The organism is Robiginitalea biformata HTCC2501, from assembly GCF_000024125.1.
Classification (GTDB): Bacteria; Bacteroidota; Bacteroidia; order Flavobacteriales; family Flavobacteriaceae; genus Robiginitalea; species Robiginitalea biformata.
Genome location: NC_013222.1, coordinates 2,978,628 through 3,093,970 on the forward strand (window position 1 = coordinate 2,978,628; position 115,343 = coordinate 3,093,970).

Annotated in this window: 91 protein-coding genes and 2 tRNA genes (2 of these 93 cut by a window edge); 36 read left to right on the top strand and 57 right to left on the bottom strand. The window is 54.7% G+C overall.

The genetic code is table 11. The features are described 5' to 3' along the window. From RB2501_RS13250 to RB2501_RS13270, 5 genes are all read right to left on the bottom strand, one after another. Window positions 1-751 carry the start of an efflux RND transporter permease subunit gene (locus RB2501_RS13250; protein ID WP_015755361.1) on the bottom strand. 3,032 nt of this gene lie to the left of the window's left edge, so only the first 751 of its 3,783 coding nucleotides appear in the window; the start codon lies at window positions 749-751; its stop codon lies off the left edge, out of view. Window positions 752-877: 126 nt separating this feature from the next. Further along, the gene (locus tag RB2501_RS16295) at window positions 878-1,273 is read right to left on the bottom strand and encodes an HYC_CC_PP family protein (RefSeq protein WP_187289174.1); all 396 of its coding nucleotides are present in this window, start codon (window positions 1,271-1,273) and stop codon (window positions 878-880) included. A 128-nt stretch (window positions 1,274-1,401) separates the two neighbouring features. Further along, a complete protein-coding gene (locus RB2501_RS13260; RefSeq protein ID WP_015755363.1) occupies window positions 1,402-2,409 on the bottom strand; it encodes a 4-hydroxyproline epimerase in 1,008 nt (335 codons plus the stop codon). Between the two features lies 1 nt (window position 2,410). After that, window positions 2,411-4,009 (bottom strand): aldehyde dehydrogenase (NADP(+)), encoded by a 1,599-nt coding sequence (locus RB2501_RS13265; RefSeq protein WP_015755364.1) that lies wholly within the window; start codon window positions 4,007-4,009, stop codon window positions 2,411-2,413. A gap of 55 nt (window positions 4,010-4,064) precedes the next feature. After that, window positions 4,065-4,985 carry a dihydrodipicolinate synthase family protein gene (locus tag RB2501_RS13270; protein ID WP_015755365.1) on the bottom strand — a complete coding sequence of 307 codons (921 nt, stop codon included), beginning with the start codon at window positions 4,983-4,985 and terminating at the stop codon, window positions 4,065-4,067. 166 nt (window positions 4,986-5,151) lie between these two features. Here RB2501_RS13270 and RB2501_RS13275 point away from each other — a divergent pair, with 166 nt between their 5' ends. Further along, a complete protein-coding gene (locus RB2501_RS13275) occupies window positions 5,152-6,399 on the top strand; it encodes a cation:proton antiporter (RefSeq protein WP_015755366.1) in 1,248 nt (415 codons plus the stop codon). Between the two features lie 38 nt (window positions 6,400-6,437). On the opposite strand, the gene RB2501_RS13280 is transcribed toward RB2501_RS13275, so the two are convergent. Further along, complete coding sequence (locus RB2501_RS13280) at window positions 6,438-7,742, bottom strand: serine hydrolase domain-containing protein (RefSeq protein ID WP_148214379.1); 1,305 nt, start codon at window positions 7,740-7,742, stop codon at window positions 6,438-6,440. 146 nt (window positions 7,743-7,888) lie between these two features. On the opposite strand from RB2501_RS13280, the gene RB2501_RS13285 reads away from it, so the two are divergent. Beyond that, window positions 7,889-10,393 carry an alpha-L-rhamnosidase-related protein gene (locus tag RB2501_RS13285; protein ID WP_015755368.1) on the top strand — a complete coding sequence of 835 codons (2,505 nt, stop codon included), beginning with the start codon at window positions 7,889-7,891 and terminating at the stop codon, window positions 10,391-10,393. A 119-nt stretch (window positions 10,394-10,512) separates the two neighbouring features. On the opposite strand, the gene RB2501_RS13290 is transcribed toward RB2501_RS13285, so the two are convergent. The 5 genes from RB2501_RS13290 to RB2501_RS13310 form a co-directional block, all read right to left on the bottom strand. Next, window positions 10,513-11,841 carry a Gfo/Idh/MocA family protein gene (locus tag RB2501_RS13290; RefSeq protein WP_041327859.1) on the bottom strand — a complete coding sequence of 443 codons (1,329 nt, stop codon included), beginning with the start codon at window positions 11,839-11,841 and terminating at the stop codon, window positions 10,513-10,515. A 32-nt stretch (window positions 11,842-11,873) separates the two neighbouring features. Next, on the bottom strand, window positions 11,874-12,815 hold the full coding sequence (locus RB2501_RS13295) for a formylglycine-generating enzyme family protein (RefSeq protein ID WP_148214380.1): 942 nt from the start codon (window positions 12,813-12,815) through the stop codon (window positions 11,874-11,876). A 72-nt stretch (window positions 12,816-12,887) separates the two neighbouring features. Continuing rightward, entirely contained in the window at window positions 12,888-13,808 is a 921-nt protein-coding gene (locus RB2501_RS13300; RefSeq protein WP_238528073.1) for an alpha/beta hydrolase, read from the bottom strand. Between the two features lie 121 nt (window positions 13,809-13,929). Then, window positions 13,930-17,250 (bottom strand): glycosyl hydrolase, encoded by a 3,321-nt coding sequence (locus RB2501_RS13305; protein ID WP_015755372.1) that lies wholly within the window; start codon window positions 17,248-17,250, stop codon window positions 13,930-13,932. Between the two features lie 77 nt (window positions 17,251-17,327). Next, complete coding sequence (locus RB2501_RS13310) at window positions 17,328-20,327, bottom strand: alpha-L-rhamnosidase (RefSeq protein ID WP_049764902.1); 3,000 nt, start codon at window positions 20,325-20,327, stop codon at window positions 17,328-17,330. A gap of 239 nt (window positions 20,328-20,566) precedes the next feature. Between RB2501_RS13310 and RB2501_RS13315 the strand changes: the two genes are divergently transcribed. Then, window positions 20,567-21,487, top strand: coding sequence for an alpha/beta hydrolase (locus RB2501_RS13315; RefSeq protein WP_148214381.1), 921 nt, complete (start codon window positions 20,567-20,569; stop codon window positions 21,485-21,487). Window positions 21,488-21,503: 16 nt separating this feature from the next. On the opposite strand, the gene RB2501_RS13320 is transcribed toward RB2501_RS13315, so the two are convergent. From RB2501_RS13320 to RB2501_RS13340, 5 genes are all read right to left on the bottom strand, one after another. Further along, window positions 21,504-22,067 carry a sugar O-acetyltransferase gene (locus tag RB2501_RS13320; RefSeq protein ID WP_015755375.1) on the bottom strand — a complete coding sequence of 188 codons (564 nt, stop codon included), beginning with the start codon at window positions 22,065-22,067 and terminating at the stop codon, window positions 21,504-21,506. 157 nt (window positions 22,068-22,224) lie between these two features. Further along, entirely contained in the window at window positions 22,225-24,576 is a 2,352-nt protein-coding gene (locus tag RB2501_RS13325) for a family 78 glycoside hydrolase catalytic domain (RefSeq protein WP_041327265.1), read from the bottom strand. Window positions 24,577-24,714: 138 nt separating this feature from the next. Continuing rightward, window positions 24,715-26,187 (bottom strand): RagB/SusD family nutrient uptake outer membrane protein, encoded by a 1,473-nt coding sequence (locus RB2501_RS13330; protein WP_015755378.1) that lies wholly within the window; start codon window positions 26,185-26,187, stop codon window positions 24,715-24,717. 10 nt (window positions 26,188-26,197) lie between these two features. Then, entirely contained in the window at window positions 26,198-29,305 is a 3,108-nt protein-coding gene (locus tag RB2501_RS13335; protein ID WP_202944100.1) for a SusC/RagA family TonB-linked outer membrane protein, read from the bottom strand. A 349-nt stretch (window positions 29,306-29,654) separates the two neighbouring features. Continuing rightward, window positions 29,655-30,677 (bottom strand): GntR family transcriptional regulator, encoded by a 1,023-nt coding sequence (locus RB2501_RS13340; RefSeq protein WP_015755380.1) that lies wholly within the window; start codon window positions 30,675-30,677, stop codon window positions 29,655-29,657. Between the two features lie 277 nt (window positions 30,678-30,954). On the opposite strand from RB2501_RS13340, the gene RB2501_RS13345 reads away from it, so the two are divergent. From RB2501_RS13345 to RB2501_RS13365, 5 genes are all read left to right on the top strand, one after another. Then, window positions 30,955-33,054 (top strand): bifunctional rhamnulose-1-phosphate aldolase/short-chain dehydrogenase, encoded by a 2,100-nt coding sequence (locus tag RB2501_RS13345; protein WP_015755381.1) that lies wholly within the window; start codon window positions 30,955-30,957, stop codon window positions 33,052-33,054. A gap of 9 nt (window positions 33,055-33,063) precedes the next feature. Continuing rightward, window positions 33,064-34,344, top strand: a complete 1,281-nt coding sequence (locus tag RB2501_RS13350; RefSeq protein ID WP_015755382.1) for a TIM barrel protein — start codon at window positions 33,064-33,066, stop codon at window positions 34,342-34,344. A gap of 10 nt (window positions 34,345-34,354) precedes the next feature. After that, complete coding sequence (locus RB2501_RS13355) at window positions 34,355-35,725, top strand: FGGY-family carbohydrate kinase (protein ID WP_015755383.1); 1,371 nt, start codon at window positions 34,355-34,357, stop codon at window positions 35,723-35,725. A 1-nt stretch (window position 35,726) separates the two neighbouring features. Further along, window positions 35,727-36,869: an alpha-hydroxy acid oxidase gene (locus RB2501_RS13360; RefSeq protein WP_015755384.1), complete on the top strand. Its 1,143-nt coding sequence runs from the start codon at window positions 35,727-35,729 to the stop codon at window positions 36,867-36,869. A 99-nt stretch (window positions 36,870-36,968) separates the two neighbouring features. Continuing rightward, entirely contained in the window at window positions 36,969-38,396 is a 1,428-nt protein-coding gene (locus tag RB2501_RS13365) for a purine-cytosine permease family protein (RefSeq protein ID WP_015755385.1), read from the top strand. A gap of 127 nt (window positions 38,397-38,523) precedes the next feature. Here the strand turns inward: RB2501_RS13365 and RB2501_RS13370 are convergent, their stop codons facing one another. Next, a complete protein-coding gene (locus RB2501_RS13370; RefSeq protein WP_015755386.1) occupies window positions 38,524-42,138 on the bottom strand; it encodes an alpha-L-rhamnosidase in 3,615 nt (1,204 codons plus the stop codon). A gap of 161 nt (window positions 42,139-42,299) precedes the next feature. Between RB2501_RS13370 and RB2501_RS13375 the strand changes: the two genes are divergently transcribed. After that, on the top strand, window positions 42,300-44,027 hold the full coding sequence (locus RB2501_RS13375) for a sulfatase family protein (protein WP_015755387.1): 1,728 nt from the start codon (window positions 42,300-42,302) through the stop codon (window positions 44,025-44,027). 54 nt (window positions 44,028-44,081) lie between these two features. Here the strand turns inward: RB2501_RS13375 and RB2501_RS13380 are convergent, their stop codons facing one another. The 4 genes from RB2501_RS13380 to RB2501_RS13395 all read right to left on the bottom strand — a co-directional run bounded on the left by RB2501_RS13380 (window position 44,082) and on the right by RB2501_RS13395 (window position 48,253). Then, window positions 44,082-44,540 carry a YHS domain-containing (seleno)protein gene (locus RB2501_RS13380; RefSeq protein ID WP_041327266.1) on the bottom strand — a complete coding sequence of 153 codons (459 nt, stop codon included), beginning with the start codon at window positions 44,538-44,540 and terminating at the stop codon, window positions 44,082-44,084. After that, a complete protein-coding gene (locus tag RB2501_RS13385; RefSeq protein ID WP_015755389.1) occupies window positions 44,479-45,198 on the bottom strand; it encodes an NRDE family protein in 720 nt (239 codons plus the stop codon). Before RB2501_RS13385 ends, RB2501_RS13380 begins: the two co-directional genes overlap by 62 nt. A gap of 198 nt (window positions 45,199-45,396) precedes the next feature. After that, window positions 45,397-47,076 carry a carboxylesterase/lipase family protein gene (locus RB2501_RS13390; RefSeq protein WP_041327268.1) on the bottom strand — a complete coding sequence of 560 codons (1,680 nt, stop codon included), beginning with the start codon at window positions 47,074-47,076 and terminating at the stop codon, window positions 45,397-45,399. A 205-nt stretch (window positions 47,077-47,281) separates the two neighbouring features. After that, the gene (locus RB2501_RS13395; RefSeq protein WP_015755391.1) at window positions 47,282-48,253 is read right to left on the bottom strand and encodes a phytanoyl-CoA dioxygenase family protein; all 972 of its coding nucleotides are present in this window, start codon (window positions 48,251-48,253) and stop codon (window positions 47,282-47,284) included. A gap of 261 nt (window positions 48,254-48,514) precedes the next feature. On the opposite strand from RB2501_RS13395, the gene RB2501_RS13400 reads away from it, so the two are divergent. From RB2501_RS13400 to RB2501_RS13420, 5 genes are all read left to right on the top strand, one after another. After that, the gene (locus tag RB2501_RS13400; RefSeq protein WP_015755392.1) at window positions 48,515-49,414 is read left to right on the top strand and encodes an AraC family transcriptional regulator; all 900 of its coding nucleotides are present in this window, start codon (window positions 48,515-48,517) and stop codon (window positions 49,412-49,414) included. 231 nt (window positions 49,415-49,645) lie between these two features. Continuing rightward, window positions 49,646-50,401: an SDR family NAD(P)-dependent oxidoreductase gene (locus RB2501_RS13405; protein WP_041327270.1), complete on the top strand. Its 756-nt coding sequence runs from the start codon at window positions 49,646-49,648 to the stop codon at window positions 50,399-50,401. Then, window positions 50,391-51,179, top strand: a complete 789-nt coding sequence (locus tag RB2501_RS13410) for an SDR family NAD(P)-dependent oxidoreductase (RefSeq protein WP_015755394.1) — start codon at window positions 50,391-50,393, stop codon at window positions 51,177-51,179. The genes RB2501_RS13405 and RB2501_RS13410 overlap by 11 nt, the downstream gene beginning before the upstream one ends. Next, window positions 51,179-52,099, top strand: a complete 921-nt coding sequence (locus tag RB2501_RS13415) for an SMP-30/gluconolactonase/LRE family protein (RefSeq protein WP_015755395.1) — start codon at window positions 51,179-51,181, stop codon at window positions 52,097-52,099. The genes RB2501_RS13410 and RB2501_RS13415 overlap by 1 nt, the downstream gene beginning before the upstream one ends. Further along, window positions 52,096-52,944, top strand: a complete 849-nt coding sequence (locus RB2501_RS13420) for a fumarylacetoacetate hydrolase family protein (protein WP_015755396.1) — start codon at window positions 52,096-52,098, stop codon at window positions 52,942-52,944. Before RB2501_RS13415 ends, RB2501_RS13420 begins: the two co-directional genes overlap by 4 nt. 23 nt (window positions 52,945-52,967) lie before the next feature. On the opposite strand, the gene RB2501_RS13425 is transcribed toward RB2501_RS13420, so the two are convergent. From RB2501_RS13425 to RB2501_RS13485, 13 genes are all read right to left on the bottom strand, one after another. Beyond that, window positions 52,968-54,260 (bottom strand): HipA domain-containing protein, encoded by a 1,293-nt coding sequence (locus RB2501_RS13425; protein WP_041327271.1) that lies wholly within the window; start codon window positions 54,258-54,260, stop codon window positions 52,968-52,970. Between the two features lie 50 nt (window positions 54,261-54,310). After that, a complete protein-coding gene (locus RB2501_RS13430; RefSeq protein ID WP_015755398.1) occupies window positions 54,311-55,051 on the bottom strand; it encodes a phosphatase PAP2 family protein in 741 nt (246 codons plus the stop codon). Between the two features lie 68 nt (window positions 55,052-55,119). Further along, entirely contained in the window at window positions 55,120-55,827 is a 708-nt protein-coding gene (locus RB2501_RS13435; RefSeq protein ID WP_015755399.1) for a dioxygenase family protein, read from the bottom strand. After that, the gene (locus tag RB2501_RS13440) at window positions 55,820-58,081 is read right to left on the bottom strand and encodes a xanthine dehydrogenase family protein molybdopterin-binding subunit (protein ID WP_015755400.1); all 2,262 of its coding nucleotides are present in this window, start codon (window positions 58,079-58,081) and stop codon (window positions 55,820-55,822) included. The genes RB2501_RS13435 and RB2501_RS13440 overlap by 8 nt, the downstream gene beginning before the upstream one ends. Before the next feature lie 50 nt (window positions 58,082-58,131). Continuing rightward, on the bottom strand, window positions 58,132-58,590 hold the full coding sequence (locus RB2501_RS13445) for a (2Fe-2S)-binding protein (protein WP_015755401.1): 459 nt from the start codon (window positions 58,588-58,590) through the stop codon (window positions 58,132-58,134). Between the two features lie 53 nt (window positions 58,591-58,643). After that, window positions 58,644-60,893, bottom strand: coding sequence for a xanthine dehydrogenase family protein molybdopterin-binding subunit (locus RB2501_RS13450; protein WP_015755402.1), 2,250 nt, complete (start codon window positions 60,891-60,893; stop codon window positions 58,644-58,646). Window positions 60,894-61,011: 118 nt separating this feature from the next. Further along, window positions 61,012-63,273 (bottom strand): xanthine dehydrogenase family protein molybdopterin-binding subunit, encoded by a 2,262-nt coding sequence (locus tag RB2501_RS13455; protein WP_041327272.1) that lies wholly within the window; start codon window positions 63,271-63,273, stop codon window positions 61,012-61,014. 45 nt (window positions 63,274-63,318) lie between these two features. Continuing rightward, window positions 63,319-63,780 carry a (2Fe-2S)-binding protein gene (locus RB2501_RS13460; RefSeq protein ID WP_015755404.1) on the bottom strand — a complete coding sequence of 154 codons (462 nt, stop codon included), beginning with the start codon at window positions 63,778-63,780 and terminating at the stop codon, window positions 63,319-63,321. Between the two features lie 99 nt (window positions 63,781-63,879). Then, window positions 63,880-64,479, bottom strand: a complete 600-nt coding sequence (locus tag RB2501_RS13465; protein ID WP_015755405.1) for a flavodoxin family protein — start codon at window positions 64,477-64,479, stop codon at window positions 63,880-63,882. Next, window positions 64,476-64,850, bottom strand: a complete 375-nt coding sequence (locus RB2501_RS13470; protein WP_015755406.1) for a helix-turn-helix domain-containing protein — start codon at window positions 64,848-64,850, stop codon at window positions 64,476-64,478. The genes RB2501_RS13465 and RB2501_RS13470 overlap by 4 nt, the downstream gene beginning before the upstream one ends. Before the next feature lie 12 nt (window positions 64,851-64,862). Continuing rightward, window positions 64,863-65,312, bottom strand: coding sequence for a nuclear transport factor 2 family protein (locus RB2501_RS13475; protein WP_015755407.1), 450 nt, complete (start codon window positions 65,310-65,312; stop codon window positions 64,863-64,865). 50 nt (window positions 65,313-65,362) lie between these two features. After that, a complete protein-coding gene (locus RB2501_RS13480) occupies window positions 65,363-66,271 on the bottom strand; it encodes an alpha/beta hydrolase (RefSeq protein ID WP_202944101.1) in 909 nt (302 codons plus the stop codon). A gap of 172 nt (window positions 66,272-66,443) precedes the next feature. After that, window positions 66,444-68,192: a carboxylesterase/lipase family protein gene (locus tag RB2501_RS13485; protein ID WP_238528074.1), complete on the bottom strand. Its 1,749-nt coding sequence runs from the start codon at window positions 68,190-68,192 to the stop codon at window positions 66,444-66,446. A 50-nt stretch (window positions 68,193-68,242) separates the two neighbouring features. On the opposite strand from RB2501_RS13485, the gene RB2501_RS13490 reads away from it, so the two are divergent. The 4 genes from RB2501_RS13490 to arsB all read left to right on the top strand — a co-directional run bounded on the left by RB2501_RS13490 (window position 68,243) and on the right by arsB (window position 71,553). Next, entirely contained in the window at window positions 68,243-69,148 is a 906-nt protein-coding gene (locus RB2501_RS13490; RefSeq protein WP_015755411.1) for a helix-turn-helix domain-containing protein, read from the top strand. A gap of 58 nt (window positions 69,149-69,206) precedes the next feature. After that, window positions 69,207-69,992: a hypothetical protein gene (locus RB2501_RS13495; RefSeq protein ID WP_015755412.1), complete on the top strand. Its 786-nt coding sequence runs from the start codon at window positions 69,207-69,209 to the stop codon at window positions 69,990-69,992. A gap of 163 nt (window positions 69,993-70,155) precedes the next feature. Continuing rightward, on the top strand, window positions 70,156-70,488 hold the full coding sequence (locus RB2501_RS13500) for an ArsR/SmtB family transcription factor (protein WP_015755413.1): 333 nt from the start codon (window positions 70,156-70,158) through the stop codon (window positions 70,486-70,488). A gap of 6 nt (window positions 70,489-70,494) precedes the next feature. Next, window positions 70,495-71,553 (top strand): ACR3 family arsenite efflux transporter, encoded by a 1,059-nt coding sequence (gene arsB / locus RB2501_RS13505; RefSeq protein ID WP_015755414.1) that lies wholly within the window; start codon window positions 70,495-70,497, stop codon window positions 71,551-71,553. 19 nt (window positions 71,554-71,572) lie between these two features. On the opposite strand, the gene RB2501_RS13510 is transcribed toward arsB, so the two are convergent. The 9 genes from RB2501_RS13510 to RB2501_RS13555 form a co-directional block, all read right to left on the bottom strand. Continuing rightward, window positions 71,573-73,747 carry a TonB-dependent receptor gene (locus RB2501_RS13510; RefSeq protein ID WP_015755415.1) on the bottom strand — a complete coding sequence of 725 codons (2,175 nt, stop codon included), beginning with the start codon at window positions 73,745-73,747 and terminating at the stop codon, window positions 71,573-71,575. 90 nt (window positions 73,748-73,837) lie between these two features. Next, on the bottom strand, window positions 73,838-74,173 hold the full coding sequence (locus tag RB2501_RS13515; protein WP_041327274.1) for a hypothetical protein: 336 nt from the start codon (window positions 74,171-74,173) through the stop codon (window positions 73,838-73,840). A 79-nt stretch (window positions 74,174-74,252) separates the two neighbouring features. Next, on the bottom strand, window positions 74,253-74,627 hold the full coding sequence (locus tag RB2501_RS13520) for a DoxX family protein (RefSeq protein WP_148214385.1): 375 nt from the start codon (window positions 74,625-74,627) through the stop codon (window positions 74,253-74,255). Between the two features lie 4 nt (window positions 74,628-74,631). Further along, entirely contained in the window at window positions 74,632-77,706 is a 3,075-nt protein-coding gene (locus RB2501_RS13525; RefSeq protein WP_015755417.1) for an efflux RND transporter permease subunit, read from the bottom strand. Window positions 77,707-77,715: 9 nt separating this feature from the next. After that, window positions 77,716-79,224, bottom strand: coding sequence for an efflux RND transporter periplasmic adaptor subunit (locus RB2501_RS13530; RefSeq protein WP_041327275.1), 1,509 nt, complete (start codon window positions 79,222-79,224; stop codon window positions 77,716-77,718). A gap of 18 nt (window positions 79,225-79,242) precedes the next feature. Next, entirely contained in the window at window positions 79,243-79,530 is a 288-nt protein-coding gene (locus tag RB2501_RS13535) for a hypothetical protein (RefSeq protein ID WP_015755419.1), read from the bottom strand. 19 nt (window positions 79,531-79,549) lie between these two features. Continuing rightward, window positions 79,550-80,734 carry a TolC family protein gene (locus RB2501_RS13540; protein ID WP_041327872.1) on the bottom strand — a complete coding sequence of 395 codons (1,185 nt, stop codon included), beginning with the start codon at window positions 80,732-80,734 and terminating at the stop codon, window positions 79,550-79,552. An 86-nt stretch (window positions 80,735-80,820) separates the two neighbouring features. After that, on the bottom strand, window positions 80,821-81,240 hold the full coding sequence (locus RB2501_RS13545; protein WP_148214386.1) for a hypothetical protein: 420 nt from the start codon (window positions 81,238-81,240) through the stop codon (window positions 80,821-80,823). A 611-nt stretch (window positions 81,241-81,851) separates the two neighbouring features. Beyond that, a tRNA-Pro gene (locus tag RB2501_RS13555) sits at window positions 81,852-81,928 on the bottom strand. 233 nt (window positions 81,929-82,161) lie between these two features. Here RB2501_RS13555 and RB2501_RS13560 point away from each other — a divergent pair. From RB2501_RS13560 to RB2501_RS13625, 14 genes are all read left to right on the top strand, one after another. After that, window positions 82,162-82,593, top strand: a complete 432-nt coding sequence (locus RB2501_RS13560; RefSeq protein WP_015755423.1) for a hypothetical protein — start codon at window positions 82,162-82,164, stop codon at window positions 82,591-82,593. A 178-nt stretch (window positions 82,594-82,771) separates the two neighbouring features. Then, window positions 82,772-83,806 (top strand): sensor histidine kinase, encoded by a 1,035-nt coding sequence (locus tag RB2501_RS15890; protein WP_015755424.1) that lies wholly within the window; start codon window positions 82,772-82,774, stop codon window positions 83,804-83,806. Beyond that, on the top strand, window positions 83,803-84,660 hold the full coding sequence (locus RB2501_RS16300) for a LytR/AlgR family response regulator transcription factor (RefSeq protein ID WP_015755425.1): 858 nt from the start codon (window positions 83,803-83,805) through the stop codon (window positions 84,658-84,660). The genes RB2501_RS15890 and RB2501_RS16300 overlap by 4 nt, the downstream gene beginning before the upstream one ends. A 232-nt stretch (window positions 84,661-84,892) precedes the next feature. Next, window positions 84,893-86,326, top strand: coding sequence for an MraY family glycosyltransferase (locus RB2501_RS13575; protein ID WP_015755426.1), 1,434 nt, complete (start codon window positions 84,893-84,895; stop codon window positions 86,324-86,326). 74 nt (window positions 86,327-86,400) lie between these two features. Beyond that, window positions 86,401-87,537, top strand: coding sequence for a GDP-mannose 4,6-dehydratase (gene gmd / locus RB2501_RS13580; protein ID WP_015755427.1), 1,137 nt, complete (start codon window positions 86,401-86,403; stop codon window positions 87,535-87,537). A 3-nt stretch (window positions 87,538-87,540) separates the two neighbouring features. Further along, a complete protein-coding gene (locus tag RB2501_RS13585; protein ID WP_015755428.1) occupies window positions 87,541-88,485 on the top strand; it encodes a GDP-L-fucose synthase family protein in 945 nt (314 codons plus the stop codon). Window positions 88,486-88,505: 20 nt separating this feature from the next. Next, complete coding sequence (locus RB2501_RS13590) at window positions 88,506-89,774, top strand: lipopolysaccharide biosynthesis protein (RefSeq protein WP_015755429.1); 1,269 nt, start codon at window positions 88,506-88,508, stop codon at window positions 89,772-89,774. Between the two features lie 62 nt (window positions 89,775-89,836). Next, window positions 89,837-91,324: a hypothetical protein gene (locus RB2501_RS13595; protein WP_041327280.1), complete on the top strand. Its 1,488-nt coding sequence runs from the start codon at window positions 89,837-89,839 to the stop codon at window positions 91,322-91,324. Continuing rightward, a complete protein-coding gene (locus tag RB2501_RS13600) occupies window positions 91,299-92,285 on the top strand; it encodes a glycosyltransferase family 4 protein (protein WP_015755431.1) in 987 nt (328 codons plus the stop codon). Before RB2501_RS13595 ends, RB2501_RS13600 begins: the two co-directional genes overlap by 26 nt. A 4-nt stretch (window positions 92,286-92,289) precedes the next feature. Continuing rightward, entirely contained in the window at window positions 92,290-93,432 is a 1,143-nt protein-coding gene (locus RB2501_RS13605) for a glycosyltransferase (RefSeq protein WP_015755432.1), read from the top strand. Beyond that, complete coding sequence (locus RB2501_RS13610; protein WP_015755433.1) at window positions 93,429-94,346, top strand: glycosyltransferase family 2 protein; 918 nt, start codon at window positions 93,429-93,431, stop codon at window positions 94,344-94,346. Before RB2501_RS13605 ends, RB2501_RS13610 begins: the two co-directional genes overlap by 4 nt. 44 nt (window positions 94,347-94,390) lie before the next feature. Further along, window positions 94,391-95,395, top strand: coding sequence for a glycosyltransferase family 2 protein (locus RB2501_RS13615; protein WP_015755434.1), 1,005 nt, complete (start codon window positions 94,391-94,393; stop codon window positions 95,393-95,395). Continuing rightward, a complete protein-coding gene (locus tag RB2501_RS13620; protein ID WP_015755435.1) occupies window positions 95,392-96,147 on the top strand; it encodes a glycosyltransferase family 2 protein in 756 nt (251 codons plus the stop codon). Before RB2501_RS13615 ends, RB2501_RS13620 begins: the two co-directional genes overlap by 4 nt. Window positions 96,148-96,304: 157 nt before the next feature. Next, window positions 96,305-98,698, top strand: a complete 2,394-nt coding sequence (locus RB2501_RS13625) for a GumC family protein (protein WP_015755436.1) — start codon at window positions 96,305-96,307, stop codon at window positions 98,696-98,698. Window positions 98,699-98,781: 83 nt separating this feature from the next. On the opposite strand, the gene RB2501_RS13630 is transcribed toward RB2501_RS13625, so the two are convergent. Continuing rightward, window positions 98,782-99,150: a DUF7009 family protein gene (locus RB2501_RS13630; protein WP_015755437.1), complete on the bottom strand. Its 369-nt coding sequence runs from the start codon at window positions 99,148-99,150 to the stop codon at window positions 98,782-98,784. 107 nt (window positions 99,151-99,257) lie between these two features. Between RB2501_RS13630 and RB2501_RS13635 the strand changes: the two genes are divergently transcribed. Beyond that, window positions 99,258-100,229, top strand: a complete 972-nt coding sequence (locus tag RB2501_RS13635) for a helix-turn-helix domain-containing protein (protein ID WP_015755438.1) — start codon at window positions 99,258-99,260, stop codon at window positions 100,227-100,229. 30 nt (window positions 100,230-100,259) lie between these two features. On the opposite strand, the gene RB2501_RS13640 is transcribed toward RB2501_RS13635, so the two are convergent. The 3 genes from RB2501_RS13640 to RB2501_RS13650 all read right to left on the bottom strand — a co-directional run bounded on the left by RB2501_RS13640 (window position 100,260) and on the right by RB2501_RS13650 (window position 104,002). Then, a complete protein-coding gene (locus RB2501_RS13640) occupies window positions 100,260-101,789 on the bottom strand; it encodes a carboxylesterase/lipase family protein (RefSeq protein WP_041327282.1) in 1,530 nt (509 codons plus the stop codon). Between the two features lie 194 nt (window positions 101,790-101,983). Further along, entirely contained in the window at window positions 101,984-102,232 is a 249-nt protein-coding gene (locus RB2501_RS13645; RefSeq protein WP_041327284.1) for a hypothetical protein, read from the bottom strand. Window positions 102,233-102,436: 204 nt separating this feature from the next. Next, a complete protein-coding gene (locus RB2501_RS13650) occupies window positions 102,437-104,002 on the bottom strand; it encodes an arylsulfatase (RefSeq protein WP_238528075.1) in 1,566 nt (521 codons plus the stop codon). Window positions 104,003-104,113: 111 nt separating this feature from the next. Between RB2501_RS13650 and RB2501_RS13655 the strand changes: the two genes are divergently transcribed. Then, on the top strand, window positions 104,114-105,160 hold the full coding sequence (locus RB2501_RS13655; RefSeq protein ID WP_015755442.1) for a ThuA domain-containing protein: 1,047 nt from the start codon (window positions 104,114-104,116) through the stop codon (window positions 105,158-105,160). A 379-nt stretch (window positions 105,161-105,539) separates the two neighbouring features. Here the strand turns inward: RB2501_RS13655 and RB2501_RS13660 are convergent, their stop codons facing one another. Beyond that, the gene (locus tag RB2501_RS13660; protein ID WP_015755443.1) at window positions 105,540-106,403 is read right to left on the bottom strand and encodes a DUF808 domain-containing protein; all 864 of its coding nucleotides are present in this window, start codon (window positions 106,401-106,403) and stop codon (window positions 105,540-105,542) included. Between the two features lie 155 nt (window positions 106,404-106,558). Between RB2501_RS13660 and RB2501_RS13665 the strand changes: the two genes are divergently transcribed. Together RB2501_RS13665 and RB2501_RS13670 are read left to right on the top strand one after the other, a co-directional pair. Next, a complete protein-coding gene (locus RB2501_RS13665; protein ID WP_083760732.1) occupies window positions 106,559-108,316 on the top strand; it encodes a tetratricopeptide repeat protein in 1,758 nt (585 codons plus the stop codon). Between the two features lie 261 nt (window positions 108,317-108,577). Further along, window positions 108,578-110,854, top strand: coding sequence for a hypothetical protein (locus RB2501_RS13670; RefSeq protein WP_015755445.1), 2,277 nt, complete (start codon window positions 108,578-108,580; stop codon window positions 110,852-110,854). A 162-nt stretch (window positions 110,855-111,016) separates the two neighbouring features. On the opposite strand, the gene RB2501_RS13675 is transcribed toward RB2501_RS13670, so the two are convergent. The 9 genes from RB2501_RS13675 to RB2501_RS13715 all read right to left on the bottom strand — a co-directional run. Next, window positions 111,017-111,679, bottom strand: a complete 663-nt coding sequence (locus RB2501_RS13675; RefSeq protein ID WP_015755446.1) for an SDR family oxidoreductase — start codon at window positions 111,677-111,679, stop codon at window positions 111,017-111,019. A 350-nt stretch (window positions 111,680-112,029) separates the two neighbouring features. After that, window positions 112,030-112,103: transfer RNA gene (locus RB2501_RS13680), tRNA-Pro, on the bottom strand. Window positions 112,104-112,454: 351 nt separating this feature from the next. Then, complete coding sequence (locus tag RB2501_RS13685) at window positions 112,455-112,874, bottom strand: hypothetical protein (RefSeq protein WP_015755447.1); 420 nt, start codon at window positions 112,872-112,874, stop codon at window positions 112,455-112,457. Then, window positions 112,874-113,227, bottom strand: a complete 354-nt coding sequence (locus tag RB2501_RS13690; RefSeq protein WP_015755448.1) for a D-Ala-D-Ala carboxypeptidase family metallohydrolase — start codon at window positions 113,225-113,227, stop codon at window positions 112,874-112,876. Before RB2501_RS13690 ends, RB2501_RS13685 begins: the two co-directional genes overlap by 1 nt. Beyond that, entirely contained in the window at window positions 113,224-113,457 is a 234-nt protein-coding gene (locus RB2501_RS13695; protein ID WP_015755449.1) for a hypothetical protein, read from the bottom strand. The genes RB2501_RS13690 and RB2501_RS13695 overlap by 4 nt, the downstream gene beginning before the upstream one ends. Further along, entirely contained in the window at window positions 113,454-114,053 is a 600-nt protein-coding gene (locus RB2501_RS13700) for a hypothetical protein (RefSeq protein ID WP_015755450.1), read from the bottom strand. Before RB2501_RS13700 ends, RB2501_RS13695 begins: the two co-directional genes overlap by 4 nt. Before the next feature lie 77 nt (window positions 114,054-114,130). Beyond that, entirely contained in the window at window positions 114,131-114,364 is a 234-nt protein-coding gene (locus RB2501_RS13705) for a hypothetical protein (RefSeq protein WP_015755451.1), read from the bottom strand. Further along, entirely contained in the window at window positions 114,361-114,915 is a 555-nt protein-coding gene (locus tag RB2501_RS13710; protein ID WP_015755452.1) for a hypothetical protein, read from the bottom strand. Before RB2501_RS13710 ends, RB2501_RS13705 begins: the two co-directional genes overlap by 4 nt. Next, window positions 114,915-115,343 carry the final stretch of a hypothetical protein gene (locus RB2501_RS13715; protein WP_015755453.1) on the bottom strand. 1,719 nt of this gene lie beyond the right edge of the window, so the window shows 429 of its 2,148 coding nt (coding positions 1,720-2,148); its start codon lies beyond the right edge, outside the window — the gene reads right to left on this strand; it ends in the stop codon at window positions 114,915-114,917. The genes RB2501_RS13710 and RB2501_RS13715 overlap by 1 nt, the downstream gene beginning before the upstream one ends.

Here is a 115,343-nt window from a genome sequence, read left to right on the forward strand (position 1 = left end):
CTCGAACCAGGTACTCCGCCTGGTTGATCTCGATAGTCTGCGCCCCGATATCCCGGTTACTCATCCGCACGGCATCCACTACCTGTTGCAACCCGATATTGTATTGCCGCATTTTCTCAGGGTCCACATCAATCTGGTATTCCTGAACATATCCACCGATGGAAGCCACCTCCGACACCCCGTCGGCCGAAGAAAGGGCGTACTTCACATAAAAATCCTGGATACTGCGAAGTTCCTGCAAATCCCAGCCGCCGGTAGGGTTCCCCTCGGTATCCCGCCCCTCCAGGGTGTACCAGTATATCTGCCCCAGGGCCGTGGCATCGGGGCCCAGGGCAGGAGTTACCCCATCCGGCAACAGGCCCGCGGAAAGCGAATTGAGCTTTTCCAGGATCCGGCTGCGGCTCCAGTAAAATTCCACACCTTCTTCAAAGATGATGTAGATGCTTGAAAACCCGAACATGGAAGAGCTCCGGATGGTCCGCACCCCGGGTATGCCGAGCAGGGAAGTGGTCAGCGGATAGGTGATCTGGTCCTCGATGTCCTGGGGCGACCGCCCGGGCCACCGCGTAAACACAATTTGCTGGTTCTCGCCGATGTCCGGGATGGCATCCACAGGCACAGGGTCGGAAGGCAGCCAGTCCGACTTCCATCCAAACGGGGCGTTGGCCGTCCCCCAGCCCACGAAGAGGACCAGGAGCAGGACTGCCACCAATTTATTTTCTATGAGGAATTTTATGCCCTTGTTCAGCATGGGGTTGATTTAGCATTCTGGGAATCAATAGATCGTGACTTATGGAACCCGTGATCGGGAACCGGCACAAAACAGTCAGGCCCGTCGGCCAGTTGCGGCAGCGGGCGTTGTTCCGGGGATGCTAAATCAAATCAGGAAAACCTGGTGGCGTACAGGTAGATCTCGTATGAGTTTCGGGGGAGAATAATCGTCAAACGGGGGTTCGGCAACCCGGGTATCCATTTCCAGCAGGATGGGGAGTCCCTTTGCCAGCAGGGCGACCATCACCAGACGCGGGCCCGAAACGGATTCGGCTTTTGTTTTCTCCAGGTGGTCCTGGCCCAGCACGACGATCTCGACATCGTCGCAACAACCGGAGTCTGCCATTTGAGAATCATCCATGGCCATGCCGCAGTCGGAAGCCTCTGCAAAGAAGGCATAGTCTACCAGCATCTTCCCGCAGAAGTGCATATCCATGCTGAAGGACAGCGTGGAAAAGAGCAGCAGGAATGCCAGCAATACCGAACCGGTTTTATGTGCCACGGAATTCATATCAGAAACAAAACTACAAAATTCACCGGATTATTGTTTTGTTTAAGAGAAGTTTAGCGGTTTTGCCTGCAAACCGCTCCCTTCTCAGCCGGCGGCAGGCAGTTCCTCCGAGATCGGAGTTACAGGACCTGGAACCCCTGGGGAAAGGGATGTGCCTCATCGATGACCAGTGTGTTGTAACCGTAAACCCAGGCCGACCCGCGGATTTCGGGTACGATGGCGGGTAGCTCCCCGATCCGGGCCTCTGCCAGGACCCTCCCCTCAAATCGGGAGCCGATAAAACTTTCGTGCAGGAAGGCTTCCCCTACCCGTAGCCGGGCGCGGTGTACCCATTGCGCCATACGGGCAGATGTCCCCGTACCGCATGGGGATCGGTCAATGGCATTGTCGCCGTAAAAAACGGCATTCCGGGCCGTGGAATCCTTTGCCAGCGGCTTTCCGGCCCATAAAACGTGGGAGACCCCGGAAATGCTTCTGTCTTCCGGATGGATAAAGCGATCTGGGTACCGGGCATTTATAAGGGTTCGCAACTCCCGGCTAAAGCGGATAAGCTCTGAGGCCCGGAAGGTTTCGAGCCCGGGAAAATTGGGCTGGGGGTCTACGATGGCGTAGAAATTCCCCCCGTAAGCCACGTCAAACCGCAGTGTTCCCAGCTCGGAGGTTTCCAGCTCCAGGTCGGTGGCTGCGACATAAGCAGGGACGTTTGTAAAGGCCACCCAGAGGACTTTACCATCCCGGATCTCATAGCGCACCCGGACCAGGCCCGCAGGGGTCTCCAGCATAACAATGCCGGGGGTTTTGGGCCGGATCAGCCCCTCCTCCAGGCCGATGGTGATGCTGCCGATGGTGCCGTGACCGCACATGGGAAGGCAGCCGCTTGTTTCGATAAAGAGGATCCCCAGGTCATTGGCAGGATCGGAAGGGGGATAGAAAATGCTGCCGCTCATCATATCGTGGCCGCGGGGTTCAAACATCAGTCCCCGGCGAATCCAGTCGAACTCCCGGAGGAAGTGCCCCCGTTTCTCAGACATATTTTTCCCCTGCAGGTCCGGGCCGCCTTCGGCCACCACCCGAACCGGGTTGCCGGCCGTGTGCCCGTCGATGCATTTAAAAAGGTGCCGGGCCATTTTATAAATTGATGATCCCCTCATCCGACCACGCACCGTCCACCATGCGCCAAACCCCGGTGGGATTTGAATTGCGCAAGACATCTGGCAGGAGGGACTGGGGGCAATTCTGAAAGCTTACCGGGCGCGCCCAGCGAAGGATGGCATCCGTGCCCACCGAGGTGAACCGGGAGTCCGTTGTTGCCGGGAACGGGCCACCATGTTGCATGGAAGGGCAAACCTCCACCCCTGTCGGCACCCCGTTGAACAGGATGCGTCCTGCCCGGGACCGCAACAACTCCAGAACTTTATCGCTTTCCCTGAACTCCGCCTCACTGCCCAGCAGGGAAGCAGTTAACTGGCCTTCTAGCCCCGCCAGGGCCGCCTGGAGCTCTTCGGCGTCCCTACAGGTTACCAGCAGGGTAAAGGGTCCGAACACTTCCATCTGCAACTTGGGGTTGGCGAGGAAATCGGTCCCGGATACCCGGGCCACAGTTGCCGGCACCTCATTGGGCCCCTCCGGGGGATTTCCCGGTGTCAGGAATTCCACCCCGTGCTGCTGCTCCATGGTCCGGCGCATGTCAGTAAAGTGGCCGGCCATATTCGGGTGTAACATGCAGGAAGGCGGGAATGCCGCAATTTCATCGGCCAGGGACCTGGCAAATGTTTCCAGGTCCGGGCTGTCAATAGCAAAAAGCAATCCCGGATTCGTGCAGAACTGGCCCACCCCGAGGGTTACCGAAGCCGCATAGGCCTTTGCCCAACCTGCTTTAGCCTTCAGAGCCGACGGCAGGAATACTACGGGGTTGACACTCCCCATTTCCGCAAAAAACGGGATAGGGACTTCCCGTTCGGCTGCCAGGCGCGACAGGGCCAGCCCCCCGGCACGACTTCCCGTGAAGCCTACAGCGGCCACGGCTTCATGGCGGACGAGGCGCCCCCCCAGATTTTGCGAAGTGCCTTGCAGGTGTGAGAATACGCCATCCGGCATCTTCGTCTCCCTGGCCGCGTGCAGGACTGCCTGTGCCACCAGTTCCCCCGTGGCGGGGTGCATCGGATGTCCCTTTACGATCACCGGGCACCCGGCTGCCAGGGCCGATGCCGTATCGCCCCCGGCCGTGGAAAAGGCAAAGGGAAAATTACTGGCGCCGAAAACCACCACGGGCCCTATCGGCAGCAGGCATTTCCGGATATCCGCTTTGGGCAGCGGTTCCCGGTCCGGCTGGGCAGTATCGATGCGCGCCTGCACCCAGGAACCTTCCTCCGCCAGGTCGGCAAACAAGCGCAACTGGGAAGTAGTCCGTCCGAGTTCGCCTTTGGCCCTGCCTTCCGGCAATCCGGATTCCAAGGTATATGCGGCTATCAGTTGTTTCTTATTTTCCTCGAGCCCGTCGGCTATCTCGCGCAGGAATGCGGCCCTGCGATTGCGCGATAATCGCGCGTATTCCCCGGCAGCCTGTGCCGCCAGTTCTGCTGCCCGGTCGATTTCCCCATCGGTGGCTTCGGAGAACTCCCAGGGGTTAGGATCCCCGGTAGCGGGGTTGATGCTCCTGAAAGTCTCAGTACCTTCCGAAGAAGATGTTAATCCGATGAATTGTTTCCCGCTGATTGGTAGTTGCATGATGTAGGTGTATCTTGTTTTCTGGGGCGGGGCATGGAGGCCCCACCCCGTTTAATTACAGGTATTGCTTGTATTGTGGAAGTTCCGGCCGTTGCGCCATGGCTTTCCGGATAATCCCCATGACCCGTTCCCGTTCGGCCCCTTCCAGCGGCAGCCTGGGCGGGCGCACCTGCTCGGATCCCAAGCCGGTGGCCACTTCGGCCAGTTTGATATTCTGTACCAGCTGGGGGCTGATATCCAGTTCCAATAACGGCAGGAACCACTGGTATATGGACCGGGCTTCCGCTATCCTCCCCGCTTTTCCCAGGGCGTAGACCGCCACCGTTTCCGCCGGGTAGGCACAAACCAGTCCGGCCACCCAGCCGTCGGCACCCATCAGGATGCTTTCCAGGCCCAACGTATCCACCCCGGTAAGGATGCGAAGCCGGTCGCCAAATCGGTTCCTCAGGCGGGTTACATTGGAAATCTCCCGGGTAGATTCCTTAACTGCGCCTACGGTTGGGCAGGTGCTCAACAATTCCTCAAACATATCCGGGGTCACCTCAATCCCGTAATCCACCGGGTTATTGTAGATCAGGATGGGCAGGTCCGTACTATCCGCCACAGCCCGGAAATAGGCCACCGTTTCCCGGGAAGTTGCCTTATAACGCATGGGGGGAAGCAGCATCAGCCCCTGGGCCCCGTTGGAGGCTGCACGCCGGGCCGCCTGGACGGCATCCGAGGTGCGCTGTTCGGCGATATTTACAATCACCGGGATCCGCCCGTCGGCTTCCTTCAGGGCCACCAGCGTTAAGGTGTCCTTTTCTTTTTCGGTAAGCGTACTGGCCTCCCCGAGGGTGCCGCCGAGGATCAGTCCGCTGACCCCTGCAGCCATCTGGGCCCGGACATTTTTAACAAACAGTCCGGTGTCCAGTTCATCCGAGTCGGTAAACTTCGTGGTGAGAGCAGGCATAACTCCCTGCCAGGTCCATTCCATGGTCGATTGTTTGAGGATAAAGATACATATCCCCTGATTATTTCGCGGCATGGTTTCCCTTCAGGTTTTACCCTTCCCGAGCAGGGGGGCTTACACGTATTTTCGAGACAGGTAGTATATTTACAGGGCCTGGCAAATCCAGGTCACCAGATACCAAACATACTATATGGACATCTTCCTGATAACCACCATCCTCGTCCTTGTGTCGGCCCTATTTGGCTATGTGAATACGCGGTTTATCCGGCTCCCGAATACCATCGGTCTTACGGTCATCACCATTGTGTTTACCCTGGCGGTCTTTGCCATCAGCGCTGTGGACAGCACATTGCTGGACGCCGAACGATACATCCTCGAGCACATCGATTTCAAGTCGCTTTTGCTGGATACCATGCTGGGATTTCTACTGTTTGCGGGGGCCCTGCATACCGACCTGGAAAAACTCAGGGCCCAGCGGTGGCCGGTGCTGGCATTCGCCACTTTCGGCGTCCTGGTTTCCACCTTCCTGGTGGGCGGGGCCACGTATATGCTCCTGCCGCTTTTAGGCTTGCAGGTAGACTTTATTTACTGCCTGCTATTCGGCTCCCTGATCTCCCCCACGGACCCGATTGCCGTTTTGGGCATCCTGAAAAAGGCGGGAGCACCGAAAAAGCTGGAGATTAAAATCGTAGGGGAATCCTTGTTCAACGACGGCGTCGGGGTGGTCATCTTCCTGACTATCTTCGGTTTGGCCAGTGGCAGCGGGGAGCCCTTTTCCCTGGCCCACGTAGCCGAATTGTTTATCCACGAGGTGGCCGGCGGCCTCTTGCTGGGGCTCGCCCTGGGCTGGGTAACCTACCGGATGATGCGCAGCATCGACGATTACTCCATCGAGGTGATCATCACCCTGGCCACCGTGATGACGGGGATTGTTTTATCCCAGTACCTGCATGTCTCGGGCCCGCTGGCCATGGTAGCCGCCGGGCTGATGATCGGGGGTCCGCGTACGCGGAGCGCAGCCATGTCCGAGATTACCGAAACCTATGTAGACCGCTTCTGGGAATTGCTGGACGTTCTGCTCAATACGATACTCTTTGTCCTGGTGGGGATGGAAATCCTGGTCCTGGACCTGGAAAGCCCGTATGTCATCGCCGGGGTGGTTATGATCCCCATTACCTTGCTGTGCCGGCATATTTCCCTGTTCCTCCCGGTCAAGATCTTTGAGAAACGGCTGGATTTTGTACCCCACACGCATTTGATGATGACCTGGGGCGGCCTGCGAGGGGCTATTTCCATTGCGCTCGCCCTGGGCCTGACCCAGGATATGCACCGGGACCTCTTCCTGGTAGTGACCTATATCGTGGTGATCTTCTCCATCATCGTACAGGGCCTGAGTGTGGAAACCCTGGTGGGCCGCCTGCGCAAAGGGTGGAATTGACCGTCAGGACGCCGAACCCCTGCACTTTAAGCAAACTGCTAATCCACCAAAGCCTGGTAGACCAGGTTGCGCAGGAGCGCGTGATCGGGTACGCGGGCATTGGGCCGGACCTGGGTGAAGTAGACTACGATCAGTTCCTCGGCCGGGTCTACCCAGTACGTGGAATGGTACGCCCCGCCCCACCGGTAGGAACCTTCGGACCCATAGGTGCCGTGCCTCCCCATATCGGTGACCACTTCAAATCCCAGGCCGAAACCCCTGCCGGCGCTGTACGCCACATTTTCACCCAGATGATTAACCGTCATCAGGTCGACGGTTCGGGGGGAAAGCAGTTGTTTGCCGTTATATGAGCCGCGGTTTTCCATCATCTGGAGAAAGCGATAATAATCTGCTGCCGTCGACACCAGGCCGGCACCGCCTGAAAAACTCTTTCGTGGCCCCTTCACATAATTGCCCTGGGTATTCATGCCGGCGCCATCCGGGGCGCGTTTAAGACCTCCGCCTTCTTGCGGGTTGTAAACCGTCGCCAGGCGTCCGACCTTGTCGGGAGGCACATAGAAAAACGTATCCTCCATCCCCAGGGGTTCAAAAACCCGCTCCCTCAGGAATACATCCAACGACTGCCCGGAGACCACCTCGATGACGGCCCCGAGGATATCCGTGCTGTATCCATAGACAGTTTTTTCGCCCGGGTGAGCGCTCATCGGCAGGGAAGCTATCCGACGGACCGTTTCCAGGATGGGCTCCTCCCGATCCGCGAAATACCAACCCATTATACCCGCTTCCTCCCACTTTTCCTGGGCCGGACCCCAGCCGTACCCGATCCCCGAGGTATGCGTCAGCAGGTCGCGCAGGGTTATGGGTCGGCGGGCGGGCTCTTCCCGGTAACCGTCGTCGTCATTAATGGCAACAATTGTTTCGGCGAATTCCGGAATGTATTTGGACAAGGGGTCCTGGATCAGTAACCGGCCTTCTTCCTGCAGTAAGAGGATCCCCACACTGACAATTGCCTTTGTCTGAGATGCAATCCGGAACAGCGCATTTTCGGGCATGGGGGCGCCCGATTCCAAATCCCTGTGTCCAAAGGCCCGGTAGTAGGCTACCTGATCGCGGCGCGCCACCAGGATCAAGCCTCCCGGTAGTTCCCCCGCCGCTACATACTGGTCAAAAGCCCTGTCCAGGCGTTCCAGGCGCTCGGCGGAAAAACCGAGGGCCTGGGGATCCGCTGTTTTTAAATCCTGGCTATGCAGTCCTGACAGGCTGACGATGCAAATGGTCAGGAACAGCAATGGACAACTCCGGAGGTCGCTGAAGAGGTCGCTGAAAAAGTCAAGTGTTTTCATCGGTTGGGTGGTTTGTTGGTTTGTATCGATTCCGAACAGTCTGGGAAGCGGTGGATTCCCCAAAAGGATCGGCCCGATAAGTTACCATAAAAATCCTATATTGAAAGGGGGGGAATCCCCTACTTTCAACCGTTAATACCAACCCTATGCGAATCACGGAATTCAAGGTACCCCTGCTGATTGCAGCCCTTTTCGCCACGGTTTCAACAGCCCAAACCACAGGCGCATCTGCCTCGATGCCAGCATCCCAATTGACGGAATCCCATAAGGCGAATACCCCGCTTCCGGCGGCATCCAACAGGAACCCGGACCTCCTCCATCGGTGGACGGCGCGCTGGATCTCCCATCCGGAGGATCCCGGGGATACCTTCGGCGTATTCCATTTCAAAAAGGAGATTGAGTTGGACGCCAAACCAGACACTTTTATCATTCATATATCGGCAGATAACCGGTATAAACTCTATATCAACGGAACGTATGTGACATTCGGGCCCGCCCGGGGGGACCGGCTCAACTGGCGGTATACGAGCCTGGATCTCGCCCCCTATCTCGAGCCGGGCATCAATGTACTTGCAGCAACCGTCTGGAATTTTGCGGAACATCGCCCGGTGGCACAGCACAGTTTCCGTACCGGGTTGATCGTCCAGGGGGACGGGGAGGCAGAGCGCGTGGCGGATTCGGACAGCACGTGGATGGTAACTGCCTGCAGAGCATTCAGCCCGCTCCCCGTGCAACTCAATGCTTATTACGTAGTGGGGCCCGGAGAGTCCTTTGACGGATCGGCCCACCACTGGGATTGGCAGGATCCCGGATTCGGGCTGGGTTTTGTCCCCGCCCGGGAAGGGGAAGTCGGCCGACCCACCATGAGCCTGGAAAAATACGGGGGCATTGCCGGCCATGTCCTGATGCCGCGGACCATTCCCCTGATGGAAGAGTCCCCCCAGGAATTCCAGGGGGTACGACGCAGCAACCCGGCCGGCCTGGTGGAGGACAATTACAATGGGACCCAGGTGCTGACCCTCCCCCCAAACACGACAGCGACCTTCCTCCTGGACCAGGGCCACCTTACCACGGCCTACCCCGTGGTACAGTATTCCGGGGGCAAAGGGAGCCAAATTTCCCTGACCTTTGCGGAAAGCCTCTTCCACGCGGACGGCTCCAAGGGCAACCGCAACCAGGTTCAGGGGAAGTCCATCGTCGGGAATACCGACGTGATCCTTCCGGACGGGGGCAGCGGCAGGGTACATGAACCCCTTTGGTGGCGGACGTTTCGGTACGTCGAAGTACAAATAACCACCAGGGCGGAACCCCTGGCCATTCACCGGATCCACTCGCGGTTTACGGGGTACCCTTTTGAGGAACAGGCCGAATTCCGCGTTGATGCAAACTTTGAAGCCGATGCAGGATTTCAATCCCAAAACGGGTTCCGGGCGGATGCGAAACTGCTGGGTGAAATCTGGGAGGTGGGCTGGCGCACCCAACGGCTTTGTGCCGGGGAAAATTATTTTGACTGTCCCTACTACGAACAATTGCAATACGCCGGGGACACCCGGATACAGTGCCTGGTGTCTGCCTATGTGTCCGGGGATACGCGCCTTTTCAAGAATGCGCTGCTCTCCTACCGCGACTCGAAAATGCCCTTCGGGCTGACACAGAGCCGTTATCCGAGCTACGACCCCCAACTGATCCCCACCTTTTCCCTGGTCTGGATCGCCATGATCCACGATTACTGGATGCTCACCCCGGATACGGAAACAGTGCGCGACCTGGTTCCCGGGATGCTGAGCGTATTGGATTGGTATGAAGACCACCTGGAGCCGAACGGGATGCTCGGGAAACTCGAGTGGTGGAATTTTGTGGATTGGGTGGTTCGGGACGGCTGGGATGCCGGCGTCCCCCCCGGGGCACGGGACGGGCAGTCAGCTGTCATCAGCCTGTATTACGTCTATGCCCTGCGCAAGGGGGCCGAGTTACTGGAGGCTTTCGGGTACCCGCAGCAGGCACGCCGCTATCAAACCCTGGCCGACCGGGTCGGGGATGCCGTACGGGAACAGTGCTGGGATGCCGGGCGGGGATTATTCGCCGATACGCCGGACAAAAATTATTACAGCCAACATGCAAATGTCCTGGCTGTACTTGGAGGGCTTGTACCGAAAGGCGGAGAAGAGAAACTCATGGAACGGGTACTCGAGCTGGAGGATATGGCCCCGGCCTCCTATTACTTTACTTTTTACGTAATCGAAGCATTGCAGGCCGCCGGTATGGGCGACCGCTACCTGGAAACTCTGGCCCCGTGGAAAACCATGCTCGACAATGGCCTGACGACTTTTGCCGAGGAGCCCGAGCCCACGCGTTCGGACTGCCACGCCTGGAGCGCTTCCCCCCTATATTATTTCCTGTCGTTGGTGTGCGGGCTCCAGCCGGCCGGACCCGGATTTGAAACAGTGGAATTCCGGCCCCACCTCGGTCCGCTCCCGGGCGTTCAGGGAACCATCCCCCATCCGGCCGGGAAAATCTCGGTCCGTTTCCAAAAAACGGATTCCGGGGGTTTGGGCGGAATGATCGATCTACCGGCGGGGGTCTCGGGCCTCCTTCATTGGAAGGGAAAGGAAGTTTCCCTGCGTCCCGGGGCAAACGAGGTTCAGCTATAGACGCGACCCCGGGGAATGGCTGTAGCCTAATCCTTCGGGTGGGAGCCCAGCCTGAATCTCAGGGCCTCCTGCCCCAAATCTCAGGGCTTCCTGCCCAAATCTCAGGGCCGGGCGCCTGCCTAAACCGCCTGGTATTGCCCGGGCATGGGGACCGGGTACTTCCCGTCCGCATCGGGCAGGGAAGGCGGGGTTGTCTCCCAGCTAACCGTCTCCGGCATCAGCCTAACCTCCGAATTCATGGCTTCATCCCAACCGATGACCTGGCCGCTGTAGGTGGCCATGCGCCCCATAATTGCCGTAAGTGTGCTTTTAGCCCCGTTGTAGGCATCGTTGATCTGACCCCCTTCCCGGATAGAGGCAAAAAGCCGGTTGTGCTCTTCCTGGTAGGGATTGTGCCCCTCGGAATTGGCAATGGCAGCCTGCTCCCTACCTTCCAGGTCGAAGATTTTAGCAACACCTGCATCATTGGTCTCCACCGATCCGGCAGTGCCCTGGAAGCACTCCCCCACCCGGTACATGGTACCCGGCTGGTGGCGGCACTGGCTCGCTACCACTGCCCCGCTGGGATAGGTATATTCCACAAAATGGTGGTCGTAGATCTCGCCGTGATCGGCTCCGGTACGGACCAGCCGGCCGCCCATCCCCTGGGCCGATACCGGGTACTCCCCGATAAACCAGTTGGCCACATCGATATTGTGGATGTGCTGCTCCAGGATATGGTCGCCGCAAACCCAGTTAAAATAATACCAGTTGCGCATCTGGTACTCCAGTTCCGATTGCCCGGCTTCCCGCGGGCGGACCCAGACACCGGCGCTATTCCAGTAAACCTGTCCGGATCGGATTTTCCCGATGGCCCCGGCCCGAAGCTTCTCAAGAGTCTGAATATAGTTTTCCTGGTAATGGCGCTGGAGGCCGACCACGACATTGAGATTTTTTTCATCCGCCAGCCGGGCGGCCTCCAGTACCTTGCGGATCCCCGGGGCATCAGTAGCCACCGGTTTTTCCATAAAAACGTGCCTGCCGTTTTCCACCGCATAGGTAAAATGGTAGGGGCGGAATCCCGGCGGGGTGGCCAGGATAACTACATCGGCCAGGTCAATGGCTTTCTTAAAGCCGTCAAACCCAACGAATTTATTTTTCTCCTTCACCCGGACCTTCCCGGTACCCTGGTAGGCCTCCGCAAGGCTGTTGTAACTGGAAGCCAGACGGTCTTCAAACAGGTCGGCCATAGCCACCAACTCCACGTCCGGGTCGGCCTGCAGCGCCTGGTTGGCAGCGCCCGTTCCCCTGCCCCCGCACCCCACCAGGGCGAGCTTTAATTTCGAGTTTTTGAGGATGCCGGCCATCGCTTGCAGGTCAAAGGCCGGCAGCATCGTTGCAGAAGCCGCCAGGGTGGATGCTTTGATAAATTTTCTGCGGCTGGGGCCGGGAAGGTCTGGATTGTTCATTTTCATTTGTGTTTTAGGTAGCTGATCTGTGGTTATTTCGTATCCCAATATCGGGAAAAGTCCGAGGCTTCAGGTGGATTCTGGGGGCGCACAATGCGAAATCCGGCAAACGGGGCATCCGTAAACCAGAATTTACTCCGGGGAAACTGCGGGTCGCGCTGCTTCCACACCGGGTTGGAGGCCAGCCTTGCCGCATTTTTTAAAGCCTCCGGTCCGTCCCTGTAGGAGCCGCCCCTCAATACGCCGGGGTACTCAGCAACAGGGGGCTCAAACTCAGATGCTGCGTTTCCAAACGCCCCGGATTCAAAACGGTCCAGGGTCCACTCCGCCACATTCCCGTAGATATCGTAAAGCCCCCAGGGATTTGGTTGCTTCTTCCCAACCGGGTGGTAGGTCCCGTCGCTGTTCCCGCTGTACCAGGCGTACCGCCCCAGGCTGTCCGGCCGGCTGCCGAAAAAATACGGGGTATCCGTCCCGGCCCGGGCCGCGTACTCCCACTCCGCTTCCGTTGGCAACCGGTAAAAGTTCCCGGTTTTTGCGGAGAGCCATTTACAGAAAAGCGAGGCGGCCTTCCGGGTGACATTGCCGACAGGGAATTCTTCACCGGTCCCCATCCCCAGGCTCATATCCACATAGGGTATGGTGGCCCCGGAAACCGCATCGACTTCAAGGTTTACCTCGCTGCCCCGTGCGGGCTGGGGTTCCGAATCGGCAGATCGCTGCAGGAATGCCTGGTAAAGGCCCCAGGTGATTTCCCGGGAGGACATCCAGAAGGGATCTACCCGTACAATGCCGGGGGAAACGCCCGCCTGCCGGCTGGCCGGGGTATACGTCCCTCCGGGTATGGCGGCCATGTCGATTTCGAGGTTTGTACCCGCCAGGGTCTCCGTATAGCCAGCTTCCTGAGCGTTGCCGCTGGAAATTGCGAGCAGACACAACCACCCGATAGCAATCCCTTGAATCATTATCTTCATCAGCAGGTTAAAATAAGGAAAATGGCAGAATCTAAACGATTGTCCTACCTGCCCACCGGTTGCCGCCGCTACCTAACGTCCTCCCCCGAAATTTTCCAATATCCACCGGATACAGGGATTCATCCACTGCCTGTCGGCGGTCGGGTTGACCATGCCATACCCGTGACCGCCTTTTGCATAAAAAAACGAGGTCACCGGGATGCCCTGTTGCTGGAGGGCGGCGATAAAGAGTATGGAATTCTCCACCCGGACAACCGGGTCGTCCACCGCATGGGTTACGAAGGCCGGGGGCGTGTCTGCCGATACCTGTAATTCATTGGAATAATCCGCAATTCCGGTTTCCGGAATTCTCCAGGTGCCGTCCGTATCCTGTATTCCGATCAGATTCCGGCGCGAGCCTTCGTGGGTGAGGCTGTCGGCAAAGCTGATAACCGGGTAATTGAGTACCATAAAATCCGGCCGCAGGCTGGTTTTTCCCGGATTGGCAATGACCCCCTGCTCGTAATGGGTGCCGGCGGTGGAAGCCAGGTGCCCGCCTGCCGAACTTCCCGCTATCCCGATTTTATCCGGGTCCAGCCGCCACTCCACGGCCCGTTCCCGGACCAGTTGCAAGGCCCGTTGGGCATCCTGCAAAGGGGCTGTTTCCTTCCGTGACGAGGTGGCATCGAGGGGCATGCGATATTTCAGCACAAAGGCTGCAATCCCCGATTCGTTGAACTTTTGGGCCATTTGGTGCCCTTCATGGTCGATGGCGACCCCCGTGTATCCGCCCCCGGGGCAAATGACAATTGCGATTCCGGTGTTCCGCGATGCTTCCGGCAGGTAGACGGTAAGTTCCGGCTGGCTGGTTATTGAGATAAACCGCCGGCTTTCGCCTTCTGGCCCCTTGTAGGACTCGACAACTTCCTGGACGCTATGCGGCAATTCGCCCGGTATAGCGCCGGCCGGGTAGAGTTTAAGGGTTTGCTGCCCGTAACCGATGAAACCAATCAAAAAAATCAAAAGGAAATATACTTTCTTCAAGTCACCCCAGTCCATCTTCTTAAAAATTTAAGGCCTGCCAGCCAGGTGGCACAATCATCCCTAGGCAAATCGCCTGCTTTTCATACTCGGTTTACTTTATTTTCAGTAACCGAACCGGTCCCACTAAACCAGAAGGCAATAAGGGCTCCGTTCCGTTGTAAAATGGCATCGTGGTAAAGGTAATCTTTTCGGTCACACCCGGTTGGGCATCCCCGATTAACCGGTTGACCCATGTATTGGTGACGCGGATTTCCAATTGATTCGCCCCATCCTTAAGAGCCTCTGTAATTTCAATCCGGTACGGGGCTTTCCAGGCAACACCCATGGATTGACCGTTGAGGATCACTTCGGCCAGGTTGTGTACCGCGCCCAGGTCCAGCCATACCCCGGCGTCTGCCGACGCTTCCGGCCGATCGAACGACTGGGTATACGTAGCCGTACCGGAGAAGTACTTCACCCCGTCATCCGCGTGTTCCGAAAGGGAGGCAAGGGATTCAAGCGTTATGGAGCCAGATGCCCCGCGTCCTTCTTCAAACGTCACTTCCCACGGGCCCTGCAGGGTGTGGAGGGATTCCTCGGTGAATTCCGGCAATTCCACCAAATCCTCGGTGGCTTCTCCTGCAAACACCACAAATACGGACCCCCAGGGGGCCATATCGAGGTCGACTACGGTACGCCCGTCCGTTTTTTTATAAGAAACCGGATGGACGGCCCCCGTCTGCGGATCCCAGAGCTCTGGTTTTCTACCGCTCACGCGGAAACTGGCCAGGGCCCGGGTGCCTCCTTCCGACCGGTTATTGAGCCAGTAAATATCAATTTCCCCGGCACGGCGGTGGCGGAACAGGATCTCATGGTCCGTGCCGTTAATGACCACATCTTGGGGCACATCCAGGGAAACATCCGCTCCTACATGCTCCAGTGACCAGGTGGCATCCGCCACGGCAGAAAAGACTTCGGGATCGTCGGCCAGGCTGGGCGAGGCTACCGGTTTTGATCCTTTGATCTTGACGCCCGCATCTGCCAGTTCCCGGAGCTTTTGCAGCGTCGAGAGCGTCATGCGGGCCGTACCCGGATCCAGTTGGAGCATCTTATAAGTCGCCCCGCCGAGGGTCTTCAGTTGCCCGTTGGCTGCGGTGACTGCCTCCTTGAGGATCGCAGCACTCACAAAATCGAATTCATGGCCCTCGGGAATATCCGGCAGGCTTTCCTGGGTGATGTGGGTGATGTTGTCGTTTTCCCCGTATAGGTAGAGGACATCGGCTACGTTCCGCCCTTGCTGCAACAGGTAGGAACTTCGCGCCAGGTAATTGATCCAGGCTTTGGCGCCTGCTCCGGACCAGGTTTCCTGTCGCGTGAAGTATTGGCCGAACGGGCCCAGGCTAAAGCCCGGCATCAGCCCATCCAGCGGCTGGTGGACCGAGGTGTGGATCACATACCGGTTCAGGCCTGAAGCGAGCTCCAGGTCGGCCGTACGCTTGAGTTTTGCCGGGTGCCATGAGAATGCGTTTTGGATAGAAGTCATGGATTCGGCCGCCACATACGGCTTCCCGTAGATGTTCGCCACGGAGGCCGATTCCCGGATGTCCCCTTCGCTGCGGACCTCTTCGTCCGAGCCCCCGGCCAGGCTCCCGGGCGTCCACATCGCCGACATGGGCACATCTGCGTTTCGCTTCACGTCCATACCGTCCGCCAGGTAAATCCGGTTGCCTTCGTGGCTCTCCGTATAGCGTCCCATCCCGCGTTTTTTCAATTCTTCGCCAATGGCGTCGTAATGATTATCCGCAATCATCTCCCCGATGGTTTTGCGAAAATCCCACAGGAACTTTTCGGAGGCTTCGCGGCTTTGAACCACCCGTCCTGTCAGCACGGGAATCCAGGGTTTGATGCTGTAGCCGCGGCGCGCCTCGAATTCGGCAGGCATATCGTGGGTCCAGTTCATGTGACCCGCCTCATAACTATCCAGGATGATATACCCCAGGCCTGACTCGCCCAGTTGCCCGCCTGTGGCATCCGCATACAGGTCCAGGTAATGGTTGATATAGCGGCGGACAGCTTCTTCATCCAGTTTGTCGACCTCAAGCCCCGTTGCCTCCGGAGAGGCCGGGTGATTCTGGCGACCCGTGAGCGAATAACCCAGGCGGACCACCTTCCACTTGCCATCCGGCACCTCCCAGTTGAGAAACCCGTCTTCGGTGACCTGGTCGGTCAGGTCGATGACCTCATCGGCTGGGATTGCCGCATCCGCTTCCTGCCGGTAGGTTTCCGTTTCTTCACTCCAGGCGCTGAACCCTGCCTTGTCCTCAAAACGGTCGATCCGGTCGGCCTGGTACAGGACGAATTCTGCTACGGGGACCCCATCGGGTTTGGCGGGTGCCGGTGCCCCGAACAGCGCCCCCACCCCTGCCGGTGCAGGTGGTAGCGTTTCATAGGCGAAACGCCAGTGCCGGGCCGAGGTTTCGGGAAAACTCCCTGAAGTCTGTGGGTTCAAAGTCCCGGGGATATCTACAACCTTCCGGAAATTGACCCCATCGTTGCTCACGTACAGTTTACGGTTCTGCGGGCTCCCCCTGAACTGCTCCAGCTGGCTGTGGTTTGCCCCCACCACGGAATAACTCCGGAAGGTCTGCGGACTGTCAAAACTGTACTGAATCCAAACCTCTTCCCCCACCTGCCCGGGCGGCAATTCCGTCGCAGTGTGTACATCCCCGTCGGTCAGAGCTTCCAGGGTAAAGTGTCCGCCGCTGGAGGAAACCCGGGGTGCCAACCGGGCCATAGGAACTTCACCATCGGGAACCCGGTAGGCAACCACAGCCGCATCTTCGTAGAATTCCGGTAATTCAATATGCCCTTCGCTCATCTCAATACCGCCTTCACCAGCGGCATTCTGAAAGCTCCCCGTGGCCGTTATGGGTTCCGGTAGTTTTCCATCATAGGTGGTCCCGCCTTCCAATACCATCTCGCTCCAGACATATTTTTTCATCCCGTCCCGGGGTTCCACCCAGGGGCCGCCGGTAACGCTCCATCCCGGGGAACCCGCAATGGTCATTTCAAGGCCTTTTTCCACGGCCAGGTCTGTGGCGTGTTTGAAAGCTTCCTTCCACGGAGGCGTCATAAATACGAGCTTCTGGTCTACAACAACCGGCGTAAACAGGTTTGCATCAAAATTCTGGAACCCGCCAATCCCGGTACGCTCCATCCATTCCAGGTCTGCCGTGATACCTTCAAGGGTGACATTTCCGTTCATCCAGTGCCACCAGACCCGGGGCCGGGCCTCATTCGGCGGGTTTTCAAAGCCGGCACGCAGTTCGGCGAGATCCGGTGTTGGGTCTTGATACTCATGGGGGTCCTGCTGGCAGGCTGCCAGGAATGCCAAGACAGCTGTGGCGGCCAACATGTGTTTGATTGGTTTCATACTTCGGTTTGTTTTGTTTTTATGTTTGTTTACTCGGTACCGGCAGGTTGGACCGTCACCCGCTTGAGGCATATGGCCTATAATTTCTGGGCCTCAAACCGCTGGCTGCCGTAATTGAATTGCAACCCTTCTATCTCGCCTGCTTCATTCGCCACAAACCGCACCGTGTTGGAGGGCTCGTCCGTGTCGATATACAGTAGCGGATCGGTTGGGTCCGGCCGGTAGACAGCACTATTTTCCGAGGTGACCATGCGGAGGTTTCCGCCCTCCAGGGATTCCACCTCGATTTCATAGGAAAACCCGCTGGTAAAGCGGTATGTCCCCGCAAAACCACCGGCTTCCTGGGCGCTCCGTTCTACGGCGACGCTGAAGGAATATGTGCCCGGGGCGAGTACCAGGCGAACTTTTCCGTCCCGGTCATCCAGGCGCCTGAGTCCATCCGCGCGGTCAAGGTGCCGGCCGCCCTCCCGTATGGCGTCATAGGCCCCATAAGGCAGCACGATTTCTGCCGTGGTATTGACAGGCACCAGAACCTGATGCGAAAAAGTATCCCCTTCAAAAGCCCAGGCACTGCGGATGGTGCCGTAATAGGTGTCCAGGTTGGCCTCAGCCCGGGTAAGTCCCGCCCCGGGGGAGACAGCGATGCGGAATTTCTTATAGCCCGGGCCTTCTGCAAGGGCCTGTATCCCTCCGATTTGCTGGTACATCCAATCCCCGATGGCACCATATGCATAGTGGTTGTAGGAATTCATAGACGGGGTCTGGAAAGTCCCGTCGGGTTTGATCCCGTCCCATCGTTCCCAGATGGTTGTGGCCCCCTGGGTTACGGGGTAGAGCCAGGAGGGATACGATTTTTGCATCAGCAGCCGGTAGGCGATGTCCGTGTGCCCAAACCGGCTGAGTACGTGTGCCAGGTAAGGGGTCCCTAAAAACCCGGTCGTCAGGTGGTATCCATACGACTGGATATTCTCCACCAGGCGGTCGGCCGCCTGTTTGCGCAAATCTTCCGGGAGCAGATCGAACTGCAGTGCCAGGACATAGGCGGTCTGCGTCCCCGAAACCATCCGGCCCGAAGGCGTCAGGTATTCCCTCCGGAAGGCACGGATGACGTCATCCAACAGGGCTTCGTATTCCCGGATATCCTCCTGGTTGCCCAATACCCTGGCTGCCTTGAGCAGCAGTTGGGTGGAATAGGCGTAAAACGCCTGGGAAATCAGGTATTTGTCCGTGATGGCAGCCCGGCCGTCCCGGTCGTCATCCGGGCTGTAAAACAGCCAGTCGCCAAAGTGGAATCCCTTGTTCCAGAGGTTTTCCGTGCTTTGGGACCGGATGTATTCCACCCATTGCTTCATGCTGGGATACTGGGTAGCCAGTAATTCCCGGTCGCCGTAGAGCAGGTAACTCTCCCAGGGGATGATGGTAGCCACATCGCCCCACCCGGCGCTGCCTGCTGAATTTTCCCCCAGGACATTCGGAACCACAAAAGGCACGGAACCGTTGTCCAGCTGGTCCGCGGCCACATCCTTCAACCATTTGGAAAAGAAGGGGTTTACGTTGAAATTGTAGGCAGCGGTACGGAAGAAGGCCTGCGCGTCCCCGGTCCATCCCAGGCGTTCGTCCCGTTGGGGGCAGTCAGTGGGCACGTCCAGGAAATTGCCTCGCTGCCCCCACTGGATATTGTGCTGCAACTGGTTGAGGAGCTCATTGGAGGTGCTGAACTGCCCGGTTTGATCCATGTCCGAGTACAGGGCGATGGCTGTCAGGTTATCGGGTGTCGGGGTGAAGCCTTCAACCCGTACGTACCGGAAACCGTAAAATGTGAAATGAGGCTCCAGGACCTGCTCCGGGCTGCCGTCCAGGATATAGGTGGCTTTCTGGTCTGCATCCCGCAGGTTGTCCGTATAGAAATTCCCTTCTTTGGTCAGCACTTCCGCATGTTGCAGGATGACTTCCTGCCCGGCACTCCCCCCGAGACGGAGCTGCACCCAGCCCACCAGGTTCTGCCCGAAATCCACCACCACATCGCCCTCCGGCGTAGTCAGGATTTCAGCGGGCCGGAAAGTTTCATGTTTGCGGACCGGTTCATTCTCAGTGGCGATTAGGTTATCTTTCGCATAGTCCCCCACCCGTACGGGTTCCCAGGAGGCATCCGCATAGCCTGCCTGGTCCCAGCCGTCCAGCTCCTCGGTGGAATCGTAGGTTTCCCCGTCATAAATTTCAGAATTCCGTATGGGGCCTGTACTGCTCACCCAGGTGCCGTCGGTCAGGATGCTGCCTGTAGTGCCGTCCGCATAGGTGATATCCACCTGCATCAGAAGTGCCACATCGTCCCCGTAGTGGTCGCGCCGGTCGCCCCAGGCGAGGTAATCCCGGTACCAGCCATTGCCCAGTATGGCGCCTGCCGCATTTTTTCCCTTTTGCAGCAAGTCAGTGACGTCGTACTGCTGGTATTGCAAGCGGGTGTCGTAGCTGGTCCAGCCCGGGGTCAGGTAGGCATCCCCTACGCGCTTTCCGTTGATCCGGGCCTCGTACATACCATGTGCCGTAATGTAAGCCGTGGCTTTACGGACAGGTTTGTCCAGGGTAAACTCCTTGCGGAGGTACGGACTGGGCCGGTTGATGGTATCCTCGGCAAAGCCCGGCCCGATCCATTCTGCCCTGAATTCGGTTTCCGGCCGAAGCAGGCCCATCTGCCAGTAACCCGTTGGGCTCCAACGGCCGCGCCGGCCGTCCTGGTCCCAGACGCGGACCTGCCAGGCGTATTGTTGCCCGCTTTGCAGTTCGGGCCCTACATAGGCCACATGGACCGATTGTCCGGATTCCACCTTGCCGGAGTCATAGAAGCCCCAATCTGGGGAATCTCCCTTACGGGCTACCAAACCCACACGGACCTGGTAGGCCGCCTGGGATGCCCCTCGTTTGTCGGAGGCCATCGCCCAGGACAGGCGGGGGGATTCGTCTGTGATCCCGGAGGGATTTACCCGGTTTTCCACCCAGGTTTTTTCCACGGAAATTTGTGCGTTGCCCAGCAATCCGCAAATTGCGAGCAACAAGAAGAGGTAAGCTTTTAATTTCATTCTTGGCAGGTGTTTGTCCGGGCAGGAGGCATACTCCACTCCCGGGATTAGTATTCATTCAAGATTAGCTATTCCACCCGGATTATCCATTCCGTACTGTTCCGTACACGTTGGAGCGGTAGGTGTAATTTCAACCCGGGAAAGTAGTCTTTAACAGTACAGAATAGTTTTCTTGCCAGGTTCAACTACATTTGGGATATACCATGTAATCAACGAAAGAAACGGTAAATAAATCGCTGATGAAAAATTCAACCCTAGCCAGATACACCTCGTGCCTCACATTACTATTTGTCCTGCCATTTTTTTCCGGTATGGCCCAGCCCCCCTCACCAGGCCAGATACAGGAGCGCCTTCCTGAAGGCACCACCATCCACGGCAATATCCCGTACCACAATGACACCCTTCAGAAACATTTACTGGACCTTTATATTCCAAGTGAGGCCGAAAAACCGGTTCCCCTTGTGGTTTTTATACATGGTGGAGGGTGGATTTCCAATGACAAATACGCGGATATGGGCTATATGCCCAATACCATCAATGCGATGCTGGACAATGGGATGGCGATTGCCTCCATCGATTACCGTTTTGCGCAGGATGCCATTTTCCCTGGGATCCTGCAGGATTGCAACAAGGCGGTGAGCTTCTTATACGACCATGCAGGCGAATATGGGCTGGATACCAGCAACATCGGCCTGATGGGATTCTCGGCAGGCGGCCACCTGGCAGCGCTCATGGGGACCTCCCAGAACAATGAAGTGGAAGGCCTCCACGTGGCTGGCAGTTACCGGCCTTTCCGCTATCAGGCCGTGGTGGACTTCTACGGACCCACCGACCTGGTACTCCTGCCGGGGAACGAGGATGAAAAGTCGCCCGAGGGGATCCTTATCGGGGCTGCCCCCCTGCTTCGTCCGGACCTGGCAAAAGCGGCCAGCCCGATTACGTATATCGACCCGGAGGACCCGCCTTTTCTGATCTTTCACGGGGAGAAGGACAACATCGTCTCAAACAAGCAGTCCAAGCTATTCAGTGCCTGGCTGGATATCCATGGCGTGGAAAACGAATTGACCATCGTGGCGGACGCCCCGCATTTTGGAAACATGTACGATGTGGAGGAAATCCGGTCACGCGTTATCGCATTTTTAAACGAGCATTTGAAATAAGCGGACAAGGGCTCAATTACCCCATTTCGCGAATCACCCGGGCCGGTACCCCGGCCACCACGGTATTCGGGGGTACGTCCTTATTTACCAGTGCCCCTGCAGCGACAACGGAATTGCTGCCAACGGTAACGCCCGGCAGGATGGTAGCCCCTGCCCCGATCCAGGCATTGTTCCGGATAATCACCTCAGCGGGCACCATCGATTTCCTGGTAGGGATGTCCACCGGGTGATTCTCCGAGGTAATATTCACCCGGGGTCCAATCATCACATCGTCCTCGATGGTGATTCCCCCCAGGTCCAGGAAACTGCAGGCATGGTTGATAAAGACCCGCTTCCCTAGCACAATATTCCGGCCAATGTTGGTGTGGAAAGGCGCAAAGACGCTTGTGGAAGCATCTACCGGGCTACCGATGATCCGGCTGAGAAGTTCCCGGATTTCGTCCACGTCCGACGCCACATTGAGCCTGGCCGAAAGTTTCAGGGTCTGGTTGACGGCCTCCCGGATCTCCGAATAATCCGGATCATCCATCGGGATAATTTCCCCCTTGCGCAACCGATGAAAGATGCTGTGTTTTCCCATGGTCAAACTCGTATAAATATTCGTATTACCTATAAAACATAGAAGGTATTAAAGAAATAGATAGGATCAAAAAAAGGCCTGCTTCCCGCAGGCCTTTTTCCTTATCAATTTCCGGGGTGCATGCCCCGACCCTGCACAAGGCAGGCTAACCGGCTTTTTAAATACTGAAGTTGTTCCGTCCGCTTTGCAAGGCGCGCACCTTCCCGTTCCAGTGAAACTCCCCCGTGAGGCCGGCCGGCAGCGTAACGGTAGCTTCCAGGGCCTGGCCAGACCGTTTGTAATCTACCGAGATACTGCCTTCGGGGTGCGGCATTTCCCCACCGATTTCATCGATATCCCCAAGGTTGGGCGCAATGCGGACCTGTTTAAAGTTCGGCGCGGCACTCTCAATTCCCAACAGGATCCTGAAGAATTCAATATTCGGGCTGGACCCCCAGGCGTGGCAATCCGAACGGGTGGTTTCTACCTGGGAGGTCTCCCCCCAGGTTGTAAGCCCCAGTTCCATGTTTTTACGCCAGATATCCAGCATGTCCAGGTATTTGTCGCCATAACCGGCCTCCTTCAGTGCCAGGTGCAGGTAGTACTTAAAATAGATGGACGCAGGTGCCAGGGAATCGTCGTTAAGCAAGGCTTCCCCGATGGCCTGCATTTGCGGCGCGTCTACCAGCCCCGCCAGGATGGCCAGGGAATTAACATGCTGGGAAAAAGTGTCCTTAGCCGGCGTATCGGCAAATAGCCCACCGGAGGCGTCCCAGTATTTCTCCCGGATGGTGACTGCAAGCTGTTTTGCAAACTCGGAATACAGGGCAACAAACTCCTTATTCCCTGCTTCTTGCTCCAGGGAAATCCCGGCCTGGAGAGCGTGTAGCATTTGCAAGTCCAGGGCCGCTGAGGACCCATCCTCGGCCATCGGGGCCATCCCAAAGCGCCATTCGGGTACCCAATCCGTATAGTTCCAGCCTGGGACGTTTTTCAGAGAACCATCAGAATCCAGGTAGGTAATAAAATAATTCAGGATCTGGCGGGTCCCCATGAGTTTGTCCGCTACAAATTCTTTATCGGATCCGTACATCAGGTAGTCGTACAACATACTAACATACCAGAGGGAATAAGTCGGGATCACCTGGTTCTGCCGGTCCGGATACCGACTGAGCGTATACCCATCCGGCTGACGGGAGTAATCAATAAGATTGAGGGCATTTTTTGCCAATCGTTCGTCACCGCTGTTGTAATAGGAGACAAAATGCTGGATCCGGGTATCCCCAACATATTGGAGTCTTTCGTAATACGGGCAGTCCATATAGGTGTCCACCGCACAGAGGCGGGCGGTGCGCCAGCCGATCTCCATAATGTCCTTCAACTCCGACCGGTCTGTGCGAAGGGTGGCTTTCATTTCAAACGGATACCCGGTAAATGTGCCGTAAATGTCCTCGATGACCAGAGGCTCCGCCCGAGTCTTTATATCCAGCTCCACATAGCGGAAGGTCCGGTAGGTCAGGGTGGTAAATTCCTGGTTGGCCATGCCCCCGGAAATCAGGCTGTCCCTGCGGCCGGAAATCGTCTTGCCTTCAATTACATCCCGGTTGCCCTTGGCGCCTTCCGCATCATAGAGCCCTTCCGCATAGGTGATCAGAATTTGCGCCCCGTCTCCCCCACTGAAGCGCAGGGTGGGGTAGGCATTGGTCAGGTGGCCCTGGTCCAGGAGGATTTTGGCAGAGGAATTCGCCGGAATCCGAACAGGAGTCGCCGACGTGGGGAATCCCGGAGGTACCCGAACCCCTTCCGATTTCCGGACATTGGCAAAACGCTCCTCCCTGAGTTCCAGCGATGGAAGAATGGTTGGCACGAGTTTCCAACCAGGTCGTTGCCGGAAACCAAAGCCACTAACTTCCGTTGCGAACACCGGAGTGGCTGACTCCCAGGATGAATCGTCGAAATCAACGCGTTTCCAACCTTGGATTTTTTTATTGAAATCGATCGCATCTCCTGCCCCGGCAGCGTAATAGCCCCGAACCTGTTGGGGTTTTGCGGTATAACTCAAATCTTCCCGAACTTTCCAGCCCGAATTTGTATTGACCCCCTTATACAAAGAATCGGCATGCTGTAGGATCAAGGCTGTTTTATAAGAAAACTGAGCTACTGGCCGAAGCTCCGCTTCATTCCATACCTCCGCGGACAACACATTCTTTCCGGGTTTCAGGTACGGTGCCAACTCCACGGTTTCATAATTCCAATTTTCGATATCGCCCCAATAGGGACCTACAGAAACAAGCTGTCCATTTACGTACAGCTTGTAGCGGTTGTCCGCAGAAATATGAACTTTATAGGATTCGGGTATGCTCTCCATGTTGATAGATTTGCGAAAATGGTAGAGGGCCGATTTCTCATTATCCGAATTGGGAAGGGTGATCCACTGGGCGGTCCATTCTATCCCCCCACCAGAATTTCCAAATTGGGCATAGCAGGATGTAGCGAGAAATATTAGTAATAATGTGAATGTTCTATTCATGACTGGAAATTTTTTTCAACCGATGTATTCCGAATATCTGGGAGGTCATTGGTTTCGATGCCTCCCTTTAGATACGCAAGCCCGGTATTCGCTGGGCGATCCGGGCTTGCTCCACTACCTAAAATTTAAACAAGTGCATCAAAAATTAGGATTTAACAATGCTTCACTCGCAGGAAGGGGGAATGTTTCGGCTATGGTTGTGAAAGAAGCCGGTGGCGGTGCGATCCCGGGCGGATAATAGTAAGCCTCCGGATTCGCCTTTACCCGCGCCCCGAAATCGGACATCACCTGCTGGGCATTGCCGGTCCGGACCAGGTCCAGCCAGCGTTTGTTCTCAAAGGCAAGTTCCGAACGGCGCTCATCCAGGATGGCCTGCCGCATGGTAGCCTGGTCTACGCCGGTGATCGGCCCAAGCCCTGCCCGGTCGCGTACGGCGTTCAGGTATTGTTCGGCTTGTCCGGGCTGTCCCTGTTCGTTCAGGGCTTCTGCCAGGAACAACAGCGCCTCGGCATAGCGGTAAACGGGCCAGTTGACCCCCGTGAGTCCCGGGTTGGAATGGGGCTGCCAGAATTTCTTGATATACGGATAAAATGTTCCTTCGAGTTCAATGCTGTCCAGATTAACGCTGGTACGCGCGTCGGAGGCTTCCCGGCTCTGGATGTAATCCGGCGTCGGTATGTTGAACCCTTCAATTGTCGCTGCCTGGGAATTGGATACTCCGGAGATTTGGGCTACCTGGTCTGCTGTCAGCGGCATCGGGAGCCATTCGTACATAAAACTGCTGGCAAACCCTTCTGTGCCTTCCAGGTATTGCACCTCAAAGATAGACTCTGCATTATTCTTGTTGTTGATGTCAAACACACTGGCGTAATCGCCCAGCAGATTGTACTGCCCGGAATTTACCAGGTCCGTGAGCAAGCTGCTGGCCGCCGACCAGTTCTCTTCCACCATATACAGGTTAGCAAGCAACATCTGGGCAGACCCCCGTGTGGCACGGCCTGCTTCCTGGTTGGCCTTTACCGGGAGCAACCCGATGGCCTCGTCCAGGTCACTCACCACCTGGGCGAGGATCTCACTGCGGGAAGACAGCGGTAAGGCAGCTTCTTCACGGTTGGTTACCGGTGTCAGGTGGAGCGGCACGGATCCGTAATACCGGGCCAGATCAAAATAACTGTGTGCCCGTAAAAAGAGCGCCTGCCCGATGACGTTACTCTTCACGCCCGGGTCGTCGAACTCTACCGCGTCGATTTCCGCCAGGATTTGGTTGGCCCTGGCGATGATCAGGTAGTTGTTGTCGTACTTGGTTTCGACAAAAGCGTTCGGACTCTGCACCAGAAAGTTGGCAACATTTTCCTCTGACTGCACCGCCCGGTAATTGGGGTTGTGCCGATAATGTGTATTGTCCGACCGCATCTCGCCCATTATGTATGCATCGCTGTAAAGGTCGCGCAAGGGGGCATAGGTGGCATTGATGGCCTGTTCAAAATCCGATTGGGTTTCGAAGAATATGGCCTGGCTTAAGGAGTCCTCCGGGGGCAGTTCCAGGAAATCCTCCCCGCAACCGGTCAAAAGGCCGGCAAGTAACAGACTGCTATATATATACTTTTTCATGTTCTTTTATTTAAAATGACAGGTTAATACCCATAGTAAAGGTCCTCGGAAGCGGATAGGCCGCCCAGTCGAAGCCCAGGGCAAGTGCATTGAGCTCCCCGGCCCCGGTACTTGTCGTGCTGACATCGGGGTTGGCGCCACGGTACTTCGTGAACATAAAGGCATTCTGTACGGAACCGTACAGACGTGCCCGTTTCAGGAAGGAATCGTCGCGGAGTTGGAAGTTGTATCCAACCGTGATATTCCTGACAGCCAGGTAGCTACCATCCTCTATGAAGCGTGTGGAAAACCAATCGCGTTCCATGAATGTCGCCGCGGTGGTTTTTCCATAACGCCCGCTTCCCGGGTTTTCAGGAGACCTCCAGCGATCCTGCACATTGCGCAGAACATTGAAAACGCCATCCAGATTGGTGGTGCCCTGGTCGGAGGTAATTGCAATATCATTGCCGACAGATCCCTGCATAACGATGGTGGCATCCCAGTTTTTGTACCGGAAATCGTTGGTAAACCCGAAGATGTAATCCGGGAAGGGGTTTCCGATAACCGTACGGTCGTCGTTGTCCCCGCCATAGGTAATCACGCCATCACCATTTACATCGGCAAACTTGATAGTACCCACCTGCGACTCAGCCGCCTGGGGAGAATTGTCAAACTCTGCCTGGTTGTCGTAAACGCCATCCCAGATGAGCCCCCAGAATTGCCCCAGGGGTTCCCCCGGGCGCGTGAGGCTTTGGTAGGCGCCGAAACCTGAGTAGATCCGGTCTACGCCCTCGGCAAGGGCCACCACCTCATTTCGGTTGAATGCAATGTTGAAATTGGAGGTCCAGGTGAAATCGTCATTGACAAAGTTCCGGGTAACCAGGGCAAATTCATGTCCCCAGAATTCAATTTCACCTACGTTGTCGTTAAAGTTGGTGAACCCGGACTCCTGGGGCACTGCCACATTGAAGAGCAGGTCCGTCGTATTCTTTTTGTAGTAATCATAAATAAACTCCACGCGGTTATTAAACATGCGCAGGTCCAGGCCGATGTCGAATTGTTTGGTCCTTTCCCAGCCGAGATTGTTGTTCCCCAGCGTAGTTACCGCTGCACCACTGGCAATGGTGTTCCCGAATACGGCATTCAGGGAGTTGTCTACCAGGGCATATTGCGTATAGTTCCCGATATTATTGTTACCGATTATTCCGTAGCTGGCGCGTAATTTACCAAAGGAAAGCCAATCCGTTCCTTCCATAAAGGCCTCATCTGTGAACACCCAACCTGCGGAAATAGAGGGGAAGTTACCCCAGCGGTTTTCGGAACCGAAGCGGGAGGACCCGTCGCGGCGTACTGCCAGCGTAAGCAGGTACTTACCCATATAATCGTAACTGAGCCGGCTAAAATAGGAGGTCAGGCTCCAGTCGTTGATATTGTTGAAAGTGGCTCCACGGTCTATATTTAATGCAGACTGGATGGTTTGCACCCGGTCATCCGGGAAATTCGAAAGCCGGAGCTGCTGGTATTCACTTTCGTATTTCTGATAGGACGCCCCCAGGAGAATTTCCAGGTTGTGGTCCCCGAAACTGCGCGCGTAGGTCAGCGTGTTTTCATTTAGCCAGCTTAGGTAACTGGTTTGAGCCCGCGTACTGGTTGCGAGTATGGGGGGGAGCGACGCGAAGGTGTTTGACGCGGTTGAGGGGCTGAAACTAAAAAAGTTCGATTGCCCGAAGTCCCCGTTGATGGAGGTCTTGACTGTTAGCCCATCGATTGGTTCGTAGGTGAGGTAAAGGTTTCCAAGAATCCGTGTTTCCTTGGTTTCATTGGTGATTTCCCTGGCAGCCCGCACCCAGTTGGGTGTCGGGAACGCGCTGACCCCCGGTATCCAGGCTGTGAGCGGATAGGTTCCGTCATCGTTCTGGTACGGGAAAATGGGCCAGGTGAGCAGGGAGTTGTTGATGAGTCCGCCCCCACCGACCCCGTCGATGTTCGCACCGTAAAAGGCACCGTCGGAATTCGGAATATTATCCACTACGTAAGTAGGAGCCACGGAAAACCCCAGATCCAACTTGTCCCCCAGCTGGAAGCTGGAATTAGCCCGCATGGAATACCGCTTGAAATCCGAATTGATCATAACGCCTTCCTGGTCAAAATACCCGGCCACAATGGCGTGGGAGGCGCGTTCTGAGCGCGAAGACCAATTGAGGTTGAAACTCTGGATGGCCGCCGTCCGGAACATCCCGTCGTACCAATCATAACTCTGTCCGGCATACTGCTCCGGGTTCTGGAAAGGTTCCGGTACGGCAACCCCGAGGTCTTCGGCCGATTCCTTCTTAAACTGGGCGAATTCCTGGGCATTCATCATATCAGGGCGCCCCTTCTGGGGAACGGTCTGCACCCCGCCATAATAGTTGAAGGAGAGTTCGCCTCCTTCGACTTTCCCGGATTTAGTAGTGATAAGTACTACCCCATTGGCCGCACGCGATCCGTAGAGGGAAGTGGATGCAGCATCCTTCAGGACGGAAATACTCTCGATTTCGTCCGGGTTGATGGAACTGATGTCCCCAACTATCGGCTGCCCGTCCACAACGTACAGCGGGTCACTGCCCGCAAGGATGGAAGCCTGTCCACGAACCCGGACCTGGACGCCCTCCCCGGGCCGGCCGGTTGTCTGGTTTATCTGCACCCCAACAAGGCGGCCCTGTAATTTTTGGGTCACCTGCGGTACCGGAAGGTCAGCCAGTTCGTCCGTGTTGATCTGCTGGACTGCACCAGTCACTTTTCGGCTGGACTGCGTCCCATACCCTACAATGACTACTTCGTCGAGTTGTTCAGTGTCCGGCTGCATGACCACATTAATAGTGCTCCGTCCGTTTATGGCGACGGTCTGTCGCACAAACCCGAGATAGGAAAATACCAGGGTGGCATTGGCCGGAACATCGATCGTGTAGTTTCCGTCAAAATCTGAGGTGGTACCCGTGGTGGTGTTTTGCACCAAAACTGTTACGCCGGGCAGCGGTTGCCCCGTTTCAGCATCAGTCACCGTCCCGCTGACGGTCCCCTGCCCAATAGCCCAGAAGGGCAACATCAATAGAAAGCTCCATATAAAAGGCAGCCTCCCGTCGGATCTTTTTGTTTTCATTTAGAGGATTGTTTGAGTTTGGTTTTGTTCTCTTCCATCGCCCGATCTGGGCAACATAGGACAAGTTTACTGGAATGAATCCGCAATGCTATTCCGTTCTGTACTGTTCTGTATGATTTCATATCCTGAAATCCTGATCCGCTCAAAATGACTGATATAAGGGCAACACATTTAAGGTACGTGCGCGTAGTACCCCCATCCCCTGGCCCGCACTCCGGGTTGAAATCCGGCGATTCTGTATGGATGTTTTTTTATTGGTGAAAATTGCGGGCGGGAGGGGTGGATAACTTACAAACTGGGATGGCGTCCGGAAATAGGCGCAAACGCATTGATAAAATAAGAGAAGTTGTTAAAGCGAATTCCGGGAAATCACGTAGAAGGGGTTGGCCACGCTTCGGGTCCCTTTTTCAAGGACCATGTCGGCTGCCTGGCGACCCAGGTTTTCGAAGTCTGTGGAAATAACCGTAATCCCATCGCGCAGGATTTCCTTTACGGGGGTATCGTTGTAGGAGATGATGCCCACCTGCTTGCCCAATACCAGTCCGGAGGCATTGATCTTCTTGATAAGGATCACCAGATCGTCTTCCTTGAGATTGATATACACCGTATCGGGTTCGAGTTCCTCCTCTTCAATTTTCTCCACAATGCCAAAATCATAGGCGAATTCCCCGCAAAACCGGATAAAACCCTTCTTGATTTCTACCGGGTGGTACGTGCGCTGGCGCAGGAGCATCTTAATTTTTTTGTATTTGCGCAATTTAGGGTTGAGCTCCACCAACGCATCGTAGATATTCTTCTCAAATTCCTGGAAAACGGTAGCTACCTGGATGCAATCGTCCGGGAGTTTTTTATCCAGGACAATGAGTTTCTGTTTCGGGATGGAAGCCTGCAGGAAATCGCACAGGTCTTCCCCCCCTTCCTCAAAATGGCAAATCACGACGTAGTGCGTATAATCCCGGTTCTTTCCGTATTCGATCAGGTCCTTAAAGTGCCGGTAGTTATTCTCGTATATAAAAAAATCGACAGTGGCCCGGTCTCCCAACGTCCGGGCAAAAGCATCGTAGATGATTTTTTTATGCACACTGAGCTTATTGAAAAGCAGGAAAACCTTGGCCCGCAGTTTCAGCTGGTCATTTTTGATGTAATACCCCTTGCCCGGGACCGATTCAATTATCCCGGACTCCTTTAAATGATCGTAAGCCCGGACCACTGTATCCCGCGAAATATCAAATTCTATAAGCAGTTCGTTGACTGAAGGCAATTTGTCGCTGGCACGTACGTCGCCGTTCTCGATTGCCGTATAAATGGAATCGATGATTTGTTTGTACTTGGGGACCTTGGAGGTTTCCTTTATGTCGATAAAGTCGATCATTCTCGGGGGTAATTATAGTGAAAATTACGGAATGGACGCTTTTAATCTTCCATTCCTGCCGAGGTTCAGGGGCGCTTTGTATATTTAAGGAACCGTGGCGCATGGAACAGGCCCCAGAGCTACTTCCCCCCGCAGGTCCGGGTTTTTTCTGACTCCCGATGATCGAAAAACAAAAACAAAATTCGCCGGGTGACTTCGCCCGAACTGAACAGTACAGAACAGGTATCTCAAATGTGCAGAATACATTTATACGCAAATTACAGCTAACAACACGAAGATGAAAACGAAAACCTTCAAACACGTGGACTACCTCTGGGACGAACAGGAAGCAGCCAAACTCGGCGACGACCAGGTGGCACTATTCCTGTACCGTTCAAACATCCTGGGGTCCGATCTGCGGATCACCAACTACGGCGGGGGAAACACCAGCTGCAAGACCATCGAAAAAGACCCGCTTACCGGGACTGAAACGGAGGTGATGTGGATCAAGGGCTCCGGCGGGGATATCGGGACGCTTACGCGCGCCGGTATTGCCGGGCTTTATACGGACCGGTTGCGCAGCCTAAAGAATGTCTATGGCGGTTTGCAGGACGAAGACCGGATGGTGGGCCTGTTCAACCACTGCATATTTGACCTGGACAGCCGGGCGCCCTCAATCGACACCCCCTTGCACGGGCTCCTGCCTTTCAAACATATCGACCACCTGCACCCGGACGCCCTTATTGCAGTTGCCGCCGCCGAAGACAGCGAAAAAGTTACCCGGGAAATCTGGGGCGACACCATGGGCTGGGTCCCCTGGCAGCGCCCGGGTTTTGACCTGGGGTTGCAACTCGAAAAATGCCTTGAGGAAAACCCGGGGATTCGCGGGATCGTCCTGGGGAGTCACGGGCTCTTTACCTGGGGGGACACCTCCTACGATTGCTACGTAAACAGTCTGGAAGTCATCGAGATGGCCTCCGAATACATCGCCGGGAAAATAGAGGAGCAGGGACAGGTCTTCGGCGGCCAAAAAGTGGCCCCGCTGCCGGCCGATAAACGGAAAGACCAGGCAGCCCTGCTCATGCCGCTGCTCCGCGGGCTCTGTTCCTCCCACCGGCGGATGATCGGGCATTTCAATGACTCGGAGCCGGTACTGGAGTTTGCCGGTAGCCGCGACCTGGGCAGGCTGGCCCCCATGGGGACTTCCTGCCCGGACCACTTTTTGCGGACCAAGATCCAGCCGCTCGTCCTGGAACTCGCCCCGGACGAGGACCTGACCGACCCGGAGGCCACCCTGGCCAAACTCGAGCCGGCTTTTGAACAATACCGACGGGAGTATGCCGAATACTACGAGACCTGCAAGCGGGAAAACAGCCCGGCCATGCGGGATCCGAACCCGGTGATCATCCTCTATCCCGGGGTGGGCATGTTCAGCTTCTCCAAAGACAAACAGACCACCCGGGTTGCCAGCGAATTCTACATCAATGCCATCAACGTGATGCGGGGGGCGGAAGCGATATCCGCCTATACGTCCCTGCCCCGGCAGGAGGCCTTTGATATCGAATACTGGCTGTTGGAGGAAGCCAAACTCCAGCGCATGCCAAAACCCAAAGTCCTTTCCGGCAAGGTGGCCCTGGTCACCGGTTCCGGGGGTGGGATTGGCAAGGCCATCGCCGATAAACTGGCAGCGGAGGGCGCCAACATCGTCCTTACGGATATTGCCGAAGACCGCCTGAAAGAAGCCCTGGGAACCTACAAGCGCGACCAGGCAGTGTCCGCCGTCTGCGATGTCACGAGCCGCAACTCCATCCGGGACGCCTTCAAAAAAGCCACCCTTGCCTTTGGGGGCGTGGATATCGTGGTCCACAGTGCCGGTCTCGCCATTTCCAAGCCGCTGAACGAAACCACGGAAAAAGATTGGGACCTGCTGCAGGATGTGCTGGTAAAGGGACAGTTTGAACTCGCCCAGGAGGCAACGGGAATCATGCGCAAACAGGGTCTCGGCGGTGATTTTATCAGCATCGCCAGCAAAAACGGCCTGGTGGCCGGCCCCAACAATGTGGGCTATGGAACCGCCAAAGCCGCCCAACAACACATGGTACGCCTGCTGGCCGCCGAACTGGGCCCGGAGAAAATCCGGGTGAATACAGTCAACCCGGATGGGGTCATCGTAGGAAGCAAGATCTGGGAAGGCAAATGGGCCGAAGGACGCGCCAAAGCCTACGGCATAGAAGTGGAAGAACTTCCGGCCTTCTATGCAAAGCGCAACCTGATGAATGAAATTATTTATCCGGAGGATATCGCCGCCGGGGTCTTTTCTCTGGTCGGCATTTTGGAGAAGTCCACCGGGAACATTATCAACGTGGACGGGGGCATGGCCAATGCCTTCACCCGTTAAACAACCAACATGAAGCTATCCAAAGACCAGATTGCATCCCTCAACAAAGATGCGGCCGGCGGACAGAAGTCCGCTTACGAATTCCTATCTGAAGCCCTGGAAACATCCGGTCACGACGTCGGGGACCTTACCCGTCAGATCGCAGATTTCCAGATTGCCATCCCGAGTTGGGCGCTGGGAGCCGGGGGAACGCGCTTTGGGCGGTTCTCCATGCCGGGCGAGCCTCGGAACCTGGAGGAGAAGTTGGCCGATGTCGGCCTGTTGCACGCCCTGACAGGGGCTGCGGGGGCTATTTCCCTGCACATCCCCTGGGACACCCCCGAAGACTACAAGGCTGTCCGGGAGCAGGCAGAAGAGGCCGGTCTGGTATTCGACGCCATGAATTCCAATACGTTCCAGGACCAGAAAGGTGCCGGGGAAACCTATAAATTCGGGTCCCTGAGCAACAGCTCGGAAGCTTCCCGCCAACAAGCCGTCGAACACAACCTGGAAGTTATCCGGATCGGCGAAAACCTCGGCTCTAAAAGCCTGACCGTCTGGTTGGCCGACGGGGCCAATTTTCCGGGGCAGCGCAATTTCCAACGGGCTTTGGACCGCACGGCAGACAGCCTGGAAAAGATCTACGCGGCCCTGCCCGAAGATTGGAAGCTGTTTATCGAATACAAACCCTACGAACCGAATTTCTACAGCACGGTCATCCAGGACTGGGGCACCTCGTTTATGCTCGCCAACCACTGCGGGCCCAAAGCCTATACCCTGGTAGACCTGGGGCACCACCTGCCCAATACGAACATCGAACAGATTGTGGCTACCCTTATGTACAAGGGCAAGCTGGGCGGGTTCCACTTCAATGACAGTAAATACGGGGACGACGACCTGACCGTGGGGAGCATCAAGCCCTACGCCCTCTTTTTGATTTTCAACGAATTAGTCTACGGCATCCGCAACAACCCGGACAACCCGTATCCCGCCTGGATGATCGACGCAAGCCACAATACCAAGGACCCGCTCGAAGACCTGATCCAATCGCTGGAAGCGATCCGTGAGGCCTATGCGAAAGCGCTGTTGGTAGACCAAAAAGCCCTGGAATCGGCGCAGATGGAACACGACGTGGTCCGTTGCCAGGAAATCCTGCAGGATGCCTACCGTACGGATGTCCGTCCGCTGCTGCGCCAGGCGCGCCTGCTAACCGGGGCGGCAATCGACCCGATCGGCGCCTACCGCAAACTGGATGTTCGCAGGCACCTGACCGACCAGCGGGGGAGGGAAACCGTAGCAACCGGACTTTGACACGCACCGGATGGAACGCACGCTAACCGCCGTTTTCGACATTGGGAAGACGAACAAGAAATTCTTCCTGTTCGACCCCGAATTCCGGGAAGTATACCGGCAGTACGAGCGGTTACCCCTGACGGCGGACGAGGACGGACACCCCGCAGAAGACCTGGAAGCCCTGGTGGCCTGGATGCGCCGGGTCCTGGTAGACGCCCTTAAATCCGGCAAGCCCATAGGCACACTGAATTTTTCGAGCTACGGCGCCAGTCTGGTCCACCTGGATGGAGACGGCAGGGTACTCACCCCCCTGTACAATTATACCAGGCCCATGCCGGCTGAAATAGAAGATGCATTTTATGCCGCCTATGGCCCTGAAGATGTATTCGGCAGGATCACGGGCACCTCCCGTTCCGGCATGCTCAACTCCGGGCTGCAGCTGTACTGGCTGAAACAGGCCCGGCCCGGGGTTTTCAAAAGAATCCGGCACAGCCTGCACCTGCCCCAGTACCTCAGCTATGTTTTTACGGGGCGTCTGCTGAGCGAATACACCAGCATCGGGTGTCATACGGCCCTCTGGGATTACGAAAATCAGGCGTACCACCCCTGGGTCCGGAATGAAAAAATCGATCGGTTGCTGCCGCCCATCGTACCTGCCGATGCAATTTCCACCGGGGAGGTGGCGGGACATACCTTGCGCATCGGCCCGGGGATCCACGACAGTTCAGCTGCCCTGCTCCCCTATCTGGAAAGTATCCGCAAACCTTTTATTCTCCTCTCTACAGGAACCTGGAGCATTGCCCTGAACGCGTTCACGGACGGCAGGCCAGGTGCAGGAGACAGGGATCGTGACTGCATCCATTACATGCGGATTGACGGCAGGCCCGTCAAGGCGTCCCGGTTGTTCCTCGGGAATGAGTTCGGGGTGCAACTGGATGCCCTCTCCCGTCACTACGGCGTTCCCCGGGACCGGTACCGGGAAGTGACTTTTGACCGCAATCTCTACCGGCAGATCCGAAACGCATTTGTTCCCGCGTTCCGCTGGACAAGCCTGGATACCCGCAACTGCCCGCCCGCCACACGGTGGCCCCACCAAACCTACGAGGCGGCATACCACCAGCTCGTTTACGAACTCTGCCTGTTGCAGGAAGCGCATATCCGGCATATCGTCGGGGACTCAGGGATCAAAAGGTTATACATCGACGGCGGCTTCAGCGATAACGAAGTTTTTGTGGAAACCCTCGCCCAACGGATACAACCCATGCGGATCCGCACCACGGATGCCTCCCTGGGATCTGCCCTGGGCGCTGCCCTGGCGGTTTCCGGTAAAGGCATACCGAAAGGGTTCCTCAAGCATCATTACGCCTTAAAAAAACACAAACCCCTGATCCTTTCCTGATATGGATTTTGACACCCGTTACCCGTCCATCGAATCCCTGCGCGAAAAAGCGCAACGCCGGATGCCGGCCTTTGCCTTCGAATACCTGGACGGGGGCTGCAATGAAGATATCAACCTCCACAGGAATACCGAGGAGCTCCGGGAAGTACAGCTGGAGCCCCGCTATATCCGGAAAACCGGTGAAATTGATACGAGTTGCGAGCTCTTTGGGCACCGGTACGACATGCCCCTGGGGGTTGCGCCGGTAGGCCTGCAGGGCCTTATGTGGCCCAACGCCCCCGAAATCCTGGCCCGGGCGGCCCTGAGGCACAACCTGCCCTTTATCCTGAGTACCGTCACAACCACCGATATCGAACGGGCAGCCGAACTCACCGAAGGGCGGGCCTGGTTCCAGCTCTATAACCCGGTAGATCCCGAGATCCGGCAGGATATCATCCGGCGCGCCGGCGATGCGGGCTGCCCGGTCCTGGTGCTCCTTTGCGATGTTCCCACCTTTGGCTACCGGCCCCGGGACATCAAAAACGGGTTGGCACTCCCACCAAAAATGTCCTTGACAAACATCCTCCAGGTCCTGGGCAAACCGCGCTGGGCCCTGCAAACCCTCAGGTACGGCCAGCCGACGTTTGAAACGGTGAAACCCTATATGCCGGGCGGGATGAACCTGCGGCAACTCGGTGCCTTTATGAACCGGACGTTTTCCGGGCTTTTGGATGCCGAAAAAATCAAACCCATCCGCGACCAGTGGAAGGGGAAGCTGGTCCTCAAAGGCGTGGCTTCCGAATGGGATGCGCAGCAGGCCGTGCAACTCGGCTTTGACGGCATCATTGTCTCCAACCACGGCGGCCGACAACTGGACGCGGGCGAATCGACGATCCGCCCGCTGGCGCGCCTGGCAGCCAATTACCGCGACAAACTCACGGTGATGGTGGACAGCGGGCTGCGCTCCGGTCCGGATGTGGCGCGGGCCATGGCCTGCGGGGCCGATTTTACTTTTATGGGCCGCTCCTTTATGTACGGGGTCGGTGCCCTCGGGGCAAAAGGGGGCGACCATACCATGTCCATGTTGAAAACCCAGTTCCGCCAGGTGATGGACCAGCTCTGCTGTGAACGGGTGGAGGACCTCCCGAAACATTTGGTCATATAACAATTTCCGAAGGCCGGCCAATGAAGTCAAACAAGAAATGCTAACCGTACACGCCCGAACCAATTAAATCGAACTGAACAAACCAAACGAGCAAAACCCATGACGCAATTCGACATAGATGAACAAATCGAGGAACTCGCCGGGGGCGAATTCGAACGACAACCCGTTCCCCAATCCCGGCTGAAGAGCTGGAAGAGTTTTCTGGGCATGTATGCCGGGGAACACGCGGCGGGCACAGAGTTTGTAATCGGCCCGTTATTCCTGACTACAGGGGTCAGCGCCTTTGACCTGATCATCGGCTTGCTCGTGGGCAACCTGCTCGCCGTTCTCAGCTGGCGGTACCTGACCGCCGAGATTGCCGTGAAACACCGGCTGACGCTCTATTACCACCTGGAGAAGATTTGCGGCAAGAAACTGGTGGTGGGCTACAACCTGGCTAACGGCATCCTCTTCTGTTTCCTGGCCGGGGCCATGATCACCGTCTCGGCCACCGCGGTGGGTGTGCCCTTCGACATGGCCATGCCCAAACTCACCGATACGATGCCGAACAGCCTCACCTGGGTCCTCATCGTGCTGGTGATCGGGGCAGTCATCTCCCTGATCGCGGCCAGGGGGTATGAAACGGTTTCCAAGGCTGCCAACTGGATGTCCCCGGTAATCGTACTGGCGTTTGTCGCTTGCGGGGTGGTAGCCCTCGGACAATTGGGCATCGGCTCGTTCGGGGAATTCTGGGAAATCTGGGGCGAAGGCTCCGAACCGTTCCCCGGCCAGATAAAATACACCTTCTGGCACGTGGTACTCTGGTCCTGGTTCGCCAATGCTGCCATGCATATCGGGATGTCCGACCTGTCCGTCTTCCGGTTCGCCAAAAAAGCGAGTAGCGGCTGGACCACGGCAGCCGGGATGTATGTGGGGCATTATATGGCCTGGATTGCCGCTGCGCTCCTGTATGCCGTTTACCTTCGGACGCCGGAAGCCCAGGAATTGCTAGGGCTCGGACAGGCTCCGACCGTGGCTCCCGGGCCCCTGGCCTACAATGCCATCGGGGTATTCGGTATCATAGCCGTGGTACTGGCCGGATGGACCACTGCCAACCCAACCATCTACCGGGCCGGCCTGGCCTTCCAGGCCATCCTCCCGAAATTGTCCACCTTCTGGGTGACCATCCTGGCCGGGGGGGTCGCCACAGCCGCCGGATTGTTCCCGGCATTCGCCATGAAATTACTGGATTTTGTAGCCCTCTATGGCTTTATCCTCGCCCCGGTGGGCGCGGTGATCGCCTTTGAGCACTTTTTCGGGAAACGGGCGGGTATCGTCCCCAATTATGCAGAATACCATAACCTGGGCATTAACCGGGCCGTCCTCCTTGCCTGGATCATCAGTGCAGGCGGCTTCTACCTGCTTTCCGTCACCCAGGGGATCTTCCTTTCCTTCCTGACACTCCCGGCCTGGATCCTGAGCGGCCTGTTGTTCCTGTGGCTGAGCCGGATGGCACATGTAAAGCCCGGGGCCGCCGCAGCGGGATAATTGCAACGGGCCTTCGGTTCGGACAGCCACCCTGCCGCTTAGCAAGTAGGCATTCTGACAGGATGTCACTGAATAAAAAAAACCCTCCGGCCGGAGGGTTTATTCGTTTTCAGATGTCCATTGGATATCAGTCCTCCACCCGGAAGCGGTAGGTGCCGGAAGCCAGCCTCATCCGCACCTGGTTGCCGGTATCCGAGATATCTATAATCCCTTCGCTGCGTTTGAGCCTCCGGCCGCTTTCGGTTACCTGTTTTGGCGATTCCGCCTGCAGGATGAGCGTAGCAGTCGTATTGGCCGGTACGGTAAACTCATAGTCCACGGCCCCCGGTTGCTGTGTCCAGCTGCTTGCAATGCGGCCGTACGGGCTGTCGTAATATCCCCTGGCAAACTGCAGTTCGTTATCCGGGTCCGGCGTTGGGGCCAGGATAAACTCTTTGAATCCGGGGTGCCCGGGATCGCGACGGATTCCCAGGGAGTGGTTGTACATCCAGGAGGCCACTGCCCCGAACGAATAATGGTTGAAGGAGTTCATACTGTTATTTCCCCCGAAACCGTCTTCCACCGTATAGGAATTCAACCGTTCCCAGATGGTGGTGGCCCCGTTGACCACCGGGTAGAGCCAGGACGGATAGTCGCGCTGGCGGAGCAACCGGTAGGCTTCTGCATCATAACCGCTCCCGGACAGGGCGTGGTTGATGGACGCGGTTCCGATAAACCCGGTCATGAGCGAATAGGACGGGCGGGCGGCCCCGGTATCATCCGTGTTTTCGCGACGGACCGTCCGGGCGAGCCTCTCGGCTGCCGGTTTGGCGTAGGTTTCGTTGAATATCCCGAAATTGAGCGGGATGGCATACGAAGCCTGTGTATCCACAGGGTCACCGGGTTTCGGGGCCTGGTAGCCGGCAGGCGGCGGACCGAACATCCGGCCTTCATAGCCGGAGTGTACCGTTTGAAACGTTTCCGGGTCCACATAGTTTTCGTTAAAATACGCTTTGCGCTCCTCATAGCGCTGCCGATAGCGGGCGGCATCCTGCTCCCTGCCGAGGATCTTAGCAATTTCCGCCATGATTTTCAGGTCGTAGGCGTGGTAGGCTGCCCAGAGCAGCGTATTGTCGTTTTTGCTGCCCTCCGGGCTCAGCCAGTCGCCCAGGGGTCCTTCTTCCAGGCGCCCGGTTTCCGGGTCTATCCGGGATTCCAGGAATTCCAGGTACTCGGCCATGGCCTCGTAGTGATCCTCCAGGATGCGCGTATCCCCATACTGTTGGTATACCTCCCAGGGAAGTATCATCCCTGCGCTTCCCCAAAGCGTCCCCCCGAATCCGCCTCCAACCGGGGCCACGTCGGTAAACCGTCCGTCCTCCCGCTGGATACCCCGCATAGCGAGCAGGTGGCGCGACAGGAAGGGGGCCACCCCGGCCAGGTAGGTGGCTGCCTGGGAAAATACGTTGATGTCCCCGCTCCAGCCCATGCGTTCGTTCCGGGCCGGCGTATCGGTGGGTATCGATAGGAAATTGGCGCGAAGCGACCAGGTGATGTTTTCCCAGAAGCGGTTGATGAGTTCGTCCGATGTTTCATAGGAGGAATCCAGGTGCCGGATGGAGCTGACAACCAGACCTTTAACGTCCTGGCTGGCAGGGGCCCGGACAGGCCCCGTCAATTCCACAAACCGGTATCCATGGAACGTGAAACGCGGCCGGATAACCTCATCCCCGCCTTTTAGTATATACATATCCTGGGTCAGGGCTGCCCGGATGTTCTCCATCATGACCATCCCTTCGTTCCCTTCGTACTCCGGCAATTCCGGATACCGCACCTCGGCATACCGCAGAATCACAGTATCCCCGGCCTGTCCATTACGGATCCGGATTTCCGGAAAGCCTACCATGTTCTGCCCCATATCGTATACGTAAACCCCGGGCCGGACTTCTTCCCGGGTTTGGGCCACGAGTGTCTTCACCACGGCGGGCGGCAACCCGATCTGCGCGATCAGCTGTAAATTTGAATAGTCGAGCCCCGGGAAGGTGGTGCCCTCCAGGGACACCTCCCGGGCAGGCTTCCACCCGCGGGCGTCAAAGCCCGGGGCGGCCCAGCCGGCGATTTCCGCTTCCCGCCGGGCATCGTAGACTTCGCCCTGAAAATAACTGCCATACCGAACCGGGCCTTCCGTATATAGTTCCCAGGTATCCGGGGAGGTGGCCACTACAGCCTGGGATCCGTCTTCATAAGTGACTTCCAGCAGGGCTCTGAGGGAAGGTCGGTCTCCAAAGAAATTCCAGTTCTCGCCGCTATAGGTGATGTTGCCGCCCCACCAGCCTTCACTGAGCCACCCGCCCAGTACATTTTCCGATGCCGGCCGTATCCGGTCGGTAACATCGTACACCTGATACTGGTGGTGTTTGTTGTATTGCGTCAGGCCGGGGGTGAAGTAATAATCCCCTACCCGTTCTCCGTTTAAATAAAGCTCGTATATCCCGCGGGCCGTAGCATAGATCCGGGCCCTGGCTACCGGTTTGTCTTCCAGGGTAAAACTGCTGCGCAGCATGGGAACGGCATCGTGGCTCGGGTTGGCGGTTACCAGCAGGCCGTCGCTATCCCCGCGGGCCACCCAGCCTTGCGGGCCGGTTCGAAAATTATCGTTGAGCTGGTCAGAAAAAATACCTGTATACGAATCCCCATCGGGGCTTTCACCGAACAATTCATTGGCGGGGGCCCGGAAGTTTTTAACGGATATACCCGTAAACACGGCCTGCTGCCCGGGACGCATGTGGAACCCAATATCCGCGAGCATCGGAAAACTGATGTAGTTGTTCCCGGATCCAACAGGATTTACATTGAACCCCTGCGGGCCAAACCGGCTCCCTCCCCCTTCGGATTTCGAAATGTCGTGCGCATCGTCCTCCCCGTCGATAAATACCTGGAAGATGCCAAAATTGCATTTCAGGTAGATCCGGTGCGGGTCGTACATGTTCTGCCTGTTCACCAGGCCCTCGGGGATATCGAGCGTTTTAAACGGCGTATCCGGGGAGTCTCCCGTATCGTAGCCTACCCGAAAAACGTGCAATTGTGCGGGGCCGTCCCCCTGAAGGAGCCCGCGAGTGTCCAGCTCAAAGCTGATATAATGACCATCGGGGCCTGATGCCACCCCCTGCAGGTTCAGGTCCTCGTCCATCAGGCGCGGGTCGTTGGCCCCCAGCAGGAAAGCTGCCCGGGTGCTTTCGGAAGCCGCATCCAGCTGCAGGCCATATTCGAGCTGGAAAACCGAGAGGTAATGTGCGTAGAGTTGCAGGTCCTCCGGACCGCCGCCAATCCAGGATGCCCCCCGCCACCCGGGAGATTCCGGGTCGGGGTCCATAATCCCGGTCTCGAACCAGCTATGGGAGGTGTGCTCCCGGTTATCCCGGTCCCATACCGTGACGTTCCATGTATACCGGGTTTTAGGCTGAAGTGGCTGCCCGGCATACACGATATTCAGCGAATGCCCATCTTCGCGCCGACCAGAATCCCAAACCTGTGTTCCCGCCGGATCGATTACGCGGATCCGGTAAGCTTGCTGGAAGATACCGCGATCTGCGCCATCAGCCTGTAATTGCCAGGAAAATCGGGGTTTCGCCTCGTCCAGCCCCAATGGGCGGTCGAGGTATTCGGTCTTCAAGCTGTCCACGGACACTTGCGCCGGGAGGGAAAAGGCCAGAAACAACAGGGCGACCAGGGCGAGAAAATGCGAATTGAATGTGCGGTGCATCGGTTGGATTGTTAGGGGTTACAGCGTCATCAAGATTACGAAATATGGCGGGCGCAACTGTTCCGTACTGTTCGGGAATTACGCGCAGAGAATGGATTTGCCAGCCTACCTGGGGATCTCTTAAAATACGTTATTTTTAAATTCACAGAAACCTGCCCGCAATGAAAAATTGGTTCTCTCCGGCCGTAATCCTCCTTACTGCCATTTTGCTGACCGGATGTAACGAGTCGGCACCCCAAACAGGCCCGGAATCGGCAACATGGTCGGAACCGGTCCCGGAGATTCCCGACTACAACAGCCTGGAACTACCCGAGAAGCCCAATATCCTCTGGCTGGTTGCCGAGGACCTGAGCCCGTACATTGCCGCCTATGGGGACTCCACAGTACATACGCCCAACCTGGACCGCCTGGCGGCCGAAGGGGTCCGCTATACGCGGATGTTCTCGCCTTCCGGGGTTTGTGCCCCGAGCCGGGCCGCCATCGCCCTGGGGATGTATCCAACCCGTACCGGGGCCATGCACATGCGGACGGGACCCTGGTACAGCACCCAGGAAAACCCGCCCGATACGTGGTACGACGGCCGGAAAATCTACGAAGCTGTACCCCCGGCGGGCACGCACATGCACAGTACCCTGATGCGCCGGGCCGGGTATTACGCCACGAACAATGCCAAGCAGGATTACCAGTTCCGGACGGAACTTACAGCCTGGGACGAAAGCAGTCGGGACGCCCACTGGCGCAACCGGCCGTCACCGGAACAACCGTTTTTTGCCATCTTCAATTTTGAGGTGACCCACGAATCCCGGATATGGATGCGGGCCGGGGATTCCCTCCTGATAGACCCCGACCGGGAAATAACCGTGCCGCCCTACCTGCCGGATACGGATTCCGTACGGACCGACCTGAGGCGGATGTATTCCAACATCGTGGAAATGGACCGGCAGGTTGGGATAATCCTGGGGCAGCTGGAAGCGGATGGCCTGCTGGAAAACACGGTGGTATTCTGGTACGGCGACCACGGGGGGCCGCTGCCCCGCAGCAAGCGGTCGCTCTATGATACCGGGTTGCAGGTGCCCTTGCTGGTGCGTTTTCCCGGGGCACAACTGGCCGGACAGACCGACGGGCAGCTGCTGAGTTTCGTGGACCTGAAACCGACGATATTATCCCTGGCCGGGGTGGAGCCTCCCAGGGACCTGGACGGGCGTGCCTGGGCCGGGGCGTACCGGGCCGAAAAACCCCGGGAATACATCCATGCCGCTGCCGACGATTTTGACGGCTGCTGCCACGGCCGACTGCGTGCGGTCCGGGATTACCGGTTTAAATATATCCGGAATTTCCTGCCGGAACAGGCCTATTACCAACCGGTCCCCTACCGGGAACAAATGCCTGCCATGCGGGAACTGTTGCGCAGGAAGGAACAGGGTACCCTGGACAGCGTACAGCTGCAATGGTTTGCAACCGGCGGCGCGGGGGAAGCCCTCTTTGACACACAAAATGACTCCCTGGAGCTCCGAAACTTGGCCGGCAACCCGCAGTACGCGGATGTCCTGGAAGAACTGCGGGAGGAACTCAGCCGGTGGATGCAGGCAACCCACGACCTCGGGATGATTGACGAGCCGGAATACCTGGAGCGCATCTGGCCGGAAGGCTCGCAGCCCGTAACCCAAACCCCGGTCGTTGAAGCATCTTCCGGGCAGTTGATCCTGGAATCCGAAACCCCGGGTGCCGCTATCGGGTATCAGTGGGTGGGGCAGGGACAATTGCCGGCAGCAGCCTGGACCCCCTATACAGACCCAATAGAAATTCAAACCGGGCAGGAACTCGTGGCCAGGGCACACCGCATCGGATTTTTGCCCAGCCAGGAAATACGCTGGCAAGCCGCGGAATAATATCAGGTGGCAGGCAAACGCCCAGGCATTTCATTTAGTAAATCGGGCTGCGCCTCATGGGCCATCCGGGTAGAATTGGCTCCAATTCGCATCGGCCTGCCGGAGCAGCCGTTCTTCGTCCCGGTTCCATTTCTTCAGGGGGTTGTTCAGCCGCGTACGGTTAAAGAGCATCAGACGGCCATCCACCATTTTGTAGGTTTCAGGATCTACTGCAACCCGGTCCCCGGATTTCCCCATCGCATAGGCGCACCAGCCTCCATAGGCAGGGATGTACTGCTCCGGCATTGCCTGGAACAGGTGCATGTTGCGTTCCGTGGTAAACAAAAAACGTACCCCCTGGTAATCGTGGGAGAATTCCGGTGTCCCCCTTACCGGCGTCCCGCGGGTATAGCTTACCAGGTCGTACCCCTGAATGGCAACGCCGTCTTCCTGGTTGATCCAGCCGGCAGCATCAGGCTGGGCCACCGCCCACAGCCCGCAGAACAACAGGCATAGTAATACGTACGGTTTCATCTGCTTCAAACTTATAATGGGTAATATCCATGCAGCCGGCACCCAGGGACATCTGCGTGATGCTTGTGGAGCAAACCTCCGGCCGGTCCAGGACAAAAGGCGTGGGCGATTCCCGGCCGTGGATCCTCAACAGGGCTTCCCGGCTGTTCCCCTCCCGGTCCAGGGCTTCCCGGAAGTAGGCCTCCTTCTGGGCATGTTGTTCCCGGGTATACAGGGTGGCGGATGACCAGAGGTGCCCGGTTGCGGCATCCGGCTGGAAATGGTGCGAGTGGCGCCCGTCCCACACCCAGCGTTGGATCCGGCCCGGCTCAACGAGGATAAGCGTAAAGGGTTCCACTCCCGACGGGTCCGCATCCTTCAGGAAGCTATCGAAATCCGATGCCTCAAACGCCTCGAGGACCACGATTCCGCGACTCTTCCTGTAGGGCGGTTTCCGCTTGTGGTTTTCCAGGCCGCCATTCAGGAGACAGGCCGTCCTACCTGTGTGGTCGGCAGCTATCCAGGTGCCGCCAGCCCGGGCATCCAGGGGAGCCATCAATTGTGTCCCATTGGAAAGTATGCGAGCTTGCGGCAACAGCGTTTCCCTTTTTGGGTCTTCGTCCCGGTTGGTTGTCAACAGGTAGCCGTCCGGGCGGGGGATATAACTTACTGTGCACATAATTTTCGATTTTGTAGTGCAGTTCGCGATGCAGGCTGGTGGGGATCTCTGCAGGTGTCCCGGCTTCGGCCGAGAGATTGGCCGGCAACGCGCTGCCTGTCCAATTCGACGGGGTTCCCGGGCATCCCTTACACCGCAGACGTAAATTCCGCTCCAAAACCCCGCCTACCGCCTGACCACCCCGGCAGGGCTCCTGCCCTAAGGCAGCGTTTGCCTGGCCTGGCGGTCCGGGTCGTCCAGCAGTTCGCAATGGTCGTCCAAAATCATGGTTTCGCCCCTTTCGGGAGTGTAGGCAGCCCACTCAGGCAAGTCCCCGCCATTCGGGTTGCCCGTTCGCATAAACTGCAGCAGCCCATCAGACATCTTTTCGGCAAGTGCCCGGGGGCGGCTTCCCCCACCGGTATGGGTAAGCATCAGATCCGTGTTGTAAAACCAGAAACAGATATCCAGGCAATGAAAAGCGCGCATACGGTTGTTGAACAGGGGGGGCTCCCATCCAAACCAGGCCACGTAAACCGGGGCGGGTTGCGCGGATTTGGCATTGGCCGTTTCCACTACCGATTTCCTGTTGCTGGAAACCAGGCACATGATTTCTATGGGTTTTGCATTGGGGAAGGCCTTGGCATAGGCATCGTAAATCTCGGCGGCCTTGTCCCCGAAACCGCCGCGGAACCCGGCCTGGTCGGCGAGCATCTTTTTGGCCCCGGCAGCGTCGATTTTTTCAAGTTCCGGGTTGGTGCGGGACATCCCCCACTCGTGGAATGTACTGCATATCAGCATGGGGACATCCGAGGATACCCCCGACGCCTCTGAATAAAAGGTTCCTTTGGGGATATGCACCCCGTCTGCAACCGGTCGGAACCCGCCCCGGAAACCTCCCCCGCCCGGGTTTTCTTTTTCCATGGTCTCCTGGGCCCTTCCAGCAAGGAGGATATAGTCTTTCCAGGCCATTTCCTGGAGCTTTCCGATTTCCCCCGCCTGCAGCCCGGCTTCCTTCAGGATATACGATCCGAGTTTTTGGGAATACTCCTGGTCCAGGGCCGAGGTGGAAGACCCGCTCAGGGGTACCGCCTTGTGGATCAGTCCCCGGGTAGCCGGCATGGCCGCCAGGGTACATACTTTGGAACCACCCCCGGACTGTCCCATGATGGTTACGTTGTTCGGGTCGCCCCCGAAATTGGCGATGTTCTGCGATACCCATTCCAGGGCCGCTACCATATCCAGGGCTCCCACATTCCCGGAATGCTGGTATGCCTCGCCGCCAACCCCGGAAAGGTCGGAGAATCCTATGGGCCCCAGGCGGTGGTTGATGGAAACAAATACGATATCCCCTTTCCTGCTCAGGTTCTCGCCCATATAACCGTCCTGTTCAATACCGTTGCCATTGCGATACCCCCCGCCATGGTACCAGACCATGACCGGGCGTTTACCTCCGTCTGCCAGCGCAGGCGTCCAGACATTGAGCCTCAGGCAGTCCTCGCTGACATCGTCGTAATTCCAATGGTCCGCAAAGGAGTACCAGGGGTTGGCATAGCGGTTGTCCATAATTTGCGGGGCGGTATTGCCCCACCATACGGCGGGTCGCACATCCGACCAGGGTTCGGGCTGCCGCGGGGGCATAAACCGGTTCTTCCCGCTTGTATCCGCCCCATATGGGATGCCCCGGAATTGATAGATGTCGCGGAGGACGAAACCCTGAACCTTCCCGTAAACGGTATCGGCTATGGCCGTGTCATCCCCGATAAACAATACCTGGTCATCGTTGGAAGGGGCGTTCTGCCCGGGCCTGGAGGCTCCCAGGGAAATACCGGAAGCCAGGCCAATGCCGGCTGCACCGGCCCCCATGGTTTGGATAAAATTTCTTCTGTTTGTATTCATGGTTGTCAGGTTGAATGAATGGGGACGCGCCGGCCCGCCACCCGGAGTTCGTTTCGTTTGCAGCGAATAAGTTACGAAATCATCCCCGTTATCCTGACAGCCGGAAATTTTACATATCAAAATTTTCGGTTCCTGTTACATTTTGCGAAACGGGGAATGGGTATCCTCATCAGGGAGGAGTATCCTGGAGGTAAGGAAAACGGACTTACCAATCCCGCAAGCCCAGGAGCTTCTCGCCCAGTGGCGAGAGCTCCGCCCGGGGGTAGCGCTCCTGCTCCCAGTTCCTCGGGTCGCCGGGAAAGGCATAGCCCTCGGGGGCCACCCGGTCCTTCCACGAGCGGATCCGCCACTCCCGGAGTTCCCGGTTCGATTCCTCGGCGGGCATCATCGAAATATACTGGGCAATGCGAACCTTGTTGTCCGAGCGGTTCGGTCGGATTCCATGGGGCTGCAGGCTGTTAAAGATCAGCAGGTCTCCCGCCTCCATGGGTACTTTTACGATTTTATCCTCCAACCCGGTGATGTCCGGTTTAAACCGGTCCCGGTCCTCGGGCTGGGTTTGCTTCCAGGTATCGTAATTGCGGAACAACCAGGGGATGCACTGAAAGCCGCCCATCTCGGGGTCCGTCTGGTCGGCAAGGGCCAGGACGCCCTGCACCTGCTGGGGCCTGGTTTCCGGGTCGTAATCCCAATGGATAAAACCCTTGTACTCGTGGCCCGGGCGCATCGGGAAATTCAGGTTAGCCCGGTCGATGGTTACCCAGAGGCGTTCCGTCCCCCAGATATCGACAAAGGCATCGTATACGCGCGGGGCCTGCCGGTTATTCCAAAGGGCCTGGTTGTTGTACACCTCCACCATGCCCGTCCCGGCGAGTTCCTTCATCTGGATTTCCGCACGGGGCGGGGCGTACCAGGTTTCCGGGTTGTCCGGGTCCTTTTCGTCGAATTCCCAGAGAAATTCCGCTGTTTTTTGCGCCTGTTCCCGGGGTACGGCCCCTTTGATGACGATATAGCCGTTCTCCTTCCAAAATGCCCAATCGTCCGGGGAAAGCACCCGGAGGGCGTCCGCCCGGGCTTCCTGTCGGAGCGCCACCTGACTGCTTTTGGCCGTAGAGGGGTTGCCCGGGATGTCTTTGTGGGCGTTGTCGGATTGGGAGGGTTTTACAGGTGGATTCATGGTGATCTTTCTTTTTAAGGGTTTTTCGAAAACGGGCACTTACCCGGGAAATCCAGTTTGAAGGATGTTAACACGTATGGTTGCCGATGCCCGGGAAAAATCAGGCAAATAGCCGCTTCCAAACGCATTTCATTCCGATAATCCCTATGATGTTATACAAAAATGCCACTTTATTCGTTGAATTCTATGACGTCCTTTGACTTGCCTTTGTACTATATTGACAATTTGGCGTAGTTTAATCGGGATTCAATAGACAACACCATGCAAATCCGCCTGGAAACCATTACGAGTTCGGAAGACCGGTCGTTCTCCCTTATGTTCAACCCGAGGCTCAGCGACCTGTTCTTCTGGCACTTCCACCCGGAATTTGAATTGGTCTATATCGACAATGCCTGGGGAAACCGGCATGTGGGTCGGCATTTTTCCCGCTACAACCAGAGCGACCTGGTTTTGATCGGTTCGAACATCCCCCACCTGAATTTCGATTACGGGGTGACCACGGATTACCGGAAAGCGGTACTGCACATGAAAAAGGAGTGGGTGGAATCCCATTTTCTGGGAACGCGCGAACTCACGCGGATTAACCACTTAATGCGTTTGTCAGCCCACGGAATTGTATTTCACGGGACGATAAAACCCCAGGTAGGCGAATCGCTCTTTGAAATGGAAGGCCTGAGCCCTGACGAACAGTATTTCCGATTGGTGGGCATCCTGCAGGCCCTGGCGGAATCCCTGGAGACCGAGGAAACGGAACTGCTGCACGAACAGCCCTACCACAACCCGGCCAGCGCTGTCGACCAGGAGCGCATCCGGAAGATATTCGCCTATATCGATAATCATTACCGGGAACCCATTGCGCTGGAGGATATTGCCGGTACCTGCCACCTGACCCGGGAGGCCTTTTGCAGGTACTTCAAGAAAATGACCAAATACACCTTTACGGAATTCCTGAACCGCTACCGGGTAAGCCAGGCCAAAAGGGAATTGCTGGCAGGGAACACCGTAGGAGATGCCTGTTTTGCCTCCGGCTTCCAGAGCATGTCGTACTTCAACCGCGTGTTCAACCGGGTGGCCGGGATGAACCCCAGCGATTACCGGGATTCCGGGGAAGCCTTCAGGAACTCGCCACAACCGGGTCCAGCGAGCACCCCGGGTTCCTGATCCATTGCCTATTGCCGTACGCCGACGCCTGGACGGAACCCGGCGGGGCCAACCGGAGTCAACCGGGGCCAATCAGGGCCAACCGGAGTCAACCGGGGCCAATCAGGGCCGACCGGAGTCAACCGGAGCCATCCGGAGCCATCCGGAGCCACCGGATTTTTGTTATCTTCGGATGGTGCACCAACCCTGCCGGCATCCGGTTCCGGGTTGTGCACGCATCAACCGACCTACATGAAATTTAAAGATCAATCGGCCATAGTTACCGGTGCCGGTAAGGGCATCGGGCTCGAAATCTGCCGGGAACTGATTCGGGAAGGAGCCCGCGTGGTCCTCAACGACCTGGACGAAAAACTGGCGGCCGAAGCCGCCGGGGAACTCGGGCCGTCCTGTACACCGGTTGCAGGGGATGCCAGCAACCCGGAAATCATCCGGCAGTTGGTCCATGCCGGGACCTCCTTTACCGGTCGCCTGGACATCGCGATCGCAAATGCGGGAATTACCTTGTTTGGCGGGTTCATGGAATATAAACGGGAAGATTTTAACCAGGTGATGGAGGTGAACCTTGCGGGGACCTTCTTCCTGGCGCAGGCGGCAGCCCGCCAAATGAAGCAGCAAGGCAGCGGCGGGGCCCTGTTGTTTATGTCTTCCGTCACCGGCCACCAGGCCCATAAAAACCTGGGCGCCTATGGCATGACCAAAGCGGCCATCGAATTGCTGGCGCGCAACCTGGTCCTGGAGGTTTCCGGCTACGGGATCCGCGTCAACGCCATTGCCCCCGGGGCGACTAAAACGGAACGCACCCTGGAGGACCCCGATTACACCCCGCTCTGGTCCCGGCTTACCCCTATCGGCCGGCCTGCGGAAACCTCCGATATCGCCCGGGCCGCCCTTTTCCTGGTATCCGAAGACGCCCGGCACATCACCGGCCAGACCCTCGTGGTGGACGGCGGATGGACAGCCGTAAGCCCCTCTCCCTATGAAAAATGACGACCTCTTCCGGCTAGACGGCAAAACCGCCCTGGTTACCGGAGGCGCCAAAGGAATCGGCGCGGCCATCGCGCGGATGTTCGCCAACCGGGGGGCCCGTGTTTTTATCCTGGACAGGGACCGGGAGGCCGGGGAACAGACAGCTGCCGCAATCGCATCCACCAACAGGCAGGCGGCATTTTGTTTCTGCGACCAGGCAGATCCCGAATCGGTTGAAACCGCTATCGAACAGATTGTGGGGGAGGCGGACAAGCTGGATATCCTGGTGAACAATGCCGCCATAGCCCATATCGGGACGGCGGAAACCACCTCAGCCGAGGACATGGACCGGCTGCTGCGTGTAAATGTGGGCGGGGTCCACAACATGCTCCGGGCCGTCCTGCCCCATATGAAAAAACGCGGCGGGGTGATCCTGAACCTGGCGTCCATAGCCAGCGGGCTTGGCTTGCCGGAACGATTTGCCTACAGTTCCACCAAAGGGGCCATCGCCACCATGACGCTATCCGTCGCCCGGGACTACCTCCCGTATGGCATTCGCTGTAACTCCCTTTCGCCTGCGCGCGTCCACACCCCCTTTGTAGACGGGTACCTGGCGGAAAATTACCCGGGCCGGGAGGAGGAAATGTATAAAAAGCTCTCCGCCACCCAACCCATCGGCCGCATGGGACGGCCGGAGGAAATCGCTGCGTTTGCCCTTTACCTGTGCTCGGACGAGGCCGCATTCCTGACGGGGTGCGACTACCCCATCGACGGGGGCTTTAAAAACCTGAACACCTGATGAAGCAACCTGAATTATTCAGCCAAAAGCCCAAGCCCGTCCTGGCCCACCGCTGTGAACTGGGCGAAGGCCCGGTATGGGACAACCATACTGGAAGCCTTATCTGGGTGGATATCCTGGGGGGTACCATCCACGAATTCGATGTGGCCACCGGGAAACACCACCATATAAAAACCCAGGCGCTGGTCGGGGCCGTCGCCCTGTGTACCAACGGCCACCTGCTGGCTGCCCTGGACACCCGCCTGGAATGGATCCACCGGGATTCCGGCAAGCGCAAACTGCTGACGGCCCTGGAACACATCCCCGACGGGATCCGTTTTAACGATGGGAAATGCGACCCGGCCGGGCGTTTCTGGATCGGGACGATGCCCCTTTCCGAAGATCGGCCAATAGGGGCATTGTACTGCCTGGGGCCGGATGGGGACTGTAAGGAACAACTGCGGGGCATCACCATATCCAACGGACTTGCCTGGAACGCGGCGGGTACGACGATGTACTATATCGACACCCCCACCCGGGCCGTCCAGGCCTTCGATTTCCATCCGGAAACCGGGGCGCTTACCAACCGCCGGATTGCCTTTGGCATCCCGGAATCCGAAGGTTTCCCGGACGGGATGACCATCGATTCGGAGGACAAGCTCTGGATTGCCCATTGGGGCGGATGGCAGGTGGCGCGATGGGATCCGGAAACCGGCCGGAAGCTCGGGGCTTTCCCCCTGCCTGCCGCACAAATCACAAGCTGCTCCTTTGGGGGGCCGGAAGGGGAAGACCTGTATATCACATCCGCCAGCAAGGGACTCACCCTGGGGGAATTGGAAAAGCAGCCCCTGGCAGGTTCCCTGTTTGTCGTTAAAAACAGTGGTTTCAGGGGGCGCCCCGCCAACCGATTTGCATTTGAACCAAAATTTGATACACCATGAAACTGATTCGTTTCGGCCAGCCCGGTGCCGAAAAACCCGGCTTGTATATCGACGGAACCCGCAGGGACCTCTCGGGACATTTTGCGGATTGGGACCGCGGCTTTTTCAATGCCGGCGGCCTGGAGGAACTCCGGACACTGGCTGCAAAGGCGGGGGACCTGCCGGAAGTTCCGGAAGACACCCGTTGGGGTTCGCCGGTTGCCCGGCCAGGCAAGGTAATTTGCATTGGCCTGAACTATTCGGACCACGCTGCTGAGAGTGGGATGGATATCCCAAAAGAACCTATCGTATTCCAAAAGGGTTCCAATACCGTGGTGGGGCCCTACGACGACATTTTGATCCCCCGCGGAAGCGAAAAAACGGATTGGGAGGTGGAACTCGGCATTGTCATGGGCCGGGATGCGCGCTACCTGGCATCCGAATCCGAGGCAGCTGCATACATTGCCGGTTATTGCATCTCCCACGATGTTTCAGAGCGGGCGTTTCAGATTGAAAGGGGCGGCCAGTGGACCAAAGGGAAATCCTGCGACACATTCAACCCGCTGGGTCCCTGGGTGGCTACCCCGGAGGAAATAGCGGACGTACAGAACCTGGACATGGGACTAAGCGTGAATGGGTCCCAGCGGCAAAGCGGCAATACCGCAACGATGATCTTCAATTGCCGGTTCCTGGTGTATTACCTCTCGCAATTCATGACCCTGGAGGCCGGCGACCTGATATCCACGGGGACGCCCCCGGGGGTTGGCCTTGGGATGAAGCCGCCCCAATATCTGAAGGCCGGGGACGAGGTGGAACTGACCATCGCCGGGTTGGGATGCCAGCGCCAGGTGTGTAAAAATGCCTAGGCCCCGCCTTTGGGGACAGTGATTCAGGAGCCGGGATGCGGAACGCTATCGCATTCAAAACACCGGTCCGGACCCTCCGGCAATTCCAGTTCTTCGGACCCGCTTAGGCGGATTGGTTTGGAGGGCAAATCGCCCAAGACTTCATGGAACCGTTCGGCATACTGCACAATGGAATCCCGCCGGGATTTCAGACGGCTCCGGATTTGGGGGCCATCCAGGCTGTCGACAGCAGGGGGCCATACGGCAAAGGCACCGTCGATAGCGGCGTCCGAAAGCCGCGACTGCAAGTAGCCTGCAGCCTCCTTAAATTCCTCCAGGGAAGCCCTGCCCAGGAAATAGGCATCAAATTCCTGAACCAATCCGGGCAGGTAGCGGATGTCTGATGTGAAGGACTGCACTTCGGGTAGGGAAATCCTGTTGGCGATCAGGTTCGGCAGGATGCCGTCCTGGTCAAAAAATGCGTTGTCCCGGTCGGTGGGCACCGGGGTGGCCCGATAGCCTTCCGGGCCTTTTAAAAGGACCCAGCCCCATTGTTTTGCATGCCGGTCCCAGTCGCCGATAATTAAATCGAACAACCGCGCCCGTAGCAGGGCCTCCCGGTCCAGCCTGAGGGAATCTTTCAATTCGAGCTTGAGTTCCTGGAGGTCTTCCGTGTCGATGAGTTCTATCGCGCCCGGAATCCCGGTCCAATCCACGGGGCCTTCTGATTCGTATTCAAGATAGTAGAGCCGGTTACCGTATTGTTCGTTCAACTCCCCCAGGGATTCCTGGGCTGGTACAAAAACCAGTTGGGGATGCGTGTGGAGGATGCCGGCCGCCTCCGAGAGTTCGGCCACCGCCAGGGCGGCATACGGGTGCTGGGCGGAAACCCCGTCGATGACGATGTTCTCCAGGCCGAGCTGCCGTGCCAGGTCGGGCACCAGTTTTTCCGGGTCCTTGCTCAGGCTGCGAAGGGTAAAGCGGATTCCCTGCGGGTCCTTGAACTCCAGGGAATGGGTTTGTTTGCCCCCGCCTTCCTCGATGAAGGTCATGCCCCCTTTCAGCGTGTCCAGATAGGCGATGGGAACAGTTACCGGGGTAGCCCAGGCGTCGCGGTATTGTTCGCCCTGCATAAATTGCTTCACCCAACTGGCCTCGTAAAGCGTGTTGGCCGCAACCGTGACCGAATCGTATTCCCTGAAATCCAGGGATTCCACATCCCCCATCCCAAGAACCTGGCAGGTCCGGAACTCGTCTTCCGTTTCCCCCAGGGACCAATACACAAGAACCAGGAACAGGCCCAATACGATTAAGAAACCAATCAAATACTTACGCATGGCATTACATTTTTGGTCAGACGGATCAAGAGCTCAGAAACCGACGAACTTTATGTGAGCGGGTCGCTGCGGAATACTTCGATCAGGTTAAAAATCAGGATACAGAAAAACACCCAGATGAGCCCTGCGATAAACCCGCCAACGATATCCGACGGGTAATGGACCCCCAGGTAAATCCGGCTCACGCCGATGCTCAGGATCAGCAGGGCCAGCAAAAAGATCACCAACCCCTTGAGGGCTGTATGCATTTTGAAATGGTACACCAGATAGATCAAAAACCCGTAAAACGCCATGGCGCTCATCGCATGGCCGCTTGGGTAACTGAGGGTCTTGACCACGACCAGGTGCTCAATCCCCGGGCGCGCCCGGTCTATAAATCTTTTCAGGATCATATTGGAGATTGAGGCGAGGGCGAGAACCAGGACAATCTGCCAGATGTACTTCCATCGTTTGAATACCAGGATGGTCAGCAGCACACTGATGCCCAGGATCACCAGATACCCGTTTACATCCCCTATTTCAGTCACTGCGATAAAGTAGGATGTCAGGCCCGGGCTCCGGTAGGAAAGCACATAATCCGTGACGCGCTGGTCCCAGGCGGCCAGGGCCTCCGTATGCAGCGTGTCGGTGAGTTCGATAAACAGGTTGATACCGCCCACCACGATAATCAGGGCAGCTATCAGGGTGACCAGGTAGGGCGAAAACCGGGGCAGATGGTCCAGGACGGGAGCCAGAAACGACCGTAGCTTCCGGATCAGCGAATCCATCAGGGCGCGGATTGAAGTCTTCATAAAGCGTCAAAAGGTTGGTATCCTCAGAAAGGCAAAATAGCTAAAACCGATGGGAATTTTGTGTCCTATCAGTAGCCTGGGATATGCAACCCGAGAAAGAGGTCCCGGTAAGCGGTGAGCATCCCATCCTCGGGCCTGGGCGCAACAATGCCCGATCCGCCCCGGTTATCCATCGCCTTTCGGTGGGTCCCGGTCAGCAGCGGGTCGTCCTGGAAATGGTAGGAATCCAGGTAATACGGGATGGTATTCGGCTCTTTGACGGTCAGGTGGATGTGTTCCGGTTCGCTCCGGCTCGGATAGGCCCCCGGGCGGAAGGTATAGATGGTGTATTTGCCGTCCGGGCCTGTCCGGACCCATCCCCGTATAAAACCATGGTGGCGGGCCCAACCGGTTTCATCCCCCCTTGTTTCGTAAATCCCCTCCCGGTTGGTCTGGTAAAAATAGAGGATAACCCCCTCTGCCGGGGTCTTACCGTCGGCCTGAAACACCGTCCCGGTGAGGCGGAGTTTGGGTTCTGTTTCCTTGAATTTCGGCAGGGTATCCACGGCATTCAAAGGCCTATCCCCGTATTCGAGCAATGCCTCGCATCCCTCACACGGGCCGCCGACCACCCGTTCCTCCTGAGCCCCTTGTTTCTGTGGAGTCGGGTGATCTGCTGAGGCATCCCGGCCTCCCTGCCCCCGGCAGCTCCAGAAAGCCAGCGCCAGCAGTAGCAGTACGGCATTGCTGATTCCCGCGGGGCGACTGGGTATTGCAGCCCCTATCAGATTATCCAACCAACGGGGGTTTGTCGGAAATAAACGGCTGGTTGTAACGCCTCCGGCCATCGGCCTTGTATAGCGCATTGGCCAGGGCCCCCATAATGGGCGGGAATGGCGGTTCCCCCATCCCGGTGGGGTCCGTGTCGCTTTCCACAAAATGCACGTCAATGGACTTGGGCGCCTCGCTGTGGCGGATGAGTCGGTAGCGGTCAAAATTGGTCTGCTCCGGGACCCCGTCCCGGAACGTCAGCGCGCTGTACATGGCGTGTCCTATTCCGTCTACTGCCCCGCCTTCGGCCAGGTTGGTGGCTGCATCCGGGTTGACGACAATCCCGCAGTCGATGGCGGCGCAAACGCGGTCTACCACCGGCTGGCCATTTTGCATCACCACATCGAGCACCTGGGCCACGTAACTTTCGTGGCAGAAATAAGCGGAAACGCCCCGGTATTTCCCGGGGGTGTCCTGCCCCCAACCGGATTTTTCCCGGACGAGTTCCAAAACGCCGGCATAGCGGTCTGCCTCATAGTCATTGTCCTCCCCCACCGGGTTGTCCTGAGCCCGTTTCAGCAGGTCCAACCGGAATTGGATCGGGTCCTGCCCGGCGGCCTCGGCCACTTCGTCCAGGAAGGCCTGTTCGGCCCCCGCGATAAAGTTGGACCGTGGGGCGCGGAAGGCACCAGTGGTGATATTCGTCTCCAGGGTCCAGTCTTCCGCCAGGTAGTTATCCAGTGCCCCGGCCGGGAACCGGTTGGCAAAGAGCGGGCTTTCCGGCACGCCGCCGGCACGCACGTGGAAGGCCGTCAACTGGTTGTTTTCATCCAGGGCTGCCCGGTAGGTAGCCCGGTAAGCGGGCCGGTAAGTGCCCTGGGTCATATCGTCCTCCCGTGTATACACCAACTTGACGGGGGCCTGCACCTTTTGGGAAATGGCAGCGGCCTCCACCATAAAGTGCCCGTAGAGCCGCCGGCCAAAGCCGCCGCCCATCCGGGTCATCATGATATCTATTTTCTCCAGGGGCATGCCGAGCCGGGCCGCGACGGCGTGCTCCATCCACTCGGGAGTCTGGGTGGGGCCCAGAAGTTCCGCCCGGTCTGCAGTCACATGGGCAAAAAAGTTCATCGGCTCCATGGTATTGTGGGCAAGGAACGGGCAGGTATAGGTCCGTTCAATCACCTTGGCTGCATTGCTGAAAGCCGCTTCGGGGTTCCCGTCCCTTCGAACCACGCGTCCTTTCCGCGCCGCGAGTTCCTCCATTTTTTTTGCGTGATCGTCTGTGCTCTCCGCGCCCGCCGGGTGGTTCACCACGATATCGTTCCCAAACAGCGACATGCCGATGGATTGATCGGGAGCCGCTTCCCACTGGGCATTCAATGCTTTTTTTGCCTGGAAGACCTCCCAGGTAGTTTCCCCGAGTACAATGACCAGCTCGTTAAAAGCCGTATGGTCAAAGGCCCCCCGGCTGTAGTCGTCCTCGTAGAGTTTGATGGTGAAGACATCCCGGATCCCCGGCATGGATTTGACTGCTTCGGCATCGTAGGATTTCAGTTGCAGGCCGAAAGCTGGCGGGTGCACCGGGCTCGCTATCAGCATGCCCTCCCGCTGCACGTCCAGGCCGAAAAGGGGTTTACCGGTGACGATGTTTCGCCCGTCCACGTTTTTGCGGGACGTACCGATGATTTTAAACTCGGAAGGCGATTTGAGTTCCACGTCTTCCGGCACCTCCATTTTGGCAGCGGCTGCAGCCATCTCCCCGTAGCCGGCGGAGTTGCCGCTGGCCTCATGGGTGAGCATCCCGGCGTCCGTGGTGATTTCCGCTGCCGGGACCTGCCAGGCCTGTGCGGCGGCTTCCCGCAGCATGTGGCGGGCCGTGGCCCCCGCCATCCGCAGGGCCGGCCAGCCGTTTGCGATGGACCGGCTTCCGCCGGCTACCTGCCAGGAAAAATTCTCCGTGTTGAGCGCCGCCTGTTCGACAACCACGTTGTCCCAGTCCACATCGAGTTCCTCGGCCACGATCATCGGCATGGAAGTTTTTACATTCTGGCCGATTTCCGGGTTCGGGGACATGATGGTCACCACCCCGTTGTCGCCAATCTTTAAAAAGGCGTTCATCTCGAACCACTCCTCCGGCATCTCCAGGGTGGCAATTTCTTCGGTTTGTTCGGGTTTGCAGGAATTCAGCCAGCTGAACCCGAGGACCAGGCCACCCCCGGCCAGGCTGGTGTTCCGGATAAAGGCACGGCGTCCGAATTTTGTCTTAACAAGCGTCATAATAGTGTTTTAGGTGGATGTCTTAGTGAATCGGTGCGCAGGACCCCCGGCTATTCCCCGGATGCCGCCATTTTGATGGCTTTCTTGATGCGCACATAGGTGCCGCATCGGCAGATATTCCCGTTCATGGCCCCTTCGATGTCCGCGTCCGTGGGGGACGGGTTGCTCTTGAGCAGGGCGGCGGCAGACATGATTTGTCCCGCCTGGCAGTAGCCGCACTGGGGGACGTCCACTTCCAGCCAGGCCTTTTGCACCGGATGGTCGCCGTTTTCGGATAGCCCTTCGATGGTAGTCACTTCCTGGTTGCCCACTGCCGATACCGGCAGCATGCAGGAGCGCGTGGCCGTATTGCCCAGGTGGATGGTGCAGGCGCCGCACTGGGCAATCCCGCAGCCGTACTTTGTGCCGACCAGGTTCAGGTGGTCGCGTAGTACCCAGAGGAGCGGGGTGGACGGGTCCACGTCCACTTCCCGGGTTTCACCGTTGATGTTGAGTTGGTATGTTGCCATAATTTCTGATATTCAATTAAATATACAATATTTTCTCGCCCATCCAACCAACTTCATGCCGTCGAAAGCGATTTCAAATAGGGCTGGTCGTACAGGCGTTTCCCGGTTGCCTGGTACAGGGCGTTGGCCAGGGCTGCGAAAATCGGTGGGAAGGTAGGTTCGCCCAGGCCGGTTGGATCTACCGTGTTTTCAACAAAATGGATGTTTATTTCTTCCGGGGCTTCGGACATGCGGATCATCCGGTATTGGTCAAAATTCTTTTTTGCAGGTACGCCGTCTACAAAGGTCAGTTCCCCGAATAGCGCGTTCCCGATACCGTCAACAATTCCGCCTTCTGCCAGGTTCCGGGCGGCATCCGGGTTCACCACCAGGCCGCAATCCAGGGCGCAGGTCACCCTTTGAACCCGGGGCACCCCGTTATCCATTGTCAGGTCCAGCACCTGGGCAGCATAGGAATTGTGGCAGAAATACGCCGAAACGCCGCGGTGGATTCCGGGCTCCTGCTGCCCCCAACCCGATTTTTCCCTTACCAGTTCCAGTACGCCGGCGTATCGCTCCGGGTCGTAATCGTTATTCACGCCTTCCAACGGATTCGTGATGGCCCGTTCCAGCAACTCCAGCCGGAAATCGATCGGATCCTTACCAGCGGCCTCGGCCACCTCATCCAGGAAGGACTGTTCCGCACTGGCCATAAAATTGGAGCGCGGTGCCCTGAATGACCCCACAGTGAGGTTCGTGTCGATCGTCCACTCCTCGGCCAGGTAGTTGTCCACGGCCCCCGCCGGGAAACGGTCTGCCGCAAGCGGGCTTTCCGGGATTCCTCCGGTTTTCACATGGAAACCGATGAGCCGGTTGTCGGCATCCAGGGCAGCCCGGAATTGGGCGTGGTAGGCCGGGCGGTAAATCCCATCGGTCATATCGTCCTCCCGGCTGTAAACCAGTTTCACCGGGGCTTTCATTTTTTGTGAAATCAGGGCAGCTTCAATGAGCCAGTGCGCATAGGAACGGCGGCCGTACCCCCCGCCAAAGCGCGTCATCTGAATTTCAATATCCTCTATGGGCATGCCCAACCTTGCGGCCAGGGCCTGTTCGGTAAGGTCCGGCTTCTGCAACGGCCCAATCAGATCGGCCTTATCCGCCGTTACATGGGCAAAAAAATTCATGGGCTCCATGCAATTATGCGCCAGGAACGGTGCGGTGTACGTCCTTTCGATAATCCGGTCGGCACGGGCAAATGCCCCTTCGGGATCGCCGTCCTTACGTCTGATTTCAGCAGGTTTTGCAGCCATTTCTGCCATTCGGGCGCGATGCTCCGTAGTGCTTTCCAGGCCTGCCGGAATGGTTTCCTGGTACTGCCGCCCGAAGCGGTCGCGGGTATTTGTGGTAGTTTCAATCGGCACGCATTCCATCTTCAGGGCCTTTTTCGCCTGCATTACCTCCCAGGTGGAATCCCCAACGATGACGGCAACCTCGTTATAGGTGCGCGTATCGAAAAACGTCTTGACATAATCCTCTTTAAAGACCTTGACGGTGAAGACATCCCGGATTCCCGGCATCCCCCGCACGGCCGAATCATCGATGGATTTCAATTTCAGCCCGAAAGCCGGGGGATGGGCAATCATGGCGATAAGCATGCCATCGCGAACCGTATCCATGCCAAAAAGCGGCTTACCCGTTACGATTTTAAGCCCATCAACATTCTTGCGGGAAGTCCCGATGATGGTAAAATCCTCGATCTTCTTCAGTTCAATTTCCTCCGGTACGGCAATTTGGGAGGCAGCAGCGGCCATCTCCCCGTAGCCGGCCGATTTCCCGCTGGGCTCATGGTGCAACTGGCCCGCGCTTGTGGTAATCTCGCCCAGGGGTACTTCCCAGGCCGAAGCCGCTGCCTGGCGCAGCATGTACCGGGCCGAGGCGCCAGCCATGCGCAGGGCAGGCCAACCGCGCCGGATGGCCTGGCTGCCCCCCAGCCATTGGAACTGGAAGGCATCTGCATTGAGCGGAGCCTGTTCCACCACCACATCCATCCAGTCCACATCCAACTCGTCGGCCACAATCATCGGCATGGACGTTTTTACATTCTGCCCTCCTTCCGGGTTGGGGGCCATAATGGTCACCAGCCCGTTATCGCCTATCTTCAGGTGGCCGTTCAGTTGAAACCACTCCTCGGGTAGGCGGCTCACTTCCTCCTGGGTCATATTGCAGGAAGCCAGCCAGTTGAATGTCAGAATAAGGCCTCCGCTGCCGAGGGCGGATCGTTTGATAAATGCGCGCCTTCCAAAAGTTGTTTTAACTGGGGTCATGGAGTGTTTTCTTAAATTGAGATTTCCTAATAAGATACGAAATTTCAAGGGCTTGGGATACCTGTACTGGTCAAAGCAACAAGCTTTGACGCAAACCGCGCGGGTTTTGAATATCCGGCTATCCGACTATAGCCGGCCGGTCCGTTGCAAACGGCTGGCGGTACAACCGCCGCCCGCTTGCTTTGTAGATGGCATTCGCCAGGGCGCCCGTTACCGGCGGGAAGGGCGGTTCGCCCAACCCGGTCGGGTCGATGTCGTTCTCGACAAAGTACACCTCGATGTTCTTTGGCGCCTCGGCATGACGGATGATTTTATACTTGTCAAAATTCGTTTGGTTTGTGCGACCGTCCGTAAAGGTTAATTCGCCGTACATGGCATTTCCTACCCCGTCCACGATAGCCCCTTCGGCCATGTTGGTCGCGGCATCCGGATTGATGACAATCCCACAATCCAGGGCGCAAACCACGCGTTCAACCTTCGGGGTGTTCCCTTCCATGACCACGTCGATGACATGTGCTGCATAACTGTTGTGGCAAAAGTACGCTGCCACGCCCCTGTGGACGCCCCGGGGGGATTGATCCCAATTCGATTTTTCGCGTACGAGTTTCAGAACCCCGGCAAGTCGATCCGGGTCGTAGTCATTGTTTTCGCCAACCGGGTTATTTTTTGCCCGTTCAATCAATTCCAGCCTGAAGTCAATAGGGTCTTTCCCCGCCAGCTCGGCTACCTCGTCCAAAAAAGCCTGCTCCACCCCGGCCATGAAATTGGAGCGTGGTGCCCGGAAGGCACCAATGGTGATATTTGAATTGACCTCCCATTGCTCGGCCAGGTAATTTTCCACCGCACCCGCCGGGAAGCGGTTGGCGAACAAAGGGGTTTCCGGGATTCCGCCGGCCTTTACATGGAAGGCGACCAGGTTGTTATCCGCATCCAGTGCCGCGCGGTAGGTGGCGTGATAGGTAGGCCTGTAGATCCCGCAGGTCATGTCGTCTTCCCGGGTATAGACCAGTTTTACCGGTTGGCCCACTTCCCGGGATATCAGCGCGGCTTCTACTGCGTAATGGCCGTAGGCGCGACGCCCGAAACCGCCTCCCATCCGCGTCAATTCAATCTCCACCTTCTCGGGAGGCAGGTTCAATCGGGCGGCTACTGTGGGTTCGGTAAGGACCGGCGCCTGTAATGGCCCGGCGAGCTTGGCCCCTTCTTCTGTTACATGGGCGAAAAAATTCATGGGCTCCATGCAGTTGTGCGCGAGGAACGGGCAGGAATACGATCGCTCGATTACCTGGGCGGCCCCGGCAAAGGCGCGTTCCGGATTGCCGTCTTTACGCGCCGTTGTGCCCGACCCGGCAGCCATCTCCTCCATCTTTGCATAATGGTCATCAGTGCTTTCAAGCCCACCCGGGACTTCAATTTCCATCTCGTTGCCAAACCGGTCCATTTTGAACCGGGAGTCGGATATAGGTTCCCACTCCGCCTGTACACTTTTCTTCGCATTCATCACCTCCCAGGTGGATTTACCCACAACGGCTACCAGGTCGGTAAATGCATTCGTATCAAAATACCCCCGTGTAAAGCTGTCCTCCAGCGTTTTGATCTGGATAACATCTACAATGCCCGGCATGGACCGGGCCGCGGTTGCATCAAAGGATTTCAATCGCAATCCGAAGGCCGGCGGATGGATCACCATGGCCGTAAGCGCCCCTTCATACTGGTAATCCAGGCCAAACAACGGCTTCCCGGTAATGATTTTCCGGGTTTCCACGTCCTTTTTAGAGGTTCCGATAATGGTAAAGTCTTCCACGTTTTTCAGGGTAACCTCCTCAGGTACTTCCAGGGTCGCTGCCAGTGAAGCCAGGTCTCCGAACCCGGCCGTATTCCCGGAGGCTTCGTGCGAGACAACACCATTAGAGACTGAGATTTCCCCGATCGGTACCGCCCAGGTTTGAGCAGCGGCCTGCTTTAGCATTTGTTTGGCAGATGCGCCCGCTATACGAAGGCCCTCCCACCTCCGGCGGATGCCCTGGCTCCCGCCGGTGAATTGCCAGCCGTAGGCCTCCTGGTCAAAGTTCGCCTGTTCCACCAACACATCCTCCCAATCGACATCCAGCTCATCGGCTACAATCATCGGCATGGAGGTGATGACCCCCTGGCCGAATTCGGGATTGGGGGCCATGATGGTGACCAGGCCGTTATCTCCGATCTTCAGGTAGGAATTGATCTCGAACCATTCATCCGGCATCTCCCGTACAGCCACTTCATTGGAATCTTTGGGTTTACAGGCATTGAAGATGCTAAAACCAAGCACCAAACCCCCTCCGGCCAGGCTGGTGTTCTTGATAAAGGCACGTCGCCCCATATGCGTTTTTACAAGCGTCATATTTGATATTTTATTTTTATTAAACCGGGTTATCCCGTGGTTTGCTTAGCTTCCCCCCTGGGCTGCCTGCTTTACTGCTTTCTTGATCCGCACATACGTGCCGCACCGGCAGATATTGCCATTCATAGCAGATTCGATATCCGAATCCGAGGGGTTCGGGTTTTGTTTCAGCAGGGCGCTGGCCGTCATGATCTGGCCTGCCTGGCAGTATCCGCACTGGGGAACGTCTACATCCAGCCAAGCCTTTTGTACCGGGTGATCGCCGTTTTCGGAGAGGCCTTCGATAGTCGTCACCTCCTGATCGCCTACCGCCGAAACGGGAAGCATGCAGGAACGTGTTGCTGTATCCCCGAGGTGGATCGTACAGGCGCCGCACTGGGCGATCCCGCAACCGTATTTGGTACCTACCAGGTTCAGGTGGTCGCGAAGTACCCATAAAAGCGGGGTTGCCGGATCCACGTCCACCGCCATGGTGGAGCCGTTGATTTTCAGGTTGAAATTTGCCATATGTGGTTTTTAATCCTTTAAAATTAAATATTCCGGCGGGCCTCGGGGTATAAAATTCAAACATTGCCCCCGGCTGCTTGTTAAACTTTTGTAAAATGCTCACTCCCGGGTTAAAACCCCAATTTCTTCAAGCCAGTCCTTTACAGACCCGGAAACCTGGGCGTGTCGCTGGCCGCGGATCGCCAGATAGATCCCGTCCCTCTCACTCCCTCCCCGTGTGGAATATCCCTCAAGGATATTGCATTCTTCGCAAAGCAGGGCCAATTGGCGGAATGAACTGCCCACACCATATCCGCCATTCGTGTTGAACGGAATGACTTCCTTACCTTCGAGGTCATGGGTTTGGAGGAAACTTTTAACCGGTGGCGGTAATTTCATTCCCCAGGTCGGAAATCCAACAAAAACCCTGTCATACACCCCGACTTCCACCCGGGTCTTCAAGGGCGGCAGGTAGCCGGATTCATTTTCCCGTGCCACCTGACGAACGATATCCTGGTATTCCTTAGGATACGGGGTTTCCAATTCAAGGCGGACCATATCGGCCTCAACCAGGTCCCGGATGATTTGTGCAACGGTTTCGGTATTCCGCGTACGCGTCAGATAAACAATCAGTGTCTTTCCGGAATCTGCTGTGGCCTCCTGGCAGGAGGTTTCAGGGCTTGCCAGGACAAGGGAAATCAAAAGGAGGTAATATTTCATTTCGCTTTCTTTTGACGGTCCCTGAAAACAGTTGGGGGAACACCTGTGTGCCTCTTAAAAAATGCGCTGAAATTGTTGGCTTCCCGGAAGCCGAGCGACCAGGAAATATTCGCGATTTTCCAATCGGTTTCCCACAGCAGTCGTTTGGCCTCCAGGACAAACCGTTCATTGAGCACCTCCGTGGTGGTTTTGCCTGTAACTGCCGTCAGTGCCCGGTTCAGGTGGTTCACATGAACTTGAAGCACCCGGGCAAAATCGGAAGGCTTGCGGAGTTGCACGGGCGCGTGGTCTCCATCCACGGGAAATTGCTGTTCCAGGTGCTGTTTAAAGACCCGGACCAGGTCCGAGTTCGCTTTACCCTTTCCAGTCAACTGCTTCGTCAATTAATGCGAGATCTCGTGGGTGTCGCGGACACTGCTGAAGGTGAGGGCCAATAATTGCCAATTATCCCCTTCCCTCTTGTAGACCTCGGTGACCGTAAATTCATTGGATACGTCATTTCCCCGAACGTGGGCCATCAGGGTGATCCGGTTCCACAGGACGGCGGTATCCCCGAAGACTTCCACCGCCACGTCATGTACATCGGCCTGTTTGTACCAGATGCTCCCGGTTTTGATGATTTCGAGCTCCCGATCCTTTTTCCAGGAACCGCTCATGTGGACGAACTTGGACTTCTCGTGAAAAACCTTGTCGAGTTCCTCTGTGTTCTTGTCTGCCATCCACTGCCATTTGGCCTGTGAAAGTTTCTCGATTTCCTGCTTAACAGCCGCATCCTGCGCGAATGTTGTAACTCCTATTACAAATACAAATAGACTGATAAATCTTGTTTTCATTTTCTTATGTTTAGAATTCATGTTGCTCCAATTTTTATTCCATATTTCAGTCAGCGTTCGAGTTGCCGTTCCCAAAAACGCGTGGCCAGGTCCAGCCATCCTTCAGCTTCCGTCCCCGTACCCAGGCCAAAACCGTGACCCGCGTGTTCATATCTTTTATATTCCACATCCACCCCGGCGCCTTTCAGGTTGGCAACCCGCCTTTCCACGGTGCGGATGTCGACAATTGGGTCATTCGCCGCCACCGTGATAAAGGCCGGAGAAAAATCGTTCGAATAGGCAGCCTGCCCCGTATAGGCAATAACTGCTGCGGCCGGTTTGGGCAAATTATCTCCCCCATAGGCAGACACGCCATCCCGGGCAATATCCCCCACCATCCGGGCACCGGCCGAGCCGCCCCAAAGCGAATACCCCCCGGTGTCCACTTGTAAATCCCGGGCTTGTCGAAATAGGTAGCTGATGGCTGCGGCTAAGTCTTCGGTTGCCCATCGCCCGCTGCCAATTCGATAGCGTATGACAAAGGCATTGTATCCCTTTTTACTCAATTCACGCGCCAGCGGAAAGCCTTCGTGCAGGGATCCCACATAGGAAAATCCCCCGCCCGGGCAGATGATGGCCATCGGGGCACCGGGTTTTCCCCGGAAAAAGAAGAGGCCGGTATTCTTTTTATCCGGGTTTTGCCTTTTTTGGTCCTCGGTATAATAATCGTAAAATATTTTGTTCCCCTCGCCTACCTCATCGATCATATCATTCAAGGCCGCTAGAACATCGTCGGGTTTCACCCGGCTGTGGTAAGGCATCAATGACGCTACATTGCGCAGGGGAACATGGTAATAGCGAGTATTGTCGTCATGCGGCAACAGCAAGCGTCCGAATTCCCCAAAGGCCGTGTGGGCCACAATATCCCCCACCCGGTTGTTCTTATTTAAATGCCTGCTTTGTATATCCGATTGACGCACCTGAGTCGTTTTTTCCGGTTTATCCGCACCATTATTCCGGCAAAATATTCCGGGTATGGAGATACATATGGCAATTATGAAAGCACGGAAGAAGCCGGTTAAAATCATGGCAATTATTAATTTGCTTTTTCAGTTTCGGGTTTTGCGAATTTTCGCCCGCTTTATCACCTTCTCAAATCCCCCTGGTTTGTACTGTTGCACGGAGTAGCTCCATAACTTTCTCAATCACATCCAGACGTTCTTTTCTGGGATCCGGTTTGCCAACCGGGTTGCCGTCGGGTTGGATTTCGAGAATCCTGTTGCCTGCAGGTGTATATTCAGGCCATTGTGGCAGCCCGTTGGCATTGGGGTTACCTGTCCTGGCGAAGTTTACCCAATAGGCATTCATTATTCTCGCAACTTCTTTGTCTTCTGGCGTTGGAGGGGGCGGGGGCGGTCCGAAGCCCCCTACTCCGAGTTTGTTAAAAACAAACGCGACATCTGTTCCGTGACCAGGCCCAAAGGTCATTCGCTCCTTCATAGCCGCCGGTACATACGAAAAGAGAAAAACGTACGCCGGCTGGTCAACGGCAGCAACCGAACTTGCTGCAAACCGTGCGGGCTCCCCCCACACCCAATCCGTATTGAACCGGGTTTGTACCTCGGCAAATTCTTTACTGTTCCCAGGGTCATAAGCAGCTCGCGCTTCATCTTCAAGATCCCCGAACAAAGCGAATAACTCTGCCTTAGAACTGCTCGAGTTAACAAATCCGCCCCCAATCTCCGCGCTGTTATTTCCGATCATCAGCGGTACCTTCGCCTGTCTTCCTGCCTTGTAGGCACTCTCGGCAGTCTCCACAACAAATTCCCCGTCGAGAATGGGGCCTGAATAAATTCGTGGCCCTCCCTGCCCATCATATTCCTGCCCGCCGTCTACAATCTCCTCAACACTCAGGGATCGAAGTTTTTCCAGGGTAGCCGCATCGCTACCTTCTATCCCGTGTTTACGGGCAAAGTTTACGCCGATGGTTTCGGCTGAAATGGGGTAAAGTGCGTCGGCATCGTCCTTTCGTATGGGCCTGCCTGTAAGGACTCCGTCCCTTCCGCCGCTGGAATGACCGATTGCCTTGTGAAAAAGCCCCTGCGCGTCCGGAATGGTCATGAGCGCATGGATGGCCACGCCCCCGGCCGAAAACCCGAAAATGGTCACATTTTCCGGATCGCCCCCAAAGGCGGCAATATTCTTTTGCACCCACTTGAGGGCGGCAATGTTGTCCATAAATGCATAACTGCCTTTGTCCTCATCGGGATGCTCATCACTCAGGGCGGGAAATGCATAATGGCCCAAACGACCCAACCGGTAATTAACCGTAACCAGGATAACTCCCTGTTTTGCAAATTCATCGCCAACCGTCCCTGCCCCGGAACCGCTGCCGCCTGTAAAACCGCCGCCGTGAAACCATACCATTACCGGCAATTTTTCATTAGCCCCGGCATCTGCAGGAGCCCAGACATTGAGATATAAACAGTCTTCAGATGACCCGTCAACAATGGTGCCCGGAGCTCCCCCCCAGCCCGACTGTGCGCAAATTGGACCGTAGTCTACGGCATCGCGCACTCCTTCCCAGGGTGTTACCGGCTGTGGGGGTCGCCAGCGATATTCGCCAATCGGGGGAGCCGCAAAGGGAATTCCCTTAAAACTGGCAACAGCCTCGGCCTGTACTCCCCGCAATTCACCGTCCGCTGTACTGACAATGGGGTTTTGCGCGGTAGCGGTAAGCGATAGAATCAATAAAACAATAGAAAATAGTGGCTTCATAAGTGACTCATTAGGATTTCCTTCGGGGAATTTTGACACACTACAAATATGGATACGAAAGAGCGGAAGCCTAGTATATGAAATACGGTTAGTCATACCATTATTACCGATGGCCAGGCACATCCTGTTGAGAATGACACTGATTGCCTATTTTTGATGGTAAATAGCCGACAATGAAAAACATGGTGGAACTGGAAATGGTCAATGACTACTGCAAGGGGCTGGGATTGTCCGCAAGCCACCCTTTGGTAACCGTCGTGGATTTGTCCAAGGCCGACTGGAAGCCGCGCAAGGGTACCCGCTCGGTGCGCTATCATTTTTACGGGATTTTCCTCAAGCAGGGGCAACAGTGCATCATGCGGTACGGCAGGCAGAATTACGACTTCCAGGACGGGACTCTTGTTTTCGTGGGCCCGGGCCAGATAGTCAACATCGAACATATCGAAACGGATTACCAGCCAACGGGCTTCGCCTTGCTTTTCCACCCGGACCTGCTCCTGGGAACCCAACTCGGGAAAGTTATCGACTCCCATTCCTTCTTTTCCTATGAGCTCCATGAGGCGCTGCACATATCCGAAAGGGAACGGCAAATCGTACTGGACTGTTTTTCCAAAATAGAATTTGAATTGCAGCAGGGAATGGACCGGCACAGCCGGAAACTGGTCACCTCAAATATCGAATTGTTCCTGAACTATTGCCACCGTTTTTACGACCGGCAATTTTTTACCCGGGAACACAAGAACCAGGGCGTAGTAGGCAAATTTGAAAAATTACTCAATGGCTATTTCAATTCGGACAAACCCCGGGAAATCGGGTTGCCGACAGTTGCTTATTTTGCCGGGGAACTGCACTTATCGCCCAATTATTTCGGGGACCTGATCAAGAAGGAAACCGGAAAGTCCGCCAAAGACCTGATCCAGGATAAACTCATCGAAACGGCCAAGGCCCGGACCTTCGACACGGACAAATCCGTCAGTGAAATCGCCTTTGACCTGGGGTTTAAATACCCCCAGCATTTTTCCCGCCTTTTTAAGAAGAATGTCGGTTATACGCCGAATGAGTACCGCATGCTGAATTGACAGCCGCGCACTGATTGCTATTTCTATGTTCATTAAATCTATCCGACGTACCTGTTCAATGGGGATTCTGGCCATATTGTTCATGGTGACCGCAAGGATACAGGCCCAGGACCGGGATTCCACTGCCGTTCTGGACCGGTTTTCGGGCCAGGTTCTACGCGAAGGCATCCAACCCAGTGAACCCCTGCTGGACCATGTTAGCGGTTCCTTTTCCGTGACCAATAATGGCATCTCGCTCATCCCGTCATTTTCCCTGGGCGACCCGGCAGCAATCTTCCTTGGAAAGTTTGCCCGGAAGCGTTTTAGTGTGGAGCCGGATATCCGATTCTCCCTGCAGGGGAGGCCCTGGACCTTGCTTTTCTGGTTTCGCTACCAGGCTGTTGACAATGAGCGGTTCTCACTACGTGTGGGGGCGCATCCGGCCTTAAATTTTCGCACCGCAACTGTGTTGGATAATGGCGTGGAAAAAACCATCAACAGTGCGCGCCGATTCCTGGCAGCCGAACTGGCGCCCAGTTTTAAAATCAGTGAAAAAATTCAGGTCGGGGCCTATTACCTGACCTCCTGGGGCTTTGACGACACCTCGAAACGGGTGAATTTTGTGACACTGAACAGTACGCTGTCCGACCTGGACCTCGCCGGGCGTCTCTATATGGTCCTCAGCCCCCAGGTGTTTTACCTGTCTCAGGATGCGCTGCATGGATATTACAGTACGCTTACTGCGACACTTGCCCTCCGCAACTGCCCTGTTTCGATTTCAGCACTCTTTAACATGGCTATTGATACGGATATCCTCCCCGAAGAAGATTTTATCTGGAGCCTGACGCTAACGTACGGTTTTTAGTCCGTTTCAGCATACACAGAAATTTGAACGCTTTGGGTCTGCAAGAAACCCAGCGGATACTTCCCAGGGAAAACCTCCCGGTTTGGCGCCCCCCCCCAAAAAAAATCTCGCTTTTTGTAAAAGTTGTCATTGTATATTGTAATATTGCAATAAATTAATAATAATGGGATTGACCAAGTCCGAAATATTCACCGAGCAGCAGAATGAACTGGCCCTGATCGCCAAGGTGTTTGCCCACCCGGCGCGCATTGCCATCCTGCAACACCTTTTTCGTGTAGATGCCTGTATCTGCGGGGACCTGGTGGAGGAGATCGGGCTGGCACAACCTACCGTTTCCCAGCATTTGAAAGAGCTTCGCAGTATGGGGCTGATTAAGGGCGATGTGGACGGGACCCGCGTCTGTTATTGCATTGACCGTGAAAACTGGAATGCGATGAAAACGGAATTCAGCCAGTTCCTGGACCAGGATGTCCATTTAAAAGATACTTGTTGTTAAACATTTATGGCAAAAAACGCACCGAAACGCCTCGGTTTCCTCAACCGCTACCTCACCCTATGGATTTTCCTGGCCATGGCCCTGGGGGTGGGCCTCGGATATGGATTCCCCCGGATCGCCTCCGGAATCGATTCCTACAGCAGCGGCTCCACGAACATCCCCATTGCCATCGGGCTGATCGTTATGATGTACCCGCCCTTGGCCAAGGTAAATTACAGCCTGCTGCCCAGGGTGTTCCGCAACCTGAAAGTGCTATCCATCTCCCTGCTCCTGAACTGGATCATCGGGCCCGTGCTCATGTTTGTGCTGGCCGTCCTCTTTTTGGGAGACCATCCCGAGTACATGGTGGGGCTCATCCTGATTGGGCTGGCCCGCTGTATTGCCATGGTCCTGGTCTGGAACGACCTGGCCGAAGGCAGCAGCGAATACGGCGCCGGGCTGGTGGCCCTGAACAGCATCTTCCAGGTGTTCGGTTACAGTTTTTACGCCTGGATATTCATCACCGTCCTTCCCCCCTATTTCGGCTTTGAGGGCGCCCTGGTAGATATTTCGATTGCCACTATTGCCGAGAGCGTTGCCATTTACCTGGGCATCCCGTTTGCCCTGGGCATCCTCAGCCGTTGGCTCCTGGTCCGGGCAAAAGGCGTGGAATGGTACGAAAATAAATTTATCCCAACCATCTCCCCCCTGACGCTCATCGCGCTCTTGTTCACCATCGTGGTCATGTTCTCCCTGAAAGGGGAACTGATTGTCGAAATTCCCGGGGATGTGCTTTTGATTGCCGTTCCCCTGCTGATCTATTTTGCCCTGATGTTCCTGATCGGCTTCTTTGTAAGCCGGGCCGCCGGGGCCACCTATGACAAAAACGCCGCCATTGCCTTTACGGCTGCAGGCAACAATTTTGAACTGGCCATTGCCGTGGCCATCGCCGTTTTCGGCCTGAATTCGGGCCAGGCATTTGCCGGGGTCATCGGGCCGCTTGTAGAAGTCCCGGCCCTGATCCTGCTGGTGCGGGTAGCATTTTGGCTCCGGGATAAATACTACCCCGGAACCCAAACCGCCTGACAATCGATTCCCCGGGAGGTTACAACTGCCACTTAAACCCGCCATTGACGACAAAACCGTCCACCGGGGCGTAAATGTCCCGGAATTGCGGGTCGCTCAGGTCGCCGGTATAAATGGTGTCGAAGGCCGTCTGCCGGGTGTCCAGGAAATTCTCAAAATTCAGGTAAACGGACAGGTGCTCCCCGAGTTTCTTCTCGGTCATCACCCCGGTAATCCAGTAAGCCTGCCCGGTGGTCCCGTCGCTGAGTTGCTGCGGGCTGAAATAATACGCCTCCAGGCCAATCCAGAAATTGTCGTGTTTCTCATACATCAGCACATTGTTGAGCCGATGTTTTGCCACGAGCGGAAAATCGGAGGCCTCCCCGTTGTAGTGTTCCTTCACGTTCGCATAGGTATACCCCACAAAGAGTTTCAGGTCGCCGTAGCTCCACTTGAGGTTGACCTCGGCCCCGTGGGTATCCACATACCCGTCGGGTTGGGTAAACTCAAAGAGGTTGCCGGCCGGGATCAGCAGCAGCGGGTCTGCTATGCGGGTGTAATAGAACAGCACATTGGAGGACATGACCAACCCGGGGGCCAGGGGCATCCGGTGGTTGATATCAAAATTGGCCCCGGCCGATTCCTCGGCTTTCAAGGCTCCCATATCCAGGGGCAGGATGTTCCGGAATTGCAGCCGCTCGGCGTCTTCCGAGAAAACCGTGGGGGTTTTGTACCCCAGCCCGCCCCCCAGGCGGAACGTCCACGCGGAGGCCGGGTCGAACATCAGGGAGAAGCGCGGCAGGGCATACCAGCCATAGCGGTTCTGGTAATCCAGGCGGAAACCGGATTCCAGGGTCCAGAGGGGTGCCAGGTTCCAGGTATTCTGTACGAAGCCGCCCAGGGTGGCGTTGGAATACCCCAGGTCCCGTTCCGGGTCGCCCTCTGATTGGGTGAAGCGGTCCGTCCACAGGTTGAGCCCGGTGATCCACTCGGATTGTTCGCCTCCCCAGGAAATATTCGCCTCGGAAAAGGACGAAAACTGCCGGCCGCCAAAAGCGTAATTCGGAATGGCGATGGACCGGTCGTAAAAATTCAGGCTGTTTTTAACCTGCAGCCTCCCGGTCCCGCCCAGCCCGTGGTCCAATTCGAACTGGGTGGAGATACGGTCCGTTTCGTTCGCTTCAAAATAGGGGTCTGCTACTTCTTCACCTTTTGCAAACGCAATATTGCCCCCCAACCGCTTTTCGGTAACCAGGTTCACCCCGGCATGCATCTTAGTAGCATCGTCAAAATAGACAAACAGCTTGGGGTTCAGCGTAAACCGGTCGAATTCCGGGATGGCCGTCAGGCCGATGTCCGCAGGGTCATAAGGAGTGCCCATGTTATAGGATGCGAATACCGTAGCGCCCCAGTTTCCATATTTCTCCGAATAGAAGCCGCTGGCATCCAGCCCCAGGGCCGACGTCCCGTTCAGCATAAAACTCAGTTCTTCCTCTTCCCCCGGGGTTTTGGTGATCAGGTTTACCAGGCCGGCAATGGCCCCGCCCCCGTACAGCGTGGAGGATGCGCCTTTGATGACCTCCACCTGTTTGAGGTCCAGGGGGGCAATCTGCATCAGGCTGAGCCCGCCCGAAAACCCCGAATACAGCGGCATCCCGTCCCTAAGCAACTGAGTGTATTTCCCGTCCAGGCCCTGGATCCGGATGCTGGAATTATAACTCGTTGCCGAAGTCTGCTGGGTCTGGATCCCGGTACTTTCATTGAGGAGCATCCGGATATCCCCGGGCTTCATGTTGCCTTTCTCGGCGAGCTCCTCCCCGGCGATAAATTCCACCCGGGTAGGGATATCCGCAATGGAACGGGTGCTGCGCGTGGAGGTGATGGTAACCTGTTCCATCTCCTCATGGGCGGGGTGGAGTTCAATTACCGGTTCCGGGTCCCGGGCCGGCAAAGGGAGGTCAAATGTTTGTTCTTGCGGTTCAAAACCGATATAGCTGAACCGGAAGGTATGTGTTCCGTCGGGGATATCGGTCAGCAGGATGGTCCCCGTGGTATCTGTGGTCCCGCCCCGCTCCAGGGCTTCGATCAATACGGTTGCCCCGATAAGGGGTTCGCCGGAATCGGCGTCCCTGATGGTGGCGCGGAAATCGTTTTGGGCAGCCAGCCAGCCTGAAACCAGCAGGGCACACCCTATGAGTATATTCTTGATTTTCATCTTGAAAGTTTTTGGAATTCGTGCAAGGATGCGGAACCGGAATTCGCCCGGTCCACCTGTTGGCGCGGCGATCAGTCTACCGGCGCCTGGTTATAGGAATTCCGTAAAGATGGGCGGTCGCAATGGGCGGTGTCCCGGAGGGGATTGAAACCGGGTGGAGCGGCGATCCGCAATGAGTTGGCGAGCCTCCGGCATTGCGGACACCTCGGGTTCGACGGCCTGGGGTACGACGCACCCCGGGCAGGAGCCGCAGGCGTAGAATGGCGAACACGGGCCTTCCCCGTCGGGTGCTTCCCCGCAAGGCGCATCGGTGTGCCCGGCCGTTTCGGGTGCCGGGGTTTCCGCGCAACCATCCCCTTCCGTACAGCAGGGTACCGCAGACATCAAAAGGGTCAGGCAGGCAAAAAGGCAGGCCATGAATCGCATGGGGTAAAGATACTGGATTTCAGGGAACCGGCTGCCGGATTTTCTATCCCCGGGTCATCTACACAGCAATAGTAAAATGCTATTTAAACAGGGGGCGGTACTTCTCGCGGTTGTCCCAAAGGATCCAGAGCAGGACGGCCCAGACGAGCAGGGCAATCGGCAGGCCGGAAGGCCCCACGAAAATATGGGTAAGCAGGATGCCGACCGCTACCGGGAAGAAAATCAACGCCCCCAGGGCTCGCGTTTTGGGTATAATAATCAGGATCCCTGCCAGGATTTCAGCAATGGCAATCAAGGGCATCAGCCAGGAAATTTCCGTCAAGGCCCCGAAATCTTTGACCATGGCCTCGGGCAGGTCCTCCGGCGCGGGCATGTAGTTGAAGAATTTGTTGAGGCCCCCGTTGAGGAGCAACAGGCCTAACAAGGCCGAGAGGATATTCAGTGCGATCCGCATAGTATCATTTTGCATTCACCAGTTTATATACGCAGGGAATAATCACCAAATTCAGCACCGTAGCAGACAGGAGCCCACCCAGGATTACAACTGCCATCGGGCTCTGGATTTCATTGCCCGGCTCCCCTCCCTTAAGGGCTAGCGGGATCAGGGCCAGGCCCGTGGTAAAGGCAGTCATCAGGATGGGATTTAACCGGTCCAGAGCACCCGTCTTCAGGAGTTTTGTTCCATCCATCCCCACCTTCCTTAAATCTTCATAGCGCGATACCAGCAAAATACCGTTACGCGTGGCAATTCCAAAGAGGCTGATAAATCCGATGGTGGCCGCGATACTTATGATCCCTGAAGTGAAGTAAACGATCAGGATGCCTCCTATAAGTGCCAATGGCAGGTTGATCAGGACAATGAAAGACAGTTTCACATCCCTAAACTCAAAATAAAGCAGGAGGAAGATGACCAGGATGGCCAGGATGGCAGTTATCAACAGTAAGCGGGAAGCTTTGGCCTCGCTTTCAAACTGTCCGCCATAATCAATGCGATACCCTTCCGGAAGATCAATGGATCCTTCTATGATCTTTTCTATATCATTGACCACCCCCCGAAGGTCACGTCCCTGCACGTTGGCAGCCACCACTATTTTTCGCTGTACTTCCTCGCGGCTAATGGTATTGGGGCTGCTAACGGAACGAATCTCAGCCAATTGATCAAGGGGTGCCTGCCCGCCACCCGGAAGGCTGATCAGGGCAGATTCAATGGCCTGAATTTGGTTCCGCCATCTTTTCTCGAAGCGGACGACCAGGTCAAAGTACCGCTGTCCTTCGTAAATCTCCCCTGCCTTTTCGCCTGCGAAAGCCACATCTACCTGCTCCATAAGATCTCCTACTGTCATGCCGTAAGCTGCCAGTAGCTGCCTGCGAGGGGTAATGCGAAGCTGGGGCACTTCAATCTGCTGGTCCACGGCCACATCTGCAATACCATCCACCGACCCGATGGCCGATTCAATCTCCTTGCCCAGTTCAAATAACCGCTGCAGGTCATCCCCGAAAATTTTGATGGCAATATTGGCCCGGGTCCCGGAAAGCATATGGTCAATGCGGTGGGCAATAGGTTGTCCGAGGGTAATATTCACCCCCGGAACAACACTCAGTTTGGTTCTGACTTCCTCAAAAAATGCTTCTTTGGTCTTGCCGTCCAGGGTAAAAGGCACGTCAATCTCCGCGGCGTTCACTCCCTGGGCGTGCTCGTCCAATTCCGCCCGCCCCGTCCGGCGGGTTACCACCTCTACCTCCGGCATCTCCAGCAGCAGGCGTTCGATCAGTTCCCCGTTTTTATTGCTCTCTTCCAGGGACATGCCCGGAACTCCCACAGCGCTGATCACCAGGGACCCTTCGTTAAATTCCGGCAGGAAGCTCCGGCCCAGCTGGGTAATTAGGGCCAGGCTAAGCAGGAATATCCCGGCGGTTATGCCAATAGCCATTTTGGGAACTTTCAGGACCCGGTCCAGCAATCGGGTATAATGCTCCTGCAACCAGCGCTCCACCCGGGTTCCCCCGGCCTGTTTTGTGAGCACGTCTTCCCTTCGGAGTAAATAGGAACACAATACGGGGGTAACCGTCACTGCCACCAACAGGGAGGTAAGCACTGAAGTGATAAAAGCGATCCCCAGTGGCCTGAGCAGCCTGCCCTCCATCCCGCTCAGGAAAAACAACGGAATAAAGGAAACAATGATGATTAAAGTGGCAATGATAATGGAGCTTCGGATTTCAATGGAAGCATCTTTAACCACCGTTAAAACAGGGAGTCGTTCCCCTTTTGGCCTACGGATATTTTCCCGGAGCCTCTTAAATACGTTCTCCACATCGATAATCGCATCGTCGACCAGGGCTCCGATGGCGATGGCCATCCCACCGAGACTCATGGTATTGATCGTATATCCCAGCAGCTTGAGAACGATAATGGAAACCAGCAACGATATCGGTATGGCTACCAGGGAAATGACCGTTGTGCGCCAATTCATTAAAAAGATAAACAGGACCAGGACGACAAAAAATGCCCCTTCCAGCAAGGTTCGGTTAAGGTTGTCAATTGAGGCATCGATAAAATTGGCCTGCCGGAAAATATGGTTTTTAATTTCCACCCCAGGCAAGGTCCGCTGCAGGTCCGAAATAGCAGCGTCGAGCCGGTCGGTGAGTTCCAGGGTATTTACTTCCGGCTGTTTGGAAAGGGTAAGGATCACGGCCGGGGATGCATTCAGGGAACCATCCCCGATTTTATCGGCGGCCCCAATTTGTACGGTGGCCACATCTCCCACTTTCACTGTCTGCCCATTTACCTGCTTCAGGGTGGCCTCCCGAATTTGGTCGGGCGAATGCGCTCTGCCGCTTCCCTTAATAAGGTACTGGTTCCCATGCTGATTGAGGATGCCTCCCGGCGCGTTCCTGTTGCTCTCGGCCACTTTCTGAAGCAATTCCTGCAGACCTACGTTGTAGTACTTCAATTTTTCAGGGTTCGCCAACACTTGGTATTGCTTGTAATCGCCACCGATTACGATCACATTGGCAATGCCTCCGATGGATTTGATCCTGGGCCGGATGACCCAGTCCGAAAGGGTGCGCAACTCCATGGGGGATAAACTGTCGGACCGCACGCCCAGCAACATGATCTCCCCCATGATGGAGGAGATCGGCGCCATGGTTGGGGTACCCACCCCCTCAGGCAGGCTTTCCTGTACCACGGGGATGCGCTCGCTCACTATCTGGCGGGCCCGGTAAATATCGGTGCCCCACTCGAATTCTACCCACACAATGGAAATGCCGCTAGCAGAGGAGGAACGGATCCTCCGCACGTTGGGAGATCCGTTCATAGCCGTTTCCAGCTGGTAGGTAACCAGTTTTTCAACTTCTTCGGACTCCATGCCGTGGGCTTCGGTCAGGATCGTAACGGTTGGGGCAGTCAGATCCGGGAATACATCCACATTCATGGTACGGGCCAGGTAGATGCCCGCTGCACTCAGCAGGGCAGCCCCCAATAAAACCACCAGGCGGTTGTGCAGGGAAAGGGTCAGTATTTTGTTCAGCATAACTATTATTTAATGAGCATGGCCATGGGCGGGGGCCTGCCCCGACATGGAAGCCATTTTCACCTGATAGGCCCCTTTGGTTACCACCACCTCCCCAGGTGCCAGGCCCTGGGTGATTTCCACCTCATTCCCGTTGCGCTTTCCTATTTGTACGTACCGCCTTTCAAAGGCTTCCCCGGAGCGCTGTACGATTACGGAATACTCCCCGTAATCTTCCAGCAAGGCTTGGGCAGGTACTACAGTAGACAGTCCGGGGTTGCCAAAGGCCACCTGTACTTCCGTAAAACTTCCCTCCGGCATTTCCACGCCCTCATTGACCTCGGCATATATGCGGATCAGGGGCTGGTCTGCCTCAACCTCCTTGCCAACAGACAGGATCTTGCCCCCTTTGGCGAGTAGGCTGGACCACGTGCCGGGTGCGGGCTGGTACCATATGTTCCGGATGGATTGGAGCTCCCGGGCATACCTCGGGCTTACCTGAACCTGCAGCATGCTGCTCTTATGGCTCGTAATCGTGAGCAAAGTGGCACCCTGGGCTACGTAGTCCCCATTGACTGATGCGATGGATTTTATATATCCGTCAAAGGGAGCTGCTACCTGGATGCCGTTTCCAGTGTATCCCTGACTCAGGGTTTCATAGTTCGCCTTTGCAACGAGGTAGTTTTGTTCCACCGCTTCAAACTCGGCCCTGGGAACGATGCGGGAGTTCAGCAAAGCTTTCTTGCGCTCATATTCCGACTCCATGCGATTTAACTCCGCCCGGGCCTTTTGAATCTCTGTTTCCAGGTTTTCCCTGGCAAATCCTGAACTGCTCAGGGTCATCAAGACCTGTCCTTTGCTGACCGGACTGCCCTCAGTGAGGGAAGACCGACTGAAATTTACGCGACCATTTGCCGGGGCCACCAGGGTTCGGTAATCGGATGGGGCCACCTGCCAGGTACCGGATGTCGGCAGGGTCTCATAAATTTCTTTTTCAGTTGCCGGGCGGGTCTGAAAATCCATCTTCCAGGCCTGTTCCTTCAGAAAGGAAATATCATTCCCTTCTTCCGGCTTGGGAAGGCTACCCGCGGCTTCAGCCAAACTTGCGAAAACCGGGATATCTTCGAGGGTGATCCGGTCTGAATAGTCTGGTGTATTGATATCAAATACCAGTTGAAAGCTGCCGGCTTCCCCGGGTTGAAGAGCCGGAGTAAAAATCCCTGGAGAATTGGGGCCATCCACCGTATGGCGGATGCCTTTATTCCCCCTGATAAGGCTCACGGTAACACTTCCCTCCCGCACGGGCCTGTGTCCCTGCAAAACCGTAAAATGCGCGGCAAAACGGCTGGTTTGCCCAACCACCAGGGCCGGGAACTCCACAAACAATTCCGTTTTTTCTGTCCAGACGGTAAATGCCATGGCCGGGGTTCCTTCCCCTTCATGTGAATGCTCCCCAGCCTCATCATGGCTGTGGCCCTGGTCTTCCGAAGACCGGCACCCCGCGGAAAGCAGGATCAACAATATGACTAGATAACGCATCGTTGCGCGGTATTAAAATTAGTGATCGTGATGAGTGGTTCCGTCCTCATGGGTATGGGTGGAGTCTTTATCCACTTTTACTGAATCCGCTTCCAGGGTGAAGGATTCCTGCTGGTGATGCTCCCCCTCATGTGAATGCGTTTCTTCGCCTTCATGGCTGTGGCCGTGGTCTGCAGCCTCCGCCTCATGGGAGTGCTCATGGGTTTCGGCACCGTGTTCGTGTCCATGTTCGCCTTCTGCATTTTTGCCTTTGCAGGAAAAGACAACTACAAGGGTCAGTGCTAAAATAATTTTAGATATTTTCATGATTTTGGTCTTAAAAGGGTTATAACTTGTGTTTTAATAATTCTGCTTGCTGTCGGAACAATTCATATTCCATCTTAATCATGGAATCGTATGCATCCCGGTAAAACTGTAATTCTCTGTAATAATCCATAAAGGAAATTTCGCCTAGCTGATAGGCCTCCATTAGCAGGGATTCGCTGTCCATACCCGAAAGGGTCGTTTGATATTCACGATACCGCGACAGCATCATCTGATATTCGTTGACCTGCTTTTCGAACCGGGTGCGCGCCTCCTGGGTTTTTCTGGTGGAATTCACCTCCTGAAATTCCAGGTGAGACCTGGCGGATTTTACCTTGTTACGGTTGCTCCATAACGGCAGGCTTATCCCTGCATACAGTCCGGAATAGATCGCTCCCGGCACCCCCTGCTGATTGTACCCGGCAGTCAGGTTGGGCAGGGATTTATTTCGGGATACTGCCAGGGCTTGCGCAGCAATAACTTCCTCCTGCCGGATCAGGACCAGATCGGCATCATGCACCAGCCTGTCCTGCCAAAGTACGTCCAGGTCTGCTATGTCAAGGGTTCCGCTAAATTCTGAACCTTCTATTTTCAGGGGGGTACCGCCGTTGAGGTTTTGGAGGAGAAGTCGGACATTCCGCCTTTCGTTTTCAAGCTGCTGTACCTTAAACTGATCCTGTAGCCAGGCCACTTTGGCTTTGTTGAGCTCCAGTATCCCATTCTGTTCGCGCCTGTAAAGTTCTTCAACCTGATCCATCACAGTACGGGCCTGCTCCAGGCGTTCTTGTTCGGTTGCGATGCGCTTGTTGAGATAGATCAATTCCAGGCCGTGCCCTTTGGCCCGTAACAGTATTTCCTGTCGTCTCGATAGATACTCGAGCTCCAATTGGGTTTCCTGTTCTTCGATCAGGGTACCCCTGGCGCCGTAGACAGTTGGAAACTCGATGGTTTGGCTTACCTGGAATTCCGTGTAATCGCCCGTGGAGTTATCTCCATTGGGAAGGTAAAAGAAGCCGAATTGCGGATCAGGCAAGTTATTTCCTGATTTTAATTCCAGTTTTCTGCCCTCCAGATATGAGGATATTGCCTGTAGTTCCCGGTTGTTCTGCTCAATCTGCTGTAAAATTCCGTCGATTTCCGGGGTTTGTGCAAAGACTCCGGAAAGGAACAGGCATCCGCAGATCGCGAATACAAAATGCTTTTGCATGGTATTGGCTTTGGTTGAATCAATGGATGCGACAGAATAGCGAAATCCAGGCATTCAGGCCTTGTCGCTTCCTGTCGTTGGTAGAATCAACACAATACCGGAGGAGCCCGGAGGGAAATGGATAGATAAATGGCTAGTTGACCACCGGAATCATCGTCAACAAAAAAAGGCTCCCTATCAAAATTCGTTAGGCAGGGGCGGAAATAAAACCCCTCTGTCAGGTTAAAGTAGTTGAGCGCTTGTGTTTTATTCCGGGTAACAACCTCAACCGTCCCCGGCATGTAGTCATGGGAATGGGAGCCGTCGGAATGGGCTTCAAGCAGGAACCCCAGCAGATCCCTGGAGGCCTCCTTCTCTGCAGGTTGTTCGCCATGGTGGTGATGGTCTCCATCGTGATGGTGGTGTCCGGACGGCACTTTTTCCGAAGTTGACGGGTCATGCCCGTGATGATGTTCATGGGCAAAGGCATTGTGCGCCATCATGAGCCCCATGATAAGCAGCATCATTCCCGCCTTTATTTGTTTGAACCTGTGCATCCGGAAACAAAAGTAATGATTTCGAGGGAAGAATAAGGACCTCCGATGGTTGAATCACAGATATCCTCCACTCAATACAAACTACAGCAGTGAAAGACCTGATAGTTAAAAGTCTGCGCTCAACAGGTAAATATGTATATCCCGGCAATTTAGTCGGTTCGATTTCACGGATTAAAAAGTCCATAGCCGGACTCTGGCCCGCACGGCTTAAAACCAAAAAGAGCACAAGGATTTCCTCGCTGCGCTCGGCAATCCGTTCCATCCATTCTTGCAAATAGAGGGCCGAGCGGTTACACAAGGTCCGGTGGACCTTGTGTAGCGAGGAGCCAGGTGGTGCGTGGGCGGGTCTGGCGCGTTCTTCCCTTTTTATTTTCCGACCCACTTTCGAAAGCGAGCTTTCGACGCAATTGGATTTCGCCGCCTTTCGGCGACGCAATCCATTTTATCCCTCGGTGCAAATAGAAAAACAAAGCGCCTATTCGGCGCTTTACGCTTTTTATTTTCCCCTTTGCCTACAAAAGCAAGCTTTTGACGCAAGGGAAAATAAAAAGCGGTTTGCTCTCGCAAACCGCTTTTCTGCTTGGTCGGGATGACAGGATTTGAACCTGCGACCCCTTCGTCCCGAACGAAGTACGCTACCGGACTGCGCTACATCCCGAAACCGGTGGGCAAAGATAAAACTTTTGATCGGTTGCAGCCAAATTGTTCACAAACATCTCTGGGCATCAGAACGGTTGGTCTTAAAGTGTGCCGGGAACTTCACCCACACATCCGGACGCTTCACCCCCGGATTGGGACGCTTCGGTTAGAAAAGCGTCCCGGGAGGCCCTACCCCGCCTTACATTTGTCCTGTAAATCATTGCAAACCCCATTATCAATACTATAGCAACCATGAAAATTTCAACAATTCTTTTAGGAGTCTCCCTGCTGGGAGGAACGTATATAAGCCAGGCCGCCGACAGCTGCTGCCACAAAGGCGACCACAGCGGAAGCACTGAACTGATCCGCGAGATGAACCGGGAGTTCGAAAGCCACCTCCGGGAGCAGGCCGCCGCGGTGCACCTGGACCCCACTTCCCTGGAAGTCCCCGAAACCGACCCGGTGATAGAATTCGACTTCGATACATCGGCCTATCTGCCGGTGGGCTTTGACCCCTACGCCGGGAAGATTGCCCACTATGAAGAACTGGATCGGCTGAACCTGTACACCGACGAAGAGGCCATCGACCTGGGCTTCGACACAGACGCCTACCTGCCGGCGGGTTTCAACCCCTTTGAAGGCATGGAATCCCCCGCAGGAGCACTGAGGACGGCGCGCAAATAATCAGATCAGTTGATTGATGAAGAGGCTTTCCGGCCTCGACAGACGGGCTTTCAAGCAAACTTGGGGGCCCGTTTTGTTTTTCGCCCAACCCCCCGGAAAACCCCTGCCCGAATATTCCGGAAAAACGCCCCCGCCCAAAATGTATTACATTTATCTATCAGCTAAGACGCGCCTTACCATGTCCAGAAAACCGGTCAAGCAAGCCACCCTGCTGCGGGTTTCCCTCCTGCTGGCGATCCTTGCATCCATCCCGCGCAATCTGTTCCTCTACAGCCTGATCAGCAGCGGACGGATGGACTCCTCGGGCATGTGGATCGTCGATATCCTTTTCCGCATCACCTTTATGGCCCTATTCGGCTGGTCCATCCTCCACCTGAATGCCAACCTGGCCTATACCCGGATCAACTGGCCGCCCTACCTCCGTTTTGGCGCCCTGATCCTCCTGGATATCGGCATGCTGATTGCCGCTATCCTCTTGTGGGAATACCTCCACGGGTTCCTGGACGAATCGGCCCTGACCCAGGAAGACTTCCAGTTCCTGCACTTCCGGTATGCCATCCTGCTGCTGGTCCTGTTTTTTATCGCCCGGATCCTGCGCCTGCAAACGGACCAACAGGAAAGCCTCATCGAAAACGAACGCCTTAAGCAGCAAAACCTGCAAAACGAACTCGCGGCCTTTAAGAACCAGGTAGACCCGCATTTCCTGTTCAACTCCCTGAATTCGCTTTCCTCCCTGGTCCGCGACAACGAACAGGCTTCCCAGTTTGTGCGGAAGCTCTCCCATATGTACCGGTATATCCTGCAGAGCGGGGATACCGACCTGGTATCGGTGGCCGACGAACTGAAATTCCTGGAGAGCTATACGTTTTTGATCCGTACCCGGTATCGCGACCGTTTTGAGATCGACATCCGCATCGACCCGGAATTAATGGAGGAATGCATTCCCCCCCTGGCCTTGCAGATCCTGGTTGAAAACGCGGTAAAGCACAATGAAATTTCCGAGAAAAACCCGCTGAAAGTGGAGATTTTCAACGAGGGGAAAACCCTGGTGGTCAGCAACAAGGTGCGGGAGAGGAGCTCCCTGCCGGACCGTACCGGCTATGGTCTCACCAATTTGCAAAAACGGTTCTCCCTTATCAAGAAAACAAAGGTTGCCATCCGGCGCACGGACGATGCCTTCCGGGTGGAACTCCCCTTAAAAGCTGCCTCGTGAAAGTAGTCATCGTAGAAGACGAATTGTCCGCCAGCGACAACCTCACCTACCTGCTCCGCGGCATCGACCCGGATATCGAAGTGCTGAAGGTCATCGATTCGGTAAAGGCGGCCGTGTCCTATTTTAAAACCCGGGACGACGCCGACCTGGTGTTTATGGACATCCACCTGGCAGACGGCCTGTCTTTTGAAATCTTCGAAAAAGTGCGGCTCACCATCCCGGTAATCTTTACCACCGCCTACAACCAGTACGCGCTGAAGGCCTTTAAGGTCAACAGCATTGACTACCTGCTCAAACCCATCGACCCGGACGACCTCCAGCAGGCCCTGCAGCAATACCACCTGCAAAAAGACGACGCCGGGCGACGCATTGATCCGGGTTCCGGGGAGCAGGCACCATCCGGGGAATCGGCACCATCCGGGGAACAGGCACCATCCGGGGAACAACGGGGGCAAGGGATCCGGCCCGAACAGGTATCCGGCCTGCTGGAGTTGCTCAACCAGGAAACGCGCGCCTACAAATCTACCTTCCTGCTGGCCCACCGCGACGAGCTCGTCCCGGTAAAAACCAACCAAATTGCCTATATCTACATCGATACGGGGGTGGTAAAGGCGATGACCTTTGATAAGCAGGCCTACGCCATGGACCAGAAACTCGAGGACGTGGAGGCTTCCCTGGACCCGAAACGATTCTTCCGGGCCAACCGGCAGTTCATCATCCAGCGCGACGCCATCAGCAACATCAAATACTACTTTAACGGCAAGCTCATCCTGCAGGTAAACCCGCCGTCCGCCGAGCGGATTGTGGTGAGCAAGGCCAAGGCGCCGGAGTTTAAGGAGTGGATGAATTCCTAGGGAATCCCGATACTGCCATCCCTTTGCGGACCTCTCAAAATCCATCGGGTTAAACCGCCAAATTGCGAGAAACAGCAATTCCTGTTGCGATATCCGCAAATCCTCCTGCTAACGTGCAGTTCGTCGATAAAATCGTGGATAACTATTTGAAAACTGGTAGCTTCAGGGTTCGGTTGGCTGCCGCATTTTGCGTAATCTAGCCTAAGTAATCAACCCTCGAGAACACCACCCCATGCTCCACAATCTTGGTTTGCTATCCGAGACCTATTTCCTTGTTCCCATAGTGGCGATCACCGCCTGGGCGATCAGCATCCGGATATTCCCCGTGATTATCTACGTGGTCCAAAAGAAAAATCTGATGGACGACCCGGGCGAAAGGAGTTCCCACAGCCAAAAAACTCCTACCCTGGGAGGCGTGGGCATGTTCCTGGCCTTCTGCATTACCCTGATGCTCTTCGGGATCTTCCTGGAATTCTCCAACGCAGACCTGATCAAGCTCATTTCGATTGTCGCCACTACCACCATCCTCCTGTTCCTGGGGATCAAGGACGACCTGATTGTACTGGCGCCCAAGAAAAAATTCATGGGCCAGATCTTCTCGGCCGGCATCGTGATCCTGCTCACGGACATCCGGATTACGGGTTTTGGCGGGATGCTGGGCGTCTGGGAGATGCCCTATTGGGTTTCTGTGCTTTTTTCCCTGTTTGTTTTTATCGTCATCATCAACGCCTTCAACCTCACCGACGGCATCGACGGCCTGGCCGGTTCCCTGGCCACGCTGGCAAGCCTGATTTTCGGGGTGTTTTTCCTGGTCAACGGAAACCTGCTGCTGGCGGTCACCTCCTTTGCGCTTATCGGGGCCATCCTGGGCTTCCTGGTTTTTAATTTCGCCAAGCGGGACAAACTCTTTATGGGGGATTCCGGCTCGCTCTTCTTGGGCTACCTCCTGGCCTACCAGGGGATGAGTTTTATCATGGTCAACCACGAGCCGTTTGCCGCATTTACAATGCCCCATGCGCCCACTGCCCTGCTCGCGGTCCTCTCCTACCCAATCATCGACAGCCTGCGCGTCTTTACAATCCGGCTGATAGAAAACCGCAGCCCGTTCAGCCCGGACCGGAACCACATCCACCACCGCTTTATTGCCCGGGGTTTCAGCCACATACAGGCCACTGCGGCCATCATCCTGAGCAATATCCTGCTGGTGGCCGCCATCTGGCTCATCAACGACTGGAACCCAACCCTGCAGTTGGTCATTGGCTTTGTCCTGGGTTCCCTGCTGTACAAATACCCCTTCCTGATCCCGGAAAGGCGTGAATCCGCCCCCGGGGTTGCGCCCATCCCGGTTAAGCGGCCCCAGGCAGCGGATGCCCGCCCCCTGCCGGTAACCGAGCCCGTTGCAGAACGCTACGCCTATTCGGAAACCAAAGAGCTGCAGCAAAAGCGCACCCACGTCTTTGCCGAGGCAAAACGCCGCTTTGTGGTGCACCGCACGCGGCAGGAACCGGAAAAGCCGGCAGATGAACACCCGGATTCCCGGGAACCCCAAGGGGAGTCCCGAGCTGGCGGCAAAGTCCCCGCCGCCGCCCACGAAAACGGGCAACCTGCCCCGGAGCGATCCGGATGGGCCAGGAGCCCGGATTACCCCCGCCGCAAAACCGAATGAGGCCAGCTGGCAAACCGAAACCGTATTGAGTTCCCCCAACCCAATCACTAGTTATTCGTTTAAAGCAAAGCCCGATGCGCATGGAACATGAAGAAAAGAAAAAAGTAGCTTTTATCACCGGGGTTACCGGCCAGGACGGGGCCTACCTCAGCGAATTCCTGCTCAATAAGGGGTATATTGTGCACGGGTTGAAGCGCCGGTCGTCCCTTTTTAACACGGAGCGCATCGACCACCTCTACCAGGACCCCCATGTGGAAAACCGGAATTTTATCCTCCACTACGGGGATATGACGGACAGTTCCAACCTCATCCGGCTCATCCAGAAAATCCAACCCGACGAAATCTACAACCTGGCCGCGATGAGCCATGTCCGCGTTTCTTTTGAGATCCCGGAATACACGGCCAATGCGGACGGCACGGGGACCCTGCGGATCCTGGAAGCCGTGCGGCTGTTGGGGCTGGAACATAAAACGCGTATCTACCAGGCCTCCACCTCGGAGCTCTATGGGAAGGTGCAGGAGGTGCCCCAGACGGAAACCACCCCGTTTTACCCGCGGAGCCCGTATGGAGTGGCCAAGCTGTACGCCTACTGGATTACAGTGAATTACCGGGAGGCCTACGGCATGTTTGCCTGTAACGGGATTTTGTTCAACCACGAATCGCCCATCCGGGGGGAGACTTTTGTTACCCGGAAGATCACGCGGGCCGTGGCGCGGATTGCCATGGGGCTGCAGGACACGCTCTACCTGGGCAACCTGGACGCGGAGCGGGACTGGGGGCACGCCCGGGACTACGTCCGGATGATGTGGATGATATTGCAGGCCGAAGCGCCCGAAGACTGGGTGATTGCCACCGGCAAGACCACCCGCGTTCGCGACCTGGTCCGGATGGCATTTGCGGAAATCGGGGTGGAACTCGAATTCGAAGGCCAGGGCGAAAACGAAACCGGGCGCGTGGCGTCTGCATCCCACCCGGATTACCAGGTGCCCATAGGCCAGGTAGTGGTGCGCATCGACCCGAAGTACTTCCGTCCCACCGAGGTAGACCTCCTGGTAGGCGATGCCTCGAAAGCCTATGAAAAACTGGGCTGGAAACCAACCTGCTCCCTGGAGGAAATGGTCCGGGAGATGATGGCCAGCGATTTGCTGCTGATGCAGAAAGACCGCCACCTGAACCACGGGGGCTATTCCACCCCAAATTATTACGAGTAGGCCGTGGAAAAAAGCGACAAAATATACATTGCCGGGCACCGCGGGATGGTGGGCTCCGCCGTCTGGCGCGCCCTGGAAGCCGCCGGTTATTCCAACCTGACAGGCCGCAGCAGCAGCGAGCTGGATTTGCGGGATGCGCGGGCCACCTCAGCGTTCATTGCCGACGAGCAGCCGGCAGCCATCGTGGACGCCGCGGCGCGTGTTGGGGGGATCCTGGCCAACAGCCGGAACCAGTACGAGTTCCTACTGGAAAACCTCCGGATACAAAACAACCTGATCCAGGCAGCTCATGAAGCCGGCGTACCAAAATTCGTCTTCCTGGGCAGTTCCTGCATCTACCCGAAAATGGCCGAACAGCCCATCCGGGAAGACGCCCTGCTCACCGGCCCCCTGGAACCTACCAACGAGGGGTACGCCCTGGCCAAGATTGCCGGGGTTCGGCTCATCCAGGCGCTTCGGGATCAGTACAACCGGGACTATGTAAGCCTGATGCCCACCAACCTGTACGGCCCCAACGATAATTTTGACCTGGAGACCTCCCACGTCCTGCCCGCGCTGATCCGCAAATTCCACGAGGCCAAACAAAACGACAACGCCCCGGTAACCCTCTGGGGCAGCGGCTCCCCCCGTCGGGAATTCCTGCACGTGGACGACCTGGCCCGGGCCGTGGTCCATGCCCTGGAGAACCCGCTACCGGACCACCTGTACAACGTGGGCACGGGCAGCGACATCACCATTAAAGAACTCGCACGTACCGTTCAGCGCATTGTGGGCCATACAGGCGAAATCCGTTGGGACACCTCCAAGCCGGACGGTACGCCACGCAAACTGCTGGATGTCTCCCATATCCATGCCCTGGGCTGGAAAGCCGAGATTGGGTTGGAAGACGGGATTAAACGGGCGTATGAGTGGTATTTGGAAAACAGTTCCTCGGTTAAACCCCAATAATTCCTTTTGATTCAATTCCGATGATCACATTTGGGGAAATTCACGAAAAGATAAATACACTCTTTAAGCAAAAGGACAGAAATTATGTCCTGGCATCTCAGATAATCAGCGCTATAATTGCCTTAATTAGTGGTAAGCTAATTGCCATTTATGTCTCTCCTGAAGACTTCGGAACATATGGAATTCAGTTTGCGACGTACACTTTTTTTACAACTCTTTTAATCCATCCAATAATACAATTCATTAAAACCAGTAATAATACTTTAATTCCGCGGATTGGCATAAAACCCTTCGTAATCACGATGGTCGTTTCGATCGGAATTTCTTATTTATTAATGGCTTCATTCCTCGCTTGGTACTACGGCACGCAACTCTGGCCACTTTTTATTCTTTTATTCTTTTTTATCCTGACAAGCAGCTTAAATAATGTCTTAAACGATCACCTGAATATTAGAAATCGACTAATTGACTTTTCCAAGCTTGCTCTTCTTCGGTCTATCTCTGCTCTTCTGTTTATCTCACTCTACTTTTATATAGGTTATAATTATTTGACTGATATATATGCCCTTTGGGCGATGCAATTATTCGGTGGAGTTTTGGGATTATTGTTTTTTGGCAGGAAGTATCATTTTTATTTAGGAGGTTTTCCAGTGAAGTACTCCTCCTTTTTTAAAAAATATATTCGCTATGCCTGGCCTTTAATTTTCTTGGCCCTTTGGACCTGGATCAGCAATTACTTTGACCGTTATGCCATTGAATATTTTCTTTCTACGGAGAAGGTGGGAATATATAGCGCTAGCTATGGAGTTGGGTCTAAAATTTTTCTCGTATTAAGCCCAATATTTATGATCATGGTAACGCCACAAGTATATGCTGTAGTTAAAAGGGACCAGAAAAAAAAGGTATTGGAACGCTATGGAAAAGTATATACGACTGTTGCTATCCCAATTTTAGTTGTGATTTACTTTACTAGAAATATCATCGGAAAACTATTACTTTCTGATCAATACAGTGATGGCTTTTTCCTTATTTTTTGGATAGCAATTGCGTTCTATCTTTTAACACTTTCTAAATTATACGAATTATATTTTTTTTCAGAAAAAAATACTCGGATAATCTTTTATGCAAACGGATTGTCTGCTCTTGTAAATTTATTATTGAATATAATACTACTAAAACCCTATGGCCTTTTTGGAGCGGCAATCGCATCTTGTATTGCCTTTATGGTTCATTTTGGAATTATTTTTATTAAAATAAAATCTGAAAACCTTCGACAAAACATTATTTAGAACCAATATCGCAACCAGAAAATACGGAAACTCATATATATTGAGTTGAGTTTGATTTCGAGATGACGCTTAGACTTACTAATAAAAACTACAACTGGATTAGGGCAGGAATTTGGCTAATTTATTGCCTTTACTTGTTAGTTGTGTTCTACACAGTAGATTCATTTGACCTTAAAGTTGGAGCACTTTTATCTGGATTATTAATTGAATTAACGATCATCTCATTTTTAAGGCATTGGAAACAGAGTCGAATGCCTTATTTATTAGATTGGTTTCGACTAGCTACATTTTTTTTTGTTGTTTTAAACTATTTAGGGCTTATTTGGGATTTAGATTTCAAGACCAAAATTCTAGTATACAACAGCAATTACGTAAATTCTTCTTCAGCATTGCCAAGCATACTTGTGCTTCTATGTGGATTGGCAGCTCTTTGGCTAGGTGAAAAGCTTATTTTTTCTTCTAGAAACGGAGCTATCAAAAAAAAGTTCAATCCTTTAAATCAGTGCAAAAAAAGCAAAAAGGAAATTCTTGTTTTTCGGAACAGAAAGACTTTTCATGGACTAGTATTTTGTGTCGGAATTAGCCAGGTAATTCTTATTACCCGCGGTATAACAGGATACGCAGCAATTCCGATTGGATCGGCTTCAGTTTTCTCGGTATTTATCCAAATCACAAATGTTCTAAATCCGATCTTGTTGGCCATTTTAGCCATACTTGTACTCCGATATAAATATAATTCTGGTCGAATTTCATTTATTTTTAAGGCCTTCCTTCTTCTCCAAATACTACTCGGCTTCGTTACAGGTATGAAGGAAGCAATCTTGACTCCTTTAGTCATAGTAGTTGTTCCCTATATTTTAACTCGAAAAAAAATATCTAATGTTCTTATTTTATGCCTAGCTATATTTGCTTTTCTCCTGTACCCCGTTAATAACACGTACCGTACAATATTGCATGAATCAAACAATCTTGGACGCGTAGAGTCTGTGAAAAAGGCGGTTGCAACTACAATTGAGAATGGGTTTGTAGAGAACTTAGTGACTGGTGCAGAAAGTTACCAGGGGCGACTTTCACTCTTTCCAATTTTAATGTATAGTGTGGAGAATGAACAAATCTGGACCGAATTTAAATATCTGAACCGATATATATATCTACCTATTGCATGGGTAATACCTAGATTTCTAATCCCAAATAAGCCTACAGCAAATTCGGGATCGATTTTATATGAGATTACTACTGGAAATGACACGTCTTCAATAACACCTACTACTTATGGTTGGTCCTTCTTTGAAGGAGGATTAATTACCGTCTTTTTAACCTTTTTTCTTTTTAGCATATTCATTTCATTCATAAATACAAAATCAGATGTTAATACGATGTTTGGTTTGTTGTTATATATATTGATTATGGTAGACCTTTTAAAGGTTGAGTCAGACATCTTCTTTTTGATATCTGGAATCCTTCAAACTGTATTTCTGATAGTAATTATTAATTATTTGTTTTTTAAAAAACGTACGTCAGTCTATGTCAGAAATCGCATTACTATTTAGGCATAAAATAATGGGCAGGAATAGTATTGAAAATGTTCTAAAACCTTTGGAACGATTTCCTGGCATCAATAGGATTGAACTTCCGTACGATTTAAATTCATTATTTAATGCTTTTAGATTAATTAATTTCTCCTTTGGCATTAAGGAGAAAAACATTCATATTACCGGAGATGTTCACTATATGGCAGCATTCCTTTTTTGGAAAAAATCAATTATTACTGTACATGACTGTAATCATTACGAGCAATTACACGGTTTAAGGAAATTTCTTTACGGATTAATATGGTTTAGATTGCCTTTCTTCTTTTCAAATCAAATTGTGGCTATATCACCGTTCACAAAATCACAATTAAGACAACATTTTAATGTTCCAGAAAGAAAAATTCATGTAATACCGAATGCAATATCTAAGGATGTAACAAAAAAACATCGAACCGTAGATTATTTTGATAGAACATTTACAATTTTGGTTATCGGTACGTCTCATAATAAAAATATAGAACGTTTAATTCTTGCTGTTAGTAATCAGGAGAATTTACAATTGGACATAGTAGGCAAATTAGGAAATAGCATTATAGAATTAATGAGAACACATAATATTTCATATGTCAATTCGTATGGTATTCCCAAATCAACTCTGAAAAAAAAATATTTGGCTTCCGACCTGCTATTTTTCGCATCAACCAAGGAGGGATTCGGTCTTCCAATTTTAGAGGCTCAAAATTATGGACTTCCTGTGATTAGCTCAACTACCACTTCGATGCCATACGTGGCCGGAGAGGGAGCTATTCTAGTAAATCCCTATGATATAGATAGCATAAGAAAGGCTATTAAAGAGGTGCGAAGTAATGCTGATTTGAGATTGGAATTAGTTCAAAAGGGGTATCAAAACCTAAATCGATTTAATGTAAATGTTTTTGTAAATGAATATAGAAGCTTATACAGCAAAATTTTTAATTGAATAAATGACGATAGCTCATATTATCGCCTCACTAGACAATTCGAGCGGAGGACCTCCACGAGTGGTAGTACCTTTACTTTCGGAATTGATAAAATTCAATAATAGTTGCCAATACTCCCTGCACACGGTTAAAAGCCAAGATCCAATTATTGGGGATTATAAATTGAATGGTATTGATGTTCACACCTACAATAAGAATTTACTTGGTTATTTTATCAAACTAAAGCAGAAGCTAAATAACTCAAATCATTCGATTTATCATGGGCATGGAATATGGGATCCTCCGATTCATCAAATGGCTACAATGGCAAAAACAAATAATATCCCTTATGTGATTTCGCCACATGGTATGCTGAAGCCATGGTCTCTAAAACAGAGTAGACTAAAAAAGAAGTTAGCGTTAAAACTTTATCAATTTAGCGACTTAAAAAAGGCTAATTGTTTGCACGCTACCGCCATTCAGGAAGCCGAATCAATTCGCTTTTTAGGTTTAGAGAACCCAATTGCTATTATTCCTAATGGTATACCCATAAAAGATTTCCCATTATTGGAAAGTAAGCCAATTAAAGTAAAAAAGAAATTGCTCTACTTGTCTCGTATACACTATTCAAAAGGTATCGAGAACTTAATTGAAGCTTGGGCAAAAATTTCAGATTGCATAAAAGAGGAATGGCAAATCGATATAGTTGGAATGGGAGATAAAAAATACATTGATCAACTAAAATTTAAGGTAGCAACTTATAATTTATCTCATAGTATAAACTTTTTGTCTCCATTATACGGAGAAAACAAAGTGGCGGCATTTCAACAGGCTGACCTATTTGTTCTTCCTACATATACCGAAAATTTTGGGATAGCAATTGCAGAATCTTTGGCCTCAGGGACTCCAGTAATTACTACCAAAGGTGCTCCCTGGGAAGATTTAAATAAATATAAGTGCGGACAATGGATCGACATTGGAACAGCCCCTTTGATCCGTGCTCTTGAAGAAGTTTTGAGATTTCCCAATGACAAATTGGTAACAATGGGATTGAACGGAAGAAAATTGATCGAGGATAAGTACAGTATCGACGCCGTTGCCAAAAAAATGAATGAACTCTACATGTGGCTGAATCAAAAGGGTGCGAAACCTGAATTTGTAGTATGACAAAGGTTTCCATTACAGCAATTATCTTAACACATAATGAGGAGTTGCACTTAAAAAGATGTTTAAACAATGTAAAGGCATTTTGTGAACGTGTCATCGTGGTGGATTCATATTCCACAGATAATACAGAATCCATTGCCCGAAGTGAAAATGTAGAATTCGTTCAAAATAAATGGATCAATTATTCATACCAATTTAACTGGGCATTAGATAATGTTCCGATTAATTCCGAATGGGTATTGCGAATTGATGCCGATGAATATTTTACAAACAACCTCATACAGGAATTACGAACGAGACTTCCCAAACTGAGCAAGGAGATCACAGGTATTTATGTCAAGCGGTTGATGTATTTTATGGACATGCCTCTGAAAAAGGGGGGGATGTATCCAATCTGGCACATCAAACTTTGGCGAAATGGATATGGGTATTGTGAACATCGCTGGATGGACGAACGCGTGATTCTTAGAAGCGGAAAAACAATTGAATTCGGTAAGGGCGATCTTATAGATCACAATCTGAATAATATGACCTGGTGGACAAATAAGCACAACCAATACACCATTAGGGAGGCAATCGACATACTTGACGGGATATATAATTTCACAAATGCCGATAGGCTAAAGCCGAAACTACTTGGAAATCAAGAACAACGAAAACGCTGGTTAAAATTAAAATATTTGTCATTTCCACTTTTCATCCGCCCTTTTATTTATTGGTTTATTCGGTACTTTATCCTAGGAGGATTCTTAGAAGGTAAAAGAGGTTTTATTTGGAACTGTTTACACGCGTTTTGGTATCGCTACCTCGTGGATGTTAAGATTTACGAAGTATTACGGGAAACAAAAAAAAACCGTAGTAAAATCATCGAATATTTCCACCTAGAATACGGTTATGATATTACAAAATACTAATCAATCATAGAGGCCTTTTAACCATTTTAGATTTCGCCCTACGGATGAAAGTTTCAATAGTAATCCCTGCCCATAACTCTGAGAAATTCATCGATCGTTGCTTGTCTTCTGTTTCTTCTCAAAGTTATGGGAACATCGAAATAATTGTTGTAAACGACGGAAGCACGGATGGGACCTTGCCCCTTATCAAAGCCTGGCAGCAAAAGGATGCGCGTATCCTACTTATGGACCAGGAAAATGCAGGGACCTTAATGGCACGCAAGATTGGTATTCAACACGCTACAGGAGATGCCATTCTAAATCTCGATTCAGACGATTATCTGGAGAAGCATGCCGTTGAATTGCTAGTGCATAAAATGGAGGAGACAAGTGCTGATATAGTGGTTGCCAACCACTTTATGCTTAAGAATGGTCATAAAAAGCTTATCAAAAACGCCCTTCCTCGCACACAGGATAAGCGATCCCTATTCGAATACCTGCTAACAGGTAAACTTACCGGATACATCTGGGGGCGTCTTTTTCGAGTCGATTTGTTGAAAACATTGGAAATGCCAGCATATTTCGCATTCTCCGAAGATGTCATTGCTAACTTTTCACTAATTGCTAATAATGACTTAAAGATAGCCCTCATCGAAGAGGGAATCTTAAATTATGTCATACATACAAGCAATGTTTCTCAAAGTGAAATTAGCCGACCAGTCGAAGGCTTTTACAGGGAACATCGCTATATAGAAACTATTTTAGCGAGAGAAGGACTTCAAACGGAACTTGAAAAAGAGTTGGCTATCTACAAAAGTAAGAGCTGGGTCGTTTACTGTAGAAAGGGGGGGGAATTGTCAAAAGATCCCCAGTACCATCGCGCCTTTTTCGACAAAAACTACCCTTTGGTTAAGGATTCATTACCTCTTTACCAGCGCATTGAGATGTTGGCTTATGCAAAAAACTTACGTTTTGGGAGAATGGTCACGTTAACGCTTCGCCGTGGGTATAAAATATTAGAAACCCTGAAAAAAGCATTTCAGTTCAAAATGCTCATTGGTTTGCTATGACCCTCACACTCATCACCGCCACCTACAATAGCGTTAAAACGCTGAAAAGTTGCCTGGATTCCGTTGCGGCCCAGGATTATAAAGATTATGAGCATTTGATGATTGACGGGGCGTCAACGGACGGGACATTGGAATTTCTGGAAGGATATCGGGAAAGCCACCCGCACCTCCGGGTGATCTCAGAGCCGGATGCCGGGATTTACGATGCGCTCAATAAAGGGGTTTCCAATGCCAGGGGCAATATCGTGGGGTTTGTGCACTCGGACGATATGCTGGCAGATTCCGGGGTGCTGAACCGGATTATCAAATGTTTTAATAACGGCAATCCGGACGGCGTATACGGGGATTTGGAATATGTTCGCCAGGAAGATCCCGACCGTGTTGTAAGGCACTGGAAAAGCGCGCCTCTCAATAGGGACTTATTGCAGAAAGGCTGGATGCCTCCCCACCCCACGCTGTTTCTGAAAAAGTCGGTTTACGATAAGCACGGGGCATTCGACCTTTCCTACCAGATAGCCGCCGATTACGATTTTATGCTGCGAATATTTCAGGATACGGAATACGCATTTACATATCTGCCCGGGGTTATTACGAAAATGCGCGTTGGCGGTGCCAGTAACCGCAGCCTGAAAAACATCCTGCAAAAATCCCGCGAAGACCTGCGGGCCATGCGCGCCAACCAGATTGCAATGCCCTTTTTGGCTCTCGGCTACAAGAACCTGTCAAAACTTCCGCAGTTCTTTAGAAAATAGGAGCAAGCCTGGGGATAATCCGCGCTTTTGACGAGTTGTAAGTGGATAAAACACCCATCCCCGGATCGATGGGTTTCTCCTGGCTATTTTAACCTTTGAAGTACCCCCGGACTTTAAAATCTTTGTTACATTTATCCCCCTTCGGGAATCCATGACTATGGCGGAATCCGCATTCATTTTGGAAGAAGAGCATTCGGAACAAACGAATCTCAAAGCACTTATTGCCCGCTACCTGCGGTATTGGCCGTGGTTCCTGGCGGCCGTTATTATCAGTGTGGGCCTGGGGTACCTCTACATGCGCTATGCCCCGATTGTCTACGAATCCACTGCCAAAATCGAAATCATCGACGAATCCCAGGGCATCGACATCACTTCCGAGGCCCTTTCGCTCTTTGGCCAGGGCAGTTCCGTAAATATGGAGAACGAGGTGCAGGTCCTCCGGTCGTATCGGATCCTCCGGCAGGTTGTGGAAACCTTGAACCTGGATATTTCGTATTACCAGGTGGGGAACGTAAAGACGACGGAAATCTGGAATCCCCCGTTCGCCGTTACCAAGCTGGTAGCAGAAGACAGCCTGGAAACTACCCGGGCGTACGACATCCGAATCGAGGGGATTAACGCCAGGATTACCGATGAATCCGAAACCTCCCGGACTGTGTCCCTGATGACCCCGGATTCCCTGGATACCGGTTTGCCCTTTGATATTACGCTCCGGCCCGATGCAGTTCCGGAGGAATACGCTGGCATCCAGTTCCGGGTAACCCTGACCCCCATCAAACAGGCCGTTCTGAACCTGGCAGAAAAAATTCGCGTGGAACCCGTGAGCAAAGACAGCGAAATCCTGGCCCTGTCCATCCGGGGGCAGAGCGTGGAGCGTTCGGAGGCCATCCTGAACGAGCTGATCAACAAATTCAACCAGGACGGGATTAAGGACCGGCAGCTGGTTTCCAAGCGGACCCTGGATTTTATCGACGAGCGGTTCCTGAGCCTCTCCCAGGAGCTGGACTCCATCGAGGTGGGGAAAGAAGACTTTAAACGCACCAACGACCTGTCCTACCTGGATTCCGACGTGGATTTTTCGCTTCAGCGGCGCGCGGTGGCCCAGGACGAAGTCACCCAGCTGGAAACGCAGGTCTCCCTGGCCGACCTGCTCAAGAAGGCGGTTACGGCCCAGTCGTCCTACGGCTTGCTGCCGGTGGACGTGGGCCTGGAAAACAGCGGGCTGAACTCCATGGTGGCCAAATACAACCAGATGGCCCTGGAGCGGGAGGAATTGCTGACCAATGTGGGGGAAAGCCACCCCACGCTGATCGCCATTTCCAACCAGCTGCAGAACGCCAAGGTGAATATCATGAAGACGCTGAACATCTACCAGACGCAGCTGAAGCTCTCCCTGCGCCAGCTCACCCGCGAAAAAAACCGGGCCAATACGATGTTCTCCCGCCTGCCGGAGAAGGAAAAGATGCTGCGCTCTATAGAACGCCAGCAGGACATCAAGGAAAACCTCTTTATCCTGCTGCTCCAGAAACGGGAGGAAGCCGCCCTCAGCTATGCGGTTACCGCCCCGTCCATCAAGGTGGTGGACTACGCGCTTACGGATACCGAACCCCTCTCCCCCAAAAAGCGGATTGTCTACCCGATGTCCTTCATGATTGGCCTTTTTGTGCCTTTCATAGTGCTGTACCTCCACTTTACGATTAACGGGAAGATCCAGGACCGGACGGACCTGGTGCGGCTGAGCCCGGAGGTCCCGATCCTGGCAGAAATACCCACCTTCAAAAAATCGCGCAAGGTGATCAACGCCGCAGACCGCTCTGTCTTGGCAGAATCCTTCCGCATTGCCACCACCAACCTGGATACGCTGCTTTCCGCCCGTGACGGGGCGAATGGCCGGGGTGCCGGGGGTGCAAGCGGATCCAGCGGTGCCGACGGGGCCGGGAATGCAGCGGACGCCGGGAATGCAGGGGATGCAGGGGATGCTGCCAGGGGCAAATGCGTTCTGGTAACCTCCTCGGTAAAAGGCGAAGGCAAGACCACCACCGCCCTGAACATGGCCCAGGCCTATGCGAGCATGCACCACAAGGTCCTGCTGGTGGGGGCCGACCTGCGCAACCGGGAGCTGATGAACTACTTTAAGCCGGATTCGTTTTCCTTTGGCCTTTCCGAATACCTGAGCGAATCCCGGGTAAAATGGGAGGATGTAATTGCCGGCGGTTTCGACAACCTGGATTATTTAAAGGTGTGTTTTGGCGGCAAGATGCCCCCGAACCCCACGCAACTCCTGTCCGGCAAAGGGTTCGCGCGGTTTATTCAGCGAGCCGTTTCCGAGTTTGACATCGTGATACTGGACTCCCCCCCTTCCCTCTCGGTGGCCGATCCGCTCCTGTTGGCTAAACACGCGGATGCCACGGTCTACATTACGCGAACGGGCATCACCGACAAGAATATGGTGCGCCACGCCAGGGAACTCCAGCAGAAAAAGCAGCTGCCGAATATGGCCTTTGTCATCAACGACGTGGGCTCGCTGAATTCCCGGAAATACCAGTATTAGTCTTAGTGCTACAGCTTAGTGCGCGATTGCCGGGCCTTTCGCACAGTTCAGTCGGATAACGGGCGCATCAGCTCCCATCGGTTTCAACACTCAGCATTCGGGTTCGGGAAGTTGTCGGACTGGTCCTCCACCGTGTTGTCCAGGCAGGCAAAATCCTTTTCCACCAGTATGGACAGGGCCCCGGGGTCGTTCCAATCCGCCGAGTTGCTGTACCCAACACGGGTGTCTTCCAACCAGCCCTCCCGGGCCGACGCCGGCAGGGTTACCGTGATGGTTCCCCGGGTAAAATCTGCTGTGGGCTCTGCCACGCCTTCCTCCGCCCGGAGGATGTAGCGAAACACCCCGGAGGGAAAAACCGTTTCCTCCTCAACATAGCCGGTGTTGCAAAAAACCTCCACCTCGGCCCGCGTGAGCCGGTAACGCACTGAATTTCCTTTAATCCGTATTTTCATCCTGCAGAAATTTTACAGAAAAGTAGTACATTAGACGCTGACAAGCTTGCCTGCACCATAACCTTTATCTGCTCATGTTAGGTTTGAGGGAGAATACCCCGTTAGAAATGCTCAGGCAATTCGCAGTTTACCTGGATGCGGAGGTCGTCGAATCCCATGGTTCCGGTCAACTGATCCTGGACAACGAAAAAGGCCAGGGCTCCATCAAACTTTTTGAGCTGTATCCCGGCCTAACTGCCTGGGTCTACAATATCCAATTTTTTGATGATCTGTCCTGGAAGGTTCAGTTTAACGGTGAAAGGAATTACTACCTGGGATACCACCTGAAGGGGCGGCAACGCCATAAATTTGAATCGGAAGAGCATTTTATTGAGATTCAGCAATGGCAGAACTTTTTTATTCTGGGCACCGACCATACCGTTGCCGATTTTGTAATACCGGGTGGTGAACCGCTGCAAAGTTGTTACCTGATTCTGAAAACCCACCTGATCACGGAGGCCGATCTAAAAATAAAAACGCAACTGGAGACCCACCTGGAAAACCTGTTCCGGGTGGGGCAAAAGCAGCTCGCTTATCGCTATTTGGGACAAATAGACACACAAACCGGGCATTTTGTAGAAACGATTATCAAAAACGAGCGGACGGACCTAGTGGGGCGCCTGCTTACCGAAGGCGCCGTTATGGGGATGCTCGCCTCCCAACTCGAGTCGCACCAACAGGAGCACCTGGGTGCAGTTAAACGACCGGAACTCAGTATCGCGGATTTTGAGAAAATTAAAAACCTGACTGAGATTATCCGGGATAACCCAGGGGAAAAGATAGCTGTTGATGACCTGGCCGCCCGACTCGGGTTTTCCTCCAGGAAACTGCAACGGGGAATCCGCATCGTATACGGGTATTCCGCACACGAATTCATTACGAATGTGCGCATGGAACTGGCCCGGGAACTGATGGAAACCACCGACATGAATGTCTCGGAAATCTGTTACAACATCGGGTATTCCAGCCGGAGCCACTTCTCCAAGATGTTCCGCGCCCGTTTCGGGGTGTTGCCGAGTTCCTACAGGAAATCGACCTAGTCCAAGATATTTCAAGGTCCAGGTTGCCCCCTAGTTCCTGTCGAGGAATCTCAATTCCTCCTGCAGCAACCCGGGCTCCGTCCGGATCGTTTCATCGATGACCAGGATATCCCCCGACCCGTACTGGTAGTGTTTCCAGGCCGGGAGTCCCGGCCCGTTCGGGTTGCCGGTTTTGGCAAAATTGAGCCAATAGGAGGAGAGTGTATCTTCCACCTTCCGGTCATACGGCTGCCAGGGCCGGTCCCAGGTATGTAGCGTATGGAGGGCAAAAGGCACTTCGCTGGTATGGAAGGCCCCGTAATTCGGGAAATCCGGTTTGTCCGGCGGCACATGCCCAAACTGGTAGAGGTAGCTTGTCCCCCCACTGGCTAAAGCCATCCGGTGCGCTGGCAGGCCGGCAAACCCCAACAAGGTTATCAGGCTCCTGGATTCCTGCACCTCTTCCCCGGTGCTGCCCGGGAATAGCTCCAGGAAGGCGCCGGCGCGCTCCCCGTAGAGGCTGTCGGCCTCCCGGCGGTAGGCCTCGGGGGTCATGGCGTTGGACCCCATGAAATTCCCGTCCCCGGTTACCCAGCCGGCAATCACCGGTACCTGGTTATGACGCCCCTCCCGGAAATAGGCCCGCATATCCGTGTCGGGTAGGAAGTGCCCGTCAAGGGTGACGCCAAAGCGCCCCACGCCCGGAAGGTTGCTCACAGCCTGGATGCTGTCTGCCGGGAGTTCCCGCAAGGCCTCAAGGGAACGCACCCCGGCTTTTTCAATAAAACGGACCCCGGCCGCTTCTGCCTGTTCCAGGTCCTGGCTGAGCTGGCCGGAAAGCAACCCGCCGCTCTGCAGGATCGCTTTGTGGAACAGGCCTTTTGCCAGGGGGGATTCAATTTGGGCGTTTACGCTGAAAGCCCCGGCAGACTGGCCGGCAATCGTGACATTGTCCGGGTCGCCTCCGAATGCAGCGATGTTGCGCCGCACCCAATCCAGGGCGGCTGTCTGGTCCATAAATCCATAATTTCCGGAGGCTCCATGCCCGGATTCCTCACTGAGTTCCGGATGCGCCAGAAAGCCCAGTACCCCCACCCGGTAATTCAGGCTTACAAATACGATACCCTTCGACGCCATCTCCGCTCCATCGTAAATAGCGCAATTCGCCGATCCGCTGTTAAGCCCGCCCCCGTAAATCCAGACAAACACCGGGAGTTTTTCGTTCCCGCTTTCAGCAGGTGTCCAGACATTCAGATACAGGCAATCCTCGCTCAGGGGTTCCGGTTGGGCGATAAATTCCTCACTCCAGGCGTAAAAAGGCCTTGGTTCATTCTGGATGGGGCTGGCCGAAAATTCAGTGGCTTGCAGGGTATCCGTCCAGGCCCTGACCGGTTGCGGGGCACGCCAGCGCAGCTCTCCGACGGGAGGTGCGGCAAAGGGGATGCCCTTGAAAACGCGCAGGCCGCGCTCGGAATCGGTGGTGCCGGAGACCCAGCCTTTGTCGGTTTTTACCAGGGTTGCCTGGCCGCGGGCGACGCAGCAGCCGATCAGCAGGGCGATACCAAGTATCAATCTTGTCATCTGTGTGAATTTGAAAGCGTTTAAATTACACATAAAATTGATCGCACCCGTAAACAAAAAGAAAGCCAGCCTTTGGGGGCTGGCATTGTGCAGATTTTAGGTGCTTCGCGGATCCCATCGTTCCCGGCGTCGGACGGTCGGGGAAATGGGCCGAGGCTGCGGCTGGCTGATCTGTCGGTCCGCCGGTTCGGCGGTCAGGCCCGGAATTCCCGGGGGGCCCAAACCGAGCACATCATGCCCGGGGACGCTTTGGCCGGGTTGGCGCAGTCGTCCCGTTCGTATCTCTGGCAGCTGGTGCAATCCCGATGGTCGGCCAATTCGGCCTTCATTTCAAAATGGTCACAGGTGTAGTGGCTGGCCACCTTCACCCCGTGGACTTTACACATGCTGTCGCTCATCATGTTGTCGCAGTTCATGCAACTGCTTCCTAATCGTATCGCCATGGTTTTCTATTTATAAGTGTATTCTGATTTGTCAATATGTCTTAAAATACAGGCAAAGCGCCATAGAATCAATTTAAATAACTGGTTTTCAATTATTTAAATTTAGATTGATTTAAGATAATTGCAGGCAGGGCAAGGGGAAATATCCGGGCCGGCATTCTGTGACGTGCCGTTTTACGGTTTGGAGCCGCCCCTGTCTGCCCATTATCCGCCAAATCGGAATTCCGCCGATGGGGTCCGGGCTTCCCGGAGGATCTTTTCCATCTCCGCCACCACCTCCGGGTGGTCCGAAGCGATATTCTGGGTCTCCCCGAGGTCTTCGGAGAGGTCGTACAATTCAACGGGGCCGTCGGGATGCTCGAGGACTTCGTACCTGACCGCCTTCCAATCGGCTTTACGCACCGACTGCCGGCCTCCCTGTTCATGGAATTCCCAATAAAGGTAGGCGTGCTGTTCCTGTCCGTCCCCGGCCTGCAGCAAGGTGGGTAAAAAGGAAATGCCGTCCATTTCCACAGGGGGGGCCACACCCAGGATCTCCGCAAACGTCGGGAAAACATCCCAGAAAGCCGAGATGTGGTCCGTCCGGGTACCCGGTGGAATCCAACCCGGCCAGCGCGCCAGCATCGGCACCCGGATCCCGCCTTCGTACAGGTCGCGCTTGTAGCCGCGGAGCGGCCCGTTGCTGTCAAAATAATCCGGATCCGCCCCGCCTTCCAGGTGGGGCCCGTTGTCCGAGGTAAACACGATGAGCGTATTTTCCTCCAGGCCCAGCTCCCGGACCTTCTCCATAATTTCCCCCACCTGCCGGTCCAGGATGGATATCATGGCTGCAAAGGCCGCGCGGGGTTTCTGTTGGGATTCATAAGGGCCCTTTCGGTATTGCGGCCCTTGGTCCGTTCCTTCATAGGGCTTTTCCGGCGGGTACCTGCCCCGGAAGCGCTGCAGGGTTTCCTCCGGGGCTGCCAGCTCGGCGTGGGGTATAATGGAGGCCACATACAGGAAGAAGGGGTTTTCACGGTTTTCCTCGATAAAATTGAGCGTTTCCCGATGGATGAGCTCCGGCGCATAGCGGCCTTTTAACTTGCCCGCATTCTCCTCCAGGACGATGCTGTCCCGGTTGTACCACAGATGGTGGGGATAGTAATGGTGTCCCATCCGCTGGCAATTGTATCCAAAAAAGGTGTCAAACCCCTGGGCATTCGGATCGCCCTCAGATCCCGGGTATCCGAGGCCCCACTTGCCAAAGGCTCCCGTGGCATAACCGTTCTCCCGGAACATTTCCGCCAGCGTATAGGTGGAGTCCGGGATGGGGTGCTGCCCCTCCGGCTGTACTTCCCGGTTGCCCCGAACCACGGTGTGCCCGGTATGCATCCCCGTCAGCAAGGCGGCGCGGGAAGGGGCGCAAACCGTGCTCCCCGAATAGTGTTGGGTAAAGAGCAAACCTTCCTGGGCCAACCGGTCGATGTTCGGGGTGTTGAATTTTTCCTGCCCGTAGCAGCCCAGGTCGCCGTATCCCAAATCGTCGGCCAGGATGTAGATGATATTGGGCGGGACCGCGGGTGTCTGCACGGCGGCATTTTCCCTTTCCCCGCAAGCTCCCAGCAGCAGGCACGCAACGATTGGAAAGGCGATAAAAAACCTGTTCCAATGCACGGGAACACGGCTCTCCAACAGGGCTGCACAGCCTTGCAACATGGCCACCCGACTCTCCGGCAAGGCAACCCGGCTTTCCAACAGGGCTGCACGGCTCTCCAAAGGGCATTCATCCATGGGAAAAATATACGGGTTTTTCCCCGGTGTAATACGATGTTTTATATTTACAGGAGACCCGGTGCCGGCAACCGGCCCGGAAATTTCATAAAACCAACCAAACCTGAAACGATGAAACATCTCCGGTGGATAGCGGCCATCGCCCTCCTGGCGATCGCCTGCAAACAAGAAAAGAAAAACATTGCAACGCCACCCCAGGCACCTGACAAATTACAGGCCCTGATCCTGGATGGGCAGAACAACCACTATGTCTGGCCTAAAACCACTGTGATGATGCGGGATTACCTGGAGGAAACAGGGCTCTTCGACGTTTCCGTGCACCGGATGGACTCCGTGTGGCTGGGCATCAAATACAACGAGTCCCGGCCGGAGCCGTACACCTCCTTCATCGAAAATTACCCCCTGGATTCCACCGCCCGGGCCATCTCCCACGACCCGATCGAAACCTCCGATTTTTCCATGGATTTTTCGCCCTACGATGTCATCATCTCGAATTTGGGTGCCTCCTCCCCCCTATGGCCGGAAGCCACCCGGAAAGCCTTTGAGCAATACGTGGCAAACGGTGGCGGCTTTGTGGTGGTCCACGCAGCCAACAACCCCTGGGGCCACTGGGAGGAATTCAACCGGATGATCGGTTTGGGCGCCTGGGGCGGCAGGGATGAAACAACCGGGCCGTATGTCTATTACAACGATGCCGGGGAGCTCGTCCGGGACGATTCGGAAGGGGTATGCGGCTCCCACGGGCCGGAGTATGAATTCGCGCTGACCACCCGGGCGCCGGAGCACCCCATTATGAAGGGCCTGCCTGCCACGTGGATGCATACCCAGGACGAATTGTACGAGCGTATGCGGGGGCCCTTTGAGAATGCCACCGTCCTGGCAACCGCTTACGCCGATGTGGAGAAAAACGCCCCGCCCTGGAACCCCGAGGTAGTCGGTATCGGGCAACACGTACCCCAGCTCATGGCCATCGAATACGGACAGGGGCGGGTCTTCCATTCCACCCTGGGGCATTTTGACTATTCCATGGAATGCGTCGGGTTTATCACCACGCTGCAACGGGGCGCCGAATGGGCCGCCACGGGGGCAGTCACCCAGGAAGTTCCCGCCGATTTTCCGACAGCGGAGCAATCCGCATCCAGGGAATGGCAGCCCTAACTCGCGTAATCGGAAAACCTGATTATGCATAGACAAACACTATGGATAATTCGCCGGGATATAGATATTCTTAATTATTCATAAACTTCCCGAATTTTCGTTAAACTCCTCTTAACGAATGAAACTTTTTTCCCTTAAATACGTCCTAGTAGTGCGTGCAATTTAACAGGGCCTATTGCCCTTATCACGCTAAACCAATTACAACTATGAGACGTAATAAAAACACCGCAAACGAAAGCAACACAGGGGTGGACAGGATGCTGTCCCGCCATATGAGTTGGAGGAATACGCGTAGGTTTACCGGATTGAAACTCATCAGGTTTTCTTAGCAGTCTAACACATGTTGCAAAGCAGAAAAGGGGGCCTCGGGTCCCCTTTTTTATTTCCAGGCGGCTACCACGCCCTTCACCAGGAGTAACACGGCTGCACCTGCCAACAGGCCCACTATAAAATCCCGGAGCAATGCGGGCAGGGAGTGGAGGAAATCGTGCATAAAATCCAGGTTGTGCGTAAAGATGCCCCCCGCCACCAGCAGCAGGGCAATGGTCCCGATTACGGCGAGGCTCTTAATCACGTACGGAAGCGCCTGTACGAGCAGGTTCCCGACCTTGTCCGAAAAACTATCCTGCCGTTCGTTCAGGTCAATGAGCCGCAGGCCAAATTCATCCATCCGGATAATCAGGGCCACAATGCCGTAGACCCCCACCGTAGCCAGCAGGGCAATAGCCGTGGTAACCAGGATTTGCGTGAGCAGCGACTCCTCCACCACCGTCCCCAGAGCGATAATTACAATCTCGACGGAGAGGATGAAATCCGTCAGCACGGCCGATTTGATCTTTTCCTTTTCGTAAGCCAGGATTTCCTTTTTGGAGGCGTACTTTAAAGGGACTTCCTCTTTGGCATGCGGGTGCGGGAAGAAGTATTCGTAAATTTTTTCCGCCCCCTCGTAGGCCAGGTAAAACGCCCCGATGACCAGGATCACCGTGACGGCCACCGGCAGGAAAGCACTCAGGACAAAAGCCACCGGCAGGATGATGACTTTGTTCAGGAAGGATCCCTTGGTTATGGCCCAGAGCACCGGCAATTCCCGGGAGGAGATAAATCCGGAGGACTTTTCCGCATTCACCGCCAGGTCATCGCCCAGAATGCCCGCTGTTTTCTTGGCGGCCACCTTCGTCATGGTTGCCACATCATCCATCAGGGTTGCCACATCGTCCAGCAAGGCGAATAATCCGGATGCCATATTCCAATAATTTTTGATTTAGGGAGCAAAATACTAAGAAAACAGGTACGGGCCCGGCTGTATATTCTTCAAATGGATCGTTTTTCCTTTGCGTGGGATGTAAGCATTTGCAAGGAATTTTATTCCCTTTTCCTATATTTAGGTATCCAACGACTATGACAAGAACCCTTCACTTCTTTTGTTGCATTGGCCTGTTGGCGCATTTTGGTTTATATGCCCAATCCCCTGCCCATACCGATAACCCGGTTCTCGATAGTTTGCAGCAGGTTCTGGAGCAGCAGGAAGGCCTGGAGCGTGCCTATACCTACAGGGAGATCTTTTTGAACATGAGGGCATACGACATCCAGACGGCCAAAGCCTACCTGGATTCCGCGGCAGCAATCAATGCGCTGGTACAAAATGACACGCTGAAAGCCCGACTTTACGAATCCAGCGCAAGGTACCACTACTACATATCGGATTATAAGGAAGGTGCTGCCCAACTCCAATTGGCTATTGAGGTAAACCGTGAAATAGGCAACCGGCAAGACCTGCCAGTTAATTACAATGCATTGGGTATTTTCTACAAGTACCTCGGCAAGCCCGGCCTGGCGCTGGAATCGTTCCAGAACGCATTGAGGATCAGTGAACAACTGGGCCAGCCAAGCAGTGCCCTGGCTCCGGCCCTGATGAATATCGGCAAACTCCATGCGGAACTGGGCGATCTGGAAATTTCGAATACCTATTACCGCCGGGTCGAGGCGATTTGTGGGGAATCCGGGGTGGAATATTGCCTGGCTATTACCCGTTCGAACATGGCCACCAACCTGGCCGAGGCCGGCAACTACAGGGAAGCCCTGCAACTGTATCAGGAGGCCCTGCCTTACTTTGAATCCGAAAACCTAAAGACCGAATTGGGGGAGCAATACAACCTCATGGCGTCCGTTTACCTGAAAATGGACTCGCTGAACACTGCCAGGACCTACCTGGAAAAAGCCCTGGAGATCAACCGGGAAACCGGAGAACTCAGGGAATTGGGTATGGCCCATCGCGGCCTGGGCGATATCCATTTCAGGGAAGGGGATTACAGGCTGGCACTGGAACGGTACCAAAACGGCCTGGGCTATTTTGAGCCATCCAACAGCCTGGATGCTGTGGAGACCTACCTGCGCATTTCCGAGTCCTTCGATAAACTGGGCAACATCCCCCAGGCGTATGCGTTCCATACGCGCTTTTTTTCGGCTTATGATTCAATATTCAGCCAAAAGAACCAGGACAAGATAAGCGCGCTCGAAATCCAGTACGAATCGGAAAAAAACCGGCAGGAAATCCAAATGCAACAACAGGAAATCGCCTTGTTGCAGGAGAAACAGAAGGCGGACCGCCTGCAGCGGATCGGGTTGATTTCCGGCCTGGTCGTTGTCCTGTTTTTTGCCGGCCTGGGCTATTATGCCTTGCGCCAGAAGATGAAACGCAACCGCCTGGAGCGGGAGCGGGTCAAGGCCGAACTGGCCTTCAAGAAGAAGGAACTCACCACCCACGCCCTGCACCTGGCCAAGAAAAATGAAATCCTGGAAGACCTGAAACAACAGGCCAAATCCCTTAAGGAAACTGAAGACAACAGTACGGCCTACAAAGCACTCCTGCGGACCATTTCCGCCGACCAGCAGGACGATAAGGCCTGGGAAAATTTCACCCAGTATTTTGAAGCCGTACACAAGGATTTTGCGCGGAAGGCCACCGAGAAATACCCCGAGATAACCCGGACAGAATTGCGGCTCATGGCGTTGATAAAAATGAACCTTTCTTCCAAGGAGATTGCCAGCATCCTGAATATTTCTGCCGAAGGTGTAAAAAAAGCGAGGCACCGGTTGCGGAAAAAAATGGAATTATCCCGGGCCGATTCCCTGGATACGGCCATCATGTCCTTATAGGCGAAACCTTTCTACATCGCTCCGGGCCCTCTATTTACGGGGCCTGCACCCCCTGTCCACTTTTTGTCCCCCCTCCTGCCGGACCCTGTCCCCTTTTCGTCCCCCATGCTTTTTTTCACCCTAATAATCAGCGACTTAGGTTTGCCTTGTCATGCATTTGACACAGCAGTTTTGTGGTCTTGCCCGGGTATGGGTTTCTGGTCCATGCCGGGTAAGTCACACAATCAAGCTGGAGAAGTATCACCACAAAACAAAAGCATTATGGAAGCCAAGTACAACACCGGTTGGAAAACCACAAACATCACCCCCCGCATCCTCCTCTTTTTATTGGCAGCGTTCGTCGTGGCTGCCTGCAGCAAGGAAACCGCGCTGGACCCCATCGGCACGGATACCTGCCAGACCAACCCATGTGGCAACCCCGACATATGCCCGGATGCCTGTACAGGCACTCCCCCCGCAGAAACGGTTTTTGCGCTTACACGTGACGATCTCACCCCGGAAGGCAACATAACGGAGACCGAAGAGGGGTACCTGTTGGAAGGAACGCTGACCATGGAAACGGCATCCGGCGAATCGGTTGAATTCCTGGATGCAAACCTGGATGTGCGGTTTGATGAAAACGGTTCGCTAAAAAGCATCAGCGGATCCGTACAAATCCCCTCCCCGAAGCGATACTTTGAATTCACCGAACCCCTCCGCGCAGATATCGGATATTTTAGCGGGGCATTCCTGAATGAAAACCGGGATTTTGAAATCCTGCTGCTGGATGAGCACTCCTATTTTGTTTTTGCCATCGCGGCCTCTTTTGAGATGAAAGTAGCCACGAACGACGATCCGGATGCTACCAAGCCGTTGTCAGTAAAACCCCCCATTGGCGGGCATATCACCTACATCGCTGATTATTCGGACCCCATGTTTTTCTTCTCCAGGGGGAAGGATGGCGGCCTTGGGAACGACGGGGACGGCGGGGACGGCGGAGATAGCGGCTCGGAAATAGTAACGGGCAGTTTCGGCTATTCGCACAAGGGTAACCTGCTGTACGAACCCACACAGCCGCTGGAGGAAATCGTGCGCTTTGATGCCTATCGCGTCTACGGGGGTACCTTCCCCTTCTGGAATGTATTCGAAGCCAGCGGGTTGCGATACGAAACTAAGGGGTTCAGCGGCTCGATATTCCTCGAGGAGCTGCTGGAAAGCGACCTGACCTACGATTACCGCATGGGCATCAATGGGGAACTCGAATTTTCCCTTGACATCACCTCTTTTATATCCTTCGGGTTCCCCATCGGGGCGGGCAGTACGGCCGTAGTGGCCGAAGCCGGCACGGACGGCACACTATTGGCCAAAGCATTTGTCAACGGTTGGGTGGATCCGGATCTGAGCTGGTGGCCGGAAATGATCCCGGTAAAGCCCGGGGGGCAACTCAAAACAAGCGGGTATGCCGACCAGACCGGGAAATTCGAAATCGGCCTCTCGGGCGGGTTTGAAGTGGAAATGCCCTCCGGGAAGCAGGGCCTGGAAGGGACCCTGCAGGCAGATAATGAGGCGCTTACCCTGGACGGGCAGGTGACCATCGATGATGCACAGTGGTCGGCCCATGCCGAATTTACCAAAGAGCAGACTCGTTTAATAGCCAGTCCGCCCGAGAATTTTGCTTCCGGGATCCCGGAGATGGTTACAAAGCAAATTGACGATGCCATCGCATTGACGGAACAGGCCCTGGAGGATCTGGAAGCCGCCAATGAAGCCTATGAATTTGAGCTGAGCCTGCGGGGGCTTCGGACGGCCATGCCTACCATTATCGACCGGGCCAGGGATGCCATTGACGATGCGGTGGATGACGGGATAGAAAGCGGACGGGAAGAGGCGGATAAAATATTGAAGGAACACAACCGGGTCCTGTGCGACGACAATATCGATTCCAAGGTAAAAGGCCTGGTCAAGCCCTACCGGGACGCCCTGGACCGGTTGGAGGAAGCCGTGGCTAATTCCAATGACAATGCCCAGACCCGGGCCGCGTTGGAGGACGCCCTGCGCGACCTGGCCGGTCTCAAGCGGATCGATAAGAGCGTGACGGTAAAAATCGAACACGGCAGTAAAACATTCGGGTGCGGCTCCGCGTGGAAACTCACGGCCAACCGTACCATCCGAGTTACTAAGACCATCCTGAGCTCCAGCGAGGTAGACAAAATCCTGGAGGCGGCGGACAATGTACAATACATTGCCGAGGCGGATGGCATCCGGTTCGATGCACAACAGCTCGTAGACGAATTGCCGGTCCTGGAGGAGTTGGAAAACCTGAAAAACAATGTGGAAGCTTGTGTTTCTGAGCTCACGGAAGGCATCGGCGACGTGGGGTTTGAATTCAACCACGCTACCCGGGAATTCCGTCACTTCATGTTCATCAATGGCGAGGAAAAGGAAGTTGGCGCTTTCAATATCTTCAGCGGCGAGGAGTTGATTTCAAATGCCCGCCTGGAAGTAGGCGGCTGTACGGCTACAGAAGAATATGCCAAGCTGATGGGTCGGATGAAATAGTCAGGCGGACCCGTTGCCCGGGACTGCCCCCATAAACAGGAGAAGGCTGCGAAACACGCGTGGTAATCAATAAAACAGCCGGCCTCAAGTTGTTGAATCTACAACCTGAGGCCGGCTGGATTATGCTCCCTGGCGTTCGCGTGATCCGGTGTAGGGGCCTCCTCAGGAAGTTACCTTTTCGATGGCAGCCGGTATTTCCTCCCCGCCGGAACTCATCTCGATTGTTTTCCCGTACGTCTTTTTATTGTCCAGGACCTGCAGGATGGTTTCGGCTACGGCCTCCCTGGGAATCTGGCTGCTCACCTTCCCTGGATCTGCGGACATGGTAACCTTGCCGGGCGAGTCTTCATCCGTCAATTGGACGGGTCTTAAGATGGTATAATTCAGTTGGCTCCTTTTCAGGGCCTCATCGGCGTAGTGCTTGGCGATGTAATAAGGCTTCATCCCGTCGGATTCGCCCCATGACGAGCGGTCATCGGCATGGGAGGCGCTCACCATCACAAAGCGTTTTACGCGATGCTTTTGAGCCGCCTCTATGGTTTTGATGGCCCCATCCAGGTCGATCTCCATGGTTTTGCCCGGACCCGTTTTCCCGCCTGAGCCAGCTGTAAACACCACGGCGTCATAGTTCTTAATGACATGCTCCAGGGCTTCGGGCGAATTTTCCAGGCTCTCTACTGCTACTTGGATGCCCTTATCCTCAAAATACGCGCGCTGCTCTTCCTTTCGGATAAAAGCGATTGGGTTATGCTTTTCTGAATTCTTGAGTTTATCGCAAACCATCCTGCCGATTTTTCCGTTGGCTCCTATAACTAATACGTCCATTTCTTTCTTTTTTTAATAGTATCGCCATTTAATCCCGCCCCGGCAGGCTTTATCCATGAATCTTTTAATGGTTTTACTCCGGCAGTCGGGTAAACCTGGCGGCTGGATTACGCTCGCTGGCACTCGCGTGATCCAGAGGTGGGGGGAACTGAAGCAAACCCCGACAGCGCTTGAATCACTGGATTACGCTCGCTGGCACTCGCGTGATCCAGAGGTGGGGGGAACTGAAGCAAACCCCGACAGCGCTTTGCGCTGCTCGGTTTTGTATTTCACGCCCCTTTGGAAAGCGAGCTCTCCGCGGGGCTTTGAAATACAAAACCCCGACGGATTCTCCGTCGGGGTTTGCTTCGTCGGGATGACTGGATTCGAACCAGCGACCACACGCACCCCATGCGTGTATTCTACCAGGCTGAACTACATCCCGAATGGTCCTATTTTATAAGGGGTGCAAGAAACATACAAGTCTTATTGGATCCGCTAAAATTGATTATTTGCGAAAAAATTGCCCAAATTGATGCCTGGTAATTCAATTAACGAGGTGCAAATTTAATGTAGATAGGGGACATTTTTAAAATTTTCGGTCAGTAATTACGCCTTGATATACGCACAAATAGTCACAACACATTAATTAACAATGTGTTGTTAATATCGAAATAGATTTATTTGCGAAACTTTGCAATAATTTCGTACATTCAACCTGACGCAGGGATGCGTTTCTTGTTCAAGTTTGGTTGGTTATTTGATTGACCCCCTTCGCTACTTCGAGGGGGGTTTTTCATTTCAGGTATCTCCGCATCGCGGTGGTCCAACCGAGATATGCACCTATCGCAACTCCGGCCACTCCAGCGGCCACTATCCATCCCCAGGGGAACGCCTGCCGATCTGTTTGCTTGTTCTTTTTCAGGCTCTCTATACGCCGATTAAGTTCTTCAACTTCCGACACCTCCGGGCATTCAGCCTCTACCGTTACCACCTGTCCGATCGTATCGTAGACTACTTTTACCTCGGCCCCCCTTTCGCCTTTGTAGACTTCTATTCTTTTATTAGGCTTTCGGGGGATCTCAATAAATACTTTGTCGCCCGGGGCTTTTCGGGTAATGGTGGATGTTTCAAAAACCTTGATGCGTTCTTTGTTGGTTTCCACCTTCCGGGAGCCGCAAGAAGCTAAGAGTAATATGAGTAGAAGCCACCGCATCAGTAGACCCAGATTACTTCCTGTGGTTTGTCCGGGTCATTGTCCACGTGAATAAATGTGGATGCAATCCCAATACGGGTAAACCCGGCCACCTGTAAGGATTTGATGATGTTGTACCGGCTCACGGAATCCCGGCAGGCGATATCCGCAGCAAACCCGCGAGTATGCGCAGAGCCATCTACGCCCCCTACCCGGTCATTATACTGAGGGGTTCGATACCCGGAGGTAATTACAAAAGGGATATCCGCAACCTCCCGGGCCTTGTCCAGCATTTTAAGAAAGCCTAGGTCCATCTTCATGCCGGATCCTGGGGAGTCCGGGCTGTCAAATTCAAATGTCGAAAAGTATTTCATTTGTGCGATAGTTCACGCTCCCAGTCTGCCCGAAGACCTCCGACCTCCAGATCGGTATAACTGCGAGCCTCTTGTTCTACTTCCTTTATCCGGGTCCTGAGTTCGTCGATTTCCTTTTCCCGCTCGTGCATACCCTTGACTGTGTACCCGGCGAAATACGCCCCGGAGCACAGGGAAACCACAATAGATCCGAAAATTGCAATGGTTCGCCAATCAACTGCTTTTTTCATAATTCCCAATCATCTTTACTTAGATCCATCCCATAGATGTAGGTCAGCCCGCCTTCATCGTTTCGCCACTTGACAACCGGAACAGACCCACCCCCAGGGGTTAAATCATCTGCCTCAATCGGTGTTCGGGACCGGTACGCCGCCCAATCGCTTTTGTGCCATGAAGCTGCAATCTCCGGGGCCACCTCCTCTTTGTCCACTCTACCCAGGGTTGCGATCCGGTCGGTGTCGTACTTGCGCTCATAGGCTTTGTTGAAGTACACCCGCTTGAAATTTCGAGACAGTGGGTCATATAGCTTTATCCAAACCGGAAACGGAAGGTCATCCAGATCCCGGGAGTCATTTACGATACGAGAAAGAACATTTTTTATGCGGGCGTCAAGCAAATAGTTTTCAGTTCGTAGGCTATCCACTTGGCGAGTACGGGCTTCCAATCGTTCGTCCAATACATCCTTTTGCGCCTGGGCCTGTACCCTGAGCGTATCATTACGGAATGCCTTGAAACTGGCAAACAGCAAACTGACGTAAATTCCTACATCTTTCGCAAAGCGCAGTATTCGTTTTCGGTAGTCTGGGGGAAGGGCAAATGGAATCAAGGCTCACGACTTAAAAATTTCCTGGAATTCCGTGACAATCCACCAGAGGGAATAAATCGCTATGATGATCCAGATAATCATTTCCTTCCCGCTACACGTTTCGCCGTGGACACCACCAGGCTTTTCAGCTCTGCAGGGACAAACATTGCCATAAAAGCCATCCCGAAAACTACCAGGTCGTGCCAAGTCCATTCAATGGGCTGATCGAATATGTAATACGCTACAGCCCGATACCCCTGCGCCAAGAAAATGCACAGGGCAATAAACCACAGGATCGACGCGCCAATGTTTTTTAACTTCTCGCTACTCATTTCTTTAATTTTGTCGTTAATAATACCCAAGCGATAACCGGCACCGCCGCAATCATCTCGCCCTCCGCGATGGTGTGATCCCACCAAAAGGCTGAGATAAACCCGCCAATCCCGACTACGGCTCCCAGTACGGCGAGAAACCGTCCTACTTTGGTTTCAGGATAGAACAAAAGGTTCAAATACACCGATGCAATGGCAAGGCCCGTAAATATGAGGTGCGCGGTTTGCACCCAGGAGGTGGGGCTGTTCACTCCAAAGATGAGCACCCCGGCAAATAGGATGGCGGTCGCTGCGCACAGGTGCCGATTGCGGACCCACTTGATGCGAAATAGGTTCAGGATAAACAGGCCCTTCCCGGCCAGGGGGTGTGCCATGGAGCGGATGGTGAACGTGGCCACAATTCCAATCAGGGTTGCATTTAGCCAGGGTTCATTCGCAGTTGCATGGTTCTGGCTCCAGCTCTCGGCCAGTTTCAGGACAACCATGACCAGGATTCCCAGGCTTGAAAGCCCAATCCAAAAGCGCGTCCAGTTGTAGGCAAGTTTTTCCATCAGTTTATTACAAATTTGACAGCCCCTGAATTGCCGCGCGCGCTTCCAATAAGCGAAGGGTTTACAACAACCCAGTTCATTGTCGCTGCCAGCGTGGTGAAAGTTCTGTTGAAAGCCGCTATTGCGTTTCCCGCGGCGTCTTCTCCGATGATATTGTAATTGTAAAGCGTTCCAGGGGACAGCGCCGGGGGATTGATACCCGCCCCTATGGTTTGACTGTGCCGGTCCAGAAATTGCGAGGATAGAACGGTTGTCGTGCCATATCCGGTAGTCAGTCCGTACTCAATCTGCCCCGTGGCTCCCTCATCCAGATCCCAGGTTATTCGGGCCGATGTCTGGGTTATCTGATCCACCGTTACCGATGTGACTGTTGGAGCCGTTACGTCACCCCCTCCTGTGTACGGGATTTCGTCACCGTGCAAAGTATT

What these genes read in the sequence shown, in the direction of transcription:
- RB2501_RS13260 (WP_015755363.1), bottom strand. Translation starts at nt 2,409, where the DNA reads ATGGCCCGGCACCTTTTTAAATGCATCGACGGGCACACGGCCGGCAAC.
- RB2501_RS13265 (WP_015755364.1), bottom strand. Translation starts at nt 4,009, where the DNA reads ATGCAACTACCAATCAGCGGGAAACAATTCATCGGATTAACATCTTCT.
- RB2501_RS13270 (WP_015755365.1), bottom strand. Translation starts at nt 4,985, where the DNA reads ATGGAATGGACCTGGCAGGGAGTTATGCCTGCTCTCACCACGAAGTTT.
- RB2501_RS13275 (WP_015755366.1), top strand. Translation starts at nt 5,152, where the DNA reads ATGGACATCTTCCTGATAACCACCATCCTCGTCCTTGTGTCGGCCCTA.
- RB2501_RS13280 (WP_148214379.1), bottom strand. Translation starts at nt 7,742, where the DNA reads ATGAAAACACTTGACTTTTTCAGCGACCTCTTCAGCGACCTCCGGAGT.
- RB2501_RS13285 (WP_015755368.1), top strand. Translation starts at nt 7,889, where the DNA reads ATGCGAATCACGGAATTCAAGGTACCCCTGCTGATTGCAGCCCTTTTC.
- RB2501_RS13290 (WP_041327859.1), bottom strand. Translation starts at nt 11,841, where the DNA reads ATGAACAATCCAGACCTTCCCGGCCCCAGCCGCAGAAAATTTATCAAA.
- RB2501_RS13295 (WP_148214380.1), bottom strand. Translation starts at nt 12,815, where the DNA reads ATGAAGATAATGATTCAAGGGATTGCTATCGGGTGGTTGTGTCTGCTC.
- RB2501_RS13305 (WP_015755372.1), bottom strand. Translation starts at nt 17,250, where the DNA reads ATGAAACCAATCAAACACATGTTGGCCGCCACAGCTGTCTTGGCATTC.
- RB2501_RS13310 (WP_049764902.1), bottom strand. Translation starts at nt 20,327, where the DNA reads ATGAAATTAAAAGCTTACCTCTTCTTGTTGCTCGCAATTTGCGGATTG.
- RB2501_RS13315 (WP_148214381.1), top strand. Translation starts at nt 20,567, where the DNA reads ATGAAAAATTCAACCCTAGCCAGATACACCTCGTGCCTCACATTACTA.
- RB2501_RS13320 (WP_015755375.1), bottom strand. Translation starts at nt 22,067, where the DNA reads ATGGGAAAACACAGCATCTTTCATCGGTTGCGCAAGGGGGAAATTATC.
- RB2501_RS13325 (WP_041327265.1), bottom strand. Translation starts at nt 24,576, where the DNA reads ATGAATAGAACATTCACATTATTACTAATATTTCTCGCTACATCCTGC.
- RB2501_RS13330 (WP_015755378.1), bottom strand. Translation starts at nt 26,187, where the DNA reads ATGAAAAAGTATATATATAGCAGTCTGTTACTTGCCGGCCTTTTGACC.
- RB2501_RS13335 (WP_202944100.1), bottom strand. Translation starts at nt 29,305, where the DNA reads ATGAAAACAAAAAGATCCGACGGGAGGCTGCCTTTTATATGGAGCTTT.
- RB2501_RS13340 (WP_015755380.1), bottom strand. Translation starts at nt 30,677, where the DNA reads ATGATCGACTTTATCGACATAAAGGAAACCTCCAAGGTCCCCAAGTAC.
- RB2501_RS13345 (WP_015755381.1), top strand. Translation starts at nt 30,955, where the DNA reads ATGAAAACGAAAACCTTCAAACACGTGGACTACCTCTGGGACGAACAG.
- RB2501_RS13350 (WP_015755382.1), top strand. Translation starts at nt 33,064, where the DNA reads ATGAAGCTATCCAAAGACCAGATTGCATCCCTCAACAAAGATGCGGCC.
- RB2501_RS13355 (WP_015755383.1), top strand. Translation starts at nt 34,355, where the DNA reads ATGGAACGCACGCTAACCGCCGTTTTCGACATTGGGAAGACGAACAAG.
- RB2501_RS13360 (WP_015755384.1), top strand. Translation starts at nt 35,727, where the DNA reads ATGGATTTTGACACCCGTTACCCGTCCATCGAATCCCTGCGCGAAAAA.
- RB2501_RS13365 (WP_015755385.1), top strand. Translation starts at nt 36,969, where the DNA reads ATGACGCAATTCGACATAGATGAACAAATCGAGGAACTCGCCGGGGGC.
- RB2501_RS13370 (WP_015755386.1), bottom strand. Translation starts at nt 42,138, where the DNA reads ATGCACCGCACATTCAATTCGCATTTTCTCGCCCTGGTCGCCCTGTTG.
- RB2501_RS13375 (WP_015755387.1), top strand. Translation starts at nt 42,300, where the DNA reads ATGAAAAATTGGTTCTCTCCGGCCGTAATCCTCCTTACTGCCATTTTG.
- RB2501_RS13380 (WP_041327266.1), bottom strand. Translation starts at nt 44,540, where the DNA reads ATGAAACCGTACGTATTACTATGCCTGTTGTTCTGCGGGCTGTGGGCG.
- RB2501_RS13385 (WP_015755389.1), bottom strand. Translation starts at nt 45,198, where the DNA reads ATGTGCACAGTAAGTTATATCCCCCGCCCGGACGGCTACCTGTTGACA.
- RB2501_RS13390 (WP_041327268.1), bottom strand. Translation starts at nt 47,076, where the DNA reads ATGAATACAAACAGAAGAAATTTTATCCAAACCATGGGGGCCGGTGCA.
- RB2501_RS13395 (WP_015755391.1), bottom strand. Translation starts at nt 48,253, where the DNA reads ATGAATCCACCTGTAAAACCCTCCCAATCCGACAACGCCCACAAAGAC.
- RB2501_RS13400 (WP_015755392.1), top strand. Translation starts at nt 48,515, where the DNA reads ATGCAAATCCGCCTGGAAACCATTACGAGTTCGGAAGACCGGTCGTTC.
- RB2501_RS13405 (WP_041327270.1), top strand. Translation starts at nt 49,646, where the DNA reads ATGAAATTTAAAGATCAATCGGCCATAGTTACCGGTGCCGGTAAGGGC.
- RB2501_RS13410 (WP_015755394.1), top strand. Translation starts at nt 50,391, where the DNA reads ATGAAAAATGACGACCTCTTCCGGCTAGACGGCAAAACCGCCCTGGTT.
- RB2501_RS13415 (WP_015755395.1), top strand. Translation starts at nt 51,179, where the DNA reads ATGAAGCAACCTGAATTATTCAGCCAAAAGCCCAAGCCCGTCCTGGCC.
- RB2501_RS13420 (WP_015755396.1), top strand. Translation starts at nt 52,096, where the DNA reads ATGAAACTGATTCGTTTCGGCCAGCCCGGTGCCGAAAAACCCGGCTTG.
- RB2501_RS13425 (WP_041327271.1), bottom strand. Translation starts at nt 54,260, where the DNA reads ATGCGTAAGTATTTGATTGGTTTCTTAATCGTATTGGGCCTGTTCCTG.
- RB2501_RS13430 (WP_015755398.1), bottom strand. Translation starts at nt 55,051, where the DNA reads ATGAAGACTTCAATCCGCGCCCTGATGGATTCGCTGATCCGGAAGCTA.
- RB2501_RS13440 (WP_015755400.1), bottom strand. Translation starts at nt 58,081, where the DNA reads ATGACGCTTGTTAAGACAAAATTCGGACGCCGTGCCTTTATCCGGAAC.
- RB2501_RS13445 (WP_015755401.1), bottom strand. Translation starts at nt 58,590, where the DNA reads ATGGCAACATACCAACTCAACATCAACGGTGAAACCCGGGAAGTGGAC.
- RB2501_RS13450 (WP_015755402.1), bottom strand. Translation starts at nt 60,893, where the DNA reads ATGACCCCAGTTAAAACAACTTTTGGAAGGCGCGCATTTATCAAACGA.
- RB2501_RS13455 (WP_041327272.1), bottom strand. Translation starts at nt 63,273, where the DNA reads ATGACGCTTGTAAAAACGCATATGGGGCGACGTGCCTTTATCAAGAAC.
- RB2501_RS13460 (WP_015755404.1), bottom strand. Translation starts at nt 63,780, where the DNA reads ATGGCAAATTTCAACCTGAAAATCAACGGCTCCACCATGGCGGTGGAC.
- RB2501_RS13465 (WP_015755405.1), bottom strand. Translation starts at nt 64,479, where the DNA reads ATGAAATATTACCTCCTTTTGATTTCCCTTGTCCTGGCAAGCCCTGAA.
- RB2501_RS13475 (WP_015755407.1), bottom strand. Translation starts at nt 65,312, where the DNA reads ATGAAAACAAGATTTATCAGTCTATTTGTATTTGTAATAGGAGTTACA.
- RB2501_RS13485 (WP_238528074.1), bottom strand. Translation starts at nt 68,192, where the DNA reads ATGTGCCTGGCCATCGGTAATAATGGTATGACTAACCGTATTTCATAT.
- RB2501_RS13490 (WP_015755411.1), top strand. Translation starts at nt 68,243, where the DNA reads ATGAAAAACATGGTGGAACTGGAAATGGTCAATGACTACTGCAAGGGG.
- RB2501_RS13495 (WP_015755412.1), top strand. Translation starts at nt 69,207, where the DNA reads ATGGGGATTCTGGCCATATTGTTCATGGTGACCGCAAGGATACAGGCC.
- RB2501_RS13500 (WP_015755413.1), top strand. Translation starts at nt 70,156, where the DNA reads ATGGGATTGACCAAGTCCGAAATATTCACCGAGCAGCAGAATGAACTG.
- arsB (WP_015755414.1), top strand. Translation starts at nt 70,495, where the DNA reads ATGGCAAAAAACGCACCGAAACGCCTCGGTTTCCTCAACCGCTACCTC.
- RB2501_RS13510 (WP_015755415.1), bottom strand. Translation starts at nt 73,747, where the DNA reads ATGAAAATCAAGAATATACTCATAGGGTGTGCCCTGCTGGTTTCAGGC.
- RB2501_RS13515 (WP_041327274.1), bottom strand. Translation starts at nt 74,173, where the DNA reads ATGCGATTCATGGCCTGCCTTTTTGCCTGCCTGACCCTTTTGATGTCT.
- RB2501_RS13520 (WP_148214385.1), bottom strand. Translation starts at nt 74,627, where the DNA reads ATGCGGATCGCACTGAATATCCTCTCGGCCTTGTTAGGCCTGTTGCTC.
- RB2501_RS13525 (WP_015755417.1), bottom strand. Translation starts at nt 77,706, where the DNA reads ATGCTGAACAAAATACTGACCCTTTCCCTGCACAACCGCCTGGTGGTT.
- RB2501_RS13530 (WP_041327275.1), bottom strand. Translation starts at nt 79,224, where the DNA reads ATGCGTTATCTAGTCATATTGTTGATCCTGCTTTCCGCGGGGTGCCGG.
- RB2501_RS13535 (WP_015755419.1), bottom strand. Translation starts at nt 79,530, where the DNA reads ATGAAAATATCTAAAATTATTTTAGCACTGACCCTTGTAGTTGTCTTT.
- RB2501_RS13540 (WP_041327872.1), bottom strand. Translation starts at nt 80,734, where the DNA reads ATGCAAAAGCATTTTGTATTCGCGATCTGCGGATGCCTGTTCCTTTCC.
- RB2501_RS13545 (WP_148214386.1), bottom strand. Translation starts at nt 81,240, where the DNA reads ATGATGCTGCTTATCATGGGGCTCATGATGGCGCACAATGCCTTTGCC.
- RB2501_RS13560 (WP_015755423.1), top strand. Translation starts at nt 82,162, where the DNA reads ATGAAAATTTCAACAATTCTTTTAGGAGTCTCCCTGCTGGGAGGAACG.
- RB2501_RS15890 (WP_015755424.1), top strand. Translation starts at nt 82,772, where the DNA reads ATGTCCAGAAAACCGGTCAAGCAAGCCACCCTGCTGCGGGTTTCCCTC.
- RB2501_RS13575 (WP_015755426.1), top strand. Translation starts at nt 84,893, where the DNA reads ATGCTCCACAATCTTGGTTTGCTATCCGAGACCTATTTCCTTGTTCCC.
- gmd (WP_015755427.1), top strand. Translation starts at nt 86,401, where the DNA reads ATGCGCATGGAACATGAAGAAAAGAAAAAAGTAGCTTTTATCACCGGG.
- RB2501_RS13590 (WP_015755429.1), top strand. Translation starts at nt 88,506, where the DNA reads ATGATCACATTTGGGGAAATTCACGAAAAGATAAATACACTCTTTAAG.
- RB2501_RS13595 (WP_041327280.1), top strand. Translation starts at nt 89,837, where the DNA reads ATGACGCTTAGACTTACTAATAAAAACTACAACTGGATTAGGGCAGGA.
- RB2501_RS13600 (WP_015755431.1), top strand. Translation starts at nt 91,299, where the DNA reads ATGTCAGAAATCGCATTACTATTTAGGCATAAAATAATGGGCAGGAAT.
- RB2501_RS13605 (WP_015755432.1), top strand. Translation starts at nt 92,290, where the DNA reads ATGACGATAGCTCATATTATCGCCTCACTAGACAATTCGAGCGGAGGA.
- RB2501_RS13610 (WP_015755433.1), top strand. Translation starts at nt 93,429, where the DNA reads ATGACAAAGGTTTCCATTACAGCAATTATCTTAACACATAATGAGGAG.
- RB2501_RS13615 (WP_015755434.1), top strand. Translation starts at nt 94,391, where the DNA reads ATGAAAGTTTCAATAGTAATCCCTGCCCATAACTCTGAGAAATTCATC.
- RB2501_RS13620 (WP_015755435.1), top strand. Translation starts at nt 95,392, where the DNA reads ATGACCCTCACACTCATCACCGCCACCTACAATAGCGTTAAAACGCTG.
- RB2501_RS13625 (WP_015755436.1), top strand. Translation starts at nt 96,305, where the DNA reads ATGGCGGAATCCGCATTCATTTTGGAAGAAGAGCATTCGGAACAAACG.
- RB2501_RS13630 (WP_015755437.1), bottom strand. Translation starts at nt 99,150, where the DNA reads ATGAAAATACGGATTAAAGGAAATTCAGTGCGTTACCGGCTCACGCGG.
- RB2501_RS13635 (WP_015755438.1), top strand. Translation starts at nt 99,258, where the DNA reads ATGCTCAGGCAATTCGCAGTTTACCTGGATGCGGAGGTCGTCGAATCC.
- RB2501_RS13640 (WP_041327282.1), bottom strand. Translation starts at nt 101,789, where the DNA reads ATGACAAGATTGATACTTGGTATCGCCCTGCTGATCGGCTGCTGCGTC.
- RB2501_RS13645 (WP_041327284.1), bottom strand. Translation starts at nt 102,232, where the DNA reads ATGGCGATACGATTAGGAAGCAGTTGCATGAACTGCGACAACATGATG.
- RB2501_RS13650 (WP_238528075.1), bottom strand. Translation starts at nt 104,002, where the DNA reads ATGGATGAATGCCCTTTGGAGAGCCGTGCAGCCCTGTTGGAAAGCCGG.
- RB2501_RS13655 (WP_015755442.1), top strand. Translation starts at nt 104,114, where the DNA reads ATGAAACATCTCCGGTGGATAGCGGCCATCGCCCTCCTGGCGATCGCC.
- RB2501_RS13660 (WP_015755443.1), bottom strand. Translation starts at nt 106,403, where the DNA reads ATGGCATCCGGATTATTCGCCTTGCTGGACGATGTGGCAACCCTGATG.
- RB2501_RS13665 (WP_083760732.1), top strand. Translation starts at nt 106,559, where the DNA reads ATGACAAGAACCCTTCACTTCTTTTGTTGCATTGGCCTGTTGGCGCAT.
- RB2501_RS13670 (WP_015755445.1), top strand. Translation starts at nt 108,578, where the DNA reads ATGGAAGCCAAGTACAACACCGGTTGGAAAACCACAAACATCACCCCC.
- RB2501_RS13675 (WP_015755446.1), bottom strand. Translation starts at nt 111,679, where the DNA reads ATGGACGTATTAGTTATAGGAGCCAACGGAAAAATCGGCAGGATGGTT.
- RB2501_RS13685 (WP_015755447.1), bottom strand. Translation starts at nt 112,874, where the DNA reads ATGCGGTGGCTTCTACTCATATTACTCTTAGCTTCTTGCGGCTCCCGG.
- RB2501_RS13690 (WP_015755448.1), bottom strand. Translation starts at nt 113,227, where the DNA reads ATGAAATACTTTTCGACATTTGAATTTGACAGCCCGGACTCCCCAGGA.
- RB2501_RS13695 (WP_015755449.1), bottom strand. Translation starts at nt 113,457, where the DNA reads ATGAAAAAAGCAGTTGATTGGCGAACCATTGCAATTTTCGGATCTATT.
- RB2501_RS13705 (WP_015755451.1), bottom strand. Translation starts at nt 114,364, where the DNA reads ATGAGTAGCGAGAAGTTAAAAAACATTGGCGCGTCGATCCTGTGGTTT.
- RB2501_RS13710 (WP_015755452.1), bottom strand. Translation starts at nt 114,915, where the DNA reads ATGGAAAAACTTGCCTACAACTGGACGCGCTTTTGGATTGGGCTTTCA.